At 50.6% G+C, this 92,167-nt stretch carries 97 protein-coding genes, 2 tRNA genes and 7 pseudogenes; 61 read left to right on the top strand and 45 right to left on the bottom strand.

Going from position 1 to position 92,167, the window contains the following annotated elements:
* Nucleotides 1–210: 210 nt before the first annotated feature.
* The gene (gene dkgB / locus FDX04_RS00630) at nt 211–1,014 is read left to right on the top strand and encodes a 2,5-didehydrogluconate reductase DkgB (RefSeq protein ID WP_137360612.1); all 804 of its coding nucleotides are present in this window, start codon (nt 211–213) and stop codon (nt 1,012–1,014) included.
* 21 nt (nt 1,015–1,035) lie between these two features.
* Here dkgB and yafC read toward each other — a convergent pair whose 3' ends face one another.
* The gene (gene yafC, locus FDX04_RS00625; RefSeq protein ID WP_137360613.1) at nt 1,036–1,950 is read right to left on the bottom strand and encodes a DNA-binding transcriptional regulator YafC; all 915 of its coding nucleotides are present in this window, start codon (nt 1,948–1,950) and stop codon (nt 1,036–1,038) included.
* 104 nt (nt 1,951–2,054) lie between these two features.
* Between yafC and FDX04_RS00620 the strand changes: the two genes are divergently transcribed.
* The 3 genes from FDX04_RS00620 (at nt 2,055) to FDX04_RS00610 (ending at nt 5,011) form a co-directional block, all read left to right on the top strand.
* Nucleotides 2,055–3,230 carry an MFS transporter gene (locus FDX04_RS00620; RefSeq protein WP_042310505.1) on the top strand — a complete coding sequence of 392 codons (1,176 nt, stop codon included), beginning with the start codon at nt 2,055–2,057 and terminating at the stop codon, nt 3,228–3,230.
* Nucleotides 3,231–3,361: 131 nt separating this feature from the next.
* On the top strand, nt 3,362–4,162 hold the full coding sequence (locus FDX04_RS00615) for an endonuclease/exonuclease/phosphatase family protein (protein WP_137360614.1): 801 nt from the start codon (nt 3,362–3,364) through the stop codon (nt 4,160–4,162).
* Nucleotides 4,163–4,240: 78 nt separating this feature from the next.
* Complete coding sequence (locus FDX04_RS00610; RefSeq protein ID WP_061383112.1) at nt 4,241–5,011, top strand: class I SAM-dependent methyltransferase; 771 nt, start codon at nt 4,241–4,243, stop codon at nt 5,009–5,011.
* A 49-nt stretch (nt 5,012–5,060) separates the two neighbouring features.
* On the opposite strand, the gene mltD is transcribed toward FDX04_RS00610, so the two are convergent.
* On the bottom strand, nt 5,061–6,419 hold the full coding sequence (gene mltD, locus FDX04_RS00605) for a murein transglycosylase D (protein ID WP_042310500.1): 1,359 nt from the start codon (nt 6,417–6,419) through the stop codon (nt 5,061–5,063).
* Between the two features lie 71 nt (nt 6,420–6,490).
* Nucleotides 6,491–7,246 carry a hydroxyacylglutathione hydrolase gene (gene gloB / locus FDX04_RS00600; RefSeq protein ID WP_042310498.1) on the bottom strand — a complete coding sequence of 252 codons (756 nt, stop codon included), beginning with the start codon at nt 7,244–7,246 and terminating at the stop codon, nt 6,491–6,493.
* Between the two features lie 33 nt (nt 7,247–7,279).
* Here gloB and FDX04_RS00595 point away from each other — a divergent pair, with 33 nt between their 5' ends.
* Nucleotides 7,280–8,002 (top strand): class I SAM-dependent methyltransferase, encoded by a 723-nt coding sequence (locus FDX04_RS00595; protein WP_061383110.1) that lies wholly within the window; start codon nt 7,280–7,282, stop codon nt 8,000–8,002.
* Here FDX04_RS00595 and rnhA read toward each other — a convergent pair.
* Nucleotides 7,999–8,577: pseudogene (gene rnhA / locus FDX04_RS00590) on the bottom strand (ribonuclease HI). The gene FDX04_RS00595 and the pseudogene rnhA sit on opposite strands and share 4 nt — an antisense overlap.
* Between rnhA and dnaQ the strand changes: the two are divergent.
* Both dnaQ and FDX04_RS00580 read left to right on the top strand, forming a co-directional pair.
* Nucleotides 8,531–9,259, top strand: a complete 729-nt coding sequence (dnaQ, locus tag FDX04_RS00585; RefSeq protein ID WP_042310534.1) for a DNA polymerase III subunit epsilon — start codon at nt 8,531–8,533, stop codon at nt 9,257–9,259. The pseudogene rnhA and the gene dnaQ sit on opposite strands and share 47 nt — an antisense overlap.
* A 133-nt stretch (nt 9,260–9,392) precedes the next feature.
* Nucleotides 9,393–9,469: transfer RNA gene (locus FDX04_RS00580), tRNA-Asp, on the top strand.
* A gap of 156 nt (nt 9,470–9,625) precedes the next feature.
* Here FDX04_RS00580 and FDX04_RS00575 read toward each other — a convergent pair.
* A complete protein-coding gene (locus tag FDX04_RS00575; protein WP_042310494.1) occupies nt 9,626–10,144 on the bottom strand; it encodes a hypothetical protein in 519 nt (172 codons plus the stop codon).
* 1 nt (nt 10,145) lies between these two features.
* Nucleotides 10,146–10,928, bottom strand: a complete 783-nt coding sequence (locus FDX04_RS00570; RefSeq protein ID WP_137360615.1) for a winged helix-turn-helix domain-containing protein — start codon at nt 10,926–10,928, stop codon at nt 10,146–10,148.
* A gap of 642 nt (nt 10,929–11,570) precedes the next feature.
* Here FDX04_RS00570 and FDX04_RS00565 point away from each other — a divergent pair.
* From FDX04_RS00565 to FDX04_RS00525, 9 genes are all read left to right on the top strand, one after another.
* The gene (locus tag FDX04_RS00565) at nt 11,571–12,119 is read left to right on the top strand and encodes a fimbrial protein (protein WP_137360616.1); all 549 of its coding nucleotides are present in this window, start codon (nt 11,571–11,573) and stop codon (nt 12,117–12,119) included.
* A 69-nt stretch (nt 12,120–12,188) separates the two neighbouring features.
* Entirely contained in the window at nt 12,189–12,737 is a 549-nt protein-coding gene (locus tag FDX04_RS00560; protein WP_042310489.1) for a fimbrial protein, read from the top strand.
* 41 nt (nt 12,738–12,778) lie between these two features.
* Entirely contained in the window at nt 12,779–15,250 is a 2,472-nt protein-coding gene (locus FDX04_RS00555; protein WP_137360617.1) for a fimbria/pilus outer membrane usher protein, read from the top strand.
* Nucleotides 15,251–15,276: 26 nt separating this feature from the next.
* Entirely contained in the window at nt 15,277–16,053 is a 777-nt protein-coding gene (locus tag FDX04_RS00550; protein WP_137370329.1) for a molecular chaperone, read from the top strand.
* 11 nt (nt 16,054–16,064) lie between these two features.
* On the top strand, nt 16,065–16,670 hold the full coding sequence (locus FDX04_RS00545; RefSeq protein ID WP_137360619.1) for a fimbrial protein: 606 nt from the start codon (nt 16,065–16,067) through the stop codon (nt 16,668–16,670).
* Complete coding sequence (locus tag FDX04_RS00540; protein WP_042310479.1) at nt 16,667–17,731, top strand: fimbrial protein; 1,065 nt, start codon at nt 16,667–16,669, stop codon at nt 17,729–17,731. The genes FDX04_RS00545 and FDX04_RS00540 overlap by 4 nt, the downstream gene beginning before the upstream one ends.
* A 9-nt stretch (nt 17,732–17,740) precedes the next feature.
* Nucleotides 17,741–18,283, top strand: coding sequence for a fimbrial protein (locus FDX04_RS00535; RefSeq protein ID WP_137370328.1), 543 nt, complete (start codon nt 17,741–17,743; stop codon nt 18,281–18,283).
* Nucleotide 18,284: 1 nt separating this feature from the next.
* A complete protein-coding gene (locus FDX04_RS00530) occupies nt 18,285–19,952 on the top strand; it encodes an O-antigen ligase (protein ID WP_137370327.1) in 1,668 nt (555 codons plus the stop codon).
* Nucleotide 19,953: 1 nt separating this feature from the next.
* Nucleotides 19,954–20,673, top strand: a complete 720-nt coding sequence (locus tag FDX04_RS00525) for an EAL domain-containing protein (RefSeq protein WP_137360621.1) — start codon at nt 19,954–19,956, stop codon at nt 20,671–20,673.
* Between the two features lie 15 nt (nt 20,674–20,688).
* Here FDX04_RS00525 and FDX04_RS00520 read toward each other — a convergent pair whose 3' ends face one another.
* The 3 genes from FDX04_RS00520 to fadE all read right to left on the bottom strand — a co-directional run bounded on the left by FDX04_RS00520 (nt 20,689) and on the right by fadE (nt 24,606).
* Complete coding sequence (locus FDX04_RS00520; RefSeq protein WP_006685973.1) at nt 20,689–21,099, bottom strand: Spy/CpxP family protein refolding chaperone; 411 nt, start codon at nt 21,097–21,099, stop codon at nt 20,689–20,691.
* 184 nt (nt 21,100–21,283) lie between these two features.
* The gene (locus FDX04_RS00515; RefSeq protein ID WP_042310470.1) at nt 21,284–22,051 is read right to left on the bottom strand and encodes an amidohydrolase; all 768 of its coding nucleotides are present in this window, start codon (nt 22,049–22,051) and stop codon (nt 21,284–21,286) included.
* Nucleotides 22,052–22,161: 110 nt separating this feature from the next.
* A complete protein-coding gene (fadE, locus tag FDX04_RS00510; RefSeq protein WP_042310469.1) occupies nt 22,162–24,606 on the bottom strand; it encodes an acyl-CoA dehydrogenase FadE in 2,445 nt (814 codons plus the stop codon).
* 239 nt (nt 24,607–24,845) lie between these two features.
* Here fadE and lpcA point away from each other — a divergent pair, with 239 nt between their 5' ends.
* Nucleotides 24,846–25,427, top strand: coding sequence for a D-sedoheptulose 7-phosphate isomerase (lpcA, locus tag FDX04_RS00505; RefSeq protein WP_016149592.1), 582 nt, complete (start codon nt 24,846–24,848; stop codon nt 25,425–25,427).
* Nucleotides 25,428–25,538: 111 nt separating this feature from the next.
* The gene (locus FDX04_RS00500; protein WP_042310466.1) at nt 25,539–26,306 is read left to right on the top strand and encodes a class II glutamine amidotransferase; all 768 of its coding nucleotides are present in this window, start codon (nt 25,539–25,541) and stop codon (nt 26,304–26,306) included.
* On the opposite strand, the gene dpaA is transcribed toward FDX04_RS00500, so the two are convergent.
* Nucleotides 26,277–27,017, bottom strand: coding sequence for a peptidoglycan meso-diaminopimelic acid protein amidase (gene dpaA / locus FDX04_RS00495; protein ID WP_042310464.1), 741 nt, complete (start codon nt 27,015–27,017; stop codon nt 26,277–26,279). The genes FDX04_RS00500 and dpaA overlap by 30 nt on opposite strands.
* 349 nt (nt 27,018–27,366) lie before the next feature.
* Between dpaA and FDX04_RS00490 the strand changes: the two genes are divergently transcribed.
* Nucleotides 27,367–28,128, top strand: a complete 762-nt coding sequence (locus FDX04_RS00490; RefSeq protein ID WP_137360624.1) for a C40 family peptidase — start codon at nt 27,367–27,369, stop codon at nt 28,126–28,128.
* A 37-nt stretch (nt 28,129–28,165) separates the two neighbouring features.
* Here the strand turns inward: FDX04_RS00490 and flhA are convergent, their stop codons facing one another.
* Genes flhA through FDX04_RS00455 form a run of 7 tightly spaced genes read right to left on the bottom strand, consistent with a single transcriptional unit; the run spans nt 28,166 to nt 34,423 of the window.
* Complete coding sequence (gene flhA, locus FDX04_RS00485; protein ID WP_137360625.1) at nt 28,166–30,259, bottom strand: flagellar biosynthesis protein FlhA; 2,094 nt, start codon at nt 30,257–30,259, stop codon at nt 28,166–28,168.
* Nucleotides 30,243–31,382: a flagellar biosynthesis protein FlhB gene (flhB, locus tag FDX04_RS00480; RefSeq protein WP_137360626.1), complete on the bottom strand. Its 1,140-nt coding sequence runs from the start codon at nt 31,380–31,382 to the stop codon at nt 30,243–30,245. Before flhB ends, flhA begins: the two co-directional genes overlap by 17 nt.
* Nucleotides 31,372–32,154 (bottom strand): flagellar biosynthetic protein FliR, encoded by a 783-nt coding sequence (fliR, locus tag FDX04_RS00475; protein ID WP_137349244.1) that lies wholly within the window; start codon nt 32,152–32,154, stop codon nt 31,372–31,374. Before fliR ends, flhB begins: the two co-directional genes overlap by 11 nt.
* 1 nt (nt 32,155) lies before the next feature.
* The gene (locus tag FDX04_RS00470; RefSeq protein ID WP_003838859.1) at nt 32,156–32,428 is read right to left on the bottom strand and encodes a flagellar biosynthetic protein FliQ; all 273 of its coding nucleotides are present in this window, start codon (nt 32,426–32,428) and stop codon (nt 32,156–32,158) included.
* 12 nt (nt 32,429–32,440) lie between these two features.
* Nucleotides 32,441–33,199, bottom strand: a complete 759-nt coding sequence (fliP, locus tag FDX04_RS00465; RefSeq protein ID WP_137370326.1) for a flagellar type III secretion system pore protein FliP — start codon at nt 33,197–33,199, stop codon at nt 32,441–32,443.
* Nucleotides 33,196–33,567, bottom strand: coding sequence for a FliM/FliN family flagellar motor switch protein (locus FDX04_RS00460; RefSeq protein ID WP_003838856.1), 372 nt, complete (start codon nt 33,565–33,567; stop codon nt 33,196–33,198). Before FDX04_RS00460 ends, fliP begins: the two co-directional genes overlap by 4 nt.
* Nucleotides 33,560–34,423 (bottom strand): FliM/FliN family flagellar motor switch protein, encoded by an 864-nt coding sequence (locus tag FDX04_RS00455; protein ID WP_137370325.1) that lies wholly within the window; start codon nt 34,421–34,423, stop codon nt 33,560–33,562. The genes FDX04_RS00460 and FDX04_RS00455 overlap by 8 nt, the downstream gene beginning before the upstream one ends.
* Nucleotides 34,424–35,016: 593 nt before the next feature.
* On the opposite strand from FDX04_RS00455, the gene FDX04_RS00450 reads away from it, so the two are divergent.
* From FDX04_RS00450 to FDX04_RS00405, 10 genes are read left to right on the top strand one after another with little or no spacing between them, the layout of a single operon-like run.
* The gene (locus FDX04_RS00450; protein WP_042310449.1) at nt 35,017–36,003 is read left to right on the top strand and encodes a sigma-54-dependent Fis family transcriptional regulator; all 987 of its coding nucleotides are present in this window, start codon (nt 35,017–35,019) and stop codon (nt 36,001–36,003) included.
* Between the two features lie 47 nt (nt 36,004–36,050).
* On the top strand, nt 36,051–36,404 hold the full coding sequence (locus FDX04_RS00445; RefSeq protein ID WP_042310447.1) for a flagellar hook-basal body complex protein FliE: 354 nt from the start codon (nt 36,051–36,053) through the stop codon (nt 36,402–36,404).
* Between the two features lie 4 nt (nt 36,405–36,408).
* Complete coding sequence (gene fliF / locus FDX04_RS00440; RefSeq protein WP_137366060.1) at nt 36,409–38,088, top strand: flagellar basal-body MS-ring/collar protein FliF; 1,680 nt, start codon at nt 36,409–36,411, stop codon at nt 38,086–38,088.
* Nucleotides 38,066–39,082: a flagellar motor switch protein FliG gene (locus tag FDX04_RS00435; protein WP_006685955.1), complete on the top strand. Its 1,017-nt coding sequence runs from the start codon at nt 38,066–38,068 to the stop codon at nt 39,080–39,082. The genes fliF and FDX04_RS00435 overlap by 23 nt, the downstream gene beginning before the upstream one ends.
* A gap of 3 nt (nt 39,083–39,085) precedes the next feature.
* On the top strand, nt 39,086–39,796 hold the full coding sequence (gene fliH, locus FDX04_RS00430) for a flagellar assembly protein FliH (protein WP_137360629.1): 711 nt from the start codon (nt 39,086–39,088) through the stop codon (nt 39,794–39,796).
* Complete coding sequence (fliI, locus tag FDX04_RS00425) at nt 39,789–41,129, top strand: flagellar protein export ATPase FliI (protein ID WP_137370324.1); 1,341 nt, start codon at nt 39,789–39,791, stop codon at nt 41,127–41,129. The genes fliH and fliI overlap by 8 nt, the downstream gene beginning before the upstream one ends.
* Before the next feature lie 2 nt (nt 41,130–41,131).
* Nucleotides 41,132–41,572 carry a flagellar export protein FliJ gene (gene fliJ, locus FDX04_RS00420; protein ID WP_137370323.1) on the top strand — a complete coding sequence of 147 codons (441 nt, stop codon included), beginning with the start codon at nt 41,132–41,134 and terminating at the stop codon, nt 41,570–41,572.
* 19 nt (nt 41,573–41,591) lie between these two features.
* On the top strand, nt 41,592–42,263 hold the full coding sequence (locus FDX04_RS00415; protein WP_137370322.1) for a glycosyltransferase family 25 protein: 672 nt from the start codon (nt 41,592–41,594) through the stop codon (nt 42,261–42,263).
* Nucleotides 42,264–42,287: 24 nt separating this feature from the next.
* Nucleotides 42,288–43,331 (top strand): glycosyltransferase family 2 protein, encoded by a 1,044-nt coding sequence (locus tag FDX04_RS00410; protein ID WP_137370321.1) that lies wholly within the window; start codon nt 42,288–42,290, stop codon nt 43,329–43,331.
* 32 nt (nt 43,332–43,363) lie between these two features.
* Nucleotides 43,364–44,371, top strand: coding sequence for a glycosyltransferase family 9 protein (locus FDX04_RS00405; RefSeq protein ID WP_137370320.1), 1,008 nt, complete (start codon nt 43,364–43,366; stop codon nt 44,369–44,371).
* Between the two features lie 89 nt (nt 44,372–44,460).
* On the opposite strand, the gene FDX04_RS00400 is transcribed toward FDX04_RS00405, so the two are convergent.
* The 7 genes and pseudogenes from FDX04_RS00400 to flgA form a co-directional block, all read right to left on the bottom strand.
* Nucleotides 44,461–45,345, bottom strand: coding sequence for a hypothetical protein (locus tag FDX04_RS00400; RefSeq protein ID WP_061383084.1), 885 nt, complete (start codon nt 45,343–45,345; stop codon nt 44,461–44,463).
* Between the two features lie 48 nt (nt 45,346–45,393).
* Nucleotides 45,394–46,644: a methyltransferase domain-containing protein gene (locus FDX04_RS00395; protein ID WP_137370319.1), complete on the bottom strand. Its 1,251-nt coding sequence runs from the start codon at nt 46,642–46,644 to the stop codon at nt 45,394–45,396.
* 70 nt (nt 46,645–46,714) lie between these two features.
* Nucleotides 46,715–48,115, bottom strand: a pseudogene (locus tag FDX04_RS00390) (glycosyltransferase); the annotation flags it as partial.
* Between the two features lie 56 nt (nt 48,116–48,171).
* On the bottom strand, nt 48,172–49,116 hold the full coding sequence (locus FDX04_RS00385) for a lysine-N-methylase (protein WP_137370317.1): 945 nt from the start codon (nt 49,114–49,116) through the stop codon (nt 48,172–48,174).
* 135 nt (nt 49,117–49,251) lie between these two features.
* Nucleotides 49,252–49,680 (bottom strand): flagellar protein FlgN, encoded by a 429-nt coding sequence (gene flgN / locus FDX04_RS00380; protein ID WP_061383080.1) that lies wholly within the window; start codon nt 49,678–49,680, stop codon nt 49,252–49,254.
* A 12-nt stretch (nt 49,681–49,692) separates the two neighbouring features.
* Nucleotides 49,693–49,980, bottom strand: coding sequence for a flagellar biosynthesis anti-sigma factor FlgM (gene flgM, locus FDX04_RS00375; protein WP_137370316.1), 288 nt, complete (start codon nt 49,978–49,980; stop codon nt 49,693–49,695).
* 96 nt (nt 49,981–50,076) lie between these two features.
* Nucleotides 50,077–50,847, bottom strand: a complete 771-nt coding sequence (flgA, locus tag FDX04_RS00370) for a flagellar basal body P-ring formation chaperone FlgA (protein WP_137370315.1) — start codon at nt 50,845–50,847, stop codon at nt 50,077–50,079.
* An 82-nt stretch (nt 50,848–50,929) separates the two neighbouring features.
* Between flgA and FDX04_RS00365 the strand changes: the two genes are divergently transcribed.
* The 12 genes from FDX04_RS00365 (at nt 50,930) to FDX04_RS00310 (ending at nt 61,020) form a co-directional block, all read left to right on the top strand.
* Nucleotides 50,930–51,277 (top strand): flagellar basal body protein, encoded by a 348-nt coding sequence (locus FDX04_RS00365; RefSeq protein ID WP_137360640.1) that lies wholly within the window; start codon nt 50,930–50,932, stop codon nt 51,275–51,277.
* 2 nt (nt 51,278–51,279) lie between these two features.
* Entirely contained in the window at nt 51,280–51,711 is a 432-nt protein-coding gene (gene flgC / locus FDX04_RS00360; protein WP_006685942.1) for a flagellar basal body rod protein FlgC, read from the top strand.
* Nucleotides 51,711–52,580, top strand: a complete 870-nt coding sequence (locus FDX04_RS00355) for a flagellar hook capping FlgD N-terminal domain-containing protein (protein WP_137370314.1) — start codon at nt 51,711–51,713, stop codon at nt 52,578–52,580. Before flgC ends, FDX04_RS00355 begins: the two co-directional genes overlap by 1 nt.
* A 26-nt stretch (nt 52,581–52,606) precedes the next feature.
* Nucleotides 52,607–53,839 (top strand): flagellar hook protein FlgE, encoded by a 1,233-nt coding sequence (gene flgE, locus FDX04_RS00350; protein WP_137370313.1) that lies wholly within the window; start codon nt 52,607–52,609, stop codon nt 53,837–53,839.
* A 9-nt stretch (nt 53,840–53,848) separates the two neighbouring features.
* A complete protein-coding gene (locus FDX04_RS00345) occupies nt 53,849–54,586 on the top strand; it encodes a flagellar basal body rod protein FlgF (protein WP_042310418.1) in 738 nt (245 codons plus the stop codon).
* A 30-nt stretch (nt 54,587–54,616) separates the two neighbouring features.
* On the top strand, nt 54,617–55,402 hold the full coding sequence (flgG, locus tag FDX04_RS00340) for a flagellar basal-body rod protein FlgG (RefSeq protein WP_042310416.1): 786 nt from the start codon (nt 54,617–54,619) through the stop codon (nt 55,400–55,402).
* A gap of 56 nt (nt 55,403–55,458) precedes the next feature.
* Nucleotides 55,459–56,124 carry a flagellar basal body L-ring protein FlgH gene (gene flgH, locus FDX04_RS00335; protein WP_038643004.1) on the top strand — a complete coding sequence of 222 codons (666 nt, stop codon included), beginning with the start codon at nt 55,459–55,461 and terminating at the stop codon, nt 56,122–56,124.
* Between the two features lie 14 nt (nt 56,125–56,138).
* Nucleotides 56,139–57,260: a flagellar basal body P-ring protein FlgI gene (locus tag FDX04_RS00330; RefSeq protein WP_137370312.1), complete on the top strand. Its 1,122-nt coding sequence runs from the start codon at nt 56,139–56,141 to the stop codon at nt 57,258–57,260.
* 8 nt (nt 57,261–57,268) lie between these two features.
* Nucleotides 57,269–57,571 carry a rod-binding protein gene (locus tag FDX04_RS00325; protein ID WP_094301070.1) on the top strand — a complete coding sequence of 101 codons (303 nt, stop codon included), beginning with the start codon at nt 57,269–57,271 and terminating at the stop codon, nt 57,569–57,571.
* Between the two features lie 98 nt (nt 57,572–57,669).
* Nucleotides 57,670–59,046, top strand: coding sequence for a flagellar hook-associated protein FlgK (gene flgK, locus FDX04_RS00320; protein ID WP_137370311.1), 1,377 nt, complete (start codon nt 57,670–57,672; stop codon nt 59,044–59,046).
* 17 nt (nt 59,047–59,063) lie between these two features.
* Entirely contained in the window at nt 59,064–59,993 is a 930-nt protein-coding gene (flgL, locus tag FDX04_RS00315) for a flagellar hook-associated protein FlgL (protein ID WP_137370310.1), read from the top strand.
* Between the two features lie 25 nt (nt 59,994–60,018).
* Nucleotides 60,019–61,020, top strand: coding sequence for a flagellar hook-associated protein (locus tag FDX04_RS00310; protein WP_137370309.1), 1,002 nt, complete (start codon nt 60,019–60,021; stop codon nt 61,018–61,020).
* On the opposite strand, the gene FDX04_RS00305 is transcribed toward FDX04_RS00310, so the two are convergent.
* The gene (locus FDX04_RS00305) at nt 61,017–61,496 is read right to left on the bottom strand and encodes a hypothetical protein (RefSeq protein WP_042310406.1); all 480 of its coding nucleotides are present in this window, start codon (nt 61,494–61,496) and stop codon (nt 61,017–61,019) included. The genes FDX04_RS00310 and FDX04_RS00305 overlap by 4 nt on opposite strands.
* Nucleotides 61,474–62,424, bottom strand: a complete 951-nt coding sequence (locus tag FDX04_RS00300; protein ID WP_137370308.1) for a transcriptional regulator — start codon at nt 62,422–62,424, stop codon at nt 61,474–61,476. Before FDX04_RS00300 ends, FDX04_RS00305 begins: the two co-directional genes overlap by 23 nt.
* 553 nt (nt 62,425–62,977) lie before the next feature.
* Here FDX04_RS00300 and lafA point away from each other — a divergent pair.
* The 11 genes from lafA to dinB all read left to right on the top strand — a co-directional run bounded on the left by lafA (nt 62,978) and on the right by dinB (nt 72,268).
* A complete protein-coding gene (lafA, locus tag FDX04_RS00295; RefSeq protein WP_137370307.1) occupies nt 62,978–63,889 on the top strand; it encodes a lateral flagellin LafA in 912 nt (303 codons plus the stop codon).
* 205 nt (nt 63,890–64,094) lie between these two features.
* A complete protein-coding gene (gene fliD / locus FDX04_RS00290; RefSeq protein ID WP_061383071.1) occupies nt 64,095–65,420 on the top strand; it encodes a flagellar filament capping protein FliD in 1,326 nt (441 codons plus the stop codon).
* Nucleotides 65,421–65,452: 32 nt separating this feature from the next.
* The gene (gene fliS / locus FDX04_RS00285; protein ID WP_061383070.1) at nt 65,453–65,845 is read left to right on the top strand and encodes a flagellar export chaperone FliS; all 393 of its coding nucleotides are present in this window, start codon (nt 65,453–65,455) and stop codon (nt 65,843–65,845) included.
* A gap of 4 nt (nt 65,846–65,849) precedes the next feature.
* The gene (locus FDX04_RS00280; protein WP_137370306.1) at nt 65,850–66,167 is read left to right on the top strand and encodes a flagellar protein FliT; all 318 of its coding nucleotides are present in this window, start codon (nt 65,850–65,852) and stop codon (nt 66,165–66,167) included.
* Nucleotides 66,164–67,339, top strand: coding sequence for a flagellar hook-length control protein FliK (locus FDX04_RS00275; RefSeq protein ID WP_137370305.1), 1,176 nt, complete (start codon nt 66,164–66,166; stop codon nt 67,337–67,339). Before FDX04_RS00280 ends, FDX04_RS00275 begins: the two co-directional genes overlap by 4 nt.
* A gap of 7 nt (nt 67,340–67,346) precedes the next feature.
* Nucleotides 67,347–67,817 (top strand): flagellar basal body-associated protein FliL, encoded by a 471-nt coding sequence (gene fliL / locus FDX04_RS00270; RefSeq protein ID WP_061383066.1) that lies wholly within the window; start codon nt 67,347–67,349, stop codon nt 67,815–67,817.
* A 20-nt stretch (nt 67,818–67,837) separates the two neighbouring features.
* Nucleotides 67,838–68,554 (top strand): FliA/WhiG family RNA polymerase sigma factor, encoded by a 717-nt coding sequence (locus FDX04_RS00265; protein WP_137370304.1) that lies wholly within the window; start codon nt 67,838–67,840, stop codon nt 68,552–68,554.
* Nucleotides 68,555–68,583: 29 nt separating this feature from the next.
* Nucleotides 68,584–69,447 (top strand): flagellar motor stator protein MotA, encoded by an 864-nt coding sequence (gene motA / locus FDX04_RS00260; RefSeq protein WP_006685923.1) that lies wholly within the window; start codon nt 68,584–68,586, stop codon nt 69,445–69,447.
* A gap of 2 nt (nt 69,448–69,449) precedes the next feature.
* Nucleotides 69,450–70,448, top strand: coding sequence for a putative lateral flagellar export/assembly protein LafU (lafU, locus tag FDX04_RS00255; protein WP_137370303.1), 999 nt, complete (start codon nt 69,450–69,452; stop codon nt 70,446–70,448).
* Between the two features lie 56 nt (nt 70,449–70,504).
* On the top strand, nt 70,505–71,146 hold the full coding sequence (locus FDX04_RS00250; RefSeq protein ID WP_079225382.1) for a DNA primase: 642 nt from the start codon (nt 70,505–70,507) through the stop codon (nt 71,144–71,146).
* A 66-nt stretch (nt 71,147–71,212) separates the two neighbouring features.
* Complete coding sequence (gene dinB / locus FDX04_RS00245; protein ID WP_137370302.1) at nt 71,213–72,268, top strand: DNA polymerase IV; 1,056 nt, start codon at nt 71,213–71,215, stop codon at nt 72,266–72,268.
* Nucleotides 72,269–72,370: 102 nt separating this feature from the next.
* Here the strand turns inward: dinB and pepD are convergent, their stop codons facing one another.
* Entirely contained in the window at nt 72,371–73,828 is a 1,458-nt protein-coding gene (gene pepD / locus FDX04_RS00240) for a cytosol nonspecific dipeptidase (RefSeq protein WP_137370301.1), read from the bottom strand.
* Between the two features lie 261 nt (nt 73,829–74,089).
* On the opposite strand from pepD, the gene gpt reads away from it, so the two are divergent.
* The 3 genes from gpt (at nt 74,090) to crl (ending at nt 76,352) form a co-directional block, all read left to right on the top strand.
* Nucleotides 74,090–74,548, top strand: a complete 459-nt coding sequence (gene gpt, locus FDX04_RS00235; RefSeq protein WP_038637683.1) for a xanthine phosphoribosyltransferase — start codon at nt 74,090–74,092, stop codon at nt 74,546–74,548.
* Nucleotides 74,549–74,648: 100 nt separating this feature from the next.
* A complete protein-coding gene (frsA, locus tag FDX04_RS00230) occupies nt 74,649–75,893 on the top strand; it encodes an esterase FrsA (RefSeq protein ID WP_079225374.1) in 1,245 nt (414 codons plus the stop codon).
* Nucleotides 75,894–75,950: 57 nt separating this feature from the next.
* The gene (crl, locus tag FDX04_RS00225) at nt 75,951–76,352 is read left to right on the top strand and encodes a sigma factor-binding protein Crl (protein ID WP_061383058.1); all 402 of its coding nucleotides are present in this window, start codon (nt 75,951–75,953) and stop codon (nt 76,350–76,352) included.
* A gap of 56 nt (nt 76,353–76,408) precedes the next feature.
* Here the strand turns inward: crl and phoE are convergent, their stop codons facing one another.
* Nucleotides 76,409–77,464: a phosphoporin PhoE gene (gene phoE, locus FDX04_RS00220; protein WP_042310379.1), complete on the bottom strand. Its 1,056-nt coding sequence runs from the start codon at nt 77,462–77,464 to the stop codon at nt 76,409–76,411.
* Nucleotides 77,465–77,753: 289 nt separating this feature from the next.
* On the opposite strand from phoE, the gene proB reads away from it, so the two are divergent.
* From proB to FDX04_RS00205, 3 genes are all read left to right on the top strand, one after another.
* Nucleotides 77,754–78,857: a glutamate 5-kinase gene (gene proB, locus FDX04_RS00215; RefSeq protein ID WP_003031373.1), complete on the top strand. Its 1,104-nt coding sequence runs from the start codon at nt 77,754–77,756 to the stop codon at nt 78,855–78,857.
* 11 nt (nt 78,858–78,868) lie between these two features.
* Nucleotides 78,869–80,119, top strand: a complete 1,251-nt coding sequence (proA, locus tag FDX04_RS00210; RefSeq protein ID WP_137370300.1) for a glutamate-5-semialdehyde dehydrogenase — start codon at nt 78,869–78,871, stop codon at nt 80,117–80,119.
* Between the two features lie 113 nt (nt 80,120–80,232).
* Nucleotides 80,233–80,308: transfer RNA gene (locus FDX04_RS00205), tRNA-Thr, on the top strand.
* Between the two features lie 381 nt (nt 80,309–80,689).
* On the opposite strand, the gene ykfI is transcribed toward FDX04_RS00205, so the two are convergent.
* From ykfI to FDX04_RS24370, 12 genes and pseudogenes are all read right to left on the bottom strand, one after another.
* Nucleotides 80,690–81,031, bottom strand: coding sequence for a type IV toxin-antitoxin system toxin YkfI (ykfI, locus tag FDX04_RS00200; protein WP_000854680.1), 342 nt, complete (start codon nt 81,029–81,031; stop codon nt 80,690–80,692).
* 20 nt (nt 81,032–81,051) lie between these two features.
* The gene (gene yafW, locus FDX04_RS00195; RefSeq protein ID WP_000070396.1) at nt 81,052–81,369 is read right to left on the bottom strand and encodes a type IV toxin-antitoxin system antitoxin YafW; all 318 of its coding nucleotides are present in this window, start codon (nt 81,367–81,369) and stop codon (nt 81,052–81,054) included.
* An 18-nt stretch (nt 81,370–81,387) separates the two neighbouring features.
* The gene (locus FDX04_RS00190) at nt 81,388–81,609 is read right to left on the bottom strand and encodes a DUF987 domain-containing protein (protein ID WP_000691994.1); all 222 of its coding nucleotides are present in this window, start codon (nt 81,607–81,609) and stop codon (nt 81,388–81,390) included.
* 8 nt (nt 81,610–81,617) lie between these two features.
* On the bottom strand, nt 81,618–82,094 hold the full coding sequence (locus tag FDX04_RS00185) for a RadC family protein (RefSeq protein WP_000811693.1): 477 nt from the start codon (nt 82,092–82,094) through the stop codon (nt 81,618–81,620).
* A 15-nt stretch (nt 82,095–82,109) separates the two neighbouring features.
* Nucleotides 82,110–82,568, bottom strand: a complete 459-nt coding sequence (locus tag FDX04_RS00180) for an antirestriction protein (RefSeq protein ID WP_000211838.1) — start codon at nt 82,566–82,568, stop codon at nt 82,110–82,112.
* Between the two features lie 97 nt (nt 82,569–82,665).
* Nucleotides 82,666–82,905, bottom strand: coding sequence for a DUF905 domain-containing protein (locus FDX04_RS00175; RefSeq protein WP_137370299.1), 240 nt, complete (start codon nt 82,903–82,905; stop codon nt 82,666–82,668).
* A 76-nt stretch (nt 82,906–82,981) separates the two neighbouring features.
* Nucleotides 82,982–83,449: a protein YkfB gene (gene ykfB, locus FDX04_RS00170; RefSeq protein WP_001547765.1), complete on the bottom strand. Its 468-nt coding sequence runs from the start codon at nt 83,447–83,449 to the stop codon at nt 82,982–82,984.
* Between the two features lie 28 nt (nt 83,450–83,477).
* Entirely contained in the window at nt 83,478–83,915 is a 438-nt protein-coding gene (locus FDX04_RS00165) for a YfjS/YafY family lipoprotein (RefSeq protein ID WP_137370298.1), read from the bottom strand.
* On the bottom strand, nt 83,915–84,151 hold the full coding sequence (gene ypjK / locus FDX04_RS00160) for a protein YpjK (RefSeq protein ID WP_001144031.1): 237 nt from the start codon (nt 84,149–84,151) through the stop codon (nt 83,915–83,917). Before ypjK ends, FDX04_RS00165 begins: the two co-directional genes overlap by 1 nt.
* 40 nt (nt 84,152–84,191) lie before the next feature.
* Nucleotides 84,192–84,893: a WYL domain-containing protein gene (locus FDX04_RS00155; RefSeq protein ID WP_137370297.1), complete on the bottom strand. Its 702-nt coding sequence runs from the start codon at nt 84,891–84,893 to the stop codon at nt 84,192–84,194.
* A 216-nt stretch (nt 84,894–85,109) separates the two neighbouring features.
* Entirely contained in the window at nt 85,110–85,928 is an 819-nt protein-coding gene (locus FDX04_RS00150) for a DUF932 domain-containing protein (protein WP_137370296.1), read from the bottom strand.
* Between the two features lie 495 nt (nt 85,929–86,423).
* Nucleotides 86,424–86,669, bottom strand: a pseudogene (locus FDX04_RS24370) (transposase).
* Between the two features lie 16 nt (nt 86,670–86,685).
* Between FDX04_RS24370 and FDX04_RS00140 the strand changes: the two are divergent.
* Nucleotides 86,686–87,299 (top strand): annotated as a pseudogene (locus FDX04_RS00140) (IS630 family transposase); the annotation flags it as partial.
* A 308-nt stretch (nt 87,300–87,607) separates the two neighbouring features.
* Here FDX04_RS00140 and FDX04_RS00135 read toward each other — a convergent pair.
* Complete coding sequence (locus tag FDX04_RS00135) at nt 87,608–88,210, bottom strand: DUF6448 family protein (protein ID WP_137370295.1); 603 nt, start codon at nt 88,208–88,210, stop codon at nt 87,608–87,610.
* 232 nt (nt 88,211–88,442) lie between these two features.
* On the opposite strand from FDX04_RS00135, the gene FDX04_RS00130 reads away from it, so the two are divergent.
* Complete coding sequence (locus FDX04_RS00130) at nt 88,443–89,594, top strand: AraC family transcriptional regulator (RefSeq protein WP_032180275.1); 1,152 nt, start codon at nt 88,443–88,445, stop codon at nt 89,592–89,594.
* Nucleotides 89,595–89,721: 127 nt separating this feature from the next.
* Here the strand turns inward: FDX04_RS00130 and FDX04_RS24365 are convergent, their stop codons facing one another.
* The 4 genes and pseudogenes from FDX04_RS24365 to FDX04_RS00115 all read right to left on the bottom strand — a co-directional run bounded on the left by FDX04_RS24365 (nt 89,722) and on the right by FDX04_RS00115 (nt 91,698).
* On the bottom strand, nt 89,722–89,970 hold the full coding sequence (locus FDX04_RS24365) for a DUF905 family protein (protein ID WP_223307989.1): 249 nt from the start codon (nt 89,968–89,970) through the stop codon (nt 89,722–89,724).
* A pseudogene (locus FDX04_RS24360) lies at nt 89,950–90,303 on the bottom strand (TA system toxin CbtA family protein); the annotation flags it as partial. The pseudogene FDX04_RS24360 and the gene FDX04_RS24365, both read right to left, overlap by 21 nt.
* Before the next feature lie 56 nt (nt 90,304–90,359).
* Nucleotides 90,360–90,743 (bottom strand): annotated as a pseudogene (locus FDX04_RS00120) (DUF932 domain-containing protein); the annotation flags it as partial.
* A 91-nt stretch (nt 90,744–90,834) separates the two neighbouring features.
* Nucleotides 90,835–91,698, bottom strand: a complete 864-nt coding sequence (locus FDX04_RS00115) for a GTPase family protein (RefSeq protein WP_001581464.1) — start codon at nt 91,696–91,698, stop codon at nt 90,835–90,837.
* A 215-nt stretch (nt 91,699–91,913) separates the two neighbouring features.
* Between FDX04_RS00115 and FDX04_RS00110 the strand changes: the two are divergent.
* Nucleotides 91,914–92,093: pseudogene (locus FDX04_RS00110) on the top strand (IS5/IS1182 family transposase); the annotation flags it as partial.
* Nucleotides 92,094–92,167: the final 74 nt, after the last annotated feature.

The raw sequence follows: 92,167 nt of genomic DNA, 5'->3' as shown, positions 1-92,167 counted from the left end.
CCTGTCACGCAGGGGGTCGCGGGTTCGAGCCCCGTCCGTTCCGCCACTTATTAAGAGCCCTGAGCTAACGCTCAGGGCTTTTTTCTTTGCTTGTCATATGATTATTGCTGTTTTAGCAAAAATCCTCTGCTTTAATCGATCTTTTTCTCGATCCTCTCGTTCGTCATAATGATTCCAGTTAACCCATTTTGATAAATAAAGAGGAATTTCATGACTATCCCTGCATTCGGTTTAGGTACTTTTCGCCTGAAAGATGACGTGGTTATCGCTTCTGTTAAAACGGCGCTTGAACTGGGCTACCGTGCTGTCGACACCGCGCAAATCTATGATAATGAAGCGGCTGTTGGCCAGGCGATTGCTGAGAGCGGCGTACCACGTAGCGAGCTGTACATCACCACCAAGATTTGGATTGAAAACCTTAGCAAAGACAAGCTGATCCCAAGCCTGAAAGAGAGCCTGAAAAAACTTCGTACGGATTATGTCGATCTGACGCTGATCCACTGGCCATCTCCGGGGGATGCCGTGTCTGTCGAAGAATTTATGCAGGCATTGCTTGAAGCTAAAGAACAAGGGCTGACTCGCGAAATTGGTATTTCAAACTTCACCATTCCGCTGATGGAAAAAGCTATTGCTGCAGTGGGCGTGGAGAATATTGCCACTAACCAGATTGAACTGTCTCCATATTTGCAGAGCCGCAAGGTCGTTGACTGGGCGAAAGCGCACGGTATCCACATCACCTCTTACATGACGCTGGCTTACGGTAAAGCGCTGAAAGATGAAGTGATTGCACGCATCGCCGCAAAACACAATGCGACTCCGGCACAGGTTATCCTGGCATGGGCAATAGGTGAAGGTTACTCAGTAATTCCTTCTTCCACCAAGCGTGAAAACCTGGCAAGTAACCTACTGGCACTGGAACTGCATCTGGATGCCGAAGATAGAGCAGCGATCGCGGCACTGGATTGCAACGACCGCCTGGTTAGCCCGGAAGGCCTGGCCCCTGAGTGGGACTAATTGCCTGACCCTTTGTAGCCTTTAACCCTCTTTCACAGCTCCTTCGGGAGCTGTTTTTATATGTTCACTTAAGAAGTCGATAAATGCCCGAATACGTGTGCTGACGGCACGATCGCTGTAGTAAACGGCACTGAAAGGCATTTCTACCGGCAGACGTTTATCGGCCAGAAGTTCCACCAGTTCTCCCTGCTCGATCTCTTTGTCAATCATATAATCTGAAAGACATGCAATGCCGTTACCGCTCAGGCAAAGCTGTTTTAACGTTTCCCCGCTGTTGGACGAAATCCCACATTCGATCTCATGGAGCTGTCCGTCACTACAGGCTATCGGCCAGGTATTGAGCGAGATGGGTTCAGAAAACCCCAGGCACAGATGCTGTTTTAGCTCTTCAACGCTCTCAGGCTTGCCAAAGCGGGCAATATAGTCAGGTGAAGCGATAATCTTGCGATAGCTGGTAAATAACGGGCGTGCGCGCAGACTTGAATCTGTTAACGTGCCTGCGCGGATCGCAACATCCACTTTTCGTTCAATAAGATTGATGAACGTTTCTGAGGAGACAAGAGACAACGTCATCTCGGGATACCGCTCACGGAACGGTTTAATCAGCGGCATCAGGAAATGCAGCATTACCGGCGTTGCCGCATCGATACGCAGTAAGCCGCGCGGAGTATTACGCGACTCCATGATTTCCGTTTCTGCTGCGGCCATTTCTTGCAGTATCTGCTGCACACGCCTGAAGTATCGCTCTCCTTCTTCTGTCAGGCTCAGCTGTCGGGTCGTACGATTAAGCAGACTGACGCCGAGCTTCATCTCCAGCTTTTTAACTGCCCGACTGACAGCGGAATTGGCCTGTCCAAGCTGCTCTGCCGCCCGGCTGAAGCTGCCGCTTTCCACGACAGCGACAAAAATTGCAAGTTCTTCGGAGGTTGCTTTCATTTTTGCACCTGAAGCAAAATTAAATTGATATTTTGAATATTTTTGTCATTAAAACATCCAGGCATACTGCGTGTCATCTGATTACTGATGTTATGGAGTTATTTATGCCTCTCGCTTTATTTGCACTGACAATAAGTGCCTTCGCTATTGGCACGACTGAGTTTGTGATTGTCGGCCTGGTGCCGACCATTGCACAACAACTGGCGATCTCGTTACCTTCCGCCGGAATGTTGGTTTCAATCTATGCGCTGGGCGTGGCTATTGGCGCGCCGGTGCTGACTGCTCTGACCGGACGCCTGCCGCGTAAACAGTTACTGGTCGCGCTGATGGTCTTGTTTACGGCCGGAAATTTGCTGGCATGGCAGGCACCGGGCTATATGACATTAATCGTCGCCCGTCTGCTGACGGGGCTGGCGCACGGTGTGTTCTTCTCAATTGGCTCTACCATCGCGACAAGTCTGGTGCCGAAAGAGAAAGCGGCTTCCGCCATCGCCATTATGTTTGGCGGCTTAACGGTGGCGCTGGTAACCGGCGTACCGCTGGGTACGTTTATCGGTCAGCACTTTGGCTGGCGCGAGACTTTTCTTGCTGTATCACTGTTAGGAGTGATTGCACTGATTAGTAGCCAACTGCTGATCCCGGCCAACATCCCCGGTCGGGCTGCCGCCAGCATTCGTGACCAGGTGAAAGTGCTGACCCATCCTCGTCTGTTGCTGATTTACGCCGTTACGGCGCTGGGCTACGGCGGTGTATTCACGGCATTCACCTTCCTGGCGCCGATGATGCAGGATCTGGCTGGATTCTCCCCGGCAGCAGTGAGCTGGATCTTGCTGGGTTATGGCGTATCTGTGGCTATCGGCAATATCTGGGGCGGTAAACTGGCAGATAAGCATGGCGCCGTTCCTGCGCTGAAATTCATTTTCGCCGCGCTGTTTGTTCTGCTGATGGTCTTCCAGGTGACCGCGTCTACTCAGTACGCCGCACTGGTCACTATTCTGGTGATGGGGATCTTTGCCTTTGGCAACGTACCGGGTTTGCAGGTCTACGTTGTTCAGAAAGCCGAACAATTCACGCCTAATGCGGTAGATGTGGCATCAGGACTCAACATTGCAGCGTTTAACATTGGTATTGCATTGGGGTCAGTGATTGGCGGGCAAACGGTGGAGCATTACGGTTTGGCGCAGACGCCGTGGATTGGCGCCCTCATTGTTCTGGTGGCTTTCTTACTGATGGGCGTCAGCGGTCGTCTTGATAAACCTGTACGCATTGCTCTGGGGTAAATCATTGATGTAAGCGCCCACTTACAAAACAAACTGCAATTGTTCGTTGAAAGTGAGTGCTAAAATCCCTATAACAGAAGAACCAGTCCGGCTGCGGACTGGTTGACGTTACAGAGGTTTGAAAGTCTAAAGTGCGAAAAAACACCTATGCCATGCGTTATGTTGCCGGACAGCCGGTTGAGCGGATTTTACCGCCAGGCTCGTTTGCGCATATTGGCCAGGCATTACCCGCAGGCGCTCCGTTAAGTACTGAAGATCGTATTCGCGTGCTGGTTTGGAACATTTTTAAGCAGCAGCGTGCAGAATGGCAGTCGGTGCTGAAAAATTTTGGCAAAGACGCGCATCTGGTGTTATTGCAGGAAGCGCAAACCACGCCTGAACTGGTCCAGTTTGCGACCGCTAACTATCTCGCTGCCGACCAGGTACCCGCCTTTGTGCTGCCTCAGCACCCCTCTGGCGTTATGACGCTCTCCGCCGCCCATCCTGTTTACTGCTGTCCATTGCGCGAGCGTGAGCCTATTTTACGGCTGGCGAAATCAGCGTTGGTGACAGTTTACCCGTTGCCTGATACGCGTTTATTGATGGTGGTGAATATCCACGCGGTAAATTTCAGCCTTGGCGTTGATGTCTATAGTAAGCAGTTACTTCCTATTGGCGATCAGATTGCCCATCACAGCGGTCCGGTTATCATGGCGGGTGATTTCAATGCCTGGAGCCGTCGACGGATGAATGCGCTGTACCGCTTCGCGCGTGAAATGTCGCTGCGCCAGGTGCGCTTTACCGACGATCAACGCCGACGCGCGTTTGGTCGCCCTCTCGATTTTGTGTTCTATCGTGGTTTGAACGTGAGTGAAGCCTCTGTGCTGGTCACCCGCGCATCCGACCACAATCCGCTACTCGTTGAATTCAGTCCCGGCAAACCTGAACAATAACGGTGTGTCAGGTCTGCCGTAGGGCAGACCTGTAGTGGTGCTGCCCTTCCTATTAAACAACAACCGAAGGACAACACAATGACAACACGCTCTCATCATGACAACGTCGAAAAACAGTTTGGCTCTCAGGCTAATGCCTATTTGACCAGTGCGGTACATGCCTCTGGCCGCGATTTGCAACGCCTGTCCGCAAGGTTGTCAGCATTTCCGCAAGCCCGGTTACTGGATATGGGATGCGGAGCAGGGCATGCCAGTTTTGTGGCTGCGCAGCAAGTCAGGCAGGTCGTAGCTTATGATTTATCGTCACAAATGCTTGAAGTGGTGGCGGAGGCGGCAAAAGACAGGGGGCTGGAAAACCTCTCCACGCGCCAGGGTTATGCCGAAAGTCTGCCATTTGAAGATAACGCGTTTGATGTGGTGATTAGCCGCTATTCCGCGCATCACTGGCATGATGTCGGGCGCGCGCTGCGCGAAGTGAACCGCATCCTGAAGCCCGGCGGCGTACTGATCGTGATGGATGTGATGTCGCCGGGTCACCCTGTACGTGATATCTGGTTACAAACCGTGGAAGCGTTGCGTGATACCTCGCACGTACGCAATTATTCCAGCGGGGAGTGGCTGTCTTTAATCAATGACGCCAACCTGATTGCTGACACCTTGTTAACTGATCGCCTGCCTCTGGAGTTCAGTTCGTGGGTTGCGCGGATGCGTACGCCTGCGGCGTTGACCGAAGCGATTCGTTTATACCAGGAGAGTGCTTCTGCTGACGTGAAGGCCTACTTTGCATTACAGGAAGAGGGTTCGTTTACCAGCGACACGATAATGGTAGAGGCGCATAAAGCAGGATAAATAAAAAAGGCACTGGGGGGGAACCAGTGCCTTCATTTCAACAGTGTTATCAGGAGTCCGGCATACCGTTGTTTTTCACAAACAACGTTAGCTGATCGCCAGGCTGCAGGTTGTCCGTATCGCTATTCCAGCGCATCACATCCTTGATGTTAACCCCGTGACGTTTGGCAATGCTCGACAGCGAGTCGCCCTTACGCACACGATAGGTGATGCTATCGCTGTTGTTAGCCAGTCGCTGCGCGCTGGTTCCGGCGCCTACCGTCAGGCTTTGGCCTACTTTCAGGGAAGAACCACGCAGATTGTTCCACTGTTTCAGGTCTTTTGTGCTCACGCCAAGACGTGAAGCAACGCCAGAAAGCGTATCGCCAGAGCGAACCTTGTAGCTACGGCTGTTCAGCGGCGTGTTATCCGCGAGCAGCGTTGACTGCACGGCTGCAATTTCGCCTGAAGCCAGAGACTCACGCAGTTTTTCTGCATGCTTCTTTGGCACCATCACATATTGCGGACCGCTGGCACCCAACGTGGAGCCTTTCACGCCTGCATTGAAGGTCTTCAGCTTGCTGACGGATATACCCGCCATATCAGCAACCTGAGCCATCTCAACCGGGCTATTCAAGCGAACACGTGCCAATGCGCGGCTTTCGTCTGTTGTAGGCAGACGCACGCCATAGCGCTTGCTGTTTTTGAGAATATCGCTCAAAGCCAGCATTTTGGGCACATACAGCTTCGTTTCCTGAGGCAACGGTAACGACCAGAAGTCGGTGGATTTACCACGCGCTTTGTTCGTTTTGATCGCCTTCATCACGCGACCTTCACCGCTATTATAAGCAGCAATGGTCAGCAGCCAGTCGCCATCAAACATCTTGTTCAGACGCTGCATCATGTCGAGCGCGGCAGTGGTGGAAGCCACAATGTCGCGACGTGCATCATAATTGCGGGTCTGCTTTAAACCATAATTGCGCCCCGTGCTCGGAATGATCTGCCAAATACCTGCGGCATTGGCGCCAGACGTTGCGTGAGGATCAAAAGCGCTCTCCACTATGGGTAGTAGTACCAGTTCCATTGGCATGTTACGTTTCTTAACCTGCCCGGCTATCCAGTACATATACGGCTCTGCCCGTAAAGTTACATCGTGGAGATAGCTCTTATTGCGTAAATACTTCTGTTTCTGTTCGCGAATCCGGCTGTTTTCCGGAATTCCCATCTTTAGCTCGTCACCAATGAAAGCCCACAAATCTTGATCAGCAGCGATAGATGTTCCATCGTCCATCCATCGCGCCTGACTTGTAAACTTTCCTGCTTCCCCTTGACCAGCTGCAGAAAGGCTCTGTGCGTGCTGTTGGACGTTACCAGTATTCTGGCACCCAACAAGCAGGACAGAGGCGAGTAATATCGCTTTTGCCTTCATGTGTGTGTCAATAGTTGCTTAAAAGACGACCGATCATAACGGCGAAGTTTTCAAAAGGCAACCCGGAATTGTCAGAACGTATCTTTCTTTGACCTTAACCAGGCAAAACGCTCTTCAGGTTGTTGCAATATTGTTTCTTTGTTTATTTCATTAATTAAATCAATATCTTCAGTTCGCAAAAAAATATTATTTCGCCGCTCATTTTTCAGAATTACGGGTAGTGTCATTTGTTTTTTTACGCGTAACTCATTAACTTTACGATAATATTCATTTATGAACGAATCGTGCGGGAGGATGCTTAAAGCAAACTTCATATTTGCTAATGTGTACTCATGTGCGCAACAAATCAAAGTATCATCGGGAAGAGCGCTGATTCTCTTAAGTGATTGATACATCTGCGTTGCAGTACCTTCGAAAAGCCGACCACAGCCCCCGGAAAAGAGCGTATCTCCGCAAAACAGGTAAGGTTGGCTAAAGTAACAGATATGTCCTAAAGTGTGACCCGGCGTGGCAATTACCTTAAATTCATGCCCCAATACGAGTGCAATATCGCCATCTTCGACTATGTGCGTCGTTCCCTTATCTTGCGTTTCAGCCGGTCCGTATACCACTATTTGTGGGAAGTGTTGTAGGAGTTCTTTCACGCCGCCAACGTGATCCTGATGATGATGGGTCAGCAAAATGGCCTCTGGCACCCAGTTATGTTCTGCAATGGCTTGCAGAACTGGGGCGGCTTCGCCCGGGTCGACAATCAGGCAATGTTGGTCATTGTTTGACAGGACCCAGATGTAATTGTCCTGAAATGCAGGAATACTGTTAAGATTCATATCTTACCTCTCAAAGCGAAACGGAAGGTTATGATGAAACCGGCAAGGATCCCTCAAACTGTCGTAGCGCCCGTGAGCTGGGGTGATTTACCCTGGGGCGAATACTATCGTGAGGCGCTGGAGCATCAGCTTAACCCGTGGTTCGCAAAAATGTACGGTTTTCATCTGCTTAAAATTGGTAATTTAAGCGCAGAAATCGATTCTGAAGCGTGCGCGGTTTCTCATCAGGTAAATGTTTCTTTGCTGGGGTCTCCCATGCAGGTAACGGCAGATCCTTTGCATCTGCCCTTTGCCGATAAGTCGGTGGATGTCTGTTTGTTGGCCCATACGCTACCGTGGTGTTCCGATCCACATCGGTTACTGCGTGAAGCCGATCGCGTGCTGATTGATGACGGCTGGTTGATTCTGAGCGGGTTTAATCCGGTAAGCCTGATGGGACTGCGTAAACTGGTGCCGGTATTGCGCAAGACCTCGCCTTACAACAGTCGGATGTTTACCCTCATGCGTCAACTGGACTGGCTCTCTTTACTCAATTTTGAAGTGCTGCACTACAGCCGTTTTCATGTCCTGCCCTGGAACAAGAAGGGCGGGAAAATGTTAAGCGCCCATATTCCTGCCCTGGGATGTTTGCAACTGGTGGTCGCACGTAAGCGCACCATTCCGCTTACGCTCAACCCAATGAAACAAAATAAAAGCAAAACGCCAATCCGCCAGGCCGTTGGCGCTACCCGGCAATACCGCAAACCGGACGCTTAAGACTCGGCCTGATAACCAATATCATCCTGAGTGGGGCTCATTGCCGCGGCGCGCGCAAGCTCATCGCAGCGTTCGTTTTCCGGATGACCCGCATGGCCTTTAACCCATTCCCATTTGATTTGATGTGGACCCAGCGCGGCATCCAAACGTTTCCACAGATCGACGTTCTTTACCGGTTTTTTATCTGCCGTTTTCCAGCCGCGCTTCTTCCAGTTGTGGATCCATTGCGTGATGCCCTGGCGTACATACTGGCTGTCGGTACTGAGTATCACTTCACACTGTTCTTTCAGAGCTTCCAGCGCAACGATTGCCGCCATCAGCTCCATGCGATTATTGGTTGTGAGGTTGTACCCTTGACTAAAGGTTTTTTCGCGCCCGCGATAGCGTAAAATTGCCCCGTAACCACCTGGCCCTGGATTACCCAGGCAAGAACCATCGGTGAAAATTTCTACCTGTTTAAGCATCTCTGGTAGACTTCCTGTTTTAGCAAATCGAAATCAAACGATAAGTCTGACATAAATGACCGTTATGAGCACTGGAATTACACGACAGGTAGTCCTCGATACCGAAACCACCGGTATGAACCAGATTGGCGCCCACTACGAAGGCCACAAGATCATTGAGATCGGTGCGGTTGAAGTGGTGAACCGCCGCCTGACCGGTAATAACTTCCACGTTTACCTGAAGCCGGATCGGCTGGTGGATCCGGAAGCGTTTGGCGTACACGGCATCGCAGACGAATTCCTGCTCGATAAGCCTACATTTGCCGAAGTTGCCGATGAGTTTCTCGACTACATTCGCGGCGCGGAGCTGGTCATCCATAACGCATCGTTTGATATCGGCTTTATGGATTACGAGTTTGCTAAGCTCAATCGTGGTATTCCGAAAACCAACGAATTTTGCAAAATAACCGATAGCCTGGCGCTGGCAAGGAAAATGTTTCCTGGCAAGCGAAACAGCCTTGATGCGTTATGCTCGCGTTATGAAATAGACAACAGTAAACGAACCCTGCACGGCGCATTGCTCGATGCCCAGATTCTGGCCGACGTTTATCTGATGATGACCGGTGGGCAGACCACCATGGCGTTCTCAATGGAAGGCGACAGCCAGCAGCAAAATGACACGGGGATCCAGCGCATTGTTCGACAGTCCAGCAAACTACGCGTTGTTTTTGCCACTGATGAGGAGTTAGCGGCCCATGAATCGCGGCTTGACCTGGTGCAGAAGAAGGGGGGAAGTTGTCTCTGGCGGGCGTAGATGACCCAATTACAGTGCAGAAATGACCATTCGGGTGATTTTTGCAGCAAACGATTAAAAACGTGAGAAAAAGCGTTGACGAGGCGCGAGGCAATCCGTAATATTCGCTTCGTTCCCAAGCGGAACACAACGCGGAGTGGTAGTTCAGTTGGTTAGAATACCTGCCTGTCACGCAGGGGGTCGCGGGTTCGAGTCCCGTCCATTCCGCCACTATTCAGAAATCCTGAATCAGAAATGATTCAGGATTTCGTCGTTTTAGTCCCACCCAAAATAACAATCCCTTCATTACACTGTATCGATACATCCGCGCTGCTGGGCGGGAAACACATCAGGTCATCCTTAACCCGACGCATATCGTAGAGGCGATTAACCCGCGAAGTGATTCATCACGCAGGCGAAGCGGGGTGAAAAGTTATCGCCAATAAGAACCGTTTCCTCATTCAGGTGCTTCAGCATATATAGCTTGTCGGCACGTTCGTAAGCGTCGAAGAAGAGATAATCGACAGCATCCGTTGCGTCATCATCGGGGGATTTTTCACGTCCATCGGGAGTGAGCATGAAAACGCCTGCGGTATGGCCGAGCGGACGGGCGTAGCGAAAGAACAGTTTTCGGTTAACCGTGAACTCACCATCATCACTTTTGAATTTCCCTTGTACTGACAATGAAAGGTGTCCGGAATTGTAGCTAGTGATCAGCATAATTCCGTTGAGTTCCTTTTTGCTATTTTGGATATCGAGTATTGACGTGAATTCCGATGAGCATGAAAAGCTGATTTCTTGTTTCTTCGCATTCCCGGCGATAATGAAAAAAGCAATGGCCGCCAGCCCAAAAATGGCAATTACCACTGACCATAGTAAAGGAGAGTGATCGCTTTCCTGCTTCATATCATTCCTCATAATGACGATACTGGCTGACGCAATGGTAATAGCCGAGGTTTAGTCCGCATTCAGCGGCAAACGACCACTCAACCAGGTTATGGTTGCTCGCCCACGTATTAAGATAGAGATCTTTTGGATGCGAACAGTTTGGGTTAATACCCACTGACTTGAATATATCCAGCGCTTTCTTTTCAGTTATGGTATCGGTGAGAGCATTCCCTAATATATGTACCCGGCATTGCTCGTAGTCGATTGTTCGCAGTATAGCTGCGTCCGTCATGGCGATTTCATTGGGTATCCATGTTAACCACGCTGTCGCCAGCACTGCGAGGCCGGTGATTAACGTTGTTATTGCGACAGGCCATCGGTTCCGGTTCTTTTTGTTGAGCTTCGTTGCAACATTGGCAATTCGCGCTGGAGTTTGCGCCTCTTCCAGTTGCTGGATATTGACATCGCCCATCCGAAATCCCATTCGCGGAATGGTGACGATGAGCTCTGCAGGGTGACCCGTTGACGTTATTGCTTTGCGCAGAAATGAAATGTGCTGGTTGAGATTGGCATCCGTCGCCCGGGCGCCATTATGCTGGAAAACATTCAGCAGAATTTCATCGCGCGAGGAAATCTCTTTACCATTTTGCAACAAATAGAGCAGTAATTGCGTTGCCACATTATTCAATGTGGCCATTTCACCGGATGTCAGGTCTTTTAGGGTATTTTTATTTGGTCTGAAAACTAAGCCATCACCAATAATTACGGATTTAATTTTGTTTATTGGTATATGAGAAATCACTGATGTCTCCTTTAAAGCAGGATATCTCGCATTCGAGTGGGGGAAGCAATAGCATAACATAATTCATTTATAAAAAATGGTTGCGCCATAGATCGCTTCATTAATATTTATATAACAATATTTTAATATTTCTTATAGATGTCTCATTCTCCTTTCTCTCTGTCACTATCTTATTGTCATTACTCGGTTTTGATATCCACCTTCATTTTTACAAAACTTTCATAAATACATTTTGCCTGGTATCCGGACTAAATAAAAAAATAGTTGATAGATAAAAACTCTATAAAAACTCAAAATAATAGATATTAACACTAGCAGTTACCTGAATTTTGGCGATTTTTTAGGTAAACGATCGTTGTGCAGGCGGTGATACAACACGATTCCCTGAGTTTGATTAATACCGTATTTTTGCATTGTGTCATTTTTCTGCCGACTTAATATAAGCCCCGAAACAGCCTGAACAGCTGTAGACGGTATTTCGTATGGAATGCCAGCGATGTTCAAAATAAGGGGCGGGTTGAGATGGATTGTTTGCAAGGATATGCGCTACCGCCACCTGCAGATCAGCATTTCCATGACTTAAATGTCTGCGGAAATAGATCATCGGAATAACTAAAAACGGATATAAGGTTAAGTAGTAATATGAAAATGAAAAACGTGGCTGTGGCCTGCGCGCTGATGGTGGGAATGACTTTGACTGCCTCTTCTGCTTTCGCTGCAAAAAATGTTGAACCGACTAACGGTAAAATTCAGTTCACCGGTTCTCTGGTTAATTCCGCATGCGGTCTGGCACCTGAATCCAGCCCGGTGCAGGTTAATTTTGGTGAGATCCCAACCTCTCAGTTAAAAGACAACCAACGTGCTGGCGTTAAGCATGCCAAAATCGTTCTTCAGGGCTGCGACACCACCGTTGCGAAAACGGCCACTGTGACCTATACCCCGGCAACAATTGATACAGACAACAACGCGCTGGCCGCATTCACCTCTGGTACTGCAAAGGGCGCGGGTATTGGTATGGTTGACAGCGGCAACCAGGATGTGGAATGGGGTAAAGCTGCCTCTCAGGTCAACATCACTGACGGCGAAACCGACATTGATTTCGTGGCTTATCTGCAGGCAAACAACGCTTCTGCAGCGGTAACGCCGGGTGATTTCGAATCTACCGTTAATTTCCAGATCGACTATCAGTAATTACCCGCAGCGGGCGCATTAATGCGCCTGCTTAACCCTTCCTGCGAATAACTGAAAGGAAATACGGTTATGCCTGGATGGCGAATTTTACTGCTTTTTGTCTTTATCTCGCCTGCATGGGTTATGGCTGGCGCCAATCGTCTAAACAGTACGCCCGGCAAAATGCGCATGCGAGGAAATATTATTGAGGCTGCCTGTTATGTTGATCCGCGCGACCGGTCACTACTGGTTGAATTCGATGATCTCTCTGCCAGAGATATTTCTGGAAGACCAGAAAAAGTGTCCGCGCATGATTTCAGTATTCATTTGCTGGGATGTTCATTAGGGGATTCTCAACATTCCGGGAATGTGTTTCAACGCGCCAATATTACCTTTTCTGGTGCGCCCGACAGGGACAATCCTGATTATCTGAGCGTGCAGTCGGAAACTGAAAATTTAGCAATAGAAATATACGACAGCAAAGGACAGCAAATTCATCTGGGCGAACCATCACCGGATTATGTGCTTAATCCCGGGAAGAACACGCTCAACTTTACGGCTTATTTGATCTCCCGTGACGGAAGAATGACATCCGGCGAATTTACTGCGGTCACGCATTTTGTTGTGAATTATCTCTGAGCTGCACTGCAATTCGGGTATCTGAAGGTTTGCGAACGAAAATGATCACGCTGAAAACAGATAAAAAACGCCTGGCGCTATTTATTACTCTGGTTTGTGCCTCTGCATGGGCTGAAGCGGATGAGGCCGTTGAATTTAATACTGACGTACTGGATGCCAGCGACCGGCAGAATGTCGATTTGCAGCGTTTTTCCGAAGGCAACTTTGTGACTCCCGGTGAATATCTGCTGGATGTTCGTATTAACAGCCAGGAAATTCCTCAGCAATCGATCCGCTATATCGTCGATCCTGCCAACTCGCATAAATCCATGGCGTGTCTGACGCCACAGCAACTCGAATTACTGGCGCTCAAAGAAGAGGCACTGACCTATGTTCATCCGATTAGCGCGACATGCTATGACATTTCCCATCTGCCGGGTGTGGTGTTGAATAATAGCGCAGGCGTACTGGACATTACCGTGCCGCAGGCATGGATGAAATATACCGATCCAGACTGGACGCCGCCGGAACGCTGGGATAATGGCGTCGCGGGGCTGATTTTTGACTACAGTATCTCGGGTCAGGCCACACATTACGAGCAGGGGGGCGATCGTTACCGCTCTCTTTCTGGCTACGGGCAAACAGGTTTTAACCTCGGCGCGTGGCGCTTTCGCGGGCAGTATCAGGCCAATTACGCTTCTGATGATAATCGTGGGCGTATCGACTGGGATCAGATCTATGCTTATCGCCCATTACCGATGCAGGCGGCAAAACTGACGCTTGGCGAAATCTATCTGAATTCTCAGGTCTTTGATTCGGTTCGTTTTACCGGGGCTAACCTCGCCAGCGATGAGCGTATGCTGCCACCGAATTTGCAGGGTTACGCGCCTGAAGTTCATGGCATCGCTCGTAGTAACGCCAAGGTCACCGTTAGTCAGCAGGGACGTGTTATCTATCAAACCACCGTTCCTGCGGGGCCGTTTAATATTCAGGATCTGCACGGCTCGGTACGCGGCACGTTGGATGTACGCGTTGAGGAGCAGGATGGCAGCGTACAAACCTTTCAGGTTAATACCGCTGATATTCCCTACCTGACGCGCCCAGGCTACGTTCGCTACAACGCCGCGGTCGGTAAGCCATCGCTTTACAACCATGACATTCAGGGCCCTGCGTTTTATACCGGCGATTTTTCATGGGGGGTCAGCAATGCGTGGTCGCTGTACGGCGGCGCGCTGCTCACTGGCGAGCGCTATAACGCCTGGTCGATGGGGATTGGGCGGGATTTGAGCTGGCTGGGGGCGTTGTCGGCGGATGCGACGCAATCCGTGAGCCGTGTGAAGCATCAGGCTGAACAAAAAGGTATGTCCTTTAAGCTCAGCTATGCCAAAACCTTTGATGAATACAACAGCGCCATCACCTTTGCCGGATACCGCTTTTCACAGCGTAACTTCCGTACTTTTTCACAGTTCCTCGACGAGCAGTATGCCAATAACAACAGCGCCGGTAACGAAAAAGAGATGTACACCATCACCGGTAACAAGACCTTTTTTGCCGACGATCCGCAGTTAGCCACCACGCTGTATCTGACCTACACCCACCAGAACTACTGGGATCGTCGTTCGCAGGATCGTTACGGGTTGTCGATGGGACACAGCTTTTCGTTGGCGGGCATCCAGGGGATAAGCGCCAACCTTGCGGCTTACCGCTCTGAGTATCAGGGCAAACGGGACGACAGTCTTTCGCTTTCAATTTCGATTCCCTGGAGCGATGGCCGCTCCATGGATTATGAGTTGCAGAACAGCGGCAACCAGACCAGCCAGATGGTTTCGTATTCCGATAACCGCGACCGTGACAACCCGTGGCGTTTGCGCGCAGGGGTTTCCGGTGAAGGGCGCACGGCATTTGATGGCTATTACAAGCACCGCAGCATGATGGCGGAGCTGGAATCTAACGTCAGCTGGCAGCAATCACGCTATTTCTCCGTAGGCGGCACGATGCGCGGCGGTTTTACCGCGACGCGTCACGGCGCGGCGTTGCACAACAGCCAGGCGTCAATGAATACCGCCAGAGTGATGGTTGATACCGACGGTGTGGCGAATGTACCGCTGAACGGCGAACAGGCGCATTCAAACCGCTTCGGTATTGCCGTGGTACCGGACGTCGTCAGCTATCACAGCTTTGATACCCGCATCGATGTGGACGCAATGGACGAGGATATTTCCGCGACCAAAGCCATCGTCACCAACACCCTGACGGAAGGGGCGATTGGCTATCAGCGCTTTGCCGTGGCGCAGGGGCAAAAAATGATGGCGCTGCTGCGCCTGAAGGATGGTTCGGTCCCGCCGTTTGGCGCCGAAGTGTTTAACGCCAACGGCGTCAGCGTCGCCATGGTGATGGAAAACGGCATGGCCTGGATTGCCGGTGTGAATCCAGCCGAGCGTCTTTCCGTTGCCTGGGGCGGACGAGCGCAGTGTCACTTACAGGTGCCACAACAACTCAACCCGGAAGGTAACGTGCTGTTGCCTTGTGAATAATTTCAATAACCAGAATGAATTTTGTCATGAAAAATCAAGCTTTTTACTCCGTGCAGCGTTGGCTCAAACCCGTGACTTGTGGCCTGCTTTTTATTGCAGAGATCAACGCTTCCTGGGCGGGTATTGCGCTCGACCGTACCCGGATGATCATCACCGGTGATGCGCGATCTGTCAGCGCGAACTTAACCAATACCAGCCCGAGCATTCCGTTTTTGGCCCAGTCGTGGGTGGAAGACACCAACGGAACAAAAGTTACCTCGCCGCTGATGGTCTTACCGCCGCTGCAGCGAATTAACGGTGGGCAAAAGGGCATAGCCCGCGTGACAAAAACCAGCGGGATTAACGCTCTACCCCAGGATCGCGAAAGCCTGTTCTACCTGAACGTGCGTGAAATTCCACCCAAGCCGGATAAGCCAAACGTGCTGCAGCTGGCGATGCAGTCGCGCATCAAATTGTTCTACCGTCCGACCGCAATCGTGCCGGAAACGCCGGGCGCGGTGTGGCAAAACCAACTGGTTTTTCACAAGCAGGGTCTACGCTGGACTGTGGATAACCCAACGCCATACTTCGTCACCTTAATCGGTTTAAGCCGTAAGCCGGAAGCGCAGGGCGGCGGCAGGCTGACTGACTTCCCTGGGGTTATGGTCTCACCAAAATCCTCGCTTGATTTCAGCGTCACCGACGGCAGCGTTAGCCAGTTCAGCATGATGTATGTGAACGATTTTGGCGGTCACCCTGAATTGAAATTCAGCTGCACAGGCAATGTGTGTAAAGCATTGCCGATGGAGCAACAGCCCCGGTAAAGGACTCGTAAATGAAAAAGATGCTTTGCGCTCTGCTGATGGCAGGTATGGCCTGCCCGGTTCAGGCCACTAGCGGCCGCCAGGATATGAGCAACGTTTCCGGCGAGTATGGCAACGTCCGCTTTCATGGTCGGGTGTTCGTTTCGCCGTGCGTGCTGGATATGGCTTCACGCGATCAGACCATCGATCTGGGTGATATTTCCGCCAGCCGCTTTCGCCAGAGCGGCGATCGCAGCGATCCGGTATTAGTGACGCTGAACCTGAATGGCTGCTTAAAAGGTTCTGGCCATACCTTAAGGGATTTTCCCGGACAGACCAGCGAAATGCCGGAGCTGGCGCATAGCACGGTGGAACGTGGCGTTTCGATGACGCTGATGGCCGAAGGCGCGCCGGAAAACAGCGATCTGGGGAGTATTCGCGGCGATGTGCGTGGTGCGGGCATTCGGCTACTGACCGAACGCAACCAGTTGATCCACCTGAATCAACCGCAACGCATGTGGATCCTCAAACCGGGTGATAACGCGATTCACTTTCTTGCCGCGCTGGAATCTTTTGGGCAGGAGGTGACCGCTGGCGAATTTAACGGTCTGGTCAGACTTAAGCTGGAGTATCTATGAGCGTATTGCATAAAGCGCTGCTGTGGGTCGTGCTGGCAGGCAGTCCTCTGGCCGGGCATGCATTCACACAGGGGGAAGGTGAGCCGGAGGGCGGGTCGCCGCATCAGTACGATATTGAACTGAGTTCGCTGGATGTCAGCAAAAACCATGTAGGCGGCAGAACGGAGCCTTTTACCTGGAATCTGGGCAGTTGGTATGTGGTGAATTTTTATTGCGAACAGGCCGATATCTCTCGGGAGCCTATTTATTACACCACCACGACCACCATGCCGCCTTCAAATCAGGGGGCGAACCGTTTTCGGTTAAACGAGTATCTGGATGTGGAAGTTCAGGTGTGGGTTGCCGGACGTTACAACAAATACGTCCAGGCGCCTTTTACCAACGTTTCAAACCGCAACAGTAACAACAGCTGCAAAAAGCGTAAGGGCTACACGCGCGCCACGAACGTTGAAAGTGGTTCAAAAGGGAAAGTGACGTTTATTGTCACTAAACCCATTATCAATGGCATCAATATCACTTCCCAGTCGCTGGTGGAGGTTGCCGGGCGCATGGGCGGTGCGGGACCTACGCCAACCACGGCGATTTCACGCGTGGTCATTAAATCCGGGCTCATTACCGTGCCGGATAAATGCACCTTCAATCGGGGAGACAAAATCAGCATTGAGTTTGGCGATCTGCCCGGATCCGCTGCAAAGCTCAACGGCACCAATTACAGCAAGTCGATCCCGATACATGTGGTCTGTGAAGGCGGCAGTTTCGATCAGGGCGCGCTGAACATCAATTTAGGTGTACAAACCACCACGGCGTCAGGTACGGCTGGGTTTAACGATCATCTTCTCGGCACGTTGAGTGGGGGACAAAAACGCGACGATCTCGGCATTATGATCAAAGACGAGAGCGGCGGCACCGTAGTGCCCAATCAGTTCTACAACGTGAAGGGTTTTTACCAGAATCAGGGCGACTGGAATCTCACTGCCGCACCGGTGGCAAAGCCGGGCGTGGGGAGCGTTAAGGAAGGTGAGTTTGAAGCCTCTGCCACCGTTGTCGCGCAGTTTCAGTAGGGTAATACCATGACTTTCAGAACGTTAATCGCGATGAGTACGCTGTTGTTTGGCGCAACGGTACAGGCTGATACCAAACTGGTCGGTGGCGATATGTATTTTCACGGCACCATCAGAGCGCTGGCCTGCAGCCTTGCACCCGGCGGCGACAAAATCGAGGTCGATTTCGGGCAAATCGCGACGCAGGATCTCTATCTCTCAGGACGCAGTAAGCCGGAAAAATTCAGCATCCAGTTACGCGACTGCAACCCGGAGGTTTTCCGCGGGATCTCGGTCACTTTCAGCGGCAAGGAAGATGCGGAGCTTACCGATCATCTGGCGCTGGATAGCAGCGAGCAGGACGGGGCATCGGGGATTGGGATTGGAATGAGTGAAGACGTTGGCACGGCAATCCGGTTTGATGAAAGCACGTCAGTTACAGAGATTACTGAAGGGTCGATGACGCTGAATTTTTTGGCGTGGGTCGCGGCAGAACCGTCGGCGATAAAAAACCAGTCTCTTGAATACGGTCCGTTCAGCGCCAGCGGGACCTGGACGTTGAATTACCAGTAGCATGATGAACGCACTGAATCGTATTGCGCCGCTGCCTGGCCAGAAATTATTGCTGATTGTCAGTCTATTTTTCTGGTGCGGGATCATGCACCTCTACTGGCTGAATAACGGCGGCAGCGGTCTGTCGTTGCCGCTTAATATTACCAGTTGGATCTACGCTGCGGTATTGATTGTAAGCGTAACGATGCTACTGCCTAACCGACGCTGGCGCATCACTGTACCTGCTATTGGATTTATGCTGGGTGCGCTGATCCTGATGCTGCTTTGTCTGCTGACGCCAGACATCTGGAGGTCCGAGGCGCTGCTGGTGGCGGGGGCGTTACAGGGTGGCGTGCTTGTCTATCTGGTGACGTTACAAATTCCACTTACGACAAACGTTCGCACGGTATTGCTGGCCCTGTTATGGGGGGGATGCGTCATCGAATGTCTGGCGTTTGTCTATCAGTACTGGCATTGGCCGGGCGTTGATTACTGGGAGTTCGCCTGGCGGCGCGGCACGCGGCCCTACGGTATTTTTCAGCAGGTCAACCTGCTGGCCAGTTTCACTGCGTGCGGCGTGCTGCTGTCAGCGCTGCTCTTTTTACGCCAGGGCGGCAGATATCGAGTTGTTTTCGGGGTTGCTCTGGTGATGATGGGATTTGTGCTGCATGAATCCCAGTCGCAAACCGGCTATTTGTCTCTGGCGGTCGGGGAAGTGTTGCTGCTGGTGGTGTTCCCTGCACAACGCCGCACGCTGTTGCTACTTCTCCTGCCGTTGGCGTTAGGTATGGCGACAGGCGCTGCCGCTCGCCATTTTTTGTCCGTTGCCACGGTTGATCATTTAACGACTTCTCATGTGCGCTGGACGGTGCTGAAAACATCACTGGCATTATTTGCCGAACGCCCGTGGATGGGATGGGGCGTGGGCAGTTTCGCTGCTGTTTTTCTCGAACGAGCGGGGCCATTGGGGCTGAGTAGCATCTCGCATCCACATAATGAACTGGTGCTGTGGCTGGTGGAGGGCGGTCTGGTTGGACTGGCGGGCGCGCTGTGTTTTATTGCGGGTGGGTTATGGCTCTGGCTGCACGGAAATTGCTGGCGTCGTGCCTGCCTGGTGGCGGCGTTGCCAGTGGTTATCCATATGTTGACGGAATACCCGGTCAGACAGTCAACGCCACACTGGTTATTGCTGATCCTGCTGCTTCGTTGCGCAGATGGCGCGCTAAAAGGGACAAGTCTGACGCGCCCGGCGACGTCGTTGATTCGTGGGCTGGCATTTATCTCGTTTCTGATAGCCACTCCCTTGTTACTTCTCACGCTACAGACGCAACAGCAACTGACGCTGGCGGAACGGCAGTCAACACAGTGGCAACTTGCCGAATCGCTCCCGGTGGGCGGTTGGTTGCTTGCCACACGCTACCACTTTGATCTCCAGATGGGATACCTGCAACGGTATCAACGTACCCGGAATGCTCGCTGGCTGGCGTTGGTCCGCCGTTGGGCGCCTGACTATGTGCGTGTTCACCCGGACCCGAATATCTCCTTCACGCAAATCTTGCTGGCGTTGCAGCAGCACGACATGGTTGAGGCGCAGCGTCTGGCGACCCGCTTTTACCTGATCTATCCCAACGATCGCCGTATCTCCTGGTTACAGGATGCACGACGTCCTTTTAATCAAAAAATGGAATGACATGAACAGACTCAGCGAACAGGCTCAATATGTACCCGAGCTTCCCCGTAATGCCGAACTGCTGCGGATCTCCGGGATCCGTTTGCAGCGCATTCATTTTTTTGATGATGCATCACTGGATGTCCGTGAGGTGTTAAGCCAGGTACGCACACCGCTCCCGCTGGATCTTTTTTTCAAGCATCTTTCTGTCACCGCGAAACAGCAGCTGTTTATGTGGCAAATGCAGCGGGTACTCTTACTCCCAGGAAGCTATTCGCTGAATTTATCCGTCAGGATGCTGACCTGTCTGTCGTGGATCTCGCGACTCACCAGGCAGGCGCATCAGGGGCGGATTGTTATTGAAATTCAGGATCCCGCTACCATGATGCGTCTGGAAAAGGCAGAACAGCAGGCGGTATGCATCGCCATAAAAACCCTGGTGCGCCATGGTTTTCGCGTGTGGCTGGATGACGTTTCGCCTGAGCTGTTTTTTGTCTGGCGACTGTCTGGCATCCGTTTTGATGCCATTAAAATTGAAAGCGGGATGTTTCATCAGTTCAGATCATCGGAGTGGCAGTTGAGGGTACTGGTCAATCAATTTCGCGGGCTGGGAGAGCGGGTGGTGATCGAGGGAGTAGAAACCGCGCAGGATTACGCCATCAGCCGTATGAGCGGCGCAGATGCTGTACAGGGCTTCTTTTTTCAGCAGGAGACTGTACCGAAAAGCCTGAATCATTGCTGATCCAGGCCCTGGAGATTACTCGCTCAGCGTTTGCGCGATATCTTTTTGTACCTGCTGGCGCTGCTCCGGAGTCAGCACTTTGTTCAGGTCAAAGTAGTATTTCACACGATAATAACGTGCCTGCTGTTCGATATTGCTGAACGCGGAAAGCTGGTTCTTGACGGCCGCTTCATCCCATTTCCCGGACTTGATGACGTCAATCAATGCACCGTCTTTAACATCTTTCACCGAAATCTGACCAACATTGGTTTCAAGCTGCTGGTGCAGTTTTTTAATCTGCGCAACCTGGTCGTTGGTCAGCTTAAGGTGCTGGACTACCGGGTCCTGAGCTGGAGCGGGAACATTGGATACATTTGCTGCAAATGTGCTAAAAGAAGCGCCAGCCACGGTAGCTGCCAGCAAGGTCATGCGTACGAAGTTCTTCATTTAGAGATCCTGATAAAGGAATTATTAACATTGCCAGTCACTCGCCGGTCCGGTTACGAGTGATTATCCGTTGCAGAATACGTTGCCCGCAGCATGTCGCCACGCGAATTTGTTTTGCGGTTGGTTACGGAGTGCAACAATCCCGCTACGTAAAAATGTTACGCAGCGGGAGGAGAGGCGATATCTACAGCGCGAACGGGTCGGCGTCCTGCCAGGCGGGAAACTTTTCGCGATACTCACGCAGTGCCGAGAGCGACAGTTCAGCGTCAATACGTGTGGCTTGATGCGGCTCGGCGGTGGCAATAATCTCACCCTGTGGATTTATCACCCGGCTGTCACCGCGATAATGATGACCGTTACCGTCAGTTCCTACACGGTTACATCCTGCTACATACGCCTGATTCTCAATCGCCCGTGCAGTGAGCAGAACCTGCCAGTGCAGTGAACGCGGCGCGGGCCAGTTAGCCACATACAAGGCGAGGTCGTAATCGTTACGGTTGCGCGACCACACCGGAAAACGCAGGTCATAACAGACTAACGGCAGAATGCGCCAGCCGCGCCATGTAAAAATAACGCGCGCTTCTCCCGCCTGGTAATGCTGATGTTCATCCGCCATGCGGAACAGATGACGTTTGTCATAGAAATGCACATTACCTTCGGGCTCGACCAGTAAAAAACGGTTAACCGCACCGCGTTCGGACTGAATCGCGGCACTGCCCGCGATCAGGGCGTTCGTCTGTTGCGCTTTGGCGCGCATCCAGCTTACGACTTCTTCCTGCGGCAGCGATTTGTTTGCTGCTTCCATCGCAAATCCGCTGGTAAACATCTCGGGCAACACAATTACATCACGTCCGGTGACGGTTTCCAGTTGTCGGTCGAAATGGCGCAGGTTGGCCGGGCCATCCATCCAAATCAACGGTTGTTGCAGCAGAGTAATTTTCAAACCAGGCACGATCGAGGCTCCTCGTTGAACAACATTTTGACACTGTAGCATGAGCTTTAACGAAAATGTGGCAATAAAAAGCCCCGCATTAAGCGGGGCTAAATGTTATGCGTGTGTCGTTATGCCGCTTCGACTTTACGCACTTTCTCTGGCAGCTTTACCGGCTGAGTCGCCAGCTCCTCGGGTTCAAAGTCATCCACGTTGATACTGCGCAGACGGCTCGCTTCGGCTTTCACCAGAATCGCGGCTTCGTCTTTATCAATCAACCCTTTGGCCAGCGCGTTATGCGCCAGTTCGTCCAGGCGGGTAAACGGCAGGTTTTTACCCAACTCTTTGCAGATCCGCTGGTGGATAGGGTCGGCTGCAATCACGTCCAGCAGAGCCTCTTCCAGCAAACCGACCGGATTATGCTCGCTTGGCGTCAGGTATTGACCGCGACCAAGGCGAGAACGGGTGGCGCTCGGAACCTGCAAAATCTTCGCGACCTTATGATCCAGCTTGTCGGACGGTGCATGATAGTGGCGACCGGTCGGGAAGATAACCACACTCAGCAAACCGGCAACCAAACGGTTCGGGAAGTTTTTCAGCAGATCGTCCATCGCCTGTTCGGCTTTGTACAACGCATCCTGGACGCCCCAGTGAACCAACGGCAGGTCGGCTTCATTACGGCCTTCATCGTCATAACGCTTCAGCACCGCAGAGGCCAGGTACAGCTGGCTTAACACATCCCCCAGTCGCGCCGAGATACGTTCACGACGCTTCAGGCTACCGCCCAGAACAGCCATGGACACATCCGAAAGCAGTGCCAGGTTGGCGCTCAGACGGTTCAGGTGCTGATAGTAACGTTTGGTCGCATCGGCGGTTGGCGTGCTACTGGTTAAGCCACGCGTCAGGCCCAGCCAGAAACTGCGTACTTTATTGCTGCCAACGTGACCGATGTGTTTGAACAGCAACTTGTCGAACGCATTCACATCGTTATTCTGCGCCGCAGCCATCTCTTCCAGCACATACGGATGGCAGCGAATCGCACCCTGACCGAAGATCATCATACTACGGGTCAGAATGTTAGCGCCTTCAACGGTAATGGCGATAGGCGCCCCCTGATAAGCACGGGCGAGGAAGTTGCTTTCGCCAAGCATGATGCCTTTACCGCCAGTAATATCCATGGCATCGATGATTGATTGCTGCCCACGGTGGGTACAGTGATACTTCACGATAGCCGACAGTACCGCCGGTTTTTCACCCAACATAATGCCGTAGGTAATCAGCGACGCCGCAGCATCCATCACGTAGGCGTTACCGGCAATACGCGCCAACGGCTCTTCAATACCTTCCATCTTGCCGATAGAGATTTTGAACTGGCGACGAATATGCGCATACGCGCCGGTTGCCATTGCGACCGATTTCACGCCGCCCGTGGAGTTAGACGGCAGGGTAATACCGCGCCCCACAGACAGACATTCCACCAGCATACGCCAGCCCTGACCGGCCATTTTTGGGCCACCGATAATGTAATCAATCGGCACGAAGACATCTTTGCCCAGCGTCGGACCGTTCTGGAACGGCACGTTAAGCGGGAAGTGGCGACGGCCAATCTGTACGCCCGGGGTTGAGGTTGGGATCAGCGCACAGGTAATGCCGAGTTCCTCTTCCCCACCCAGCAGTTTTTCCGGGTCGGAGAGTTTAAATGCCAGACCCAATACGGTAGCGATAGGCGCCAGCGTGATATAACGTTTGTTCCAGGTCAGGCGCATCCCCAGCACCTGCTGACCCTGCCAGTCACCCATACAGACCACGCCGGTATCAGGGATCGCGCCTGCGTCGGAACCTGCTTCCGGGCTGGTCAGGGCGAAACATGGGATCTCCTGACCACGTGCCAGACGCGGCAGGTAATGATTCTTCTGCTCTTCGGTGCCGTAGTGCTGCAGCAGTTCGCCTGGGCCTAATGAGTTAGGTACGCCGACTGTGATTGCGAGGATCCCGGAGACGCCGGAGAGTTTCTGCAATACGCGAGCCTGAGCATACGCGGAGAATTCCAGCCCGCCGTACTCTTTTTTAATGATCATCGCGAAGAAGCGGTGTTCTTTCAGATACGCCCACAGTTCCGGCGGCAGATCCGCGAGTTCGTGGGTGATCTGGAAGTCATTCGCCATGCGGCATGCTTCTTCAACCGGACCATCAATAAACGCTTGTTCTTCAGCTGTCAGATGCGGCTGAGGATAGTTATGCAGTTTTTTCCAGTCAGGTTTCCCCTGGAACAGGTCGCCTTCCCACCAGGTAGTACCGGCATCAATCGCTTCTTTCTCTGTACGCGACATTGGCGGCATGACTTTACGGAAACCGCGGAACACCGGCGCAGAGATCATGGATTTGCGCATCGGCGTAAAGTTAAACGGTACGAGAATAATGGCCAGAGGAACCAGCAGCCAGACTGACCACAGACCTGCCACGCCAAGCGCAGCCGTCCAGGCGAGCAAAATTAAGCTGCTGAGGAATAAGCTCACGCGGTGATAGAACAATACGCCGAGCAGAACAACCGTAGCGATAATACTCAAAATCATCATAACGAAAAGCTCCCTTGCTTGTAGGAGGTCTGACCACTTGTGATGATATGGTTGTAGTGGATGTAAATTCTTTTAGCAATGTGTTTACAAAATAATTACAACAAAGCTCACATTGTTGGTGTTTTAACCGGCACAAAAAATCAAAAGCCGCGGCCATTCCTGTGGCTTGTACTTCTCGCTGGTAGCGCTATCCGGTACACTGCATCTTGTCATTTACATTCATGCTGAAGGATATCCTCATGTACCAGGATCTTATTCGTAACGAACTGAGCGAAGCGGCGGAAACGCTGGCTAATTTTCTTAAAGATGACGCCAATATTCACGCCATTCAGCGCGCGGCGGTCCTGTTGGCAGACAGCTTTAAAGCCGGTGGTAAGGTACTTTCTTGCGGTAACGGCGGTTCCCATTGCGACGCGATGCACTTCGCCGAAGAGCTGACCGGGCGCTATCGTGAAAACCGCCCTGGTTATCCGGCTATTGCTATCTCTGACGTTAGCCACATCTCCTGCGTCAGCAACGATTTCGGTTACGATTATGTGTTCTCCCGCTACGTTGAAGCGGTTGGCCGTGAAGGTGATGTCCTGTTAGGCATCTCGACGTCGGGTAATTCTGGTAACGTGATTAAAGCGATTGCCGCAGCGCGTGAGAAGGGGATGAAAGTCATCACCCTGACCGGTAAAGATGGCGGCAAAATGGCGGGCAGTGCGGATATCGAAATTCGTGTGCCGCACTTTGGCTACGCTGATCGTATTCAGGAAATTCATATCAAAGTGATTCATATCCTGATTCAGTTGATCGAAAAAGAGATGGTTAAATCATAAGAAGGCGATTGCCGGATGGCGGCTGAAGCCTTATCCGGCCTACATGAGCTCCACGTAGGCCTGATAAGCGCAGCGCCATCAGGCAGTTCACGGTTTTAAGGTAGGTGATGTATGTGCGAACTGCTCGGGATGAGCGCCAATGTGCCAACCGATATCTGCTTTAGCTTCACCGGGCTGGTTCAGCGCGGCGGAGGGACCGGGCCGCACAAAGACGGCTGGGGTATTACGTTTTATGAGGGTAAGGGTTGCCGTACGTTTAAAGATCCGCAACCCAGCTTTAATTCGCCTATCGCTAAACTGGTACAAGACTATCCCATCAAATCCTGTTCCGTAATTGCCCATATTCGTCAGGCGAATCGTGGAGAAGTGGCGCTGGAAAATACCCATCCATTTACCCGTGAACTATGGGGACGCAACTGGACGTATGCCCATAACGGGCAGCTCAGCGGTTATAAATCGTTGGAGACTGGTAATTTCCGCCCGGTCGGTGAAACCGACAGCGAAAAAGCCTTCTGCTGGCTGCTGAACAAGCTGACAGAGCGTTATCCACGCACGCCAGGTAATATGACAGCGGTGTTTAAATATATCGCGGCGCTGGCAGGAGAACTGCGGGAGAAGGGCGTCTTCAACATGCTGTTGTCTGACGGTCGTTATGTGATGGCTTTCTGCTCGACCAACCTGTTTTGGATCACCCGTCGAGCGCCATTTGGCGTAGCGACGCTGCTGGATCAGGATGTGGAAATTGATTTTAGCTCAGAGACCACACCCAATGATGTGGTCACCGTGATTGCCACTCAGCCGTTAACCGGCAATGAAACCTGGCAAAAGATTATGCCAGGCGAATGGGCATTATTTTGTCTCGGGGAGCGCGTAGTTTGATGCCAGCTGCGGTTGAACGACTTCGTGACTCAATGGCTTGCTGATAACGTAACGGCCATCGACGACGGAAACGGTCGGTGGCTTACGCGTTTGTTCAAAGTAATCGTATCCTGGCTTTAACTGGGCCCAGAAATCTTTGTAATACGAAAACTTATGACGCTGCATGTTGGCATCGGTCATGCGGAACGGGTAAATGCTCACCTGTACGCTGGATTGTCCGAACACCAGAGCGCCGGTGACAAACTGGAAAATCTCATCAATACCGTTGTCGGTCATCGCATAGCAGCCGACGGAAACGCAGGCGCCGTGGATCATCAGGTATTTACCTTCATAACCGTGTGCACGGTCGTAGGCGTTAGGGAAACCGATGTTAATCGCCTTATAGAAGCGGCTATCCGGTTTGAGCTGTCCGCGTTGTACGCTGTAAAACCCTTCCGGGCTTTTGAAATCGCCCTGACGCTGTTTCGGCCCTAAACCGCCGGAATAATTACAGATCTTATAACTGTCGAGCAATTGATACTGTTCGCCCATCTTGACGTACAGATCCAGCGTTCGCTCTTCTTTGAAGATCTGGATATAGACAGGGGAGCCCATTAACTGCTGCTTATATTCTTTGCTGACAGGCGTGGTCGGGCTGCTGCTGCTCAGCAAACCAGCAAATGAAACGCACGGCAATAAAAGCATCGCAAGAAAAAATGCGATTTTACGCATACTGCTTATTCCTTGATAAAACGATTACACACGCCAGGACGGCAAAAAGAGTCCCCAAATCGGATAAATCTGGATCTGGAGCGCTCACATTAGCACCAAGAGAGTTTTTCGCAAGTCTCTCGTGCGGCGTTTACACTTTAGTTTTTCTTTATACGGAAAATTGCGCTTAAAGGCAGTCAGACACTGGCTTGTTTTGCTGGTTAGCACACTGCATTACTTCTTATTAGTGAAGAATGTCTAATGTATTGAATTTAAAAAATTAATTATTTAATAATCGAATATTAAACAGGAACGATGAGCAATAGCGGTAAACTGCGGCGAACGTGTTTGACCAGGTATTCTTCTTTTCATGTTTTTTGTCTCTGCGCCCCGTTGCTTCTTGCCGGGCCTGCTGTCTTTGTGTGTTGTACTGTCATTACCGTCTGTCGCCAAAGTTCAGACCCACTTATCTGACGCCCATTTAAGCTATGCGGCGCAATTGCGGATGCGTAACCGCGCCCGGCTGCTGAAGCAGTATCACGCCCAGGTAAAAAAACAGGCAAGCTACGTGGTGGAAGGCAACGCAGAAAGTAAACGCGCGCTGCGCCAGCAGAATCGGACGCTGATTAAACAGCACCCGGAGTGGTTCCCTGGCCCACTAAAAGCCAGCGACCATCGCTGGCAGGAACTGGCTGAGAATGATCATTTTCTCAGTAGCGATCATCTGCACAACATCACTGAAGTGGCCATCCACCGACTTGAGCAACAGCTAGGTAAACCCTACTTGTGGGGAGGTACCGATCCTGATGAAGGGTTTGACTGTAGCGGGCTGATTTTTTATGCCTACAACAAAATCCTGGCGGCAAAATTGCCCCGGACGGCGAATGAAATGTATCACTACCGGCGGGCAACGATTGTCTCAAATCGAGATCTTCGCCGTGGTGATTTAGTGTTCTTTCATATTCACAGCCGGGATATTGCCGACCATATGGGCGTCTATTTGGGGCAGGGGCAATTTATTGAATCGCCGAGGACGGGAGAAACCATTCGGGTGAGCAATTTATCCGATGACTTCTGGCGGGATCATTATCTCGGTGCCCGTCGTATTCTTACGGAAAATACGATTCTGTAATCAAAAAGGCGGTGTAAACACACCGCCTCGCCAGGCGTTAACTCAACGCCCCCATGATCTTTAATTCCAGCTCATCCGGAACTTCGTTATAAGACAACACCTGTAGGCCCGGGGCAAACAGGCGCGCATAGCGCGCGAGCAGAGGACGTAACTGCGGCGCGACCAGCAGCACCGGCTCTTTCCCCGCCGCTTTCATCTGCTCTTTTATCTGCGGCATATTGGTCTGGAACTGATTCAGCATATTGGGATCGACCGGCACACTGTCCAGCACCACTTTTCCACTTTGCTGAGCCTGATTCACCACATTCGCCAGCAGATTCTCCAGTTCACTATTCAGCGTATATACCGCCAGCTCATCTTTGCGTACAAACGGGTGGGTAATGCTGCGACGTAGCGCCAGACGCACATCCGCCGTTAACAGAATATGATCTTTGGTCACGGCGCTACTGGCGACCAGTACGGTGGCTATGGTGACGATATCGCGCAATGACACACCTTCGATAAGCAGCGCCCGGTACACTTTCAACAGTTGGCTGTAATTCAGCGCTGCGCTCAAATCTTCCGCCAGACGTGGCGCCATAGAAGAGAGACGGTTATGCAACTGCGTAATGTCATCGTAATTAAACAGCTCTGGAATATAGTTACGAATGATCTTATTCACATGCGTCGCAATGACGCTGGCGCTATCAATAACCTGATACCCCATATTTAACGCTTTCGCTTTTTGCGCTGGGACAATCCAGGTGACCGGCATTCCGTAGGCCGGATCGTGACCTAAAACACCGTCGATCTCGCCATAGGTTTCACTGGAGGGCAGCGCCATCAGCTTATCTGCGGGAATGTCGGCCTCATCAGCCTTGATCCCATTGATAAAAATGGCGTACTGGGTCGGTTTGAGGCGGAAGTTTTCACGAATGCGAATTTCCGGTAACAACACGCCGTTGCTGTCTGAGATCACCTGCCGCACACCGCGAATACGTTGAGTGAGCGGATTCCCTTTGGATTTATCGACCAACGACACCAGCTTGTATCCCAGGCTCAGGCTGATAGGTTCAATTAAAGGGATGGTTTCCCAACTGACCTGCTGCTCGGTGGTTTCTGCGATGGTTTTGGTCAGCGTTTCGAGATTTTTCTCTTCGGTCTCCGCAACCTTGGGGCGCTTGCTCATGCGCCAGGCGGTGAATCCCAGCAGGGCGCTGAAAATCAGGAAGGGGAAATGAGGCATCCCCGGCACCACTGCCAGCACAAACATAATGCTGGTGGCGGTATACAGCACGGAGGGGCTGGCCAGCAGTTGGCTACGCACGTCTGTGGCAATATCGCCGCTGTCGCTTACACGGGTGACAATGATCGCTGCCGCGGTCGACAACAGCAGAGAAGGGATCTGGGCGACCAGGCCGTCACCGATGGTCATCAGTACGTATTGCTGGAATGCGGCTTCGGCGCTTAAATCGTATTTAAAGATCCCGATACAGACGCCGCCGATCAGGTTGATAGCCAGGATCATCATCCCGGCGATGGCATCGCCGCGTACGAACTTTGACGCACCATCCATCGCGCCATAGAAATCCGCTTCGCCCGCTACGTCTTTACGTCGTGCTTGCGCCTGCGCCTGATTAATCAGTCCTGCGTTGAGATCGGCGTCAATTGCCATCTGCTTACCGGGCATGGCGTCCAGCGTAAAGCGGGCAGAAACTTCGGAGATACGCTCCGCACCTTTGGTCACCACGATAAAGTTAATGATCATCAGAATGATGAACACCACGAAACCAACGACAAAGTTACCGCCGATCACCACCTGGCCGAAGGACTCAATCACCTTACCGGCAGCGCCTGCACCCATGTGACCGTGCAGTAATACCACGCGTGTTGACGCCACGTTCAGCGTCAATCGCATCAGGGTGGTGATCAGCAGAATGGTCGGGAACAAGCTGAATTCGAGCGGGCGTTTCGCTGAAACGGCCACTAACAGCACCATCACCGCCAGCACGATGTTAAAGGTGAACAGAATATCCAGCAGGGCCGGTGGTAACGGCAGGATCACCATGGCCAGGATACACAGTATAACCAGCGGAATGCCGATGTTACCGTTACGCAGCAGCGCCAGGAATTGTTTAGTTGTTTTCGGCATCCAGTTTAAGAACCTCTTTTGGAATGGAAATATGTCTGTTCAGCGAAGGACGTGCTTGTGAACCGTCACGCCAGTGCTTCATTTGCAGTACATAGGTCAGGACGTGTGCAATCGCCCGATACAGTTGAAATGGGATCTGTTGATTCACCTGGGTGGTGTAATAAACGGAGCGTGCCAGCTTAGGAAACTCAACAACTTCAATATTGCTTTCTGCCGCCACCTGGCGGATATACAGCGCGATTTCATCAGTGCCTTTAGCAACCACGAAAGGCGCTGCGGCGCGTGACTGGTCGTACTGTAGCGCCACGGCATAGTGGGTTGGGTTGGTGATCACCACATCGGCTTTTGGCACAACTTTGCGAATTTGCCCCATAGCCATTTGCCGTTGCAGGCGACGGATCCTGGCCTTAACCTCGGGTTTACCTTCCTGATTTTTATACTCTTCTTTCACTTCCTGTTTCGTCATCTTCAGCCCTTTGGTGAACATTTTTTTTGCCAGAGGGACATCGATCAACGCAAAGAAAACAAACAGGATGACAAAGTTGCGCATGATGCTGCTGTACAGCGCCAGGCCATCGCTGATGGCCTGTTTGAAATGAAGCTCTTGTAAGCCGAGGAATGCGGCAACGTTATTGCGTACGCTGAGCCATAGCATCACCAGCAGCACTATCGCTTTGAGCGTCATCTTGCCGGTATCGACCAGATGGTCGGTGGAAAACAGGCGACTAATCCCTTTGATCGGGCTTAATTTGCTAAAGTCCGGCAATATTTTTTTCGGCAGGAATAGCCAGCCTCCCGGAATCAGTGAGGCAAACAGCGCGGCAACCGGCATGGGTAACAGCGTCAGGATGAATTTCCCCAGAATCAGCAGATGGTGCTCAAGGAACTGACCGATGATATCCGGGTCATTAATGTTCTGCGCGTACTGATGCACGCTGATAAAGCTTTCGCGCACGAAATCTTCGTACCAGGGAAAGCTGCTGGAGATCACCATAAACGCGGCAAACAGACTGGCGGCAAGCCCCATATCTTTTGAACGCGGTATTTGCCCCTCTTGTCTGGCCTTGCGAAGTTTTTGCGCCGAGGGTTTTTCTGTTTTTTCTTCGCTACTGTTATCCGCCATAGTGCCCCTTCAACGCGTCAAGCTGCTGTAAGACGAAATTCGCCAGGTGCAAATAGTGGTCGGGCAGGTTGTAAAGCAGAGTCGCAAAGCAGATCAGGCCCGCCAGCATGTTGATGGGAAAACCTAATGAGTACAGGTTGAGCGGTGGTGCAATACGGTTTAGCAGACCAAAGCAGCCCTGAACAATCAGCATGATGAAGGTTGTCGGCAGCGCCAGCAGCGTGGCGGCGGCGAATACCCAGCCCAGCGCCAGGGAAATCGTGCGCAGAGATTGCGGATGCAGAGCATTGCCAATCGGCCAGTAAGTAAAGCCTTTGAATAAAATACTCACCAGCAACAGATGTCCGTCCATGGCAAAAAACAGTATCACCGCGTAGATGTTGATCATTTCCGCCAGCACCGTCGTTGACGCGCCGCTGCTGGGGTCGTTCATTACCGCCATGCTCATCCCCATATTAAAAGAGAGGATCTGACCCGCCAGTTGCAGCGCTAAAAATAAAAACTGCAGCATCAGGCCAAAAAGCATCCCCCACAGAAACTGCTCTGCGGTCAAAATAATGCTGTTCATCGACAGCAGGCTGGTGGGCACCGGGTGGGGGATAAGCGGCGTAATGATAAAGGCCAACGCCAGTGACAAAATAATGCGTATCCGTATGGTGAGCGCGGCATTATCCAGTACCGGCGCGTAGTGAATAAACGCCATAATGCGCACGAAGGGAAACCACATACCCAGTATCAGATTACTTAACTGCGTAATATCTGTTTCGCGCATGTCAGTGCACCAGAATGGCGGCCTGAGTGAACAGATGCACGCAGAGATCGCTCAACTGGACGATCATCCATTTTCCGCAAATACCTAATACCGCGAGGGTGACGATCAGCCTGGGTAAAAAACTAAGCGTTTGTTCGTTAATCTGCGTCACAGCCTGAAAAATGCTGACCAGCATACCGACCAGCAGGCTGGGAACGACTAACACGCAGACTAAAATGATCACAACTTTTATACCGCTGGCGACGATGTCTGCGGCTACATCAATGGTAAGCATGTCCGATCTCCGTTAGCCCAGTCCCAGACCGCGAATGCTGGAGGTCAGCGTCCCAACGGTCAGCGCCCAGCCGTCAATAAGTACAAACAGCATCAGCTTAAAGGGCAGCGAAACGATCAGCGGTGACAGCATCATCATCCCCATCGCCATCAGTACGCTGGCGACGATCAGGTCGATCACGAGGAACGGAATGTAAATCATAAAACCTATCTGGAAGGCGGTTTTGAGTTCGCTTAGTACATAGGCGGGAACGATAATGGAAAGATCCTGATCAACGGCGTTCCCTTTCGCGTTGGCGATGGTCATTATCTGCGCAATCGCTTTTTTATTGGTCTGCGCCAGCATAAAGCGTTTCAATGGCGAAGCGGCTGTACTCAGGGCGTTGGGGAGCGTGATTTGATCGTTTTCAAAAGGGACCACGGCATGATCGTAAATGTTGATCCAAATTGGGCGCATCACCAGCATGGTTAACGACAGCGCAATGCCAATCAATATGCGGTTCGGCGGCGTTTGTTGCAGCCCCAACGCCTGACGCAGCAGGGAAAGAACAATAATAAAACGGGTAAAACAGGTCATCATCAGCACCAGGGTAGGCAGAATGCCCACCAGGGTCATAAGGATCAGTACCTGGATTTTTACGCTGTATTCCTGGCTATTTCCGTGTGAAACCACATTCAGCAACGGGATATCTCCCCCTTGCGCGCAGGCAAAGGGAGAAAGGATGAGTAACGAGATACCCAGTAAGAGTGTGAGTGTTGGCGCGCGTTTCATGGTGCCAGGTCGTTGATTTCATGCGTGTTGAATTCAAGGACGCGCAGGCCATATTTTTCGTTGACCACAACCACTTCAGCCTTACCTAGCAGGATATTATTGACCTTGATATCCAGCGGTTCACCGGCGAGTTTATCCATCTCAATGACGGTGTCGTCATCGATGTTCAGCAGATCGGCCAGCATCACCTCTACGGATGAAACTTCCAGCGTTAGCGTGACCGGAATACGTTTGAGTAATGACATCGACTCGGAAAAACGGTCTTCTAAACGCGCCACCAGCTTTTCAGTGACAGACGGTGCGGGTGGCGTAGTCGCTTCGGGGGCTAACTCGAAGCCTTGCTCTAAAATATCTTCTGGCTTACTCATAGGATTTCTCCGTCTTGCTCGTTAATTCGGACAAAAACAGTTTGTCTTTATCCTCTACGATCAGGGCATTAAATAATTCGGATTTCCCGATATAAACAGGGAAAGTATCAGGCATCGCAATCGGTAAAATATCGCCGGGTTTAATCGTTGTCAGGTCGGCAACATTCAGAGGAATTTCTGCAATCTTCACGTTCATGGTTAGCGGCAGCGTATGAATGATTTCTTTGATCAGCGTTTTTTTACGCGTTTCAGCGCTGGCTTTATCAATCTGCTTTTTTTTCTCTCCATGCTCGCTACGGCGAATCAAATTCAGAATATAATCGGTATGCGAATCGTCCAGTAAGATGCGGAAACTGCAATTCTCATCATCACCTAATACAAATGTAAGCTGATAAGCCCAGTGGGTTTGTATGGTGCTGCTGTCGGGTTTGAGCGTCAGGGGAATACCAGATATATTTTTATTAAAAATGATATTGCAAATATCCAGTGCCAGTCTGCTTCGCAAGCGGATTTCCGTTTTGGTTGGTAAATCATCTTGCGACTTCTCGTCGGTGAGAGATGATGCCAGACCATAAAAGTTACCTAATAACATTAACAATAATGCGCGATCGATATCAAAGGCCAGATGCCCAACCTGAGAAACTAATAATTCCGCACTTTTATTGATAACATCCATCTCACAGTGTATTTTTTTTAGTGTTATATTTGTGCGATGTTTTTTCAGGAAATAGTTTCCAAGATGTGATTCAATTGTATCAAAACTTCCCGTAAACATAGTCGGCAGACGATGATATGGACGTCCAAGCCGGTTTCCTTCAAGTTTAAAGATTCCGGGCGTTTGACTATATTTCAGCATGGTACGCTTTCTCAGCTGTAATTTCTGGGGCGGATGAGTTGATATCAAATTCCGCGGTTATCAAAGAAAATACAAATCCATTTAATTTACTGTTCATCCTTGACGCTATTCTCATAGTGTTGAAGTCCATTAGATACGAAATGCAGTACCTACTCACGTCTATGGAGTAGGGCTGGATATTAGATATTTTACCCCTCTCCTCTGCAAGTTATTAATGGTGATGAACTATAATTAAAAAATAATTAATTACGCATCCGTGATGTTGCCCACTTACTGCCTGTCGCTGCTTAGGCTTATCATTATGTCTGTTTTTTACGCGATTTTTCTTATATGTTGATGTTTTTAAAGGAATAATATTTTTATTATCTTTTAATTTAAGATTGTTAATGTTACTGGTGATAGTATTTTTTTAGGAAAATCCCTATATGGAAATAGTCTCCGATAGGGCTGCCCTGTGAAAGGGCGGTAAAACATGAGCAAGGATGAGATTAAGACATGGCACGGGCGATATCTATTATTCGATGATTGTGCTTTGGAATGATTTGTATATTTCTCGTAACGGATGTTAACTTTACTTCTAAGTGTAAATAATCATGTTTGAACTTATTGCCGAAGCAGCCTCCAGCATTAACGTCTTTTCAATGGCCAGGCGTATTGCTGCTTTTAATGTTCCTGTACTTATCCATGGCGAAACCGGTACTGGTAAAGAATGTATCGCCAAATTTATTCACTCGATTGCATTTGCGCAGGAGGCGTCGGCGCCTTATATCGGTGTGAACTGCGCCGCTATTCCTGAAAACATGCTTGAAGCAACGCTCTTTGGTTATGATAAAGGGGCGTTTACTGGAGCGGTGGCCACCGTACCGGGAAAGATGGAATTAGCCAATAACGGTACATTACTGCTGGATGAGATCGGCGATATGCCTTTGGCACTACAGGCCAAAATACTACGTGTATTACAGGAACAACAGGTTGAGCGTTTAGGAAGTAACCGTCTCATCAAATTAAATTTTCGTTTAATTGCCTGCACCAATAAAAATCTTGAAGAAGAGGTTGCGGCAGGACGCTTCAGAGAAGATCTCTATTATCGCATGTCAGTGATTCCATTGACCATGCCGCCTTTGCGCGAGCGTATGGAAGATATTATCCCTCTGGCGGAATCCTTTATTAAAAAATACTCCACGGTGCTGGTAAAAAATATCAAGCTTTCTGAATCGTCACGCCGGGCGTTACTGAGCTATGCGTGGCCGGGTAATGTGCGCCAACTGGAGAACGCCATTCAACGAGGAATGATCCTGAATCGTGATGGCGTCATTTATCCCGATACGTTAGGCCTGCCATCCATTGAGTCCGATTCCTGGAGCGAGCCGCAATGGCAACCTAAACCCAGCGCGCAGATCACCACCAGCGACAATCTGGGCCAGCATGGTCGCAGCGCACAGTATCAATATATCGCTGACCTGATGCGCAAATATCAGGGTAATAAAACCAAAATCGCTGATTTATTAGGAATAACCCCACGTGCGCTTCGTTATCGTCTGGCATCAATGCGAAAACAGGGAATAGAAATCTTTTCCTGAATCAGTCTGTGGTACCGAGAACGCTTTTCTAATTTTAAGAGTAGGTCATGAGCATAAATACGATAGCCCCAGCCAGTACCATGCAGACGCAAATGATGCAGGACATGCAGCAGATGAAAGCGGTCGCGCAAGCGCCCGTCCTTTCGCCGATGCAGGTAAACCCCCAGTTGGCATCATCTCCGGTTTCGTTCGACCGGGTTATGCAGGGGGCGCTGAATCATGTTGATCGGTTCCAGCAGGTTGCGGAACAAAAACAAACGGCCATTGAGATGGGGAAAAGCGACGACCTGGCGGGGGCGATGATCGCCAGTCAGCAGGCATCGTTATCGTTTTCCGCGCTGGTGCAGGTACGTAATAAAGTCGCTTCCGGATTCAATGACCTGATGAGCATGTCAGTCTAACGCTATGAATGAACTAATAAAAAAAGTAACTCAGTTTTTACCCTCGTTCTCTTTCAGGCTGGATGGTAAAAAACGCCTGGCGTTACTGGCGGCAGCGGCTATTGCGGCTACCGCCATTATTGTCAGCGTGCTGTGGAATGGCAACCACGGCTATGTTTCGCTGTACGGTAGCCAGGAGAATATCCCGGTTTCGCAGATAGTCACCGTGCTGGATGGTGAAAAACTGGAATACCGCATCGATCCGCAAAGCGGACAAATTCTGGTTCCGGAAGAGGCTTTGTCCAAAACGCGAATGACGCTGGCGGCGAAAGGCGTTCAGGCCATGCTGCCCAGCGGCTATGAGCTGATGGACAAAGATGAAGTGCTGGGTGCCAGCCAGTTTGTGCAGAACATTCGCTATAAGCGGAGCCTGGAAGGCGAACTGGCGCAAAGCATTATGACGCTGGATGCGGTTGAGAGCGCCCGCGTGCATCTGGCGCTCAATGAAGAGAGTTCTTTTGTCGTCAGCGACGAGCCGCAAAACAGCGCCTCGGTGGTGGTGCGTCTGCATTATGGCAGCAAGCTGGATCTCGATCAGGTGAATGCCATCGTGCACCTGGTATCCGGCAGTGTGCCTGATTTGAAAGCTTCGCAGGTCAGCGTTGTCGACCAGGCGGGGAATTTGCTGTCCGATGGTATTGGCGCGGGTGAAGCGGTTTCTGCGGCGACGCGTAAGCGCGACCAAATCCTCAAAGATATCCAGGATAAGACCCGCGCCAGTCTCGCAAATGTTCTCGACTCGCTGGTAGGAAGCGGTAACTACCGGGTGAGCGTGATGCCGGATCTCGATCTGAGCAATATCGACGAAACCCAGGAGCATTACGGCGATACGCCAAAGGTTAATCGTGAAGAAACGGTACTCGATAGCGATACCAACCAAATCGCCATGGGGATCCCCGGCTCGCTGAGTAACCGTCCTCCATTGGCGGCAAATCAGGTGACGAATGGTGCCAATGGAACCGCGCCAGAAGAGCCTCGCCAGCCTGCTGCGTTGTCAAAGCATAGCGAGAACAAACGCGACTACTCCTGGGACCGTAGCGTTGAACATATTCAGCATCCTGGTTTCGACATTAAACGTTTAAATGTGGCCGTGGTACTTAACCAGAGCGCGCCTGCGTTGAAGAACTGGAAACCGGAACAAACCACGCAATTGACGGCGCTGTTGAATAACGCCGCCGGGATTGATGCTAAGCGTGGCGACAATCTGTCCTTATCGCTGCTTAATTTTGTGCCGCAGTCGATCCCCGTCGAGCCGGTGGTCCCCTTATGGAAGGATGACAACATTCTGGCCTGGGTGCGTCTGATTGGTTGCGGCCTGCTGGCTCTGCTGTTGCTGCTGTTTGTTGTTCGTCCGGTCATGAAACGGCTGACCGCCGAACGTCGCCGGACGTCGACACCAGAGCTGGCGCTGGACGCCGCACCGATCGCGATTCCTGCGGACAAACCTCATTTTGCGGCCGCTGAAGATGAACGCAAAAACATTGAACTGCCTTCTTTCCCTGGTGACGACAGCCTGCCTTCGCAGAGCTCCGGTCTGGAAGTGAAGCTGGAGTTCCTGCAAAAACTGGCGATGAGCGACACCGATCGCGTAGCTGAAGTTCTCAGACAATGGATTACCAGCAATGAGCGAATTGACAATAAATAACGGCAGCAACAACAGCTACCTGGAACAGGCCGCAATTTTATTGCTGTGTCTGGGCGAGGAGGCGGCTGCCACGGTGATGCAAAAACTCAGCCGTGAAGAGGTGGTTCGTCTGAGTGAAAACATGGCGCGTCTGTCTGGGGTAAAAACCAGCATGGCAAAAAAAGTGATCAATAACTTTTTTGATGAATTCCGCGAGCAGAGCGGTATCAACGGCGCATCGCGTTCCATGCTGCAAGGGATCCTCAATAAAGCGCTGGGCACAGAAATCGCCAGCAGCGTGATCAACGGTATTTATGGCGACGAAATTCGTTCGCGGATGGCGCGTTTACAGTGGGTGGAACCGCGCCAGTTGGCGATTCTGATCTCAGAAGAGCATTTGCAGCTACAGGCCGTATTTCTTGCCTTCCTGACGCCAGAGATCTCGGCCACGGTACTGTCTTACATGAATGAGTCAGTGCAAAACGAGATCCTCTATCGGGTTGCCAAACTGAACGATGTGAACCGGGATGTGGTGGATGAGCTGGATCGTTTGATCGAGCGTGGGCTGTCAGTGCTCTCCGAACATGGTTCGAAAGTGAAAGGGATCAAGCAGGCTGCGGATATCGTTAACCGCTTCCAGGGGAACCAACAGGTGATCCTCGATCAGCTGCGCGAGCGCGATGAAGATGTGCTCGAACAGTTGCAGGATGAAATGTACGACTTCTTTATTCTGAGCCGCCAAACTGACGAAGTGCGTCGTCGACTGCTGGACGAAGTGCCGATGGAAGACTGGGCTGTGGCGCTGAAAGGTACCGAAGCGCTGTTACGCCGCTCGATTTATGCCGTGATGCCTAAGCGCCAGGTACAACAACTGGAGGCGATAACCTCACGTCTTGGTCCGGTTCCGGTGAGCCGTATTGAACAGATTCGCCGTGAAATCATGGGAATTGCCCGCGAGCTTGAGGAAGCGGGTGAAATTCAGCTACAGCTGTTTGCTGAACAGACGGCGGAGTAACACATGGCGATTGAAACCATTCGTGGTCGTTACCGGCTGCACCGTTTTCCTCCTCGCCAGCGCCATCTCCAGGCTGAACAGCTCACGCCGGGTATTACCCCGGCGGATTATCAGCGCCAGCTGATGGACGGCTTCCAGGAAGGGCTGCAAAAAGGTTTTGAGCAGGGGATGACCGAAGGCCAGGAGCAGGGCTTTCAGGAAGGTCATCAGAAGGGGCACGATGAAGGTCGTCGTCAGGGATACACTGAAGGCAGCCTGGCCGGACAGCAGGAAGGGCGCAAGCAGTTTGAACGGGCCGCGCAGCCGCTGGAAGCCATCTCTGGCAAAGTGAATGATTATCTGGCGCACATCCAGCGTAAACAGCGGGAAGACCTGTTGCAGCTGGTTGAAAAGGTGACCCGCCAGGTGATTCGTTGTGAGCTGGCGCTGCAACCGACGCAGCTATTATCGCTGGTCGAAGAGGCGATTTCGGCCTTTCCGGCGATGCCTGAATCGCTACAGGTGCTGCTGAGTAACGAAGAATTTAACCGTATCAAAGATGTCGCGCCTGAGAAGGTCACTGCATGGGGACTGACGCCATCTGCCGATCTGCAGGCGGGCGAGTGCCGGGTGATTACCGATAAATCCGAGCTGGATATTGGCTGCGAGCATCGACTCGAGCAATGTATGTCGGCACTCAAAGAGTCGCTGCTGCCGGAGCCGACGGGTGAGTGACCTTTCCAGCTTCGACAACGCGCTGCGTTCCATTGAGTCGATTCCTTTAGCCCGGGTAGCCGGGCGACTGGTGCGCGTGAACGGCATTTTGCTGGAGAGCGTGGGCTGTCCGCTGGTGACCGGCCAGTTGTGCCGCGTGGAAAGTGCCAACCATACGCTGATTGACGCGCAGGCGGTGGGATTTAATCGTGATATCACCTACCTGATGCCCTTCAAACACCCTGTCGGACTGATGGCGGGGGCGCGCGTATTCCCCGAAGAAAAAGCTCAGGAGATCCTGATTAGCGAAAGCTGGTTGGGGCGGGTGGTCAATGGCCTGGGCGAACCGCTGGATGCCAAAGGTCGTCTGACCGGCAATGACGTGCTACCGCCGCAGGCGCCGTCCATCAACCCCCTTACGCGTCGGTCGGTAAACCAACCGCTGGATGTTGGCGTAAAAGCAATCAACGGTCTGCTCACTATCGGTAAAGGCCAGCGCGTGGGATTAATGGCCGGCAGCGGCGTGGGAAAAAGCGTGCTGTTGGGGATGATCACCCGCCAGACCAAGGCCGACATCGTGGTGGTGGGGTTAATTGGCGAGCGTGGCCGCGAGGTGAAAGAGTTTATCGATCATTCACTGGGCGTGGAAGGCTTGGCAAAATCTATCGTCGTCGCGGCTCCGGCGGATGAGTCGCCGTTGATGCGTTTGAAAGCCACCGAGCTGTGCCACTCTATCGCGGCCTGGTTTCGCGATCGTGGGCATCACGTTTTACTGCTGGTGGATTCGTTAACCCGTTATGCCATGGCGCAGCGTGAGATTGCGTTGTCATTAGGGGAACCTCCGGCGACGAAAGGCTATCCGCCATCGGCGTTCGGCATGATCCCAAAGCTTGTGGAAAGCGCGGGCAACAGCGAAAGCGAAGGGTCAATGACTGCCATTTACACGGTGCTGGCGGAGGGGGACGATCAGCAGGATCCGATCGTTGACTGCGCGCGCGCGGTGCTGGATGGGCATATCGTTCTGACCCGTAAGCTGGCGGAAGCCGGGCATTATCCAGCCATCGATATTGGGCAGTCGATCAGTCGATGCATGACGCAGGTTACGCCCAACGAACACCAACAGTCGGCCCGTCTGCTGAAACAAAACTACGCCGCCTATATGGAAATTAAGCCGCTGATCCCGTTGGGAGGCTATGTTGCCGGAGCCGACCCCAGCGTTGATAAAGCCGTCAAAGTGTTCCCCGCTATCGAGCGTTTTCTGCGTCAGGAGGTGAGTGAACCCGCCTCACTTGAGCTGGTGCAAAGTCGCTTACAGGCCCTTTTCCCCCAGGCAAAGAAAACGGAAGGTAAATAATCATGCGGCAAATTATTGATACCCTGGCGCAATTGCAGCGCCTGCGGGATAAATCAGTAAAAGACATGACGGTCCAGCTGGCTAAACAGCAGCAGGTCTGCACCGGTTTTGACAATAACATCAAAGCGCTGGGCTACCTTATTCAAAAAACCGGCACCGGTGTTGACACCCCTTCCGTTGAATCACTTAAAAACGTCACGGGTTACAAAGGTACGCTGCGCACGGTGATTGCCTGGCAAGAACAGGAAAAAACGCTGGCTAAAATCAAAGAGCAGCGTATTCAAAAAAATCTGGTTGCCGCGGCCTGCGAAGAGAAAATTGTCGCCATGACGTTGGCAGATAAGCGTTACGCGCTGAGCAATGAGGCGCAGGTAAAAGAGCAAAAAGTCGTAGATGAAATCGCCGCGCAATGCTGGCTAAGACAGAAGACGCTGGGACTATAAACCTTCGTAGAGGTTGGCTATGAGTCATATAGATTGGAGTTATATTGATAAGGTCGTTTATATTAACCTTAAACGCCGAAGCGATCGCAATTATCGCATAAAAAAACAGCTTGAATGCATTGGAATAGAAAAAGGCAAAATAATTCGATTTGATGCAGTAGAGACTAACCCAGGTTTTATAGGATGCACTCAATCACATATTGCTGTTATTGAAATGGCAATATCAGAAAAATGGAGTAATGTACTCATTCTTGAAGATGATTTTGAGTTTGCTCAGGATCTGAGTGTTATTTACAGAACGAATAAATATCTTGGGGCATTGAGGCATGTTCCATGGTCGGTTGCATTTTTCTCGGCAAATTATTCTAAGGTAACACCTTTTAAAAATATCAACTATATTGTGAAAGTGGATAAATCTTGGTGTGCCTGTGCTTATGCAGTAAATAGCGACTATTATGAGATATTGTTGGAAAACTTTAAACAAGGACTAGAGCATCTTCAGCGAACAAGGCAGCAGCATCGATATGCCCTTGATGTATATTGGCAAATACTAATGGATAAACATTGTTGGCTAGGTGTTTACCCAAGCATCGGTCACCAAACTCCTGATAAAAGTGATATTGAGAATAAATTTGTTGATTATAAGGCTCTGTTTTATAAAGATATATCCATAATAAGAACGAAAATATAGAAAAATCTAGCGAGAACGTTATAAATGGAAATTAAAATTAGTATTATCGTTGCTGTGTTTAATGATGAACGGCACATTGAAAGATGTATCCTCTCTGTAATCAACCAAAATTATAGCAACTATGAGTTGATAATTGTTGATGATGGTTCTACGGATAAAACGCCAGATATTGTCAATGGCTATGCAAAAGGAAACGGGAATATTAATCTTTTTAGCGTATCTCATAAGGGATTAGGTTCCGCAAGAAATATTGGGCTGGAAAATACTACAGGTGACTACATATTATTTCTTGATTCAGATGATGAACTTTTTCCAGAATGCCTATCGGTCCTTAATAAAGAATTTGAGAGCAATAATATTGATGTTTTGTTTTTTTCAAGCAAAATAATTTTTTCTGATGGTCATCAATTTAATAAAAACATATGCAATTACTATCTTCGGCCTAATGAACTGCTTTTTGAAGTAATGTCGGCAAAAAAGTTCTATAGTCAATCAATTGAACACCTTATTCGATTCGGATATGGTTATCCTGTTGTTGTATGGGGTTATGCGTATAGAAAAAATATTGCCCCAGCATTGCGATTTTTGCAAGAGATGCATGAGGATGAATATTTTACATCTGCACTTTTAATATCTAATCATTCTATGAATGTGAAGTGTACTGATAAAGAACTAATCAAGCATTATATCAGATCGGGCTCAGTAACTACATCGAATGTCACTTTAATGGCTGTTATTTCTTATATTGACGCTATTAATTCTCTATTGTTTATTATTAGCAACATTGATGATGTTGTAACATTGAGGAGTTTTTATTTTAACTTGATGTCGATTTTAAATGGATGTATTCATAAGAATAATTCACTTGGAGAAAATGCAGTAACACCAATAAAACTAATTGAAATGCTGATAAAACCTCTTTATGGGAAAAGTAAAATAAAAGAAAACTCAACTTATCTCGAATTGCTTCATCGTCTGGTTGTTGGAATATCGAAATCATATAGTTTAAATCAAAACCAAGAAGTTCAATCAATTATAAAAACAATTAGTGGACTGTTAACCAGATAATTTTTGTTTTTATATTAATATAAGGGGGGGAGATGGGTTCTGAAAATAAAATAGACTATAAAAAAACTTTGTTTTTATATATTGATGCAGCAATGGGGGATGTTCTTTATCTTATTTCAGCTTGTCAGGCAATAAAAAAGAACAGATCATCTCTCATTTTACTTACCAAAGATATATATATGTCTTTGGGGCTGCGTTGCAAGTGGATAGCCGATTGTTGGGATTTTCAACGTTTATCAGACGATGAGCTAAAAAATGTTAAAGAAGCGCAGGCAGAAAGTCGATTTTATAATTTTACAAACTGGCAACATGCGCTCTGTAATCAGCATATGACAGATAGCTTTTTATCACTTTTAAACATAAAAGCAAATGCCTTAGATAAAACTCTGGATCTGAATATCTTAGATTCAGAAAAAATAAAAGTAGACGTTTTTTTAAAAGAAAAAATTAATAATAAGAAGAAGATCGTCCTTATGCATCCAAATATAGGCCATCCAAACCGAACATGGCCAGCAGAGTACTGGGAACAACTGTCCTCTCTTTTTATTAAAGGTAATTGGAATGTTATGTTTATCGGAAGCAATAATAATTCAGAGAAAAATAAAAAAGTTATTAATGTAGAAAATAAAAAAGTTATCAATGCAATAGATAAATTTACCCCATTGGAAACTATAGCGTTAATGAATAGATGTGACTTGTTAATATCCTGCGATTCAGGACCAATTATGTTAGCTGGCGCAACAGATATTAAAATAATAGGTGTTTATTCAACTATTTCATCATCTCTCCGTCTACCATTTCGGCATGGAGAGTTAGGGTGGAATTGTAGAGGCTTAGATATTTCTTGTAAGTATGGACCATGTGCACATTTTATTCAAGATGAAAAGGTATTTACGACCCTGATAAATAGAAAATTTAGCTCTCCAACGGTTAATGAATTTGCTAATTGGTGCTTGAATAAAAATTCCTTTACGTGTTTGAATAGCTACAAACCGATTTCTCTTTTTAAAGAAGCTATTGATTTTATAAGTAGTATATAAATTTTGTACTTTTTTCTAAAGTGGGTGAGAAATAAAACTCCATATTGATATCGTATACTAATATGGAGTTTTATAGATACTGTGAAAAGCTACGATAGCATTTCTTCAATAGTTTTTGGGGAAATCTTATGGCCAAATTTCTTTAATAAGAAAAATTTCGGTGGCTCATATATCTGGAATATGTTGTCTGGTATATCAGAGAATAGGTTATGATGAATATCTTTTATAAAGAAAGCATTCGCGCCCGTTTGAGTGTTGCAGCAGATAAGGCGATAGTTAAATTTTTCAAATAACTCACAGAGATTCATTAATGCAGCTCCGTAGTAGTCACTACCATCCCACTGGTGGGTTGGATTATAAGGCATCACAAAGCGTAATGGCGGAACGAATTTAGCATTGTACTCACAAATAAAAAGATCTGGAGTAAGACCATTTTGTAGTAACGACTGTATAAAATGATAGTCATTTCCATCCAAGTCCAAAGAGACGATATTTGGTGATGATACTTCTAAATATTTTAATCCCTCGTGTAATAGTGTATTAATGTTTTCAAGCGTTATCCAGTTTTTTATATATTTCAGACGTGAAGCTTTAAGTTGATCAAATGCAAGAACTTCTCCTCCAATCCAAAAACCTTTCCAGCCAAGATTAGCTAATATTAATGTATTATTTTCAAGACCATTGCCCACACCAAACTCAGCGAATGTTCCATTTACCAAGCCTAATCTACGAACAATTTCTAATGTAATACCATCTTCATCACTTTGAGAGAAAGCTTTCATGCCACACCGTGCTAACGGGTTTGCTGATGATAAACGCCAGTTCATAGACATATTGATTAGCAAAAGATCGTTTATATTATCTAGTTTATTAGAGATTATCCAGTTGATCTTTTTCGATGTTTCTATTTCTGACTTTATTAAACCTATGTCAGATATTAAAGTGTTAATTATCTTATCTTCAATGTTATTCATGTTAACTATCTTTCCGGTAGTTTATATTGTATCAGTAATGTATATTGATTAGATTTTTTTTATGATTACTTCGATACCACTTTCGGCAAAAGGTGTTCTTGTTTGATCGATGCGTGGTAATCCAGGTAAATAGCTATGGTTTAGCTGCTCTATTTTTACCACTTCTATGTTGAATTTTATTTCTTTTAATAAATCTATTATATTTATTGATACTGGAGACCAACTTTTTTCTTTAAAGATAGTGAACGTATGTTTGTGATCAGAATTAAACGTAGATGGCCAGATCTTTTGCTCATAAAGATCTTCATCGGGAATTGTCATGATTAGATACCCTTTGGGCTTCAAAACACGAATCCAGTTGTTTAATGCTATTGATGGGTTGACCATATGCTCAAGACAATGTGCTGAATGAATAAAGTCAAAGCTACTATCTTGTACATTTTCCACGTATTGTGCATCACCTTGCGGCATATCATACAATGTAATGTTTTGTATTAATGGGAACAGGGATTTATAAATACCAATGCTGTCCGAACCTCCACCAATATCTAACCCATTACCCACAAACCAGCGAGAGGTAAATCTTGAATCCATCAATCTTCGATTGAGTGACATGCAGGTAGTACCCACAACACCACGATTGATATAAAATTTAGCATTTTTATCTCCCGGTTTTATCCATGGTTTAATTGGTGTTTCACCGAAGGATTTAGGCCATAAAACAACGTATCCCGTATCTTCTGGATGTATGTTTATAAAGTGTGTTTCGCTGAATTTGTTGAGTATTTCAAGAAATTCATCTTTTCTTGAAAATGCGTGCTCCGCATAATCTGGTAATACGCCATCGCCAAATTTTATATCTTTTAAATATATCCTACAGTCATCAATGATTACTATAGAATTTGATACTTGATTGTGGAGAATACGCATTTCAGAAAGTAATGGCAGTCTTGTCTCTTGGTCCCAATGCTTTGTTTTATACGATTCATTGCCATAATCTGCTCCTGGATAATGAGCGTCAAGAAAGATTACACATCGTTCTTTTTCTAAAGTTTCTTTCACATCTGGCGATTGCAAAAATTCAATGCTATTACTAAACTTAACGGTAATGTTATCATTATGCTCAGTTTGTGATTTATCAAATAGCGGTTTATATACTTCACAAGATTTTACATATTTGAAACCCGCAATTAATGCAGCTTTGCAAGAATGTCCATGCCCATAACCAGTCTCAATTAAATGAGCAACGTGGTAGTCTTGTACAATTTTTTCTAATGGAAAGCGAGTAAGTGAACCCATTTTTAATCTCAATTGAATTTTTAGTGGTTGTTGAATGGAATATGTATTATTATGCTGTGTTTCTTTTGTTTATTTTATTGAAATAATATATGGTGTTGTCTGTCTCTTTTTTTTCTGTATCACTATAGCCAGGTCGCTGGTAGGAAATGCTGGGGTAATATGCAAGCCATTTTCCATTTTGTAAAAGAGGTTGCCAGTTATTCTCTAGGACACCAGAAATATCCTGCTGCATTTGCTTTTCGAGTACTGAGTAGTAAGTGCTATTTACCATATACGCGCAAACCTTATTGCAATCTCTAGCGTGAACAATTCCACTTAAACTTTTAAGTAATTTTCCTTTGTTTATTTTTCCTCCTAACAAAATAACTTCCCAAGGTAATTTAGAAAGGTTTGCGAGTAACTTATTGAGTGCACGAGTATGTTTCTCTTGCTTCAATATAATGGCATCGTCTTCCATTAAGATGTAATTATTCCAACCTTTACTTTTTGCAAGCTTTAAGGCTAATAAATGTGAGTGATGTCGGCCTATATGGGCATCATCATTTTCACTGGCGGCAAGACGGGTGATCTTTTCTGTCGGAACGTTCAGTTGCGCCAGTTCCTGTTGGATCTGACTCAGACGATCGGTTCGTTTATCCAGGTTGATGACGATGATCTGATCGATGGCATCCCACTGTATCGGTGAATTGTGCGTGGCATTATGCAGGCTTTGATACCAGTTTTTGAGCATAGGGTCTGCAATCCACTGCTCAATGCTCCCCGCTAAAGGCTCACTTGAACCGAGAACAAAATCTTTATCAAAGGTGTTCTGGCTGTGTGACACACAGATAATTGTCCGTTCTCCGGGTAATTGGAGCGGTTTAACAGTGAATTTATTGGTGAACCCTTCTTCTTCGCCTAAATTGCATTCATCAACGTAGCGATGCTTTTTCAAATAATTACGGTGATAGCAAAATGTCCCGTTCAAAATGTGTCTTTTGCCGAAAGAACGTGTTTTAAATATACGGTTGATATGGCTATACCAGATGGGGATCTGATCGGAACCCGAAATCAACGCCCGGTGGCGCTGCATCATCTCAATGGTGTAAGAGATTTTATCTGATGGATAATAATCATCATCATCCATACACAAAATATATTCACCTAACGCCAGCTCATTGAGCATATTGCGTTTTCTGCCCAGGTCGAGCTTTTCCGGGTGATAGATATAGCGAATATTAAATTTCTCAGGGTGGTTTTGCGTCAACCTGTCGATGATCGACTGATGGCTTTGCGGGGAATCATCGAGGATCACCAGCTCCCGGCGGTCGGCTGGGTAATCCTGATACCGGTACATGTACAGTAAATAGGGTAAGAAAGCGGCGCGGTTCCACGTGGGAGTGACAACGCTGACAAATGGCTTTTCACGGCCAGTATCCAGCGTTTTGACAATGCCGGTCAGGGCGGAACGAGCTTTAGAGGTTTCAGGCATAGTGATGTGTATTCGTGATTCGAAAAAGGACCGGGCATTCACCCGGTCAACAGGCACTAACGTGTAATCAGGGAAAACGCCGAGAGCAGAGGGTCTCCGGGCAGTATGTTCAGAATATGCTGGCGCAGCGAGTTGGCATTCTCGCTATTGCGCCAGGCTTCAAACAGCGCGAAAAGGGCATAAATTTCGTCGTGGCTTAATGTGGAATCGTCCATTGTCCACAGGCAAAAGAGTGTGCGAATCATAAAGACATCGGCGACCAGCCAGAAGAAACGCTGGAGCGGGCTTTCATCGTTGTGTTGCGGGAAAGTGTCGTGATACAAGCGATAAATCAGGTAGTTACTGAAAATCCAGCTCTCCTGCGCGAAATAGCGATCCCATGTCATTAACCACTGCTCCTGCAACTGCTGCTGGAGCAAGGCTTCACTGTTGGCATCCTGCAGCATCAGCAGGCTGACCTGCAGGGGCAAGGTCAGCTTACGCGCACTTTCCGGCAACAGCTCCCAATTGAAATCACAGTTGCCCATTTGGGTGATCATTTCCCGCTGCAACTGAGGCAGACTGGGCAGTTGTGCGAATTGCTCCTGCAGTTTTCCACTTTCTGCATGTTCAGCCAGCACTTGTGGTAGCGAGGCCAGCTTCTCAAGCGTAGGGTCGCTGTCGCCTGGGCATTTCTCGGAAAAAGAGAGCATGATGCCCAGCGCATACAGGCGCAGTTCCGGCGACAAACCTGGAATGGTGATGGTATTCAGAGCGGATTGATTCAAGACCTGATCGCGTGCGGATAACGCCGGGCTGTCCTGGTCAGCTGCGCATTTTGACGTATGCAGGACAAAGGCATTGGGATCGCCTAATGCAGCCTGACAGCTGGCCGGATCGGTTAAGTTCAGACTCTGACGAACTTCCGTTTTCCAGCGCATGTTGACCAGTAAAGCGGAATCCGGGTGGTGGGATAAAAACAACCGGACAAAGTCGGGTTCATAACAATCAATCATACTCATAATTTGTTCTCAGTAATCCCAATGTTCAAAATCTGGCTATAACAGTGCAATATCCATGCCTGAATTTTAATTGTATTTATATCAATTAATTAGGTGAGGCGCGGAAAGTCGGTTTCCGCGTCAGGGAAGGAAGTTTTAGCGCTGGTAAATAAAATCTGGCTCAGTGCCTAAAAAAGCCTGAATAAACTCATACTGACGGATCAGCAGATCGCCATTTTTTTCGTTGTACATCTTGCAGCATTTCGCTTTTTGCTCAAGGCTTTGCCACCAGCCCTCTGCGGCAGTTTTCTGCACGCCCGGCAACCAGCTAAAGACCTGCTCTATCCCTGCACGATTGACGCTTACGCCCAGCAGTTGCAGGATCGAGCGGCGCTGTTGGCTACTGTTTTGCAACTGCTCATAATGCTGTTGAATAAGTTCATTGACAGCCAGCAGCTCGTCGCTGTCGCGACGGATCATACACAGACGTTGTTGTTCCAACTGGTGTCTGAGCGCGTCATACCGCGTCCCGTCCTCGCGGATGCCCTGAAGTAGAGTTTTGACCTGCTGTAGCCTGGTACTCACTGTTGTAGCCTCTTATTTCTGGAAAAAGCTGAGCATGTCCCCAGCCAGTTGGTCGGTATCAACCTGCATGTCGCCTGAGGCCAGCATGGCCTGCATTTGCGCTACTTTGTCGTAATCGACGTCACTTTGCGTATCGCTGTTCAGCGTTTGCTGCGCCGTTTGCAATCCCGCCTGAGTAATATCGTCGGCTGAAAGCGTCGTGGCGCTGGACGTACTCGTCTGCGCGCTGCTCTTGTCTGAACGCGCCTGTTCGGTTGTCGATGCAGGGCGATTGCCTGGCAGAGTCGGGGTAATTTTCATAGCAACCTCGTACATATTCCGTGGGGTTGGTTATCTGTTATTGGTTAAAAGCGACGGCAATAGAAGAAAACTTTAATCCCATCACAAAAAATCCCCTCACTGCTCAGCCGTCAGCGTGGTGACCACGCCGGTATCGTCTACCACGCCGCTAATGATCCGCTGGCTGCTGCTGTTGCGAACTTTTATCACATCCCCTTTACGACCATTTTTCAATGCCACGCCCGGCATCGAGGCGGTAATCCCGTCCATGTGGGAGACGAGCATTACCGGCTGGTCGCGTTTCACCAATACAGGCTGAACCAGCTCGCTACGGGTAATCGGCTTACCCGGTTGTAGGGCGCGCTTGCTGGTGAGACCAATCGCTTCATCCATATTTGTCATCAACCCTTCCCGCTGGTTGCTGATATTGAATTTTTTAAGCTGCAGGTCGTCGGTCGTAATCACCGTATCTCGGGCAATCAACGACTTTGGCATCACTACCGGCACCGACACGTCGGGGCGCACTGCAACGTTATATTTCCAGCCCGCATTGCCCGGGCAGGTCACCACAAAGTTCATTCGTGACAAGGCCATCTCCGGGGAGGTACTGGAGGTGATCTGTGGCGTCGACGCGCATAGCGCGCTGGTGCTCACGGCTGAGGGGATATAGATATTGAACGTGTAGCGATAGTCCTGCCACTGCTGCTTTTGTGCCAGCGCGTCAATTTCATGAGCAGCCGCTGTCAGGACCAGTGCGTTGATCTGTTCCCGGGCGCTGTGCTGAATGGGGTGGACGGCGGCATGTACGGGTAATACACAGCATATAGCCAGCAATATTTCCGCGGCAAAGGGGAAAGAAGGCTTCCTTACATAGGAGGGGAGTTTCATAAAGTCATTTCTCATCAATCACTTAAAAGTTGGCATATATATTGCTAATAACAACGATATCTACGCAGGAGTGATGCAAGAAATGGGAATCAGTTTTCAGCAGGCATTGGGTGTACATCCGCAGGCAGTGAAGTTACGTCTTGAGAGGACCGAGCTACTGACTGCGAATCTGGCAAACGTCGATACACCAAATTTCAAAGCCAAAGATATTGATTTTGCCGCTGAGATGCAACGGGCAAGTCGCACAAATGTTCCACCCGAGGTGGACGTGAAGTACCGGGTGCCGATGCAGCCTTCAGAGGATGGCAATACCGTAGAGCTGAATACCGAGCAGGCCCGGTTTTCACAAAATAGTATGGATTATCAAAGCAGTCTGACCTTTTTGAACCTGCAACTTAGCGGTATCAAAGAGGCCATTGAAGGAAAATAACCATGTCGTTTACTGATATTTACCAGATTTCCGGCTCGGCGATGACGGCGCAAACCATCCGTCTGAATACCGTCGCCAGCAACATGGCGAATGCGGAATCTCCTGCCAGCAGCGAGGCGCAGGCCTATAAGGCGCGCAGTCCGGTTTTTGCCGCGGTTTACAACAATAGCCTGATAGGTGGACATAACCGTCACGCCATTGATGGCGCCAGCGTACAGGTACAGGACGTCATGCAAAGCGGCGGGGCGGTGAAACGTTATGAGCCGCATCACCCAATGGCGGACCAGAATGGTTTTGTCTGGTACCCGGACGTCAACGTGGTCGAGCAAATGGCTGACATGATGTCAGCGTCACGTGATTTTGAAACCGACGTTGATGTGCTGAATAACGTCAAAAGTATGCAGCAAAGCTTACTCAAACTGGGAGAAGTGTAATGAATACCCTGGCTCTGTATGCCCAATCTCAGGCGCTGGCTTCTTCTCAGGAGAAGCCGACGGCCGTTGCTGAAAATAACGTCGGCGCCACAGCGCAAAGCTCTAATGTGGGAGACAGCAGTTCTTCTGCCACGTCGTCAACGACGGATACCAGCGACACGACTAATACCCCAACGACGACGGTATCGACGGAAACCTCAGGGGTGGAAACCTTCCTGACCTTATTTGTTGCGGAAATCGAAAATCAGGATCCAACCGATCCCACCGATCCTACGGCCTATATCGATCAGCTCTCCTCAATGGCGCAGGTCGCCATGATGGAAGAGATGAGCGTCCAGGCCAACACCAACGCCGTGCTGATGAGCAACATTCAGGTGATGGCGCTGGGGAATATGGTCGGCGACGACATCATGGTGCAAACCACCTCGCTGGATATCGAAGATAACAGCAAGGAGATTCAGGGGCGCGTCACGCTGGATGACAGCTGTACCGATGTGGATTTGCACTTTACCGATGAAGCGGGTGATGACTACACCGTGTCGCTGATCCCGGAAGGTGAAACCTCCGTCGGACCCGGCCAGGTGGACTTCGACATCAATCCTGCGGATTACGGCATCCCGCCGGGCGATTACAGCGTATCCGTGGTGACCAATACCGGGGAAGAGGAAGTGCCGATTGAGGTGACGGGCAAGGTGGAAGATGTGCGTATTCCGCTCGATGGCAGCACGCCGGTGCTCAACGTTGACGGCGTTGGCGAAGTGCCATTCACCATGATCACCCAGTTTGGCGTACCGGATAGCACTGATGACACCACGCCGCCAGATACTAACGACGGCAGCGATAACGCCGACAGCAATACAGTGCTCTGATTTAGTTTACATTACAGGAAGAAACAATGAGTTATGAAATTGCAGCGACGGGGCTAAACGCCGTCAACGAACAACTGGACGGTATCAGTAACAATATCGCTAACTCCGGGACGGTCGGTTATAAATCAATGACTACCCAGTTCTCCGCCATGTACGCCGGGACACAGGCGATGGGCGTAAGCGTGGCAGGTTCCGCACAAAGTATCTCCACCGGTGGTTCGATGGTTTCCACCGGCAATGCGCTGGATTTGGCCATTAACGATGATGGCTTTTTCGTCATGTGCGACAGCGCAGGGAACATCTCCTATACCCGCGCCGGTTCTTTTGTGACGGATAAAAACGGTTATATCGTCAATGCGTCCGGTGATTACCTGCAAGGTTATCCGGTTGATGACAGCGGCACGCTGCAAACCGGTACCGTCACTGATATCCAGATTAAAACCGGCAACATCCCGGCGCAGGCCACCGACAGCATGACCTTCACGGCAAACTTTGATGCCAGTGATGAGATTATTGATCGTGATGGCGATCCTTCGGCGACCCCCCCAGTAGATGGGGTCAAATTTGACCCAAACAACAGCGACACCTACACCGACAGCTACACCACCACCGTGTATGACTCGCTGGGTAATGAGCACTCGGTTAGCCAGTATTTTACTAAAACCGCAGATAACACCTGGGAAGTGCAGTACACCTTTGATGGTGAGGCGCAGAGCGGCGTACCGCCGACCACACTGACCTTTGATCAGAATACCGGTAAGCTGACATCGCCAACAACGCCGCAAACCATCACGTTCACTACTGATGAAGCTGCGCCGATTTCAATGACCGTCGATTATTCAGACTGTACTCAGTACGGCTCTGATTTCTCGGTGACGACCAACTCCGCCACCGGTTATGCCTCCGCGACGCAAAACGGCGTACAGGTTGATGACGACGGTAAAGTTTACGCCACCTACAGCAACGGCGAACGCATGCTGCAGGGTCAGGTCGTGCTCGCGACCTTCCCGGATGAGAACGGGCTGGAAGCGGTAAGCGGTACAGCCTGGGTACAGACGGGCGAATCCGGCACGCCGCTGATTGGCACACCTGGCTCCGGCTCTTGCGGCACGCTCTCCTCCGGCATGCTCGAAAGCTCCAACGTGGATATCACCAACGAACTGGTCAATCTCATGACCGCCCAGCGTAATTACCAGGCGAACACCAAGGTGATTTCCACCAGTACGCAGTTGGATCAGGCTCTCTTCCAGGCGATGTAAGGCTAAGAAATGGATCGGTTGATTTATACCGCACTGAGCGGCGCCACCCAGACGCTGCTGGAGCAGCAAATTAGCGCCAATAACCTCGCCAACGTTAACACCAATGGTTTTCGCGCGGATATGGCGATGGCGAGCAATGACAAAGTAAAAGGCGGTGGTTTCGATACGCGTTTTATGGCGAAGGAGAGTCCCAGCGGCGTCAATGATAGCACCGGCGTGGCGGAAAAAACCGAACGCCCGCTTGATGTTGCTATTCAGGGATCCGGCTATATCGCCGTGCAGGATAAAGCCGGAAACGAGGTATACACCCGTAACGGCAATATTCAGCAGGACGATCAGGGGCAACTGACCATCGACGGTAACGTGGTGCTCGGGGATAACGGCCCGATTATTTTACCGCCAAACGCGATTGCCTCTTTCGGCAGCGACGGCACGCTCTCCGTCACACCTGACGATGGCGATGTCACTGCAACGATGGATATCGATCGCCTGAAGCTGGTGGATATTCCGGTCGCCAATCTGGCGAAAAATAGCGAAGGGATGCTGGTGACGGCGGACGGCGTACCGGCACAGCGCGATGAGAACATCAAAGTGAGCGGCGGCTTTCTGGAAGGCAGTAACGTGTCTGCGGTGAGCGAAATGATGTCATCTATCGCGATGAACCGTCAGTTCGAAGCGCAAATCAAGATGATGAAAACGGCTGAAGATCTCAGCGACTCAGGTAACAGGCTGCTACGCGGCTCCTGAGTCGTAGCCTTTAATCAGGGATAAAGTTTTATGAACGCAGCGTTATGGATCAGTAAAACCGGCCTGTCGGCGCAGGATGCTGAGATGAGTGCGATTGCTAACAACATCGCCAACGTCAATACCACGGGCTTTAAGCGCGACCGCGTGATGTTCCAGGATCTGTTTTATCAGACTCAGGAAGCGCCGGGCGCCATGCTCGATCAAAACAACATCATGCCGACCGGTATGCAGTTCGGTAGCGGTGTTCGTATTGTGGGAACGCAAAAAACCTTCACCGAAGGGAATGTAGAAACCACCGACAATACGATGAACGTGGCCATCATGGGGCAGGGATTCTGGCAGGTGCAAAAGGCGAACGGAGATATTGCGTATACCCGTGACGGCAATATGCAGGTTAATGCCGACGGCGTGCTAACCAACGCCCAGGGATTGCCGCTACAGCCAGAAATTGATGTACCTGCAGGGGCCACCCAAGTCGCTTTTTCACCTGACGGCACCGTGACGGCAATCCTGCCCGGCGACAGTGACCCTACCGAACTGGGGCAACTGACGCTGGTGAATTTCGCCAACCCGGCCGGGCTTTCAGCCGAAGGCGACAACCTGTATCTGGAAACGGCGGCCAGCGGTCAACCGACGGAAGGTATTCCGGGGGAAGATGGCCTGGGAACGTTACAGGATAAAGCGCTGGAAGGCTCGAACGTGGACATCGTCAACGAAATGGTGGCGATGATCACCGTACAGCGCGCCTATGAGATGAACGCCAAAATGGTCTCTGCGGCAGACGATATGCTGCAGTTTATTAGTCAGACACTGTAACCCAAGAATGTGAAATGCCGGATGGTACAGTTCCATCCGGCAGAAATAGGCAGAACGTGAAAAATTATCTCTGGCTGATGGTACTGCTTCCCTTGTTAAGCGGGTGCGAATCGCAGGCCCTACTGGTCAAAAAAAATGACGAATTCTTTGCTCCTCCCAAAACGGAAGCGCCGCCAACGGCGGATGGCCGAGCGGGGGGCGTGTTTGAAACGGGGTATAACTGGTCGCTGACGGCGGACCGCCGCGCCTATCGGGTGGGCGATATCCTGACCGTGATGCTGGAGGAATCTACCCAGTCGAGCAAACAGGCGAAAACCAATTTCGGGAAAAACAATACCGTCGATATCGGCGCGCCGACGCTTTTCGGACATACCAAAGATAACCTTTCCGCTTCCGTGGATGCCAATCGCGATTTCAACGGGACGGCGACCTCGCAGCAGCAAAACAGTTTGCGCGGCGAAATTACGGTGTCGGTACACTCGGTGCAGTCGAACGGCATTCTGGAAATTCGCGGCGAAAAATGGCTCACCCTTAACCAGGGCGATGAGTACATTCGCCTGAGCGGTCTGGTACGCGCCGATGACATTCAGAACGACAACTCCGTCTCATCGCAGCGTATTGCCGATGCACGGATCTCCTACGCGGGTCGTGGCGCATTGAGCGATGCCAATGCGGCGGGCTGGCTGACGCGTCTGTTTAACCATCCTCTCTTCCCGATCTAATGCAGGATTTTGATATGCAACACTTAAGCGGGCGCTGGATGAAGGCGTTAAACGGCATCGTTATCGCCCTGAGCCTGGCGCTGCCAGGCGCGGCGCAGGCGCAATCTCTGGAGTCGCTGGTTAACGTCCAGGGGGTCAGGGAAAACCAACTCGTCGGCTACAGTCTGGTGGTCGGTCTGGACGGAACCGGAGATAAAAACCAGGTCAAATTCACTAACCAGACGATCACCAACATGCTGCGCCAGTTTGGCGTACAACTGCCGAGCAAAATCGATCCGAAGGTGAAGAACGTTGCGGCGGTGGCGGTCAGCGCGACGCTGCCGCCCATGTACTCGCGTGGGCAGACCATTGACGTCACGGTTTCGTCGATTGGCGATGCCAAAAGCCTGCGCGGCGGTACATTACTGCTCACCCAATTACACGGCGCGGACGGAGAGGTTTACGCCCTTGCGCAAGGGAGCGTGGTGGTCGGCGGGATGAACGCGACCGGCGCCAGCGGCTCCAGCGTCACCGTGAATACCCCCACCGCCGGGCTGATACCGAACGGCGCGTCGGTCGAACGTGAAATTCCCAGCGATTTCCAGATGGGCGATACCATCACGCTTAACCTGAAACGTCCCTCTTTCAAAGATGCCAACAATATTGCGGCGGCAATCAACGCGTCGTTTGGCGGTATTGCTACAGCACAAAGCTCAACCAACGTCAGCGTCCGCGCGCCAACCAGCCCCGGGGCGCGCGTTGCCTTTATGTCTCAGTTAGATGACGTCCAGGTGCAGGCAGAAAAAGTCCGGGCACGGGTGGTGTTTAACTCGCGTACCGGTACGGTCGTTATGGGCGATGGTATTGCCCTGCATGCGGCGGCGGTATCGCATGGCAGTCTGACGGTTTCTATCAATGAAAGCAGCAACGTCAGCCAGCCGAACGCTTTTGCCGGTGGCCGTACGGCGGTGACGCCGCAAAGCAATATTTCGGTGAATCATGCCCGTCCGGGGATGATTACGCTGCCTGAATCCAGCAGTCTGAAAACGTTGGTTAATGCGCTCAACAGCCTGGGAGCCACGCCAGACGACATTATGTCTATTTTACAGGCCCTGCATGAAGCCGGGGCGCTGGATGCCGATCTGGAGGTGATTTAATGGCCGATATTAAGGTGAATCATAGCGGGGGGATTGACGGCAGCGATGCGTTAATGGGCCCCAAAATCAAAGATAACGATTTGCAGAAAGCGGCCCAGCAGTTCGAAGCCATCTTCTTACGCAACATGCTGAAAGAGATGCGTAAAACCAATGAGATATTCGATTCAAAAGATAACCCGTTTAACAGTGACTCGGTACGCATGATGCAGGGATTTTATGATGATCAGCTGTGCAACAGTCTTGCCCAACAGCACGGCATTGGCATTGCGGAGATGATCGTCAAACAACTCTCCCCTCATCACAAAGGATAAAGATTGCGCGGCGGCTTAAGAACTGCGGTTTTTTCGCCGCTCTTAATCGGCAAGGTTGTTAATGACAGACCGGGTAACTGACCGGCGAGGACGCTTTGATGGACATGATTAACATTGGCTACAGCGGCGCATCGACTGCGCAGGTGGAGCTTAACGTAACGGCGCAAAACACGGCCAACGCCATGACTGACGGTTACACCCGGCAGGTTGCTATGACCAGTACCATAGGCGCCAGCTCCGGTTCGGCGAACAGCGCGGGTAACGGGGTGCAGGTCGACAGTATTCGCCGGGTCTCAAACCAGTATCAGGTTAACCAGGTCTGGTATGCCGCCAGCGATTATGGCTATTACAACACCCAGCAAGAGTATTTAACGCAGTTGGAAACCGTCCTCAGTGATGATAACAGTAGCCTGAGCGGGGGTTTTGATAACTTTTTTGCGGCGCTAAATGAAGCCACCACCAGCCCGGATGATTCCGCCCTGCGTGAACAGGTGATCAGCGAGTCCGGCGCGCTGGCGCTGCGCGTGGATAACACCCTCGATTATATCGACTCGCAAAGCAGCGAGATCGTCAGCCAGGAGCAGGCGATGGTGGCGCAGGTGAACACCCTGACTACCGGTATTGCCAGTTATAATCAGCAAATTGCGGAAGCTGAAGCCAACGGTGATAACGCCTCGGCGCTGTACGACGCCCGCGATCAGATGGTCGAACAACTCAGCGGTATCATGGACGTTCAGGTCAATATCGATGATGAAGGAAACTATAACGTCACGCTGCAAAACGGTCAGCCGTTGGTCAGCGGGCAGGAGAGTTCCACCATCGAACTGGATACCAACGCCGACGGTACGCAGAGTATGTCGCTGACGTTTGCCGGAACCACCTCATCCATGAGCACCGATACCGGCGGTTCGCTGGGGGCGTTGTTTGATTATCAGAATGAAATACTGACGCCGTTGACGGGAACGATTAACAGCATGGCGGAGCAATTTGCCGATGCGGTAAACACTCAGCTGGCGCAGGGCTATGACCTGAACGGGAATCCCGGCGAACCGCTGTTTATTTATGACGAAAACTCATCGGATGGTCCGCTGGAGGTCAATCCCGATATCACCGCCGATGAACTGGCATTTTCCAGCTCGCCAGACGAAAGCGGTAACAGCGATAACCTGCAGGCGCTAATCAACATCTCGACCGAACCGTTGGATATAGAAGGCCTCGGCAGCGTAACCGTGGGCGAAGCCTGTTCATCGATCATCAGTAACATCGGTATTTACAGCCAGCAAAACCAGACGGAAGCCGAAGCCGCCGCCAACGTGTACTCCGAGGCACAGAATCAACAGAGCAGCGTGAGCGGCGTCAGCATGGACGAAGAAGCGGTCAACCTTATTACCTACCAGCAGATTTACGAGGCTAACCTGAAAGTCATCTCAACAGGTGCTGATATTTTCGATTCTGTACTGGAAATGTGTAGCTAACCTGGAGGGCTATTATCATGCGAGTGTCTACCCAACAATCCTATGTGTCTATGACGCAGAGTTTTAATAACCTTTCCAGCGATTTGTCGCACGTCGTTACGCAAATGGCGACGGGCAAAAGCATTCTGTTGCCGTCAGATGATCCTATCGCTGCAACCCGTATCACCCAGCTTAACCGCCAGCAATCGGCCCTCGACCAATATCAAACGAATATTGATTCCGCGACGGCGGGGATGAGCCAGCAGGAATCTATTCTCGATGGCGTTAATAACGATCTGTTGGCGATTCGCGACGATCTGTTGGAAGCCGCGAACGGCACCAATACCGCCGAGTCATTATCCAGCCTGGGGCAGGATATCCAGTCAATGACCGAAGCGATGGTGGCGGCGCTCAATTACCAGGATGAAGACGGGCACTATGTGTTTGGCGGCACGGTGAACGATCGGCCGCCGATTGTCGCGGTGGATGATGACGGTGATGGCGTGACTGATAGCTATACCTACCAGGGTAATAGCGAGCATCGCCAGACCACGGTTTCCAATGGTGTCGAGGTGGATACCAATGTGGCCGTCAGCGACTTCTTCGGCGATAGCCTGGATGTGCTGAACACCTTAACGTCATTATCGAAAGAACTACAGGATCCGTCGGTTGACCCCGCCGATCCGCAGGTGCAAAGCGATATTCAGAATGCCATCGACACGGTAGACGTGGCCTCTGATGAACTCAATGCCTCCATCGCCACCATTGGTGAAACGCAGAATACGATGACTATGCTAAGCGGTGCTCAAACGGATATCTCAACGTCCAACGATCAGCTTATTAGCCAGTTGAGCGATCTGGATTATGGCCCCGCTTCTATAACCTTTACCGGTCTGGAAATGGCGATGGAAGCCACCTTAAAAACTTACTCCAAAGTGAGTGAGTTGAACCTTTTCAGTGTGATTTAACAGTTAGCAGTAGCTCAGGAATAGTATGCAGGTCGGTTTAAATACAACATCACTCTCCGGTAGCGGAGCGCTTAATTCTTCTGTGCAACAGCATACCGTTGCGCAGAATGCCCCTGTCCGTCAAAAGTTACCCGCAACGGCGAGTGATTACCCGGCCTCACCGCTTATTACCACCCGGCCTCAGCGCTATAGCGTGCAGCTTAACGATCAGCTCACCACGCTGCAGCAGGCCGATCACTATCTGGGACAACTGGAGCAGCATTTGCTGGATTATCGCCATGCCTCGCGCCGTGGCGGGCAGACGCAGCAGCAAAAGGGCGCCCAACTTACCCAGTGGCTGGATAAAAGAACGGCGTTATCCGGCGGCGCGGTGGACAGGCAACTGCGTCCGGTTTTGCAGGGCGAGGCGCGAGTGACCTTTCACGCGCCTGAGCTGGCGCAGATGCTGCAAACAGATGCCATAAGCTCGCGCATGTTTAGTGTTTCCGATGGGCGGCAAACGCAGCACTCGGCGGTGGTGGTGAGTGAGGATATGGATCCAGGCCAGTACAAGATAATGATGAGCAACGCGCTGCGTCGCGTCGGCGTACAGGTGCACGATCGGCAGGGCACGTTAACGTTCTCCACCACGGAAAAGCAGTGGCCGCAGATCCAACAAACCCTGAGCGTACGCGATGTCGGTGCGAAGTCATCAGCGTTTACCCCGCTGAAAAAATTTGCCGATCCCTCACGTTCAGAGGAGCTTCAACAGTATATAGCACAGGGCGGAACCCGGACTCAGGACGGATTACAGCAGGCGTTGGATATTATTGGCGATCAACGTGCGCAAATGGCTGCCCAGCAGGAAAAGGGCCGGCAACTGATTGACGGTATGGCGCGTTTTCCACAGGCAGAGAGTGCGGTGAAAGCCTCTGAATCACTGGGGGGAGTATTGGATCATGCTAATCACAATTATCAGGTATTAGCACAGGCGGTAAATGGACAAGCCCGACTTTCCAGCCAGACTGTCCGTAGTTTATTAAGTTAATTCTGCTGACATGCATTTGTTGAGAAGTTAAATACAGTGGGGTCTGTGATTAACAGACCTCCAACATCCCGTGTAAAAAGCAAATTTTGCTGTGGGTTTAAATGAAGCCACCACGTATGCAGGTTGTGTTCAGAGACAAATACCCCGAAATTAGCCAGCCGGGAATCGTTTTGATCGGTTTTGGTGGTACTAAAGTGAAACTCCCCTTGTTTAGATGAACCTGCATAATGATTTATGCACGATGCGATCTTAAACGTGGATGGCATTTTGTTATTTTGCTCCAGCGGGACGAGAGTGACGGTCATGTTTTTGTTCAGTGGACTCGTAATGAGTTCATAATGTACGTTTTTGCCAGTATTAAGATCGTAATTGGCAATAACTGTATTTTCAATATGGGCATGCGCGATAAAAGTGAAAAATAGCGTTAAAACAGACAGGCCAGGGAAAAAGAAATTATTTGCATTTTGGCATTTCATTTAACATTTTCTCCACTTCTTTAATTAAAATACCATTCATTTCATTATCTTTATTTAGCCAGTTATCAAAACTCAGCGCTAACTGCCATTTGTCATTGCATTGATTACTAAGCACAATATCAAGGGCAAGTTTGTTCAGTGAAACCCGATAATACAAGGTCATCGAGGCATTATGGCTTACCAACAATGGGTTGAGCTGCGCTATACCGGGAAGAATATGCGGTGAAACAAACGATGACGATTTCTTATTCTCACCTGAGTCGTACAGTTGATATACGGTAACACGGTTGGCATTTTCAAGCGTCTCTTTAACCAGTTGTGGAGCTTCTTCCGTTTTAGTGACAGATGGTGCTTTAAAATAAGAGATTAAAATAAACAACGACAGCGCGATAACGATAACGGGTAAGGTAATCAGAACGGCGCGATAAGGATGCCGTCTGATGGTAGTTTTTCTCTGGCTTCTCGGCAATAGTTGACTGTTAAGTAAGGGTATTTCCCCATGAGTTGTTGACGGAAGCGTTTCAACAAGCGTAAGGGGTTCAATAACCTCGGTACGCTTCTCGGCTTCATCAATAGTACTGTCATCAGCCACAGTTTCATTAAGGTCAATAGTTTCAGTGAGGTAGTTTTTATTAAATAAATACCCTTTTTTGGGTATGGTTTTTATAATTTCCTGCTGCTTGCCGTCATCGTCGATAGCAACACGTAGGGCATGAATGGCTGTCGGCAGGCTATTTCCACCAACGATACGATTCTTCCATACCGCGCTCATTAAATACGACCGAGATAAAACCACATCGGCATTTTTAGCTAATGTCTCTAACAGAATAAAATGGTATTCGCCCAGGCGACGTATCTCACCTGTTTCACAATGGATTAACGCATTAAGCGAGGAATCCATCCGCCAGTTGTTGACTACGATACTCATCGTTTTGTGTACCTGTGCAAGATTTTATATCCCTGGTGTCACACCGTTAAAAATCAGTGCATTAAAATTCTGGAGAAATTGAAATGTCTTTCTGGCTGTAAAGCTGTAGCCGAATCGCTGTTGAGTATTTTTTATGCTGTCCAAAAAAGGATTTGAAATGTAACGAAAGTACCTGAGACTCACAATATAAAAATACAGGCTATTTGCAACGAAATGTAAAATAAAGCCTGGGTACGATACTTTAATGCACTCTTGATTGAGTACAATCTTATCTTTATCATAAGGTTAACCCTTCAGGTGTGTAATCAATCAACCCATGATGAGATATTTCTAATAATCTTTTAATTAAATCATGGGTTAGTTCTTGCTTAAATGATGCCTTTTGAATGCTAAAGCACGGATAGCTAAAATAGCGCTGTGGTTCTTGTGTCTCCCCTCGATAAGGAGGTTATAGGCTTATAAATTTTTTTTCGCCGCGCTTTAAGTTTTCCGAACGAGTGGTCGTTTTTACTGAGTATCGAAACGAAAACGATTATTCCCAAGGAGCAGTACCATGTTATCGATTAATACAAATACCGCCTCAATGGCAGCAGTAAACGCCATTAACAAAAGCAACGCATCCCTGTCTACTTCCATGGAACGTCTGGCGACAGGTAACCGTATTAACTCTTCTGCGGATGATGCTGCGGGCAAACAAATTGCCAGTCGTCTGACCTCCCAGTCCGATGGTATGACCGTCGCGCTGCGTAACATCCAGGACGCAACCGCGATGCTGCAGACTGCAGACAGCATGTTTGATGAGATGACCGACGTGCTGGGTCGTATGAAAGACCTGTCCACGCAGGCAGCGAACGGAACCTACAGCACTGATGATCTGCAGGCGATGCAGGACGAATACGACGAACTGGGTCAGCAGATGTCTGATATGCTGGAAAACACCACTTACGGTGGTACTAACCTGTTTGGTAACGCATCTAACAGCAATACCGGTACTGCCGGTCTGTTTAATGGTGCTGTCCAGTTCCAGGTGGGTGCTGAAGCTTCAGACACCATGAAAGTTGATATTTCCACACAACTGAGTGGTCTGGAAGGCGCTCTCTCTGACCTGAGCGTGAGCTTTGATGATGACTGGACGAATGGCACGCCGACCGCGAGTGGTGCGGGCAGTGAGTTAATGACGGCTTCTGGTGCGACTGACACCATTACCGCCGTTCAGGGCGCAATGGATAACGTAGCCGCTATCCAGTCCAAATTGGGTGCGTCTATCAACCGTCTGAACGATACCGCCGCCAACCTGACCAGCATGCAGGACAACACGGAAGTCGCCATCGGTAACATTATGGATACCGACTACGCGACGGAAGCATCGAACATGACTAAGCAACAGGTTCTGATGCAAACCGGTATCACTATGCTAAAACAGTCCAACAGCATGTCCAGCATGGTTTCCAGCCTGCTGCAGTAATTCCGTTAAGTGGTGAAATGACGCCATTCACAACACCGCCGACTGGCGGTGTTGTGCTTTCCTCCACAAAGAAGATGTCTGAATCCCTTCCTGAATTGCGGAAGGCCGGTTTCCTCTGATTTTGCAATTAATTGAATTTAAATAACTAATTATATTGGCACGTATTTTGCAAAATAAAAAATAACGCCGCACGGAGTCATTTACCATGAGTTTTACTAGCCCAATCCAAAAGATGGCACAAGAATTTGCCTACGCAGATATTGCCACTCAGGCAGCAAACTTGCAGAACGAGCAGGCCGAGCTGGATGCAGAGAGTAACGGGCTGGACTCGTTAAGTTCGGCGCTCACTGACTTTCAGTCAGCAATAGACGCGCTTAACAGCGACACTGACGGCCCACTGACGTTTTCTGCAACCTCGAATAATGAGGCGAATACGGTATCAGCAAACTCGCAGGCGCAGGCGGGAACCTATTCATTCTATGTCACTAAACTGGCGCAGGCGCAGCAGACGACCTTCAGCATGAGTGACGATACCTTTAGCGCAACCGGCACGTTTGAGCTCACGATGGATGATGGTACGACCATGGATATCGATCTCGCGTCTGCCGATGAGGATGGCGACAGCTTTATTGATGCCAGCGAACTAGTTGATGCGATTAATAACTCGGACGATAACCCCGGCGTGTCGGCGGCACTGGTCAAAACCGACGGGACAACCACCATCATGCTGACTTCCGATTCCACGGGAGCGCAAAGCAAATTCTCAGTAAGCGTAACGGGAAACACCTCTTTCTCTGATCAGATTGTCGCCAGCAAAAATAACGTCACAGAGGCGCAGGACGCTGAAATTCATCTGGGTAATGCGGGAGGCCCCGCCATTACAAGCAGCACTAACACCTTTGAAGATGTGATCCCCGGCGTAACCATGACTTTTTCAGAGGTCAGCGACCCTGACGATCCGAACGATGTAACCACCTTTACTGTTGCTGAAGACTCCAGTGGTTCTCAGGCAAAAGTGCAGACCTTTGTCGATGCTTATAACACGCTGATCGACACCATTGACTCTCTCACCAGCTACGGCGATGACGACACGGCAGCCGGGGTTTTTGCCGGTGATGCGGGGATGAAGTCTCTGGCAAACCAAATGGATGATATTGCTCACGCTTCATATGGCGGTGTCTCGATTGTCGACTATGGCATCACGCTGGATTCCGACGGCCACCTGCAGATTGACTCCACTCAGTTCAGCGAAGAAATGGAAGAAAATCCGGACGGGTTGACCTCAATTTTTGTCGGCGATGACAGCATGGTCGCGCAGATGGACGATCTAATGGACAGTTATCTTGATTCCAGCAACGGCATTATCACGATGCGCCAGCAAAATATCACTGACCAGCAGAACAAAATTTCGGATGAAGGCGATCAACTGACCGAAACCTATAACACCAACTATGAGCGCTATGTCGAAGAATATACCAACACGCTGGTTGAGGTTTATTCAATGAAAATCAGTATGGCCGCGTTTATGTAATCGGCTGAGTTCGCAGAAGGATTAACAAATAAATGTACGACACACAGGATGGTTATGCGCAATACAAAGAGATGGATCTTGCTGCCCGTACGGCAGCTGCATCGCCTTTAGAGCTGGTGCTGGTGCTGTTTTCCGGTTTGATGGATGAACTGGAACGCGCCAAAAGCCATATTGAGAACAAACGCTATGAGCGTAAAGCACAGAGCATTAATAAATGTATCGATATTCTCAACGCCTTAACCAGCTCGCTGGAGTTTGAAACAGGCGGCGAGCTGGTGGTGAATCTCTCCCGGCTTTATGACCACTGCGTTTATCGCTTGTATGAGGCCAGCGGTGAAATGTCATTAGAAAAAATCGATGAAGTGATCCTTATCCTGACGAATCTGCGCACAGGCTGGGAAGGTCTGTCGGCAAAACTTGGATAAGGCGATGGAAAGAGAGCGTCAACAACAGCAGCTTTATGCCCTGGTGGCGGCGATGAACGATGCCCTGGATCAAAAACGGTGGCGTCGATTACCGGGGCTGCATCAGCAGGCGATGCGTGACTTTCATGCCTATGCTGCCTGGGAAACTGACGCCGAGTCGCTACGGGAAGTGAAGAGCAGACTGCTGGTCGCGTTTGAGGCATTAATTGCGCGGCGAACGCAGCGTGCGGAAGAACTCAAAGCGCGTATGGAGAAACATCAGCAAAACCAGGAAGGAATGCTGGCGTATTCAATGGTTAATTTAATTTCGGAGAAGGCATGAATCCTGTATTACTGGCCTCGGTCAGTGCGTCGGCAGAGGCCACACCGGAAAAGGCGACTATTTCGGCGTCGGCGGCCCCTGCAAGCAGCGGCACATTTTCTTTACCCCAGTCGGGGCTTAACGCCGCGGCTGAGCGGCTGATTGGCGCAAAACCGAGTCATCAGCTGACATCGGCGGCTGCACATAAATCAGACGATGCGAATCCGGCAGCCATGCAGGCATTGCTGGCGATGCTACTGGCGCAACCGACTCAGGCGGCTCCTGCTGGAGTACAGAAGCAACCTGATGGTGAAATGCTGAAAATGCTGGCGCAGGTGCAAACCACTCATTCGGGAGCATCGCTGCTGCGCCAACTGGCGAGCGCCATGGCCCAGCCGGAAAAAGCGTCCACGCCATCGGCTGAGCAGCATACAACCGACTTATCGTCACTGCCGCCTAAGCTGCAAACGTTATTGGCGTCTCTCAGTGAGGATTTGCCGCCAGCAACCCCGGATCAACAGGCTAAGCTGGCGACGTTTTCCGCCCAGGATCTGCGTGCGATTGCGCCGGAGCCTGCGTCACTCTCGTCCACCCAACAAATTTCTGCTCGGGTGAAAGCAACCCAGAACGCCAGTCCGCGCCCGGTGGTGGAGAGAAAAACCGCTGGAGTGACGGTTAACCCGGCGCTCTCTACGCAAAGTTTGCTCACTACCGCGGCGCAGGGAAATCAGCCGGTGAATCCGCTGACTGACCATAACATCGTGTCAACGCAAGCGTCCTCGCCAGTGACGATGTCAACGGAGGAACTCGGGGAGAAACTCACCGCGCTCCTCAAAGACAGAATTCAGTTCCAGCTTGGTCAGCAACAGCAGGTATCAACCATTCGTCTTGATCCTCCTTCGCTGGGCAAACTGGAAATCGCCGTGCAACTGGATGCAGGCAAGCTGATGGTTCACATCGGCGCAAATCAGAGCGATGTCTGCCGCTCATTGCAACAATTTAGCGAGAACCTCCGCCAGCACCTGACGGCGCAGAACTTCATGGAAGTCAATGTTCAGGTCTCTTCCGAGGGGCAATCGCAACAGCAGCAAAAGCAGCAGTCAGGTCATCAACAGGATGAGGTGACGTCGGCGTTAACGCTTAACGATGAACCTCAATTTCAACAAAACGAATCCATTCTGATCAAAGTGTAAGAGCAAGATGAAGAAAATTGTTATCGCGTGTGTGATCAGCTCCGTTGTGGCTCTGGGTATTGCGGGGGGCGCAGGATGGGGCATTTATCATTCTATGAATAAGCGAACTACGGCTGCAGCAGAGGTTCCTGCCCATGAAGCGGAAGACAGCCAGGATGAATCCAGCAGTATTTTTGTCTCTCTGCCGGAAACGGTGGTTACGCTGCATGATGATGAAGGGGGCGATCGCTATATGGTCGCTGAGCTGGTAATGGTCGTTGATTCAGAGAAAGACGCTGAAAAAATTAAGAAGGACGAACCGCTTTATCAAAGTATTACCGTAGATGAGCTCTCGAATATGAAATATGAAGATATTCGGGCGCTGAAGATCTCCGATATCAGAAAGAAAGTATTTGAGAATCTGAAAGTCGAATTAGCGAAACGCAAAATGGCGACACCTTATAAGGACATATTGGTGAAAAAAGTCGTGTTCCAATAAGCGACAAGCCAGGAAATAACATGATACAGGATGCTTACGAGTCAGAAGACTTTAATGCCACGCCCGTGCTTACGCCAAAGCAAGAGAGCCATTATTTACAGGCTTATCTACCTTTGGTGCGCAAAGTGGTGCGTCAACTTGCGCCGCAATGTACCTGCGTTATGGACAGGCAGGACATGGAACAAACGGCGCTGATGGGATTGCTGAACGCGATTCGCCGCTACGGTCAGCCAGACGAAGGTTTTGCCGGTTATGCTGTCCACCGCATACGCGGCGCAATTCTGGATGAGCTGCGCAGCCTCGACTGGCGGCCTCGCCAGTTAAGGCAAAAATACCATCAGATTAAAGATTTGATTCGTGATGCGCGCACACAGCTTGGGCATGAACCCTCATGGGAGGAGTTGTCCCGGTTGGGATTATCGTTTGAGGATTATCAGGAATATCAACAGTTGGAAGGCGCCGAAACGCTGGCCAGTCTGGATGAATTACTGAATGGCGATATGCCGATTGCACCGCTCGAAGGGCGGGGGCTTGAGGAGCAATTCGTCACCCAGGAAATGTTGAGTTACGCCCTGAGCCAACTCAGCGAAAAAGAGAGTCTCGTGCTCTCAATGTATTACCAACACGATATGAATTTAAAAGAGATCGCGCTGGTATTAGGGCTGACCGAAGCCCGAATTTGTCAAATGAATAAAAAAATCACGCACAAGATTCGTGATTGTTTATATCCAGACTAACAATTCCGAATCAACATGCGGAGGACGTAATGCAAAAGATTTTTGGTTTATTAGTGGTTTTGGGCTGCGTATTTGGCGGCTACTTTGAGGCTGGTGGGCAGTTAATTGCTATTTGGCAGCCAGCAGAAATTATTATTATCGTCGGTGCTGGTCTGGGGGCGATGATTATTGGTAACCCGGTACATGTCCTGAAAGAGATCGCCCACCAGATTAAAGGGGTGATCAGTAAAAAGAAAATGGGACCGGAGTTTCAGCGTCAGCTACTGATGTGCCTGTATGAGCTGCTGGAAATGGTGCAGAACGGTGGTCTGCGTATGCTGGATCAGCATATCGAGCAGCCGGAAGAAAGCACCATTTTCCAGAAATACCCGCTGGTGCTGACTCAGAAGCGACTGGTGACATTTATCGCCGATAATTTCCGTCTGATGGCGATGGGAAAAATCGATGCCCATGAACTGGAAGGGATCCTCGATCAGGAACTGGATACCGCCGAAGAGTCTTTGTTAACCCCTTCGCGCTCCTTGCAGCGTACCGCCGAGGCGATGCCCGGATTCGGCATTTGTGCTGCGGTATTGGGGATTATTATCACCATGCAGTCTATCGATGGCTCCATTGCGCTTATCGGTTTGAAAGTGGCGGCGGCGTTGGTGGGGACATTCTTAGGGGTATTCATCTGTTATTGCCTGATGGACCCGCTGGCAAACGCCATGGAACAGCAGGCGCGGGCAGAGCATTCGCTGCTCGAATGCGTTCGTACCGTGCTGGTGGCGCAAGCGGGCGGTAAACCGACGCTACTGGCGGTCGATGCTGGCCGTAAACTTCTCCATCTGGCCTCTAAACCCACTTTCGCCAATCTGGATGCGTGGGTTAATGCGATGCTGGAGCAGGAATAAGCATGAGGAAGGGGCCAAATCGTCGCGATCGCGGCGCGAAAACCACCATTATCCGCCGACAAATTAAAAAGAACCATGCAGGTCATCATGGCGGGGCGTGGAAGGTCGCCTTTGCTGACTTTACGCTGGCGATGATGGCGCTGTTTATGACGCTGTGGATTGTGAACAGCGTCAGCAAGGCTGACCGTGAAAATATCGTGGCGGCGCTGCATGGTCAGTCAATCTTTAACGGTGGCGGTATGGCGCCGTTGAACAAGCTGGGCAAGCAGCCGATAGCGCCAGGCGCGCAGAAGAAAAACGTCACGCGCAACAAGCTTGATAAAACCGTGAATCCACAGGAGACGGCGAGGATCACGGAAGAGAACGCTAAAAAGGCGCTGGACGTGAACGAGAAAACGGCGTTACTGAAACAAAAATCAGCCCAGGAGCTAGGCGAGCTGGCGACCGACATTAACGTCATTGCCCGCAATGCGCATATGGAGACCAACCTTGAAATGGAGATTGTTCCTCAGGGGTTGCGCGTTCTGATTAAAGATGATCAGAACCGTAATATGTTTGAACGCGGTAGCGCCAAAATTATGCCGTTCTTTAAATCGCTGCTGGTTGAGCTGGCCCCTGTGTTTGACTCGCTGGACAACAAGATCATCATTACCGGGCATACGGACGCGATGAGCTATAAGAGTAACATTTACAACAACTGGAACCTGTCAGGCGACCGCGCATTGTCGGCCCGTCGTGTGCTGGAAGATGCCGGAATGCCGCAGGATAAAGTTATGCAGGTCAGCGCTATGGCCGACCAAATGCTGCTGGATGCGAAAAATCCGGAAAGCGCCGGCAACCGTCGCATTGAGATTATGGTATTGACGCAAAGCGCTTCCGATACGCTGTATCAATATTTTGGTCAGCATGGCGAGAAGGTTGTGCAACCACTGGTTGATAAGCTCGACAAACAAAAGCAGGTGACTTCTTTACGCCAACATTCTGCTCCCGTCGCTCATTAATTCTGTTCCCCGTCCCCCACGCAATGTGGGGGTAAATTATCCCGCAGGAAGGCAATATGATAGATATAGCCCATATTATTCCATTGGATATTCATACTGATAACGTCACGGATGTGGCCTGTCAGGGCGCGCATTTCGACAAAGTTTCCGGGATCTGGTACATCGAACCCCATGAGCTAAACGAGGCGCTTCGTGACTATGTCTACAACACCGATAGTTTTAACATCGTCGCGCCGTACTATCTGGTGATTACCTCGAAGATGCACTGCTGGAACTGCCACCAGCTTACCCATATTCACGGAGTGATGTTTACCCGGTTTATCAGAAAAGATCAGGATGGCAAAGGCTGGCAATCTATTCGACGGAATACCTTTCTGTTCCACATTAATTCTCTGCCTGAAGAGATAAAAAAGAACATCAAAGCCAGCAATTACTATCTGGATAAAAGTAAAACCACCGGGCTACGTTACTGGATGAATCATTGTGAAATTTGTGGAGAGCGTCTGGGCGACTACGAGCTTTTCTGCGTGGAAAATGACGCCTTTCGCCTGATGACGATCGAAAAATTGCTGCGAGCAAAGATTCGCAAAGTGAATAAGCTTTTTGTCAGTACGGCGGGCAATCCAGCGGAGCATACGAAAACGGATATTGTGCGTTACCTGTGTGATGCGCGCTTCGTTATGAATGGTCCTGCGTAAGGCATAATCAGACTTCTCACACTATAAAAATACTGTATACTTAAACAGTGTTGTGGGAGGCGAGTGATGCGCAAAATCATACATGTTGATATGGACTGTTTTTTCGCAGCGGTGGAAATGCGTGATAATCCAGCCCTGCGCGACATTCCCATTGCTATCGGCGGCAGTCGTGAACGCCGGGGGGTTATCAGCACTGCCAATTATCCGGCGCGTAAATTTGGCGTGCGTAGCGCAATGCCGACCGGAATGGCGTTAAAACTGTGCCCGCATCTCACGTTATTGCCTGGTCGATACGAGGCTTATAAAGAAGCCTCCCGCCAGATTCAGGCGATCTTCTCCCGTTATACCTCGCTGATCGAACCTCTTTCGCTGGATGAAGCCTATCTGGATGTGACCGACAGCGCTCACTGTCACGGTTCCGCCACGCTGATAGCGCGGGAGATCCGCCAGACGATTTTCAACGAGCTACAGTTAACCGCCTCCGCCGGGATTGCGCCGGTTAAGTTTCTGGCAAAAATAGCCTCCGATCTCAATAAACCCAACGGACAATATGTCATTACCCCCGCCGATGTTCCTGAATTTCTCAGAACGCTGCCGTTAGGGAAAATACCCGGCGTTGGCAAAGTTTCTGCCGCTAAGCTGGAAGCGATGGGGTTGCGTACCTGCGAGGATGTTCAAAAATACGACCTGGCCATGTTGCTCAAACGTTTTGGTAAGTTTGGTCGCGTGTTGTGGGAACGCAGCCAGGGCATTGATGAGCGCGACGTCAACAATGACAGACTGCGCAAATCAGTCGGCGTCGAGCGTACGCTGGCAGAAGATATTCATGAATGGGCTGAATGTGAGGAGATCATTGAGCGGCTTTATCCTGAACTGGAACGACGTCTGGCAAAGGTAAAACCGGATCTGTTGATCGCCCGGCAGGGAGTAAAACTCAAGTTTAATGATTTTCAGCAAACCACGCAGGAGCACGTCTGGCCGCGCTTAAGTAAAGATGACTTAATTGCGACGGCGCGCAAAACCTGGGATGAACGTCGGGGAGGGCGGGGCGTGAGGCTGGTGGGATTACACGTTACGCTGCTGGATCCACAGCTGGAAAGACAGCTACTGCTGGGGATTTGACTCTGATGTATTGCCGGATGGCGGCATAAACGCCTTATCCGGCCTACAAATCAGCATGTAGGCCGGATAAGCGCAGTGCCATCCGGCATTTATTACAGAGACTTACTTCGCCGGAATCGACTTCAGCAGTTCAGTGAGAAGCGTCCAGTAGTGGCCGACGCTTTCAATATGAACTTGCTCATCCGGGGAGTGCGGACCGGTGATGGTTGGCCCGATGGACACCATGTCCATCTCCGGATACGGTTTCTTGAACAGGCCACATTCCAGACCGGCGTGGATAATCTGGATGTTCGGCGTTTTGTTGAACAGACGCTGATAGGTTTCGCGAACCAGGTGCATAACCGGAGAGTTAGCATCCGGCTGCCAGCCAGGATACGCGCCTTTGGCTTCGGTTTTGGCACCGGCGAGCTTGCCCAGTGAATCCAGCATGCTTACCACGTAGTCTTTACCGCTGTCGATCAGCGAGCGAACCAGGCAGTGGATCTGTACATTATCGTCAGTCATGGTCACGACACCGACGTTCAGGGAGGTTTCCACCACGCCTTTCGCTACGTCGGAATTGCGGATCACGCCGTTCGGGGTGGCGTTCAGTAGACGAACAAAGCTATCGCGAGACTGTGCGGTCAGCGCGGCTTTATCGTTGGCAACAGCATCCAGAAGCAGAGCCAGATTCTTCTCTTTGGCTTCCAGTTCGTTTTTCAGGATGTCCTGGTAAGTGTTAACCAGCGCTTTTAACGCATCAACCTTATCAGTAGCCACGGCGAGGGTCGCAAAAGCTTCACGTGGAATCGCGTTACGCAGCGTGCCGCCGTTGAAATCAATCAGACGCAGATCCAGCTCTTCAGCGTGGCCCGCCAGGAAGCGTACCAGCAGCTTATTTGCGTTACCGAGGCCTACGTGGATTTCGCCACCGGAGTGACCGCCTTTCAGACCTTTTAAGGTCAGTTTAAAGCTCTGGAAACCAGCCGGAACCGCCTCACGGGACAGTGGCAGGTTTGAGGTAAAGTCGATACCCCCAGCGCAACCCATGTAGATCTCACCTTCTTCTTCAGAGTCGGTATTGATCAGGATATCTGCCTGCAGCCAGTTAGCCTGCAGACCGAACGCGCCATCCATGCCCGCTTCTTCGGTCATAGTCAGCAGCACTTCCAGCGGACCGTGTACCACGTTGTCATCCGCCAGGACGGCCAGCGCGGACGCCATACCGATGCCGTTATCCGCACCCAGCGTGGTGCCACGGGCTTTCACCCATTCGCCATCAATATAAGGTTGGATAGGATCTTTGGTGAAGTCGTGCACGGTGTCGTTGTTTTTCTGCGGGACCATATCCAGGTGCGCCTGCAGAACGACCGGTTTGCGGTTTTCCATGCCTGCAGTGGCAGGTTTGCGAATCAGGATGTTACCGACCTGGTCGCGCTCGACGTGAAAACCTTTCTCCTGGGCCCAGCTCAGAATGTGTTCAGCGAGCTGCTCTTCATGGTAGGACGGATGAGGAATAGAACAGATTTTGGCAAAAATATCCCACAACGGTTGCGGGGATAATTGAGACAGTTCAGACACGTTGAGTCTCCTTGGCGATGTCCTACAAAACTTGCTTGCAGGGCACGGGGTTAGCTGAATAAAAAACACCACAAGTCAGGCTTGCGCGATGCGATTGAGAATACCACTTTCTCCGCTGACGGCTAGCATAAAGCATGCAAAAAGAGGCGTGGATTCTGCGAAACACTGGTTTTTAGTGCGTCAGATCTCTATAATCTCGCGCAACCTGGTTCACCCTCAATTTATTAATTAGCCGTAGATAAACAGGCTGGGACACTTCACATGAGCGAAAAATACGTCGTCACCTGGGACATGTTGCAGATCCATGCACGTAAACTGGCAAGCCGCCTGATGCCTTCTGAACAATGGAAAGGCATTATTGCCGTTAGCCGTGGTGGTCTGGTGCCGGGCGCATTGCTGGCGCGTGAATTGGGTATTCGTCATGTCGATACCGTATGCATCTCCAGCTACGATCACGACAACCAGCGCGAGCTGAAAGTGCTTAAGCGTGCTGAAGGCGACGGTGAAGGTTTTATCGTCATCGACGACTTGGTTGACACCGGCGGCACCGCGGTTGCGATCCGCGAAATGTATCCTAAAGCGCATTTCGTCACTATTTTCGCTAAGCCGGCAGGTCGTCCGCTGGTAAATGATTATATTGTTGATATCCCTCAGGATACCTGGATTGAGCAGCCTTGGGATATGGGCGTAGTGTTTGTCCCGCCGATCTCTGGTCGCTAATCAGCAACGCTTTCAACGCCTGGCTATGCCGGGCGTTGTTCTTTATTAATCCCCATCAGGTTACACTATGCCTTAATGAGTATTCATGGAGGCTGCAAGAATGTCACAAGCTAACCTCAGCGAAGTCCTGTTCAAACCCCGCTTCAAACACCCTGAAACGTCTACGCTGGTTCGTCGTTTTAATCACGGCGCGCAGCCGTCCGTACAATCTGCTCTGGATGGCAAAACAATCCCACACTGGTATCGCATGGTGAATCGCCTGATGTGGATCTGGCGCGGCATCGATCCGCGTGAAATCCTCGAAGTACAGGCGCGTATCGTGATGAGCGAAGCCGAACGCACGGATAAAGAGCTCTACGACACGGTCATTGGTTATCGTGGCGGGAACTGGATCTATGAGTGGGCAAAGCAGGCGATGGAATGGCAACAGAAAGCGTCTATGGAGGAGGATCCGCAGGTGAGCGGGCGCCACTGGCTGCATGCCTCTACGCTGTACAACATTGCCGCTTATCCGCACCTGAAAGGCGATGAGCTGGCAGAGCAGGCGCAGGCTCTGGCCAATCGCGCCTATGAAGAAGCCGCTCAACGGCTGCCGGGCACGCTGCGTGAGATGGAATTCGCGGTCGCTGGCGGCGCGCCGATAACCGGCTTCCTGCATATGCCAAAAGGCGAGGGGCCGTTCCCGACGGTACTGATGTGCGGCGGTCTCGATTCCATGCAAACGGACTACTACACCCTGTATGAGCGCTACTTTGCTCCGCGCGGTATTGCCATGTTGACGCTGGATATGCCGTCGGTCGGATTCTCATCAAAATGGAAACTGACTCAGGATTCCAGCCTGCTACATCAGCATGTATTAAAGGCGCTGCCTAATGTCCCGTGGGTGGATCACACCCGCGTGGCGGCCTTCGGTTTCCGTTTTGGCGCTAATGTGGCGGTACGCCTGGCGTATCTGGAGTCGTCACGGCTGAAGGCGGTGGCCTGCCTGGGACCGGTTGTACATGCGCTGTTGAGTGACCCGCAGCGTCAGGCAAGCGTCCCGGAAATGTATCTTGACGTTCTGGCCAGCCGCCTGGGGATGCATGACGCTTCCGATGAAGCGCTGCGCGTTGAGCTTAATCGCTATTCATTAAAAGTGCAGGGACTGCTCGGTCGACGCTGCCCGACGCCAATGCTGTCGGGGTTCTGGAAAAATGACCCGTTTAGCCCGGAAGAGGAGTCGCGTTTAATCACCTCGTCATCTTCTGACGGTAAGCTGCTGGAGATTCCATTCAACCCGGTGTATCGCAATTTTGACAAAGGACTGCAAGAAATAACCAAGTGGATCAATCAGAGATTGTGTTAAAAGTTTGCTAAATTTTATCGATTTGGTAAAACAGGAGCTTCACCTAAGGAGATCGTAATGACGTTACCGAGTGGGCATCCGAAAAGTAGATTGATCAAGAAATTCACCGCGCTTGGCCCGTACATCCGGGAAGGGCAGTGCGAAGATAATCGCTTTTTTTTCGATTGTTTGGCTGTTTGCGTCAACGTGAAACCCGCCCCTGAGAAACGCGAGTTCTGGGGCTGGTGGATGGAGCTTGAGGCGCAGGAAAAACGCTTTACCTACAGCTATCAGTTTGGTTTGTTTGATAAAGATGGCAACTGGACGGCGGTGCCGGTGAAAGAGACTGAAGTGGTAGAGCGACTGGAATACACCTTACGTGAGTTTCATGAAAAATTACGTGGGTTGTTAACGTCGCTGGATTTGGCGCTGGAGCCTGCTGACGATTTTAAGGATGAGCCGGTTAAATTAACCGCATAATGAGCAGTAAAATGCCGGATGGCGGCGCAACCCCATCCGGCATTTTTTATCCTAAATCAGAACTGATAAACCATACCGACAGCAACGATATCATCATCGTTGATGCCCAGTTTATTGTCGCTATCCAGCTGGTTGATTTTATAATCGACAAACGCGGACATATTTTTGTTGAAATAATACGTAGCGCCAACGTCGATATAATTCACCAGATCCTCATTGCCGACGCCTTCAATATCTTTACCTTTTGACAGCACATAACCCAGTGACGGACGCAGACCAAAGTCAAATTGGTACTGAACAACCGCTTCGAAGTTCTGTGTTTTATTGGCGAAGCCGCCGGAAATCGGCGTCATATTGCGCGTTTCAGAATAGAACGTCGCAATATAGATATCGTTAGCATCATATTTTAAACCCGTTGCCCAGGCTTCTGCTTTATCGCCTGTACCGCGAGTTTGCAGATTCTGCTGATTGGTACGATCGGAGTTGGTATAAGCGCCGCTTACGGCGAAATCGCTACCGCCAAAGTCATAGGTAACGGATGTACCAAAACCATCGCCGTTCTGTTTTTTCACATCGCGATCCTGGTTTTTACCCTGATATTGCAGGGTCAGATCCAGTCCATCCACGACGCCGAAGAAGTCGGTGTTACGGTAAGTCGCCAGGCCGCTGGCGCGTTTGGTCATAAAGTTATCGGTCTGCGCAGATGAATCGCCGCCGAATTCCGGGAACATATCGGTCCACGCTTCTACATCGTACAGCGCGCCCAGGTTACGACCATAATCAAACGAGCCAAGATTTTTTAATTTCAGACCGGCAAAGGCCAGACGTGTTTTTTGCTGGTTGGAATCACTTTCAGCTTTATTGCCAGCGAACTCTGCTTCCCAGCGACCGTAACCCGTCAGTTCATCATTAATTTGCGTTTCGCCCTTAAAACCTAAACGGATATAGCTTTGGTCGCCGTCCTTGCTGTCATAATCCGTCATGTAATGCATGGCTTTCACTTTGCCATACAGATCCAGTTTATTGCCGTTCTTGTTATACACTTCAGCTGCCTGTACGGATGCCGACGCCACAATCCCCATCACCACTAATGCCAGAGTGCTCTTTTTCATTTTCATTCCTGATTAAAAGTACGCGCTAATATTCACTGGGTGTGATCCCCGTTAAAAGACAGGAAGGTTTTTAACGTCTGGCAATGAACGTTTTATGACAAAGTAAGAATATTTTTAAAAAAGAGTGTTTTTATGTTTCTGTAATCAATGCGTCAAAATCTGCCGCTACGCTTGCTGATCCTGCGCAATAAAATTTCATGCTTTGTGCGCTGGCTGTTGGCAACCGGGACCAGTCCTGCTAAAACGTTCGTTTGATATCATTTTTCCCAATTTTGAATGGCAGAGAATCATGAGTGACAGCCAGACGCTGGTGGTAAAACTTGGCACCAGTGTGTTAACGGGCGGATCGCGCCGCCTGAACCGTGCCCATATCGTAGAACTGGTTCGCCAGTGCGCGCAGCTTCATGCCGCAGGGCATCGTATTGTTATCGTTACCTCAGGCGCGATCGCCGCCGGGCGTGAGCATCTTGGTTACCCTGAGCTCCCGGCGACGATAGCCTCGAAACAGCTGTTGGCGGCGGTAGGGCAGAGCCGATTGATTCAACTGTGGGAACAGCTGTTCTCCATTTACGGTATCCATATCGGGCAGATGCTGCTGACGCGTGCGGATATGGAAGACAGAGAGCGCTTTCTTAATGCCCGCGATACCTTGCGCGCGCTGCTGGACAACAACATCGTTCCTGTCATCAATGAGAATGACGCGGTGGCGACCGCCGAAATTAAAGTCGGCGATAATGACAATCTCTCGGCGCTGGCGGCGATTCTGGCCGGAGCCGATAAGCTGCTGCTGCTGACCGATCAGCAGGGACTGTTCACCGCCGATCCGCGTACCAATCCGCAGGCGGAGCTGATTAAAGACGTTCACGGTATTGACGATGCGTTGCGCGCCATTGCCGGCGACAGCGTTTCTGGCCTGGGAACGGGCGGCATGGGCACTAAATTGCAGGCCGCAGATGTCGCGTGCCGCGCCGGAATCGACACTATTATTGCCGCGGGCAGCAAGCCGGGCGTGATTGGTGATGTGATGGAAGGTGTTTCCGTTGGGACGCGTTTTCATGCTCAGGCCTCTCCGCTGGAAAACCGTAAACGCTGGATTTTCGGCGCGCCGCCTGCCGGGGAAATTACCGTCGATGAGGGGGCTACCGCTGCGATCCTGGAACGCGGCAGTTCATTACTGCCAAAAGGCATTAAAAGCGTGACAGGCAACTTTTCTCGTGGTGAAGTGATTCGTATCTGCAATCTCGAAGGGCGTGATATCGCCCACGGCGTGACCCGCTATAACAGCGACGCGCTTCGCCGTATTGCCGGACACCACTCACAGCAGATTGACACCATCCTTGGCTATGAATACGGCCCGGTTGCTGTCCATCGCGACGACATGATTACCCGTTAAGGAACAGGCATATGCTGGAACAAATGGGCATTGCTGCCAAAGCTGCGTCATACAAGCTGGCGCTGCTCTCCAGCCGCGAAAAAAATCGCGTGCTGGAAAAAATAGCCGATGAGCTGGAAGCGCAAATGGAAAGTATCCTTAGCGCTAACAAGCAGGATGTAGAACAGGCGCGTGAAAATGGTCTGAGCGAAGCGATGCTCGACCGCCTGGCACTGACCCCTGCGCGCCTGAAAGCGATTGCTGATGATGTGCGTCAGGTGTGTAATCTTGCTGACCCGGTCGGGCAGGTGATTGACGGGGGCCTGCTGGATAGCGGCCTGCGTCTCGAGCGCCGTCGCGTCCCGCTGGGCGTGATTGGCGTGATTTATGAAGCGCGTCCTAACGTTACCGTTGATGTTGCCTCCCTGTGCTTGAAAACCGGTAATGCGGCGATCCTGCGCGGCGGGAAAGAGACTTACCGGACTAACGCCGCGACCGTGGCGGTGATCCAAAAGGCGCTGGAAGCCTGCGGTTTACCCGCAGCAGCGGTGCAGTCGATCGACAACCCGGATCGCGCGCTGGTCACTGAAATGCTGCGTATGGATAAGTACATCGATATGCTGATCCCACGCGGTGGCGCGGGCCTGCACAAGCTGTGTCGTGAGCAGTCGACTATCCCGGTCATCACCGGCGGCATAGGCGTGTGTCATATTTATGTGGATGATTCTGCTGAAATCGCTCCAGCGCTGAAGATTATCGTCAACGCCAAAACCCAGCGTCCGAGCACCTGTAATACCGTGGAGACCTTGCTGGTGCATCAGGATATCGCTGAGCATTTCCTGCCTGCGTTAAGCCAAAAGATGGCGGAAAGCGGTGTTACGCTGCACGGCGACGAAATCGTGATGCAGGTACTGCATGGCCCGGCCAAACTGGTGCCGCTGAAACCGGAAGAGCTGGATAACGAGTTTCTGTCTTTGGATCTGAACGTTGTGGTGGTCGAAAATATGGATGGTGCTATCGCGCACATTCGCGAACACGGCACCCAGCACTCAGACGCTATCCTGACGCGCACGCTCTGCAACGCCAACCGTTTCGTGAATGAAGTTGATTCTTCTGCCGTGTACGTGAATGCTTCCACCCGTTTTACCGATGGCGCCCAGTTTGGACTGGGGGCTGAAGTGGCGGTGAGTACGCAAAAACTGCACGCGCGTGGCCCAATGGGACTTGAAGCACTGACCACCTATAAGTGGATTGGCTTCGGCGACGACACGATTCGTGCGTAATTGAAACCGGGTGATGCAAAAATAGGCGTTTGATTCGCAAGGCCATTGACGCATCGCCCGGTTAGTTTTAACCTTCTACCCGTGCTCACATTCGTGGACATGTCCTTTTCAGGGCCGATATAGCTCAGTTGGTAGAGCAGCGCATTCGTAATGCGAAGGTCGTAGGTTCGACTCCTATTATCGGCACCATTAAAATCAAATTGTTACGTAAGATCTTATCATTCTCCCACCAAAAAATTATCTTAATGTAACAGCTGGTGTAAGTAAATTCTATCAACGAAGATCAATCTTATCTACTGACCAAAAAGGCCTGATAGGGCTTCGCTCACTATACATCCTTGGCTGCAGGTTTAGTTGTACACCACTCCTAAATTTAATGTGTTGGCAATGTGTTCAATAAAGCTCGAACAAATTAGCTCATTATGATCGGTTAATACTTCAACTTCTGGTTGCATGATTGTTTGTCCGTAAAAAGATAACGCGCCTGCCGGGTAGTAGCAGGCGCATTACGCAATAGGTAAACAAGGGAGGAAGTTCAGAAATGTAAATCGGGAAGGTTGTACGCAATGTTCATCGTACTACGTTGTTACGGCTTTGCCGCAACAAGCCAGTTGCCTGCCGCGCTCGCAGAATGTCTGCAGCCCGGAGATAAGGAGATTGTTCCTGCCAGCTAAATCCCTTCCTGTCGATACGAACCAGCTCGTATTTTTCTACCAGAAAATTCACGGCATCGGCTAGGGTGATACCGGCATCGATGTGTTCCTTAATCACAGCCTCATTGCAGAATGGCGTGTCGTTTATTGTCAGACCATAGTGCTGTTCCAGCAGACGTGTCAGTAACATTTGCCAGACAGCCACGGGTGACAGGCAGGGCTTCACCGCCCGCTGAGTTGTTGCAGGTAAAGTTTTCATGTTTGCTCTCGTGTAGGTAATTAACGCTGAGTGGGGTAAATGGCGATGTATACGTAGCCGCAACTGCCAAGGGTGTCGGCTTCGCAGGTTAAATCGTTGTGGTACAGGGTAACGCAGTGGGCATGGTGGGGGCTGAGTTCACCGGTGGTCAGCATCGATTCCATCTGGCGGATAAAGTGCGGGAATGTTTCATCCAGCTTCCGGCATTCGATGTCACTGAACTTGCCGGTGATGCTGGCCCGGTCAGCCAGATAATGCAGTCGGTTGCCTTCCTGCACCAGACGGGCTCCCAGGCGCAGTGTAATCTCCCGCTGCAGGCCCCTGGTAGGGTTGCTCATTACAGTTCTCCACTATTGTCAGTTCAGGGTGATGCTCATCAGGCAGGTATAGGGCCCATTGCGGTCCTGGCGGCGTTCGGCGTATACCGCGAGGACTCCGGCGATATCCGGAACGTCCCTGCCGGTGTAATGACAGACGCTACCGTGCCACTGGTATTTGCCGGTGCAGTAGCGAAAGATTCGGGACTCAGGATGCTGGCGGTATATCGTCATTGCCCTGCGTTTACTGATAATTTTCATGTAATACCTCAAAGCAGACCGTGTTCTGCGAACGAATAGATTTGCCTGCCACCGACAATCAGATGGTCAGGGACACGGATATCCACCAGCTGAAGCACCTGAACCAGTCGCTGCGTGAGGGTTTTGTCGGCCTGGCTAGGTGTCGTCTCGCCGGAAGGATGGTTATGCGCGAGTATCACCGCCGCCGCGTTGAAGTGCAGAGCACGTTTGACCACCTCCCGGGGATGCACCTCGGTGCGGTTAATCGTGCCGGTGAAGAGCGTTTCATGGGCAATCAACTGATTCTGGTTGTCCAGATACAACACCCGGAACTCTTCCCGCTCAAGCGCGGCCATATGCAGTCGCAGCCATTCACGTACGGCGTGGGTAGAGGTGAAGGCTACGCCGGGCTCATGCAGGTGGCGGTCCAGAGCCCTGAGCGCCCGCTGAATGAGACGCCGGTCCTGTGGCGTCATCTCGCCGGGTAAAAAGGAAAGCTGTTTCATCTGTTGCTCCTTCGGTCAGTCGATAATACGCAGAATGGCGTGAGCCTCTGGATGTTGCATGGCATACTCCCGCAGGCGGTAATAGTGTGCGGTCATCGCGTCACATTCTGTACGGCAGGCATGGTGGCTATACGCAATCAGGCAGACAGCAATACCTGCTGCTTCTGCACTCATTTGGGCATCGTTACCGTTCAGGCAGTTAAACAGACGCCATGTCTCATCGTTGTCAGGCTCGGGGGACATAAATGCGCCGCCATTGCTGAGGGTGTAGAACGACCAGATACCACCGCTGTAGCCCTCACAGAAGCGGTCCATCCAGGCGAAGATATGCGGCTCCAGGAGTAGCCACTGCGGGATAGCGCCAAAGTACTGTGGCCAGAAATCGATACGCTGTTCATCGGGGACCGGCGTGACGGTCAGTTCAAATTCGGGTTGGTTAGCGGGTGCGAGGTCGTGCTGCGTCTGTGTTGTCATGGGTATGTCTCCGTCAATAAAAACGCCAGCGGCGATGGCTGGCGTATGGGGATATAAAGTGTGTTCGGGGAGGTGAATGCGGGTAAATGCTTCGCGATCAGCGGGTGGCCGTGTCTGTACGGATGCCTGAGGTGCGGATATAGCGGTTAAGACCTTCACCGGCATCCGGCTCAAAGTTCCATGCCCGCCAGACCATCCGGCCTTCAGTATCACGAACCACCAGACGGAAGTGACTGCCCTGGTCGTCTTCGCGTGTGATATTGCTGTACGTGGTAGTGACCGCTTGCGCTTGTCTCCGGGTGAAAGGCCCCGGTGGCAGCAACACGGATTGGGTCATTTTCGGGCTCCTGATAAAAGAAAACCCCGGCAGCCTGCTAGCTGTCGGGGTGGATTTGCTGGGGAAGATACTACTATCAGTCGTTGCTGCAGTCTCCGAGAGTGGACAGAACTTTCTCAGCGTTCTTCCGGTCCGCAGTGAAGGTCCCTGCTTTGTGGTCATTGACGTAGACGTCGAACTGCCCGGCCTCAGAGATATTGCTGATGAAGTCAAACCAGGCGTTATCGCCGTTACGCCAGCCCAGGCTGGAAGGAATAATGTACTGCTGGTGATCCATCACTACGGTGATAGTAGTGTCGTCATCGTGCGAACTGACCATCTTGTCATCGGCAAGGGTAAGAAAGACTGAATGCTGATAGAAACCATTCTGGTCCGGGTTCCCTGTGCAGTTGATGGTAAACGTCTTTCCGCTGGCTTCGGTCACGCTGTATTCCGTATTGCCCTGACCGTAACCCTGCTGCCAGAACCCCGGGATAGCAGAGGCATTAAAGCTCGCGAGCAGTACACCCGCCAGCATAAACCGACTTAGTGAAAGTATTGTCATTCTTGTCTCCTTTGTCGTTGTTTTATTCCTAGTTCTCAGGGTTTGAGGGTATCAGCAGTCGCCCCATCAGTTTGCCGTCATGGGCGTACTCAAAGTATTTTTCTTTGGTATACGGGTCCGTCACCTCCTGGTATTCCAGTTTGATGTTATCGGCAATACACAGCGCATTCATCAGTGGCTGGACGGTTTTTTCCTGCATATCCACGAGGTAGTAGTAACTGCCATCCTCGCAGCCATCGGGCGACTGGCGGGTACGTAAGACCTGCAGGGTGAGACCTGATGAAAAGCCAACCTGTGACCATTCTTCGCTGACATCATCCTGCCGACTGACCACATCGCTGAAGCGCGGAGGCGTGAGGTCCTTAAATTTACTGATAGCTTTCAGGTCATCACTCCTGTCATCGCAGGCGCTCAGAAACAGAGTGGTGGCAACCATCGCCAGCAGAGGTAGTGTTTTACATTTCATTATTTTTTCCCTGAAATCAGACGTACCACTTTGGCAAATACATAAATGCCGACGAAAATACCCACCGGCACGCCGACAAACGGTGTCAGCGCGACACTGGCAGCACCGGCTGCGCCACCTCCCGTCAGCAGTGCGGCAACAGTGGCAAGGGTCAGGGCCGCGAGACTGTCGGACACCCCGGTTTTATTCAGAATGATGACGATGACAACAATGGCGATAATGGCAATAACGGGCATAGGGCTCCTCCCTGTTGCCGGGTTGATAACAACGCTTGCGCTATTCTGGTGAGCTGTTGGCCGGAACAAACGTAAGCAGTGACTGCTGGATAAAGCGAAAATGGGGTAAGGACTGAATAAAGCCCGGGTCTTCAACAAGACGACACAGACTGTCGTTACGCCGGAAAGTCTCCTGCAGGGGCTGAACCAGATGGATTTCATCCAGGGTGAATACGGCGATATGTCCGTCGTGCTCTGCCACCAGATACCAGGCCTGCTGGTGGATGAGTAACCGACAGGGAGCCAGCCGCTCACAGCGCTGCTCCTCGGCAATCAGCGTTACCCGCCTGCGCCCGGTAATGGCCTGAATCAGTCTCCAGAAAGACAATGCTCCTGAAGGCGAAGGAACCGGCCTGGCTGGTGCTATAACGCAGGGAGACTCATCGCACATCAGCAGTGCGTTCACCAGACGGCGGTCAAAGCCAGGAAAAAGACCGGCCATCCCGCTGCGATGGGCAAAGATAAGCACGTCGGGCACCATCTGCGTCTCACTGCCTGCTGTGCGTAAGCGGCAGTATCCGGACTGATACTCCAGGTCCAGATACATCAGTCTTTCACGAAAATCACGCCGCAACGTGCGCACCGACACACCAAACTCAGCCGCCAGTTTGCGCACGCTCAACGTTTCACCCGCAACCAGACGGCTGATTATCAGTGACAGCCTGACAGCCAGCCGGTCATGGCGGCGTTCTGCCTGTGTCATGAGAGGTTCTCCAGGGAAGTTAACTGACTGAAAATGATGTGATTACTTTAAACAGGGGGGCGGACAGGGTATGGACAACGCAGAAACTATTTTTTATTTCTGCAAAAGCCAGATGTAACGGGGGTTAAAAGCTATAACCGGGGGATTGAGGCACACGAGCACATAGCGATGCGGACAGGTGGTGTCCGATATTAACAACGTGGCAACATGAAACGTCTACTGCAGTTGCGTGAGCAGTGTTTCTGCCATCACCCACAGCGCACGGTTAAGCTTCACGTCCCCGTCAATGCCACGTACGGCACGGGTATGCGTTCGTCCGCCTTTAGCATTACGCCCGCTGAGTCCGCCCTTAATCAGGTTTTCCTGAATCCGCTGATAGATGGTCCAAAGGTCATTGCTCTCATCCTGCCAGCGGCGCGGGGAGAGTATCTGCGATTCAGTAACCGGCTGGTGGTCTTCACCAAAGCGGTATGTGAGAGCGGCTTTTGCCAGTGCCTGCTGTGCCGGAGGCGGCAACAGCAACGACTGCATGGCATCCCGTTTCTCCTCCACCCGGTCAAAAATCCCCAGTACCTCATACGCGCCTTCAATCACCTGACTCACCACGTCCCCCTTGTGCGGCACCCGTACCTCGCCAAACGACTCGCCACAGACAAGGCCGTTCTGACAAACCGCACGAAATAGTCCCGGCAGCATCTGGTACGAACTGCTGCCATCGTGAGAGTTGAGCAGGATTATTTCCGGCACCTGCTTACCGGTTATCTGTCCCTCACGCCGTAGACGCAGCATATGCTTGGTGTGTTCGCGACGCTCCGGATCACGCACACGGGTCTGACAGGCAAAGAATGGCTGGAAGCCTTCTCGCTGCAGGCTGTCGAGCAGGGAGATGGTGGGGATATAGGCATATCGTTCACTGCGGGAGGTATGCTTTTCTTCACCGAACACGCTGGGGGTATGCTGCATCAGTTCTTCATGGGTAAGGGGGCGGTCGCGGCGTATCAGATTAACGCGACCAAAACGGCTGGCTAATTTCATGGGGTTTACCTTTATGGATGACATAAGCGAAAACGCCCTGCTCGTAAGAGCAGGGCGTCAGGGAAAATAGTGATGTGGCGAAGATAAGGATTTTATGCTTTCTGTAGTGGCACAAATTTACTGTGCCATATATGGACGTCCCGCGTTTTGCAAGCCCTGAGTTGATACGGTTTGCTGCAATATATCCGGCGTCGTTAGTGGGTCTGATGACCCGCGCCATGATGTCATCCGCACCCTGTTTCCTAATCACTACATCGGTATGTTACTACCTCGGCACAGTTCAGGCTGTTACAGGGTTGGTTTACCGTTCTCTCATCAGTATCTGCAAACTCAGGAGGAATTGTCTCTCCGGATACAACAATGCTTAGCTCATAGCGAAAGCCCTGTTGATATTAAAACTTGTTGATTCGGTCAGTAAGCGCCAGACGATGCGAGTCAGTTTATTGGCCAGCGCGACCGTGGCTTTCATTTTTCCCCTTCGATCGGTGAGGTGCTTCAGCCATATACCCAATGCATCATCGCCCAGTGCATAACCGAGCGGGCACCATGAATAATTAAGGTTCTGAGGCCACGATTCCCATTTTTGGTCATGGATGACAGGCTGCTTTTCCCACCTGAACTACGTTGTCTGGGAACCAGACCACATCAGGTGGATAGTTGTCGCCCGTTAGAAAACTGCTCCGCATTCACTTCACTCAGAAAAGCTGCCGCAATAAGTGGGCCAATCCCCGGTATTGTCATCAGTACTTTATATTTGGGTTGTTGCTGGCGCAGAGCGGCACCGACGCTGTGTATCCGTGACCCGCATAAAGATGAAAAAATGGCCGCAATCCATAAAGCGCTGGACAAATGCAGCGCAGAGCACCCGGTCTTTTATGAGGATGAGGTGGATATCCATCTCAATCCAAAAATCGGCGCGGACTGGCAGCTACGCGGGCATCAAAAACGCATAGTAACCCCGGGGCAGAATGAGAAATATTATCTGGCCGGGGCGCTGCACAGCGGTACAGGAAAAGTCAGCTATGTGGGCGGCAACAGCAAAAGTTCATCTTTATTTATCAGTCTGTTAAAACATCTGAAAGCGACATACCGGCGAGCGAAAACAATCACGCTCATCGTGGATAACTACATCATCCATAAAAGCCGTAAAACTCAGGGCTGGCTGAAAGCAAACCCGAAGTTCGGGTGATTTACCAGCCAGTTTACTCGCCGTGGGTGAACCACGTAGAGCGGTTGTGGCAGGCGCTGCACGACACGATAACCCGCAATCATCAGTGCCGTTCAATGTGACAGTTGTTGAAAAAGGTCCATCATTATATGGAAACCGTCAGCCCATTCCCGGGGGGACAACATGGGGTGGCAAAAGTGTAGCGGTATTAAGCGCAGCTATTTAGTTCACGGTATTCTTGCCTGTAGCAGCCTCTATCCGTGACGATTCAGCATCATTGGCGTATGCACGTCGAAATTCTCTGATGTACTCATTAAGTTTGCGGACCTTTAGCCCGTTCAACCGCAGAGCTCTGAGTTTTTTCGTCCATAAATTTACTTACATCCGTTGTCGGAATGAACATATCAAAAACAGGTAATTACATAATTTTAATTACAATCCTCCAAATCCCGCTGGGCGTTATCGTGGTGATTCAGAGATGCCGCAAGGGCATCTCTGGCGGACATGATAATTAGTGCTGATGTTCCATCTCAGGCGATCCTCCTGCCGCCATTCCGTTCACTTCTTCGACAAAATGTATGTAGTCAACGTAGTCATTCACATATCCACGTCCCTGTTTAACCGATTGATTCACTTGTTGCTTACTTTGTTCAGCTTTAGCAAATTTTTCCCGGAGAGCATGCTCAACATTGGCAGTCACCTTCGCCACCAGGCTATCAACATTGCCGGCGTTGAGTGCGGCATCTGCCTCTTGTACAACCACGGGAATATGGCCTGCCGGTTTTACACCGGTAAAGGGCGCGCCTTCCGCCTCACGGTGAACACGTACCAGAGTGGTGAAGAGCTGCTGATCGGCCTTCTCCTGAGCGGCCTGACTGCCACCTTGTTTGCTTATTGCCTCGTCAAACGCCTTCCTGACGGTATCTTCACGGTTTTCTGGCACCCATTTTAATAACGGGGTAACATCATGCGCCTGGAGCGCGCTTTTAGCCTCGGTAATCACCGGTCCATCCATGCCGTCGCAGTGGGCGAACGCCGTTGTGCTTATCGTCATTCCCGCAAGGATCACGATGCTCGCGCACAGGGTAGTTCTGATGTTTTTCTGCTTTTTCACAATAATGCTCCCGGGTCTTTTTCGACCTGTTCATCTGCTTTTTGGGGATGTTAATCGACGTAGGATTTCAGACCCTCTGCCGATTTGACATCAGAGTACTGGCTTGAAATCAGGGCGTCGTTCGAATTGGTAAAGTCGAACCTACAAAGCGCAAAGTCGAACGTTCCGCTAACAAGAGGCAGAGCGGAACCCGTTCTTTATGTCTCGTTTTGAATGATTGGAGCCGTAATACATGCTGATTGAGCTATCCGTTTTTCTTCTGGCAGCAGGAATAATGCAGGCTGTATTGCTTTCTGTTTTTCTACTTTTGCCGTCCAACATTGTACAAACCAGCAACCGGCTATTGGTGGTCGTCCTGCTGACCGTCGCCGCCGGTTTTGGCGAGCTTTTACTTTACGGAAGCGGTGTAAGTTTTTCACACCCAAACTACGCTTATATCGGTACGCTCATCTCTCTGCTTCAGCCGCCAGCTATCTATCTGTATACCCGATCGCTGATGTATTGCCGTTTTCAAATTCGGCTCATTCATGCCGTACACTTAATCCCGTTCGCGGCTGGCCTGATTGTGTTTTTCACACTATATGTTCCGCTACCTGAGTCGGAAAAAATAACAATATTACAACAACAGGATTTACCAGGAATGCCGGAACCTCTGCCCCTTGCGTTGGTCTATCACGGGGTATTTCTCGGTTGGTTGGGCTATTCGCTCGGCCGCTTGCAGTCATTTAATTCGGATATCCAGCGTCTTTATTCTGATATCGCCCGCCAGCAAATACTCTGGCTCCGCTTCCTGCTGTCGGGTTACGCGGGGCTGTGGATCGTCAGTATCATTTGCTGCCTGTTTTTCTATCTGTTCAGGCTAACCGATCAAACCACCTGGATACTGCCTGTTGTCAGTATGGCGGGGTTTGCGTTCATTAATACATTGCTGATCTGCGCACTGCGACAGCCCGCTGCGTTTATGGGGCTAACGCAGGAAGATGAAACCCTGCTGGTGGATATTCAGCCGGTTAAAACGCTGTTGTTACCGGAGTCAAAACAGGTAGATAACGTGGTGGATTTTATGCGTCGGAATCAGCCGTTTCTGGATTCCACCCTCTCCTTAAGCCAGCTTGCGCGCCAGATAAAACTTTCACCGCACGATCTCTCCGCCATTATCAACAATGGATTTCAGCAGAACTTTTTTACCTTTATCAGCGAGTACCGCATAGAGTATGCCAAAAAGTTACTGGCCACGCCGGGAGATAAGCGGACCATTCTTGATATTATGTATGCTTCGGGTTTTAATTCTAAATCGGTATTTAATACTGCATTTAAGAAGCAAACAGGTGTGACACCCACAGAATATCGTCGGCAACATTGTCTACAAACAGTACTCCGATGACCTATTTTTTAATGCCTGGATACGCTTGGATAAAGAAGCATGGGTCGGACTTTCCACCAACAAAGAACAGTCAGTTGTTCAGGTTGAGATCCGCCAGCCCTGCCCCAGACGGGCCAGCGGCGTGCTGTCAGCGTTTTTTCACACCGTAGCGCTGCAGGTGGGTGTTCAGGTCATGACCAGCACCGGGCTCAAAGTTCCATGCCCGCCAGATGAGCTGGCCGTCCGCATCGCGAATGACCAGCCGGAAGTGGGTGTGCTGGTCATCCTCAATGCCAACGTTGATATACAGGGCGGCAGTGGCCTCAGCCTGTCTGCGGGTGAAGGTGCCTGCCGGAAGTGTCCCGTCAATCGGCAGACCTTGCGTGATATCCGTCACCCGCCTGTAATAGCCCCGCTTCAGAAGCCCTGTGGCTTTCCGTGCCCGCAGGACATCCGTGGGGGTGATAAGTGAAGACCGCACCGTGAAACGGAAGCTGCTCTGGCCTGTACGTACTAGGTCATATTTTTCAACAACATCATTCAGGGCATCCGCCAGCGGTATACCGGCCTCAATGTGCTCCTGAATCACGCCATCGCTGCCAAACGGCGTGTCGTTAAGAGTCAGTCCGTAGTGCTGGCTGAGCAGATATCCCAGCAGGAGGCGCCAGATTTCGACGGGGGACAGATGTGACAATGCCGCCCATGATAGTGAATCGGGTGATGTTTTCATATCGGTTATTCCGTAATGCTGAAGGGATGTAAGTGGTGGGGTATTACTGCATGGCTCAGGCCATTACAGCAGACACTACGGAACAGGCCCGGCAGCATCTGGTAGCTGCTGGAGCCGTCATGCGAGTTGAGCTGAATAATTTCCGGAACCTGCTGACCAATGATTTGCCCCTCCCTACGCAGACGCAGCAAATGCTTCGTATGTTCACGACGGCCAGGATCACGTACCCGGGTCTGACAGGCAAAGAATGGCTGGAAGCCTTCCCGCTGTAGACTGTCCAACAGAGATATAGTCGGAATATAGGTATAACGTTCACTGCGGGATTCGTGTTTGTCCTCGCTGAATACGCTGGGCACCACTCGAAACAGCTCCTCACGGGTTAACGGGCGGTCGCGACGGATAAGGTTTGCTGCGCCAAAGCGCGAAGCCAGACGGGTCATAAGCAGACTCCTCATAATGGGAAAACAAATAAAAGAAATCCCCGTCGCATCGGCGACAGGGTTAGGGAAATAACAGGGATGGGTTAAATACTCAGAAGAAGAAATCCCAGACGGCACGGGCCACTGACACCACGGTGGTGCGCACGGCCTGAATGACGGCCCGCACCGGGGCGGGTATCAGGGGAAAGGCACTGATGCTATCGAGTACAGCACCGACGGTTTCACCAAAATCGCTACGCGCCTGTTCCCGGACTACCGTCGTGCGAAAGGAAGGCTGGAGTTGCGACACCACCGGGCTGGTGGCCTCACGTGGCAGGCACTTAATCATTCGCTCGGCCATCACCCGCAGTCCCCACTGAAGACGGACCGACACGGCACACACTGGATGTACGGGCTGGAACAGCTCATGCAGCAGACAGATTTTACGGCTGATATTCTGCTTCTGCTCTTTGGACAATGGCCCCCCACCGCTGGTGGGCTCGACCTTATCCGACTGGCTGATAACAAACAGCACCTTATGCCGGTATGCCTCCCCAATCACCTGATGATAAAAGTGCTCATCCACCGCCAGCGCTCGGTCATCGGCCTTAATTAGCCACAGAACCAGGTCGAGCCGGGGGAGTTGTTCGCGATACAGCGCAGCATACTCGGTATCGCGAGCGCCACTTTCGCCTACACCGGGTAAATCCACGACGGTCATATAGCGCTCGCCAACCTGCAGACGAAAGCGTAAAGGTTCACGGGTGCAGGCGGCCACATCGCTGACCGGTGATACCTCACTGGCAAACAGGGCATTGCAGAGTGAGGATTTACCGGCACCGCTCTTACCCATAATGCCGATCACTGGCTCGTAGTCAGTTAACTGGTTAATTTGTTGCAGAATCCGCTCTGTTACCCACTGCGGTAGGCCGGAAAGCGATTGCTGAAATGACTTCAAACCTTCAGAATTTTTCATTACTACTCCTCTGAAAAATAATACAAAAACGGCAGAGTCGTGAGATTCTGCCGTTAGTCGGGTATGTTCAGAGTGATGATATATATCTGAAGATTTTTTCAATCCCCTGCGCTTGAGGTAGCTGCGCGACTGCTGGCTCAGGCAATGAATGAGCTATAACAGGGGCATTTACTAACAGGGATTTATTGAGAGTATGAGCCGCCGTGATACACCTTAAAATCGGCTACCATCTGCGTTCGTTGGCGGAAACGGCGATGTCGCGGATGAAGATGCAGTTCGGAGAACGGTTGTCGCTGCGTGATTACGATGCGCAGGTGGGCGAGGCAAGGGCGCGGGTGAAGGCGTTGAATAAAATGACACTGATGGGTGTACCGTTCAGCGTGCGGATTGCCTGAAAGAGGGGGAACAAGGGCTTTGCCGCATCTCGAGGTAATGACTCTAACTTACTGATAGTGTTTTATGTTCAGAT

The organism is Citrobacter sp. wls615 (genome assembly GCF_005281355.1).
GTDB classification, from domain to species: domain Bacteria; phylum Pseudomonadota; class Gammaproteobacteria; order Enterobacterales; family Enterobacteriaceae; genus Citrobacter; species Citrobacter werkmanii.
This window is presented reverse-complemented; position numbering and strand designations above follow the sequence as displayed.

What these genes read in the sequence shown, in the direction of transcription:
- FDX04_RS00410 (WP_137370321.1), top strand. Translation starts at nt 42,288, where the DNA reads ATGGAAATTAAAATTAGTATTATCGTTGCTGTGTTTAATGATGAACGG.
- FDX04_RS00115 (WP_001581464.1), bottom strand. Translation starts at nt 91,698, where the DNA reads ATGAAAAATTCTGAAGGTTTGAAGTCATTTCAGCAATCGCTTTCCGGC.
- dinB (WP_137370302.1), top strand. Translation starts at nt 71,213, where the DNA reads ATGCGCAAAATCATACATGTTGATATGGACTGTTTTTTCGCAGCGGTG.
- FDX04_RS00250 (WP_079225382.1), top strand. Translation starts at nt 70,505, where the DNA reads ATGATAGATATAGCCCATATTATTCCATTGGATATTCATACTGATAAC.
- gpt (WP_038637683.1), top strand. Translation starts at nt 74,090, where the DNA reads ATGAGCGAAAAATACGTCGTCACCTGGGACATGTTGCAGATCCATGCA.
- fliR (WP_137349244.1), bottom strand. Translation starts at nt 32,154, where the DNA reads ATGCGCGAAACAGATATTACGCAGTTAAGTAATCTGATACTGGGTATG.
- FDX04_RS00385 (WP_137370317.1), bottom strand. Translation starts at nt 49,116, where the DNA reads ATGAGTATGATTGATTGTTATGAACCCGACTTTGTCCGGTTGTTTTTA.
- FDX04_RS00190 (WP_000691994.1), bottom strand. Translation starts at nt 81,609, where the DNA reads ATGAAAATTATCAGTAAACGCAGGGCAATGACGATATACCGCCAGCAT.
- FDX04_RS00305 (WP_042310406.1), bottom strand. Translation starts at nt 61,496, where the DNA reads ATGAAATGCCAAAATGCAAATAATTTCTTTTTCCCTGGCCTGTCTGTT.
- flgK (WP_137370311.1), top strand. Translation starts at nt 57,670, where the DNA reads ATGGACATGATTAACATTGGCTACAGCGGCGCATCGACTGCGCAGGTG.
- FDX04_RS00300 (WP_137370308.1), bottom strand. Translation starts at nt 62,424, where the DNA reads ATGAGTATCGTAGTCAACAACTGGCGGATGGATTCCTCGCTTAATGCG.
- dkgB (WP_137360612.1), top strand. Translation starts at nt 211, where the DNA reads ATGACTATCCCTGCATTCGGTTTAGGTACTTTTCGCCTGAAAGATGAC.
- FDX04_RS00180 (WP_000211838.1), bottom strand. Translation starts at nt 82,568, where the DNA reads ATGACAACACAGACGCAGCACGACCTCGCACCCGCTAACCAACCCGAA.
- FDX04_RS00165 (WP_137370298.1), bottom strand. Translation starts at nt 83,915, where the DNA reads ATGAAATGTAAAACACTACCTCTGCTGGCGATGGTTGCCACCACTCTG.
- FDX04_RS00545 (WP_137360619.1), top strand. Translation starts at nt 16,065, where the DNA reads ATGAAAAAGATGCTTTGCGCTCTGCTGATGGCAGGTATGGCCTGCCCG.
- FDX04_RS00455 (WP_137370325.1), bottom strand. Translation starts at nt 34,423, where the DNA reads ATGCTGAAATATAGTCAAACGCCCGGAATCTTTAAACTTGAAGGAAAC.
- FDX04_RS00265 (WP_137370304.1), top strand. Translation starts at nt 67,838, where the DNA reads ATGATACAGGATGCTTACGAGTCAGAAGACTTTAATGCCACGCCCGTG.
- FDX04_RS00555 (WP_137360617.1), top strand. Translation starts at nt 12,779, where the DNA reads ATGATCACGCTGAAAACAGATAAAAAACGCCTGGCGCTATTTATTACT.
- FDX04_RS00415 (WP_137370322.1), top strand. Translation starts at nt 41,592, where the DNA reads ATGAGTCATATAGATTGGAGTTATATTGATAAGGTCGTTTATATTAAC.
- FDX04_RS00310 (WP_137370309.1), top strand. Translation starts at nt 60,019, where the DNA reads ATGCAGGTCGGTTTAAATACAACATCACTCTCCGGTAGCGGAGCGCTT.
- FDX04_RS00355 (WP_137370314.1), top strand. Translation starts at nt 51,711, where the DNA reads ATGAATACCCTGGCTCTGTATGCCCAATCTCAGGCGCTGGCTTCTTCT.
- FDX04_RS00500 (WP_042310466.1), top strand. Translation starts at nt 25,539, where the DNA reads ATGTGCGAACTGCTCGGGATGAGCGCCAATGTGCCAACCGATATCTGC.
- dpaA (WP_042310464.1), bottom strand. Translation starts at nt 27,017, where the DNA reads ATGCGTAAAATCGCATTTTTTCTTGCGATGCTTTTATTGCCGTGCGTT.
- FDX04_RS00560 (WP_042310489.1), top strand. Translation starts at nt 12,189, where the DNA reads ATGCCTGGATGGCGAATTTTACTGCTTTTTGTCTTTATCTCGCCTGCA.
- FDX04_RS00400 (WP_061383084.1), bottom strand. Translation starts at nt 45,345, where the DNA reads ATGAATAACATTGAAGATAAGATAATTAACACTTTAATATCTGACATA.
- FDX04_RS00155 (WP_137370297.1), bottom strand. Translation starts at nt 84,893, where the DNA reads ATGACACAGGCAGAACGCCGCCATGACCGGCTGGCTGTCAGGCTGTCA.
- FDX04_RS00595 (WP_061383110.1), top strand. Translation starts at nt 7,280, where the DNA reads ATGAAACCGGCAAGGATCCCTCAAACTGTCGTAGCGCCCGTGAGCTGG.
- proA (WP_137370300.1), top strand. Translation starts at nt 78,869, where the DNA reads ATGCTGGAACAAATGGGCATTGCTGCCAAAGCTGCGTCATACAAGCTG.
- flhA (WP_137360625.1), bottom strand. Translation starts at nt 30,259, where the DNA reads ATGCCGAAAACAACTAAACAATTCCTGGCGCTGCTGCGTAACGGTAAC.
- flgA (WP_137370315.1), bottom strand. Translation starts at nt 50,847, where the DNA reads ATGAAACTCCCCTCCTATGTAAGGAAGCCTTCTTTCCCCTTTGCCGCG.
- FDX04_RS00365 (WP_137360640.1), top strand. Translation starts at nt 50,930, where the DNA reads ATGGGAATCAGTTTTCAGCAGGCATTGGGTGTACATCCGCAGGCAGTG.
- fliH (WP_137360629.1), top strand. Translation starts at nt 39,086, where the DNA reads ATGGCGATTGAAACCATTCGTGGTCGTTACCGGCTGCACCGTTTTCCT.
- fliJ (WP_137370323.1), top strand. Translation starts at nt 41,132, where the DNA reads ATGCGGCAAATTATTGATACCCTGGCGCAATTGCAGCGCCTGCGGGAT.
- FDX04_RS00330 (WP_137370312.1), top strand. Translation starts at nt 56,139, where the DNA reads ATGCAACACTTAAGCGGGCGCTGGATGAAGGCGTTAAACGGCATCGTT.
- motA (WP_006685923.1), top strand. Translation starts at nt 68,584, where the DNA reads ATGCAAAAGATTTTTGGTTTATTAGTGGTTTTGGGCTGCGTATTTGGC.
- FDX04_RS00185 (WP_000811693.1), bottom strand. Translation starts at nt 82,094, where the DNA reads ATGAAACAGCTTTCCTTTTTACCCGGCGAGATGACGCCACAGGACCGG.
- lpcA (WP_016149592.1), top strand. Translation starts at nt 24,846, where the DNA reads ATGTACCAGGATCTTATTCGTAACGAACTGAGCGAAGCGGCGGAAACG.
- FDX04_RS00175 (WP_137370299.1), bottom strand. Translation starts at nt 82,905, where the DNA reads ATGACCCAATCCGTGTTGCTGCCACCGGGGCCTTTCACCCGGAGACAA.
- FDX04_RS00345 (WP_042310418.1), top strand. Translation starts at nt 53,849, where the DNA reads ATGGATCGGTTGATTTATACCGCACTGAGCGGCGCCACCCAGACGCTG.
- flgC (WP_006685942.1), top strand. Translation starts at nt 51,280, where the DNA reads ATGTCGTTTACTGATATTTACCAGATTTCCGGCTCGGCGATGACGGCG.
- ykfB (WP_001547765.1), bottom strand. Translation starts at nt 83,449, where the DNA reads ATGACAATACTTTCACTAAGTCGGTTTATGCTGGCGGGTGTACTGCTC.
- FDX04_RS00490 (WP_137360624.1), top strand. Translation starts at nt 27,367, where the DNA reads ATGTTTTTTGTCTCTGCGCCCCGTTGCTTCTTGCCGGGCCTGCTGTCT.
- FDX04_RS00530 (WP_137370327.1), top strand. Translation starts at nt 18,285, where the DNA reads ATGATGAACGCACTGAATCGTATTGCGCCGCTGCCTGGCCAGAAATTA.
- flgE (WP_137370313.1), top strand. Translation starts at nt 52,607, where the DNA reads ATGAGTTATGAAATTGCAGCGACGGGGCTAAACGCCGTCAACGAACAA.
- FDX04_RS00525 (WP_137360621.1), top strand. Translation starts at nt 19,954, where the DNA reads ATGAACAGACTCAGCGAACAGGCTCAATATGTACCCGAGCTTCCCCGT.
- FDX04_RS00610 (WP_061383112.1), top strand. Translation starts at nt 4,241, where the DNA reads ATGACAACACGCTCTCATCATGACAACGTCGAAAAACAGTTTGGCTCT.
- FDX04_RS00445 (WP_042310447.1), top strand. Translation starts at nt 36,051, where the DNA reads ATGAGCATAAATACGATAGCCCCAGCCAGTACCATGCAGACGCAAATG.
- flgL (WP_137370310.1), top strand. Translation starts at nt 59,064, where the DNA reads ATGCGAGTGTCTACCCAACAATCCTATGTGTCTATGACGCAGAGTTTT.
- FDX04_RS00460 (WP_003838856.1), bottom strand. Translation starts at nt 33,567, where the DNA reads ATGAGTAAGCCAGAAGATATTTTAGAGCAAGGCTTCGAGTTAGCCCCC.
- FDX04_RS00540 (WP_042310479.1), top strand. Translation starts at nt 16,667, where the DNA reads ATGAGCGTATTGCATAAAGCGCTGCTGTGGGTCGTGCTGGCAGGCAGT.
- FDX04_RS00550 (WP_137370329.1), top strand. Translation starts at nt 15,277, where the DNA reads ATGAAAAATCAAGCTTTTTACTCCGTGCAGCGTTGGCTCAAACCCGTG.
- fliF (WP_137366060.1), top strand. Translation starts at nt 36,409, where the DNA reads ATGAATGAACTAATAAAAAAAGTAACTCAGTTTTTACCCTCGTTCTCT.
- crl (WP_061383058.1), top strand. Translation starts at nt 75,951, where the DNA reads ATGACGTTACCGAGTGGGCATCCGAAAAGTAGATTGATCAAGAAATTC.
- fliD (WP_061383071.1), top strand. Translation starts at nt 64,095, where the DNA reads ATGAGTTTTACTAGCCCAATCCAAAAGATGGCACAAGAATTTGCCTAC.
- FDX04_RS00565 (WP_137360616.1), top strand. Translation starts at nt 11,571, where the DNA reads ATGAAAATGAAAAACGTGGCTGTGGCCTGCGCGCTGATGGTGGGAATG.
- mltD (WP_042310500.1), bottom strand. Translation starts at nt 6,419, where the DNA reads ATGAAGGCAAAAGCGATATTACTCGCCTCTGTCCTGCTTGTTGGGTGC.
- flgM (WP_137370316.1), bottom strand. Translation starts at nt 49,980, where the DNA reads ATGAAAATTACCCCGACTCTGCCAGGCAATCGCCCTGCATCGACAACC.
- FDX04_RS00435 (WP_006685955.1), top strand. Translation starts at nt 38,066, where the DNA reads ATGAGCGAATTGACAATAAATAACGGCAGCAACAACAGCTACCTGGAA.
- dnaQ (WP_042310534.1), top strand. Translation starts at nt 8,531, where the DNA reads ATGAGCACTGGAATTACACGACAGGTAGTCCTCGATACCGAAACCACC.
- fliP (WP_137370326.1), bottom strand. Translation starts at nt 33,199, where the DNA reads ATGAAACGCGCGCCAACACTCACACTCTTACTGGGTATCTCGTTACTC.
- yafW (WP_000070396.1), bottom strand. Translation starts at nt 81,369, where the DNA reads ATGAGCAACCCTACCAGGGGCCTGCAGCGGGAGATTACACTGCGCCTG.
- frsA (WP_079225374.1), top strand. Translation starts at nt 74,649, where the DNA reads ATGTCACAAGCTAACCTCAGCGAAGTCCTGTTCAAACCCCGCTTCAAA.
- FDX04_RS00620 (WP_042310505.1), top strand. Translation starts at nt 2,055, where the DNA reads ATGCCTCTCGCTTTATTTGCACTGACAATAAGTGCCTTCGCTATTGGC.
- FDX04_RS00280 (WP_137370306.1), top strand. Translation starts at nt 65,850, where the DNA reads ATGGAAAGAGAGCGTCAACAACAGCAGCTTTATGCCCTGGTGGCGGCG.
- lafA (WP_137370307.1), top strand. Translation starts at nt 62,978, where the DNA reads ATGTTATCGATTAATACAAATACCGCCTCAATGGCAGCAGTAAACGCC.
- FDX04_RS00575 (WP_042310494.1), bottom strand. Translation starts at nt 10,144, where the DNA reads ATGAAGCAGGAAAGCGATCACTCTCCTTTACTATGGTCAGTGGTAATT.
- FDX04_RS00520 (WP_006685973.1), bottom strand. Translation starts at nt 21,099, where the DNA reads ATGAAGAACTTCGTACGCATGACCTTGCTGGCAGCTACCGTGGCTGGC.
- FDX04_RS00275 (WP_137370305.1), top strand. Translation starts at nt 66,164, where the DNA reads ATGAATCCTGTATTACTGGCCTCGGTCAGTGCGTCGGCAGAGGCCACA.
- FDX04_RS00405 (WP_137370320.1), top strand. Translation starts at nt 43,364, where the DNA reads ATGGGTTCTGAAAATAAAATAGACTATAAAAAAACTTTGTTTTTATAT.
- FDX04_RS00130 (WP_032180275.1), top strand. Translation starts at nt 88,443, where the DNA reads ATGCTGATTGAGCTATCCGTTTTTCTTCTGGCAGCAGGAATAATGCAG.
- FDX04_RS00535 (WP_137370328.1), top strand. Translation starts at nt 17,741, where the DNA reads ATGACTTTCAGAACGTTAATCGCGATGAGTACGCTGTTGTTTGGCGCA.
- ypjK (WP_001144031.1), bottom strand. Translation starts at nt 84,151, where the DNA reads ATGCCCGTTATTGCCATTATCGCCATTGTTGTCATCGTCATCATTCTG.
- flhB (WP_137360626.1), bottom strand. Translation starts at nt 31,382, where the DNA reads ATGGCGGATAACAGTAGCGAAGAAAAAACAGAAAAACCCTCGGCGCAA.
- proB (WP_003031373.1), top strand. Translation starts at nt 77,754, where the DNA reads ATGAGTGACAGCCAGACGCTGGTGGTAAAACTTGGCACCAGTGTGTTA.
- gloB (WP_042310498.1), bottom strand. Translation starts at nt 7,246, where the DNA reads ATGAATCTTAACAGTATTCCTGCATTTCAGGACAATTACATCTGGGTC.
- lafU (WP_137370303.1), top strand. Translation starts at nt 69,450, where the DNA reads ATGAGGAAGGGGCCAAATCGTCGCGATCGCGGCGCGAAAACCACCATT.
- phoE (WP_042310379.1), bottom strand. Translation starts at nt 77,464, where the DNA reads ATGAAAAAGAGCACTCTGGCATTAGTGGTGATGGGGATTGTGGCGTCG.
- fliS (WP_061383070.1), top strand. Translation starts at nt 65,453, where the DNA reads ATGTACGACACACAGGATGGTTATGCGCAATACAAAGAGATGGATCTT.
- flgG (WP_042310416.1), top strand. Translation starts at nt 54,617, where the DNA reads ATGAACGCAGCGTTATGGATCAGTAAAACCGGCCTGTCGGCGCAGGAT.
- FDX04_RS00450 (WP_042310449.1), top strand. Translation starts at nt 35,017, where the DNA reads ATGTTTGAACTTATTGCCGAAGCAGCCTCCAGCATTAACGTCTTTTCA.
- fliL (WP_061383066.1), top strand. Translation starts at nt 67,347, where the DNA reads ATGAAGAAAATTGTTATCGCGTGTGTGATCAGCTCCGTTGTGGCTCTG.
- FDX04_RS00395 (WP_137370319.1), bottom strand. Translation starts at nt 46,644, where the DNA reads ATGGGTTCACTTACTCGCTTTCCATTAGAAAAAATTGTACAAGACTAC.
- FDX04_RS00150 (WP_137370296.1), bottom strand. Translation starts at nt 85,928, where the DNA reads ATGAAATTAGCCAGCCGTTTTGGTCGCGTTAATCTGATACGCCGCGAC.
- yafC (WP_137360613.1), bottom strand. Translation starts at nt 1,950, where the DNA reads ATGAAAGCAACCTCCGAAGAACTTGCAATTTTTGTCGCTGTCGTGGAA.
- fadE (WP_042310469.1), bottom strand. Translation starts at nt 24,606, where the DNA reads ATGATGATTTTGAGTATTATCGCTACGGTTGTTCTGCTCGGCGTATTG.
- FDX04_RS00470 (WP_003838859.1), bottom strand. Translation starts at nt 32,428, where the DNA reads ATGCTTACCATTGATGTAGCCGCAGACATCGTCGCCAGCGGTATAAAA.
- ykfI (WP_000854680.1), bottom strand. Translation starts at nt 81,031, where the DNA reads ATGAAAACTTTACCTGCAACAACTCAGCGGGCGGTGAAGCCCTGCCTG.